Source organism: Glycomyces paridis, assembly GCF_004912155.1.
In the GTDB taxonomy this organism is placed as follows: Bacteria; Actinomycetota; Actinomycetes; order Mycobacteriales; family Micromonosporaceae; genus Glycomyces; species Glycomyces paridis.
The window spans coordinates 56690-168135 of record NZ_STGX01000012.1; the positions used below are offsets into that span (position 1 = coordinate 56690).

The following is a 111446-nucleotide window of genomic DNA, read 5'->3' on the forward strand; positions in this document are numbered from 1 at the left end:
GTGACGACCTGGGCCGATCGGGCACGGGCGACCGCGCCGAGCTGCGATATTCGTTACTCTTCCCGAGTCCCGTGCCAGGTCGCGCTTGACAAGGCCCTATAGCGTGGCGACATGACTGTCCCTCCGAACTACGGTCCCCCGCCGGAGCAGCCCCAGACGCCCGGCTACGGCTACCAGTCGCAGCCCGGCGGCCCGAGCCCCTACGGCGGCCAGCAGCCGCAGTTCGGCTCCGGCCCCCAGTACGGCGCCGCCCCGCAGTTCGGGCAGGACCCCGCCGCACCCTACGGCGGCCCGCTGCCGCCCGAGCCTCCCAAGCGCAACCTCGGGCTCATCGGCGCGATCATCGTCGGCGTCACCGTCCTCGTGCTCGGCGCCACGCTCCTCATCACGATGAACCTGCGCGGCGACAAGGACGAGGACAAGGTCGCCGGCGAGGAGACCGAGACGAGCGAGTCCGCCTCCGAGGAGGAGACCTCGCCGGGCGAGGAGACCACCACCGAGGAGGCCGCGGCCACCGAGGTCGGCCAGTGCCTCCCGTACGAGCCCGAGATCCTCGGCGACGGCCTCTCCCTCGTCGACTGCTCCGACGCGACCGCGTTCTGGGAGATCACCGCCCAGACCTACGACGTCGGCGACGTCACCGTGGACGACGACGGCAACCTGACCGACACCGCGCCCGCCATCGAGCTGTGCGGCGCCGAATGGGGCGAGAACGCCCTCGGCGAGGCCTGGACGAACTGGCACTACGTGTACTCCAACGGGTACCTCGACTCGCTGTACTGCATCCAGGCGACCGGCGCGGCCGACCCCGCCGAGCCCGAGCACCTCCCGTACATCCCCGACACCGGCGACTGCTTCGACAAGTCCGACGACTGGTGGACCGTGTCCTGCGACTCCGACCTCGCGGTGTACAAGGTCGTCGACACGGTCGTCTACGACGACCCGGTCGACATGAGCGAGGAGGAGGCCAAGGACGAGGCCACCTGCGGCGGCGACTGGTACTGGCAGATCAAGGACACCCAGGGCTGGACCACGGCCATCATCTGCGCGAACGAGGTCTGACGAGCACCGTCTGACAATTGTCGGAGTGACATGACGACGGGGGCGGCCATCGGCCGCCCCCGTCGTCGTCCGCGTCCCCCGCATCGCCGTCGGGGACGGCGAACGGCGGCGCGAGGATCGCGCCGCCGTGAAGCCGGGTCAGGACCGGGGATCAGCCGAAACGGCCGGTGATGTAGTCCTCGGTGCGCTGGTCGGACGGGTTGGAGAACAGCCGCTGCGTCTCGTCGAACTCGACGAGGAAGCCGTAGCGCTCGCCCGCGTCGTCGATCGCCGCCGAGAAGAACGCCGTCGCGTCCGAGACGCGCGCCGCCTGCTGCATGTTGTGGGTGACGATCACGATCGTGTAGTCGCGCACCAGCTCGTTCATGAGCTCCTCGATGCGCGCGGTCGCGATCGGGTCGAGCGCCGAGCACGGCTCGTCCATGAGCAGGACCTCCGGCTGCACCGCGATCGCGCGGGCGATGCACAGGCGCTGCTGCTGGCCGCCCGAGAGGGCGAGGGCGCTCTTCTTCAGGTTGTCCTTGACCTCGTCCCACAGGGCCGCGCCGCGCAGGGCCTGCTCGACGCGGTCGGCGAGGTTGTCCTTCATCCCGTTGATGCGCAGCCCGTAGGCGACGTTGTCGAAGATCGACTTGGGGAACGGGTTCGCCTTCTGGAAGACCATCCCGATGTGGCGGCGCACGGCGATCGGGTCGACGCCCGGCCCGTACACGTCCGTGCCGTGGAAGGCGACCCGGCCGCTGACCTTCGCGCCGGGGATGAGGTCGTTCATGCGGTTGATCGAGCGCAGCACCGTCGACTTGCCGCAGCCCGAGGGCCCGATCATCGCGGTGATCTGGTTGCGCGCGACCGGCAGGGAGACGTCGCGGACGGCGTGCGCCCTCCCGTAGTGGATGCCGACGCCCTGGAGGTCGATGACCGTCTGCGCCGCGGTCCCCGACGCCGGGCGGCCCTGCGGGGCCAGGCCCGCGATGGGGGCCTTGGCGCGGATCCCTGTCTCGTTCACGGTCACCCGAACTCCAATCACCGAATGTCAACCGCCGTTAACGTGTCCTGCCCTCATGGAACGCGATGCAGGTGCACGGCAGTGGACGTGCAGGTGAACTGGCGGTGAATGGAATCGGGGACCGGGCCCGCGCCTCAGGCGTGCTCGGGCGGCAGCAGCTCGTCGTTCGGATAGCCGCCCAGGAGGTCGTCGGAGGCGGTGAGCGAGAAGTCGTCCTGGAGCCCGACCTCGCCGAGATCGACCGAACCGGACACGTCCCCGTCCTCGGCCAGCTCCATGAGCATCCCGCGGATCACCGGCGCCGGGACCCCCGCGTCCTCGGCGAGCGCCGCCAGGCTCACGGTGACCGTGGCCGACTTGGCGTTCCCGGGGAGCACGAAGCGGCCCTCCTCGTCGAACTCGTAGTCGACGCCGCCGACCCTGCGGATCGCGATCGCCGTGAGCTCTTCGAGGTCCCCGCGCTGGTCGGCGGCCTCCTCGATGGCCTCGACCTTGTCGAAGGCGAGCACGTCGAACGGGTTGATGTACAGCTGCGGGGCGACCAGGTGCTTGCCGTCGCGGGTCTCGGAGCGGTACAGGCCGAGCGCGAGCAGGAACTCCAGCAGGTCGCGGACGGTGTGCGGCACGGGCAGGCCCGCGCGGCGGCAGTGCGTGGTGAAGGTGTCGATGCGCTCGGAGCGCTCGGCGGTGGCCCGGTCGTACTCCTCGCGGGCCTCCTTCTCGATGACCTCGGCGGAGGCGCCGAGGTGGTGCTCGGAGGCCTCGGCGATCCAGTCGTCGACGTCGCCCGGGTCGCACCAGACCGGCTCGTTCCAGATGTCGTCGTCGGGGAAGGCCTCGGCCCACCAGTTCGCCGGGAACGGGTTCACCGAGGGGACGGTGCGGAACAACTCGATGCTGCACGGCATGATGCGGATCCACGCGGGGTGCATCGGGGCTTGGACCGGTCCGGACTCGTCGCCGAAGGGCCTCTCGAAGGATTCCACGCATCGACGTTATCAGCGCGGACCGACGCGATCGAGCCGCTGTGCCTGGACTTCGCTTTCAGCGTAGCGGCGCGGGCCGGACGGCCCCCGCGCCGGTGACGCGGGGTGCCGGGCGGTGCCCGTCCCGCCGCGCCGCCGGGTGGAGGCGGCGCGGCCGGGCGTTCGCGGATCGGGAGGGGACGCCCGGGAGGCGCTAGCCGTTCAACCGGATGCCGGTGAGGTCCGGCTCGAAGGCGGCGAGGCCGCCGAACTGGTCGGGGGTGAGGTATTCGAGGGTGCGGACCTGCTGTTCGAGCAGCATGCCCACGGTCACGATCTGGTCGGCGGCGTTGAGCACCAGCCAGTGCTCGTACTCGGTGCGGTGTTCGACGGACTGCGCCTCGGCGGTCACAGCGGTTTCCTCCCTGACGTCACGGAACGGTGACAGTGATGATGATGCGGTCAGGACAACGTAATGCGCCGTGAGCGGTGCACGGATTCATGACACGCGCCGCGCGCCGGAAATACACGGATCGGTCGTACCACTCGGTTGTACCGCACAGCGGTCGGCGAGGCGGTACGGCCCGGACTCGAAGCACGGCGGTGGGGCACGGTTGTAAGGCACTGTCATGGGACGCCCGTCCGGAACGTGTCCCGTCCGGCGGTTCAGTCGCGGAGGACGAGCCGCAGCGAGGCGACGCCGTCGTCCGCGACCTCGATCGGCACGCCCCAGTCCTGGCGGGTGAGCTGGCAGGCGGGGTGCTCGGCCTCGGCGTCGCAGGTCGCGGCCTGGGCGACGACCTGGAGGACGCCGCGCTCGACCCCGTCGGCGAGCACGAGGTCGCGCCCGAGCTCCTCACCGGCGCCCGCGCCCTCGGCGAGGAGCTGCGGCGGGTCGGCCGAGACGGTGACCCGGATCGGCGAACCGTACGTGTAGTCGAGCTTCTGCCCCGCGGCGGGCGCGAACAGGACCTCCAGGCGCAGCGCGCCGGGGCGGACCTTGGTGCGCTTGCGGGTGACCCGGTGGTGGCGCCCGGAGACGGCCGACTCGCCGAGGCCGGGTTCGGCCAGGCGGTGCGCGGCCGACTCGACGACGAGCGTCCGATCGCCCAGGACGAGGACGTCGCTGGGCTCGGCGAGGCCCTCGGCGAGCGTGCTCACCGTCGCGGCCCGCGGATCGTAGGCGCGCAGGGCGCCGTTGTAGGTGTCGGCGACCGCGATGCGGCCGTCCGGCAGGACCGCGACGCCGAGCGGGTGCTGCATGAGGGCCTCGGCGGCGGGGCCGTCGACGTGCCCGAAGTCGAACAGGCCCTGGCCGACGACGGTGCGCATCGCGCCGTCCTCGACGTAGCGGAGCGAGGAGGTCTCGGAGTCGACGAGCCACAGGCGTTCGCCGCCGTCCTCGGAGGCGCCGACGGCGAGGCCGGAGGGCTGGGCCATCCACACCTGGTCGAGGGGGCCGTCCTTGAGGCTCTCGACGGTGGTGCCCGCGTAAACGCCCGCGGTGCCCTTGAGCGGGTCGAAGTACCAGAGCTGGTGGATGCCGGCCATCGCCACGACCACCTTCCCGTCGAACCAGACGAGGTCCCACGGGGAGGAGAGGTCGGTCTCCAGGGCGGCGTCGGTGCCCGCGTCCATGCGCCACTGCGCGCCGGTCCCGGCGACGGTGGTGACCGCGCCGTCGGCGAGGCGCACGCCGCGCAGCAGGTGGTTCACGGTGTCGGCGACGACGAGGTCGTACCCGACGCGCGAGGCGACCTCCTCGGGGAGGAGGACGAGGCCCTGCGGCTCGTTGAACCGCGCCTCGGCGGCGCCGTCGGTGCGGCCGCGCTCGCCGGAGCCGACGACGGCCGTGACGGTGGCGAGGTCGGGGGCGAGGCGCACGAGGCGGTGGCGGGCGGAGTCGGTGACGAGGACGTCGCCGCCGGGCAGCGCGATCGCCTTGCCGGGGAAGCGGAGCGTGGTCGGCGCGGGGTCGGCGGCGACGTACGGGCTGCCCTCGGGTTCGAGGGTGCCCTTGGCGGTGTGTGCGGCGACGAGGTCGCCGATCACGGCGTCGAGTGCGTCGAGGTGGCCTTCGCCGGCCATGGTGGCGACGGCGTAGCCCTCGGGGTCGAGGACGACGAGGGTCGGCCAGGCGCGGGCGGCGTAGGCGTCCCAGGTGGTGAGGTTCGGGTCGTCGAGAACCGGGTGCTCGACGCCGTAGCGCTCGACGGCGGCGGCGAGGGCCCGCGGGTCGCGCTCGTGCTCGAACTTCGGAGAGTGGACGCCGACGATGACGAGCGCGTCGCCGTACTTGGCTTCGAGCGGGCGCAGCTCGTCGAGGACGTGCAGGCAGTTGATGCAGCAGAAGGTCCAGAAGTCGAGGACGACGACCTTGCCTTTGAGGCTGTCGAGGTCGAGGTCCCTGCCGCCGGTGTTGAGCCAGCCGCGGCCGACGAGCGGGGCCGCGCGCACGCGAGAAGCAGTCACCGGACGAGACTAGCTCGCGTGCGGCACATGAGACCTGCTCATGTCATGGAACGGGGCCGACGGGCTTGCCGTCGGCCCCGTGGGGCTTGTCGTACCTGCGCGGTATTTTTGAACCAGGGGTCCCTTAAGGCCGGATATATCGTGATTTATCAGCCTTCGGGATGGTTCGCCTACTCTTCTTCGGTCGCCGAGGCGTCCGGCTCCTCGCCGCCCTCGCCGTCGGCCGGGGCGCCGAGGAGGCTCAGGCAGTAGACGTCCTTCTCTACCGTGAGGGTCTCGCGCTGCGTGTCGGCGCACTTCTGGCCGTCGTCGACCTTCTCCACGATCTTGAAGTCCTCGCCGTCCTTGGCGTCGGCGCAGTCGATCGCCTCGGCCTGGTCGCCGCTGGTCTGGCGGACGCAGCCGCCCTCCTCGAACTTCGGGGCCGCGAACAGCAGGAAGTACACGCCCACGCCGGCCGCGATGACCACGAGCGCCGCCACCGTCGCCAGGATCGGCACCAGCGCCTTCCTGCCGCCGCCGCCCGAGGGCGGCGGGGACTGCTGCGGGACGGTCGGCTGGTAGCCGTAACCGGGCGCCACGCCCGGCTGCGTGTACTGCTGCTGCGCGGCCTGCGGCTGCGACGGCGACGCGTACGGGGTCGGCGGGGGCTCGCTGTGCGGGTTGTGCGCCCCGATGATGAGCTTCTGGGTGTCGTCGGACTGCACCGGCGGCGGCTGCGGCGCGGACGGCTGCTGGTAGGCCGACTGCGGCTGCGCGTACGGCGCGGCCGGGGGCGGCGGCGGCACCGCGGCGGGGTTCGCCAGCGGGTTCGGCGGCGGCGACGGCCAGGCCGAGGCGGCCGGCGAAGGCTGCGGGGCGCCGCCGAGCTGGTCGCCGTACGGCGCGGGGGCGTTGAAGCCCGAGACGCCCTGCGGCGGCAGGACCTGCGTGCGCTCCTCCTGCACCTCAGGCGCGGGCGGCTGCTGAGGCTGGGACGAGGGCCCCAGGCGCAGGATCTGCGTGCCGTCCTCGTCGAACTGCGGGGCCGAAGGCGTCGGCTGCGGGCCGTCGGCGAACGGCGCGGGCGCCTCGGGCGCGGCCGGGGCGACCTGCGTGGGAGCCGCGTCCGCCGCGGGGGCGGGCGGCACCTCGACACCGGCGCCGGCGACCGGCATGGCCTGCGTGGCGCCTTCGTCGATCGACGGGGCCGCGGGGGCCTCCGGCGCGACGGGGTCGGCGGCGGGAGCGGGCGGGACGTCGGCGAGCGCCTCGTTCGGGACGAACTCGGTGGCGCCCTCGTCAACGGACGGCGCGGCCGGGGCCTCGGGGGCGGGGGCCTCGGCGGAGACCTCGGGAGCAGGGGTCTCGGCAGCGACCGGCTCGGCGGCGGGCGCCTCGGGGGCGGCCTCCGCAGGGACGTCGGCGGCCGGGGCCTCGCCCGCATCCGCCGGTGCGGCCTCCGCGGCCGGCGCGTCGGCGCTCGCGGCCTCGGGGGCCGGCTCGGTCGACGCCGCCTCAGGTGCGGCGTCGGTCCCGGGGGCCTCGGCGCCGTCCTTGGCGTCGGCGCTGTCGTCGGGGGCCTCGCCCTTGGCTGGCGGGTTGCCTTGCTCGGAGGTCACGGCTGCTCCTCAATTGCTGCTTCCGGCCTGGCGTCTTGGGGGCACGCCAGACGGTCACACGCTACCGCAGCGGCGCTAACGATCACTCGACAGGGTTAAAAGGTGCGCCGGTCCGCGGGCCCCCGGCGGCGGGCCCGAACAGGCGTATCCGGGCAAGAGAAAAGGCCGGGTGCCAGCGGTTGCCCACCCCTCATGGCAATCGCGGCACCCGGCCGGTGTGAGAACCCCCTGGAGAGGGTCTCCGCGGTGTGCGGACTCGGCGCTGTCCGTCACACCGTTTGGAGGAGATAAAGTTCGCGGTCTCAGTGTCCTGAGACGGTCGGAAACTTCGAAGTCATGTTTCCCCGTTGTTTCCGTGCCTCAATTACAACACCGAACACCGAGTTCCGCCAACGAATCGTCGGTGCCCTTGATCACGTCCAGGCGAGCAGCGTTTCCCCAGGGTGCTGTAGGAACGCGCCGACGTCGGCGAGGAACTGCGAGCCGAGCTCCCCGTCGATGAGCCGGTGGTCGAAGGACAGGCCGAGGGTCGTCACCTGCCGGACCGCGAGCTCGCCCTCGTGCACCCACGGCTGCGGGCGGACGGCGCCGAACACGAGGATCGCCGACTCCCCCGGGGGGAGGATCGGCGTGCCGGTGTCGACGCCGAAGACGCCGACGTTGGTGATCGAGATCGTCCCTCCCGCCATGTCGGCGGGCGGGGTCCGCCCCTCCCGGGCCGTGCCCGCGAGGGCGCCGAGCGCCTCGGCGAGTTCGAGCAGGCTCAGGTCCTGGGCGGCCTTGATGTTCGGGACGACCAGGCCGCGCGGGGTGGCGGCGGCGATGCCGAGGTTCACGTCGCGCTTGACGACGATCTCCTGGGCGGCCTCGTCCCACCGCGCGTTGATCATCGGGTGGCGGCGGGCGGCCAGCAGGACCGCCTTGGCGACGAACAGCAGCGGCGATACCTTGACCCCGGCGAACTCCCGGCGGGCCTTGAACGCCTTGACCGTGTCCATCATCGCCGTCACGTCGCAGGTGAGGAACACCGTGACGTGCGGGGCGGTGAACGCGGAGGCGACCATGTTCTGCGCGGTCAGCTTCCGCACGCCCTTGATCGGGATGCGCTGGTCCTCGGCCGCGGCGCGGACCGGGGCGGGGGCGCCCCGGTCGGCCAGGGCCGCGGCGAACGCCTCCAGATCGGCCCGCGAGACCGTCCCGTGCGGGCCGGTCGCGGTGACCGCGGCGAGGTCGATGCCGCGGTCCTTGGCGAGCTTGCGCACCGGGGGCTTGGCGAGCGTCGGACCGGCGTGGACCGGCGCGGACGGGGCCGCAGGAGGGGTCGGGGTCGGAACCGGAGCCGGCGCGACCGCGGGAGCCGGTGCGGCGGCCTCGGGGCCGGGGCGGCGCTTGCGGCGCTTGGACCCGGCCTCCTTGGCGCCGTAGCCGACGAGGTTCGGCGTGCGCCCGCCCTTGGAGGGCGCCTCCTTCGTCGGCACGGGCGCGTCGGCGCCCTCGACCTCGAAGCTCGCCAGCGGCGAGCCGACGTCGACGGTCTCGCCGGCCTTCGCGTGGTGCTCGGCGAGCACCCCGTCGTAGGGGCTGGGGACCTCGACGAGGGCCTTGGCGGTCTCGACCTCCACGAACGGCTGGTTGAGCACGACCGAGCCGCCGGGCTCCACGAGCCAGGCGGCGACTTCGCCCTCGGTGAGGCCTTCACCGAGGTCGGGCAGGTTGAACGTGATCTTCTGTCCCATGTGCTCCTCCTCAGTACTCAAGGGAACGGTCGACGGCGTCGAGCACTCGGTCCAGGTTCGGAAGGTAGTCGTCTTCGAGGCGGCTCGCCGGGTAAGGGACGTCGTAGCCGGTCACCCGCGCCACGGGCGCCTCCAGGGAGTAGAAGCACTCCTCGGTGAGCCGTGCGGCGACCTCGGCGCCGATGCCGACGTTCCCGGGCGCCTCGTGGACGACCACCGCCCGGCCGGTCTTGCGGACCGAGGCGAACAGCGGCTCCCAGTCGATCGGGGAGAGCGCCCGCAGGTCCACGACCTCCAGGTCGAGGCCCTCCTCGGCGGCCGCGGCGGCGGCGTTCGCCGCCACGTCCACGGTGGGGCCGTAGGCGATCAGGGTCGCCGTCGTGCCCTCGCGGACGACGCGGGAGGCGAACAGGTCCCGTTCGGGCGCGTCGGTCGCGACCTCGCCCTTGGCCTGGTAGCGACGCTTGGGCTCGAAGAAGATCACCGGGTCGTCCCCGGCGGCGGCCTGCTGGATCATCCAGTAGGCGTCGGCCGGGTTCGAGCAGGTCACGACCTTGAGGCCGGCCGTGTGCGCGAAGTACGCCTCGGGGGACTCGGAGTGGTGCTCGATCGCGCCGATGCCGCCGCCGTAGGGGATGCGCACGACCACGGGCAGGCGCACGCGGCCGCCGGAGCGGTTGGGGATCTTCGCGAGCTGGGAGACGAGCTGGTCGAACGCGGGGTAGACGAAACCGTCGAACTGGATCTCGCAGATCGGCCGGTAGCCGCGCATGGCGAGGCCGATCGCGGTGCCGATGATCCCGGACTCCGCCAGCGGGGTGTCGATGATGCGGTCGGCGCCGAAGTCCTTCTGGAGGCCGTCGGTGACGCGGAAGACGCCGCCGAGACGGCCCACGTCCTCGCCCATGACCAGCGACTTCGGCTGGTCTTCGAGTACTCGGCGGAGGCCTGCGTTGAGGGCCTTCACCATGGTCATCGTCGTCATCGGAGCTCGCTCCCCTCGATCGCGGCCTCGTCCAGGGAGGCCTGGAAGTCGAGCGCCTCGGCCCGCTGCGCGGCGATGCAGGGGGGCGTCTGCGCGTACACGTTGTCGAACATCTCGGTCACTTCCGGGTCGGTCAGGGCCATCACCCTGGCCCGCAGCTCGCGGACGAGCTCGCCCGCCTCGGTGTCCACGCCCGCGAAGTAGGCCTCGTCGGCCAGCCCCTCGGCCGTCAGCCACTTGCGGTAGCGGACGATCGGGTCCTTCGCGCGCCAGAAGTCCAGCTCGGCCTCGTCCCGGTAGCGGGTGGCGTCGTCGGAGGTGGTGTGCGGCTGCATCCGGTAGGTGTAGGCCTCCACCAGGCTCGGGCCCTCGCCGCGGCGGGCGCGGTCGAGCGCGGCCGAGGTGACCGCGTAGGTGGCGAGGACGTCGTTGCCGTCCACGAGGACCCCCGGCACCCCGAAGCCCTCGGCCCGCCGGTACGGCGGCAGCCGGAACTGGCGGGCGTTGGTCTCGGAAATCGCGTACTGGTTGTTCTGGCAGAACAGCACGAGCGGGGCGTTGAACACCCCGGCCCACACGAGGGCCTCGTTGAAGTCGCCCTCGCTGGTCGCGCCGTCGCCGTGGTAGACCACCACGGCCTCGCCGTCGTCCCCGCCGACCGCGCCGTCCATCGCCACGCCCATGGCGTAGCCGGCGGCGTGGAGGGTCTGCGAGGCGATGACGATCGCGTACATGTTGAAGCGGTCGGCGGCCACGTCGCGGCCGCCGAGGTCGGTCCCGCGGAACAGCGCGAACGACGAGATGAGGTCGATGTCGCGGCACCACTGGACGCCGAGCTCCCGGTAGGCCGGGAACACCGTGTCCTGGGGCCGCAGGGCCCGGCCGGAGCCGACCTGGGCCGCCTCCTGGCCCAGCAGGCTCGGCCACAGGCCGAGCTGCCCCTGGCGCTGGAGGGCGGTGCCCTGCGCGTCCAGCTCGCGGGTGACCACGAGGTCGCGGTAGAGGCCGCGGTACTCCTCGTCGGTCAGGGTGAGGTCGTAGTCGGGATGGTTGACGCGCCGCCCTTCCGGGGTCAGCAGTTGCACGAACTCTGGTTCGTTCGTTGAGGCGGGTTTCGGACGGTTCTTGGCCGTCTTCCTGGCAGGACGCTGTTGGTCGCCCATGAATGCCTCCTCATATTCGTATTCCGGTATATCCAAGCATCCCAAAGCCTTGGGCGGTGCGCGTCACACCGGGTACCCGATTACTATTCGGGGCTGAAGTCTGACACTGAGTAGCCGGATTCGGTTGCGCCTCCGACATCATCGGTCCTGAACGGCCGTTTCGTCGCACGGGGGTGGCGGGAAGGAGCACACGGTGCGCGGCAGACGCGGCGACCAGGGGGGACGCTGGCCGGTGGGTCTCTGGCTCGCCCTGGTGGGGGTGAGCGCGGGAACCGTCGCCTCCTTCGGACTGGTCGGTTGGACCTTCGCCACGGGGCTCTACGAGATCGAGGACGCCGGGGAGCCCGTGGCGATCGACTCGGGGACCGTGGTCTTCGAGGCGCAGGAACCGCCCCCGGCGCCCGCCGCGGGCGAGGACCTCGACCTCGAACCGCCCGCGGGCACCGGTACCGAACCGGCCGACGAGCCGAGCCCGATCGAACCGCAGGTGAACGAGGTCCCTGAGACCCAGGCGGACCCCGTCGAGGAGCGCGCGCCGATCGAGGAGACCGCGCCGCCGAAGCTCGTCCCGGTGGACGAGCATGAACCCGAGTGCGACCGCAGCGAGGACGCCGAGGACGGCGCCGAGGCGGGCGAAGGCTCCAGCGACTGGTACGAGCACTGGGACGGCGACACCGGCTGGCGCTGGGACGAGGACTGGGACCAGGACTGGGACGCCGATTGGGACCAGGACTGGGAGCACTGGGACGACGGGGACCGGGGCGAGGAGGACCGTCACCGGGACGAGGAGCCCCGCCTCGTCGAGGTGACCGAGGAGCCGTCCGAACGCGCCGCCTACGACGTCGACTGAGGACCGGGAGCACCGCCGGGACGGTCGTTCACCTTTGCGCGCCTGCCGATTCCGAGGCGACTCGCCCGAATGAGTGAGTTGTGGGGAAGGCCACGTCTGGACCGTAACCTGCACATGCGGATTGCCGTTAGCCCTATCGAGAGCGCGTCGCCGAGCGACGAACGCACACGGATGTAGGTGGGGTACAAGCTAATGGATCCTTTCTCGCGCACCATGCTCGCCTGTTCGGCAGAGGCGGGCCTGACCACGACCGCGCTGTCCCGGCACGTGCCGTTCCTGCGCCGCAACGTCCGGCCGGGGGACCAGGTGTCCCTCCTGGGCCGGTGCGTCGGCTCGGACGGCCTCGGCAGCGGCGACCACATCCTCATGCTCACCGGCGAGCGGATGGTCGTGACCCGACAGTCGCGCCTGCTCGGACGCGTCCGCCTCTGCCTGGACGCGCCGGTCGGCGCGATCGAGAACCTGCGCTGGTCGGCCGACCCGGCCGGGCCGGGCGTCGAACTGAACTTCACCGTCATGGAGGGCCCCGGCGCGACCGAACCGCACCGCTGGCACTTCTGGCTCCCGGCCAGCCACGCCAAGCGCGTGTGGCGGATCGACGCCCTCCTAGCCCGCGCGTTCCGCCGCCCGAAGGCCATCGCCCGGCCCGCGAACGCGCCCCGCGCGATCCGCCCGCCGCACCCCGCGCTGCTCCCCAACGCCATCGAATCGGCGAGCGGCGTCTTCCCGATCATCCCGGCGCCGATGGCGAACGCCGTCTTCAGCGACGCGGGCGGCCACCCGGCCAGCCCGATCCCCGCAGCGAACCGGCCGCGCCACGCCGCTCCTCAACCCCAGGCCGGCCCGCCCGCACCCCCCCAGCCGACCAACCCGCCGCGCCACCTCGCGCCGCACCTGCCCGAACGTGAGACCACCCTCGCCGCCGCCTGACGGCACCGCCCGGAACGACGTAGGCCGGTGCTCCAGCTTCGCTGGAGCACCGGCCGTTCTCGTGTCACGGCCTCGGCGCCACCGCGCCGAGGTTCGCCTTCGGGGTTACCTGCGCAGCTCGGCGGTGCAGCACTTGACCGAACCGCCGCCCTTCTTGAGCTCGGAGAGGTCGACGGGGATCGTCTCGTACCCGGCCTCGCGGAGCTTGCCGACCATGCCGGTGGCCTCGGCGTTGATGACGACGTTGCGGCCGTCGGAGACGAAGTTGAGGCCGAACGCGGCGGCGTCCTCGGCGTCGGCGATCACCGCGTCGGGGAAGAGCCGCTCCAGGAGCAGGCGGCTGCCGGGGGCGAAGGCCTCGGGGTAGTAGGCGATGCGCTCGTCGTCGAGGGGCGCCAACGCGGTGTCGAGGTGGTAGTAGCGGGGGTCGACCAGGCGCAGCGAGGCGACCTGGCGGCCGAACACGTCGGCGGCCTCGGCGTGGGCGCGCGCGTCGGTGCGGAATCCCCAGCCGGCGAGGATGAGTTCGCGGCCGGGCAGGTAGGTGAAGTCGCCCTCGCCTTCGTTGATGAACTCGGGCTTGGCGACGGTCCAGCCGGCGCTGCGGTACCACTTCTCGTGGGCGTCGGCCTCGGGGCGGCGTTCGGGGTAGCGGAAGCTCGCGCCGTAGGCGACGCCGTCGACGACGAAGGCCCCGTTCGCGGCGTAGACCATGTCGGGCAGGCCGGGTTCGGGCTCGATGCGGAGGACTTCGTGGCCGAGGCCGGTGTAGATGTCGGCCAGTTCCTCCCACTGCGCGCAGGCGAGGGTGGTGTCGACGGGGGCGGTGGTGTCCATCCAGGGGTTGATCGCGTACTCGACCGCGTAGTAGGCGGGGCGGCACATGAGGTAGGTGCGGCGGCCGGGCGACCGGGTTCCGGGCGCCTGCGCAGGTGAAGAGCGGTGTATCTCCATTGCGCGAGTGTAGACATTCCCGGGCCGCTCGGCACCCCCGCGGGCCCGGGACACCCCGGACTGTGATCAAACCGCCTCATCCCCAGGTGAGAGCCGGATTGGCCGCAGGCCCGGGGAGGGGCCCCCTCCCCCTCCCCCCACCCCGCCCCCTTGCCCACCCGCCCTTGCCCACCTCTCGCCGACCGGCGTGCCGGGCGCCGGTTGGTTGTCGGTTCCTGGCGGTGCGGCCGCACCGCCAGGAACCGGGTTCGTCTCGAATCGGTCTCCTGGGTGTGGGGACCTATTCGACTTTGACCGGGCCCGCTCGGGATACGGCCGTTGCGGGGCCGAAGGCGGACGGGATGCCGGTTGCGGGGGTGCTCACGTACACGGTGACCTCCAGGTCTCGGACTTCGCAGCGTTCGAGTTCGACTTCCGCCTCCTCTGTCAGCTCCTGCGCCGCGGCGCAGACTTCTCCTTCTCCGAACAAGACCTTTGCGGCGCCGGCCAGGGCTGCCGCGTCGGCGGCGCCTTGGGCGCGATGGCGGGCCGCGGTCGCCTGGCCGACGGCGGTGAAGGCCATTGCCAGGGTCACGATCGCTGCGACGATGCCCGCGCCGAGGACCGTGGCCGATCCGCGTTCCCGGTCGTGGTCGAGCGGGTGGAAGCCTTTCGGCTCGGGTCCGCGGTCCGCCGCAGGCGGGCCGGGGTGCCGGATTCGCGGTTGCGGGCTCGCGTTCGGCGGGTGCATCAGGGGACCCCCGGTTCCATCGGGGCGGCGGCGCGGGCGGTGACGGACACCGGTGCGGTGAGCGGCCCGAACGGTCGCACGGGGACCGAGACCACGACCCGTGCCAGGCCGCCGTCCTGCGAGACGGCGACCGTGGCGCCGTCGGGCAGGTAGGCGGCGGCGACGGCCTGTGGGTCCTCGCTTCTGGCGGCGGCGATCGCCGCGCTGTTGGCCGCGTCGATGGCGCGGACCTTCGCGCCGACCGTGGACACGGCCCACAGGCCGAGTGCGAGGACCGCGACGATCGCGGGCAGGATCGCGGCCGTCTCGGCGGTGACGAAACCGCCTTGGCGCGGATCGCCCCTCGCCGGTCCGCGGTGCTCGGGTGGCGGCAGGTCCGCCGGTTCGGTTCGGGCGGTCCGGCGAAGGTTGCGGTGCTCGCTGCGTCTGGCGGATCGGTGGACGGCGCGACCGGCTGCCTGGTGGGCGGTTGGTCGCGGGGTCGGGGACGGTCGTCTTACGCGTGGGGTCATGCGAGGGCCCTTTCGATGAGGGCGGACAGGGCGCCTTGGACGGTGCCGGAGGTGAGGACTTTCAGGAGCACTCCGGCGAAGGCGACCGCCGCGAGCGTGCCGACGGCGTATTCGGCGGTGCTCATGCCGCTCTGGCCCCGGAGTCCGGCGGTGAAGCGGGCTCGCCAGCCGGGTTTGCGCGGGCCCTGCATCTTGCCGGGGCTCCATTCATCGGCGGTCCGGTTCTTCGCGACCTGGTTGTTGGTGGTCCGGTGCGCGACGGGTTCGGGTTGCTGTGGGTCGGGTGCGGGAGACGGTCCTGCGGTGATCGGCGGGCGGCATCGGTTCGCGCCCGGGGACCAGGGCTTCGCAGGATCGGTGTCGCTCGATGTCGGTGTTGTTGCAGGTGTCGTGTTGACGCAGTTCGGATTCGGGGGTGTCGGGCTCGTAGGGGTCGGGTTCGCCGGCACGGGTTCGACGAAGGTCGAGTCCGAGGGTTTCGGATTCGAGCCGCTCGGGTTCGCGGGCAGCGGGTTCGGAGGTTCGGGTCGATCGGTGTCCGGTTCGGTCGGGTGGGCGGTGTTCGAGGGTTCGGGGTTCTGGTCGGGTTCGGTGGTCGTCCGGGCGTGGTCGGTTCGGTTCTGGCGGTTCGAGGGTTGTTGTCGGTCGGGTTGTGCCGGTTCGGTGCGGCAGCGGCGGTCGCCGCATTCGGGCGCGCGGGCCGCCGGGGTGCAGGCGGGTTTCCATCGGCTGGTCGGGCAGCATGAGGCCGGTCGGTGGTCGGGTGCGGTGGCGGCGGGGCGGTTCGCGAGGATACGGCGGGTCGGGAGGGCGATGGTGGTGTCGGTGGTGGTGCGCATGTCGGTGTCCTCTTCTCTGTTCACGGTTTCTCTGTTGGCGGTTGTCACAAGGTGGTCAGGGTGTCGGCGACGATGCCGAACACGACCGGGCCGATCCCGGCGATCACGAAGGCGGGCAGGAAGCACAGGCACAGCGGTCCGATGAGGGCCACCGCGGCGCGGCCGGCGCGTTCTTCGGTGCGGGTGCGCAGTTCGCCGCGCAGCGATGCGGCGAGCTGTTCGAGGCCTCCGGCGATGGCGGCGCCCGAGTCGCCGGAGCGGTCGAGCTGGCGGGCGAGCCGGGCCGCGCCGGGGAGTCCGCCGAGTTCGGGGAGCGCCTCTCCTGCGGTGGCGCCGAGGCGGATCGCGCCTGCGAAGCGGCTCAGCCGTTCGCCGATCTGGCGGTCGTCGGCCTCGGCTACGGCGAAGGCGACCTGCGGGAACGGGGCGCCCGCCCGCATTCCGGCGGCGAGCAGGTCGAGCGTCCAAGGCCACGACGGGGCGAGGCGGTCGACGGCGGTGCGTTCGGCGCGGTCGGGGTCGGCGCGCAGGAGTCGCGCGACGAGCCACCAGGTGCCGAATCCGGCGATGATGCCGGTCGGGCCGCCGAGGGCGAATGCGGTCGCGACGCCCGCGAGCGGGCCGGCGAGTCGGCGCAGCATCAGGAACCTCCCGCGTGGACGGTGCGGATGAGGACGCCGGTCCAGGCCAGGCCCGCGCCTTGGAGGCCCATCGCGAGCGCCGCGGCGGCGAGGCCGGCGGGTGTGGCGAGGAGGAAGGCGAGGGCGTCGGTGCCGAGCGTCTCGCCGAGGGCGACCCCAGCGACCGGGAGCGCGATAAGGAGGGCGGCGGTGGCGCGGATCGACGCGGTCTGCGCCGCCGCGCGGGCCGAGGACTGCTCGTCCTCGCGGAGGTGGTCGGCGAGCCGGCGGCACAGGGCCGCGGCGGGCGCGCCGAGTTCGGCGGCGATCCGCAGGGCCGCCCGCAGGCGCCCGGCGGCGGCTTCGGCGCCTTCGGGCCAGTCGGGTTCGGCGGTGGCGACGGCGTGGACCGGGTCGGTGCCTGCGGCGAGGTCGGCGGCGAGGAAGGCGACGGTGTCGGCGGCGGCTCTGCGTGCTTCGCGAGCGCGCTTGCGGTGCAGGGACCGGTGCCAGGTGAACGTTGCCGCGACGGCGTAGACGGCGGCGACGGTCGCGGCGGTGCACGCCGCGAGCGGGCCGAGTCCGCCGTCGTGGCGGTAGCCGGCGAGCCAGGCGGCGAGTGTCGCTGCGAGGAGTGCGACGCCGAGTGCGGCGGTTCTCGGCCGGTGGGCGACGAGCGCGGTGACGACGGCGTTCATTCCTCTTCTCCTTTCTTTGCGGTGCCGGTGTTCGAGGTGCCGGTGTCGGTTGCGGCGCGTTGCCGGGTCTCGGGCGGGTCGGTCGGGAACGGGAGCGCGGGCTGCGTGTGGTCGGTTCGGGCGCGGCCGGGCCAGCGGCATCGGCGGCGTCTCGGCGGTCCGGCTTGGGTGGTGGCGGCGGTCGTCATGTGCGGAGCTCCTTCGGTCGCGGTGGGCGGGCTGTTCGGCGGGTCGGATCAGGTCAGGAGCGGACGGCGGCGGGTTGCGCGGTGCGGCGGGCGGCGGCTCGGGGCGGCGGCCGCCGGTGTGCGGTCGAGATGCCGAGTCGGGTCGTGGATTCGGGCGGGCGGTGCCAGGCGGTCGATTTCGTGCGTTCGGTCGGTCCGGAGGCGCCTGCGATGGCTGTCGGATCGGATCGTCTGCGTCGTTGGTGCGCAGGCGAGGTCTGCGGTGCGGCTGCGGTCGTTCTCCGGGACGGTTCGGCGGCGGGTCGGTGAGATTGCGGCGTTGCGTTCTTCCGGTTCGGTAGGTCTCGGTTGCGGCGGTTCGGGCTCGGCGGGGCGCTGCGGTTCGTCGTCGCGCGGGCGCGGCCTGCGGTCGCGGGCCCGGTTGCTCCAGCGTTCGTGGTGGTTGTGGCGTTTCATGCGTTGCGCTCCCTGAGCAGGCGTTCGAGGATGCCCGCGGCCGGGCCGGGACCGTGGCGGGTCCAGGCGGTGGCGACGGACAGCGCTCCGGCGGGCGAGAGGCTGGAGTCGATGAGGGCGATCTCGGCGACCTGGCGGCCGGTGCCGGTGCGCCGCAGGTGGATGACGACGCGGAGGGCGGCCACGAGCTGGGCGTGGAGGCCCGCCCGCGGGAGGCCGTGCGGGAGCGCGAGGGCTTCGAGCCGGGCCGGTGCGTCCGCTGCGGCGTTGCAGTGGAGGGTGCCCGCGCCGCCTTCGTGGCCGGTGTTGAGGGCGGCGAGGAGTTCGATCACCTCGGCGCCGCGGCATTCGCCGACGATGATCCGGTCGGGGCGCATCCGCAGGGCCTGGCGTACGAGTGCGGCCAGGTCGACCGCGCCGGCGCCCTCGATGTTCGCCGGACGCGATTCGAGCGTGAGCGTGTGCGGGTGGTCGGGGGCGAGTTCGGCCGCGTCCTCGACGATGACGATGCGCTCATGGCGGGGCGCGCTCGACAGGAGGCTCGCGAGCAGCGTGGTCTTTCCAGTACCGGTACCACCGGTGATCAAGAAAGGCAGGCGGGCTTTCACTATGCGCAGCAGCAGGTCCGCCAGGTCGGCGGTGAGCGTGTCGGCCTCGACCAGCTGGGTGAGGGTGAACGCGCGGGAGCGGTGGGTGCGCAGCGACAGGTACGGGCCCGAGGCGGCGACCGGGGGCAGGACGGCGTGGAACCTGGTGCCGTCGGGCAGGCGCACGTCGGCGTACGGGCTGCCGGTGTCGAGTCGCCTTCCGGCGGCCGCGGCGAGGCGGCAGGCGAGGGAGCGGATGGCGTCGGCGCCGCCCAATCGCAGCGCGACCGGGTGCAGGCCGTCGCCGCGGTCGGCCCAGACGCCGCCGGTGCCGTTGACGACCACATCGGTGACCTCGGGGTCGTCCAGGAGCGGCTGGAGCGGCCCGGCGCCGATGAGGTCGCCGCTGAGCGCGGCCGACAGGTGCAGGAGCGAACCCTGGTCGGGCGGTGCGGCCCCGGTGGCGCACAGGGCGCGAACGATGTCGGAGGTCGCCGGTCCCCGGCCGGGACGGGCCTGGGCGGCGAGCTGGCGGCGGACCTTGTCGAGCAGTTCGAAGCTCATCGCGAGGCACCGGTCCGTTCGGCGGCGGCCTCGCCGCGCAGGCGCGGTCGCACGAGCGCGGCGGTGAGGTCGGTGAGGTCGCGGCCGAGGCGCCCGCGAGGGAACCGGCCCTGGCGCAGGAGCGCGGGGAGCCTGCGGTCGGTCGGGATCGCGCCGCGCACCGGCGGTTCGGAGCGTTCGGCGGGGGCCGGTCTGCCGGTGCCGCCGCGCAGGACCGTGCCGAGGTTGGGGTTGTGGAGCCCGTAGGCGGCGGTGACGGCGCGGGCGGCCTCCCGAGAGCGCGGGCCGGGGCCGAGGACGATCGCGATCGACCGGGCGGCGGCCGCGGCGCGGACCGCGGCGTCGGTGCGGCCCCGGGGCAGGTCGACCACGACGAGGTCGGCGGCGAGGCGGGCGGCGCGCAGGACCTGGTCGAACGTGTCGGGGTCCACTTCGGTGGGGTTGCGGGGGTCGGGGCCGACGAGGTGGAGGCCGCCGCGGCGGGGGAGCCCGGCGAGGAGGCGGGCGGGTTCGAGGAGGCCGGGGGCGTGGGCGAGGGAGGGCCAGCGCCAGCCCGGTCGGGAGCCGAGGCCGGCGGCGGTGTCGGCACCGCCGCCGGTGTGGTCGAGGTCGATGAGGACGGTGGTGCGGTCGGTGCGGGCGGTGCCGGTGGCCGCGGCGAGGGCGAGTGTGGAGGCGCCGGCGCCGCCGTGGCCGGCGACGGTGGCGATGACGGGTGCGGGTTCGGTGCCGCGGGCGGTGCGGGTGAGCTGGTCGATGAGCCAGTCGCGGGCGTCGGGGAGGGCGATGACGCCGGTGGCGCCGACCTGGATGGCCATGGGCCACAGGAGGGAGGTGTCGGCGGTGTCGGCGCCGAGCCAGGTGATGGTGGTGCACAGGACGAGGTGGTCGCGGGTGGGGAGGTCGAGGGCGATGCATTCGGGTGCGAGGTCGGGTCCGATGAGGACCATGGGTGCCTGTTGCCAGCGGTGTTCGGCGTCGAGGGGGTGGTGGACGCGGTGGAGGGGGTGGTTCGCGGCGGCGGCGATCGCGGTGAGGGTGTCGGCGAGGTGGTCGTCGGCGGTGATGAGGAGGGATTCGGCGGCGGGTGTGTCGGTCGTGGTGGTGCGGTCGAGTGTCGCTGCCATGAAAACTCCTACGTTCGGTGATGTTCACGTGCCTTGGAGTAACCATGACCGGCGGCGGGGAGGATCGGCAAGGGGAGATTTCGCGCCTGTGGATAACTTCGGGTGGGTCGGGGTTTCCAGGCGTGGCGGGGTGTCCGGAGGGGACGTTCGCCTGTGGATAACTCTGTTAGCGGGTGTCGCGTCCGGGAACGACCGAGGGACCGCTCCGAACGGAGCGGTCCCTCGGCGGGTCGTGCGGCGGCTATTCGGGCCGGATGCCCCAGACGCCGAACCAGGCCTCGCTGGGCGAGAGTTCGACGAGGTCCTCGCCGGTGGCGAGGGCGTTGGGCGGGCAGGTGGTCGGTTCGATGGCGACGGAGCCGCGCTTGCGGTCGCCGTCGAGGCCGTCGGCGGTGTAGATGTGGACCCAGCCGAAGGACTCGTCCATCCAGACGGTGACGGCCTGGCCGGAGACGGGGTCGGCCAGGCGCACTTCGGCCGTCCCGTTGGCGCCGCGCTTGAGGTCGCCGTAGCAGTCGTCGACGACGAGGTCCTTGAGGACGGTGGGGTCGTCGAAGTCGGCGGTTCCGGTGCCGACGGGGATGCGCTGCTTGTCGAGTTTGAGCTTCTTGGCGGCGGGTACGTGGAGGGTGGCCTCGTCGATCCGTTCGAGGGAGCCGGGGACGAGGTAGGAGTGGGTGCCCATGCCGAAGGGCGCGGTCTTGGTGCCGGGGTTGGAGACGGTGTGGGCGGCGCGCAGGCCGCCGGGGCCGACCGACCAGCGGGTGCGCAGTTGGAGCGTCCACGGGTAGCCCAGGCGGGCGGGCAGGCGGCATTCGAGGGTGACGGAGGTGTCGGTGACGTCGACGGCGGTCCATTCGGCCCAGGCGACGAAGCCGTGGAGGGCGGTGTTGGTCTCGATCTCGTTGACCGGCAGCTGGTAGTCGGTGCCGTCGTAGGAGTACCTGCCGTCGCGGGTCCGGTTGGGCCAGGGGGCCAGCACGTGGCCGGACCAGCCGGGGGCGAGTTCCTCGTCGCCGTAGCTCATGACGACGGGGCGCCCGCGGTAGGTGTACGAGCGCACGCCGCCGCCGACAGCGACGATGGTGGCCTCGTGGTCGTTGTAGGCGATCACCCATTGCTCGCCGGACAGCGCCATAGGGGGTACCTCCATGTCGTTATCGATGGGCCGGATGTGCTTTGACGTTAGCTCATGTCCGATGACCTGCGGCACGCATGTCGATGTGGGCGAGATCGCACGAAACCGTTGAACCCAACAAGGTTCCTTATCGAAACCCTCTCAACAAAACAGTCAAAACCAGACAAATGACCATGCTCACGATGCTTGTCTCATATTTTGCGCCGCATTCGCACCGCTGTCGAGGATCACCCCCGCGCCGTGGGCACTTCCGTCGGGGTCCGGCTTGAGGCACCATTTCCAGATAACTACGAACCGTCGCCTCCCGGAAGCCCCCGGTCGGCAACCACAGGGACAACACACTCAGGAGTACAACGATGTCTGAGTTCAAGCCCGGTCTCGAAGGCGTCATCGCCTTCGAGACCGAGATCGCCGAGCCCGACAAAGAGGGCGGATCGCTCCGCTACCGCGGCGTCGATATCCAGGACCTGGTCGGGCAGAGCACCTACGGCGACGTATGGGGCCTCCTCGTCGACGGCAGGTTCGGCTCGGGCCTGCCCGCCGCCGAGCCCGTACCGGTCCCCGTCTCCTCCGGCGACACCCGCGTCGACGCCCAGGCCGCGGTCGCCATGCTCGCCCCCTACTGGGGCCTTCGGCCGCTGCTCGACATCGACGACGAGACCGCCCGGGACGATCTCGCCCGCGTCTCGGTCACCACCCTGTCGTTCATCGCCCAGTCCGCCCGCGGGTCCGGTCGCCCGGCCGTCCCCCAGTCGGAGATCGACAAGGCCGGCACCATCACCGAGCGCTTCATGCGCCGCTGGCGCGGCGAGCCCGCCCCCGCCCACGTCAAGGCCGTCGACACCTACCTCATGTCCGCCGCCGAGCACGGCATGAACGCCTCCACCTTCACCTCCCGCGTCGTCGCCTCCACCGGCGCCGACGCCGCCGCCGCCATCTCCTCGGGCATCGGAGCCCTCTCCGGCCCGCTCCACGGCGGCGCCCCCTCCCGCGTCCTCCACATGATCGAGGGCGTCGAGAAGTCCGGCGACGCCGAGGGCTACGTCAAGAACCTCCTCGACTCCGGCGAGCGCCTCATGGGCTTCGGCCACCGCGTCTACCGCGCCGAGGACCCGCGCTCGCGCGTGCTCCGCGCCGCCGCCAAGGCCCTGGGCGCCCCCCGCTACGAGGTCGCCGAGGCGCTGGAGACGGCCGCGCTCGCCGAGCTCCGGGCCCGCAAGCCCGACCGCGTGCTCGCCACCAACGTCGAGTTCTGGTCGGCGGTCCTCCTCGACTTCGCCGAGGTCCCCGCCGAGCTGTTCACCCCGATCTTCACCTGCGCCCGCGTCGCCGGGTGGAGCGCCCACATCCTGGAGCAGAAGAAGCTCGGACGGATCGTGCGCCCGTCGGCGACCTACGTGGGCCCCGGCCCGCGCGGGCTCGACGAGGTCGAAGGCTGGCAGTAGCCGCCACGCGCCGAAACGGCCCGCGTTCCCCTCGGGAATGCGGGCCGTCTCACGTCCCGCCCCATGTGAGCGGGCCTCGCGGATACCCCCGCCCGGGTTAGGATCGACTCGGAAACCCACACCACCCGAACGAGCCGCGCCTTGCCCTCCCCCCGCCGTACCCTGCGCCGCCGCGACCTCCTGGTCGGCGGCCTCGCCGGGCTGGCCGTCACCGCCGCGGCCGCCGAGAGCGTCCGGGCCCTGGGCGAGGCCGCCGGCGAGCCGCCCTTCCCCGAGCCGACCCGCACCGGCCCGATCCACATGCAGATCCTCGCCCACCCCGACGACTGCCTCTACTTCATCAACCCGCGCGTCGCCCGCGTCCTCGACGACGGCGCCGGACTGTGCACCGTCGTCCTCACCGCCGGCGAGGCCGACGGGCGCAACACCTGGAACGAGGCCGCCCCCGCCGACTACGCCGGGTACGCCGCCGCCCGCGACAACGGCCTGCGCCGCGCCTACGCCCGCATGGCCCTCGGCGACCCCGACGCCCCCTGGGACCGCCACCTCGCCTGCCTCGACTCCGGCCAGGACGTCGAACTGTGCGTCCTGCGCGACCGCCCCCAGGTCCACGTCCTCTTCTGCTCGCTGTGGACCAACCTCGGGCGCCTCACCGGCGACTTCACCCGCCTCCTGACCCTGTGGGAGGGCGGCCTCGACGCCTCCGTGATCCTGCCCCCCGACGGCTCGCCCCTGCGCGACGAGGCGACCGTCGACCGCGCCACCGTCCAGGCCACCCTCCTCGAACTCATCGACCGCTACCGGCCCGTCGCCCTCAACACCCTCGACCCCGACCCCGACCCCGTCGTCGGCGACAAGCTCGGCGCCGAGCAGCGCGGCTACTCCGACCACATCGACCACACCGCCGCCGCCCTCTTCGCCTGGGAGGCCGCCGCCACCTGGGGCCGCTCCCTCACCGTCGAATCCTGGCGCGGCTACTACAACCGCCGCTGGCCCGGCAACCTCGGCCGTGCCGACCTCGACGTCAAAGGCGACGCCATCGACGTCTACGCCTGGAACGGCGGCGCCGCCTGCGACCACCCCGCCGGCTGCGGCGACCGCCTCATCGCCGGACCCGGCGCCGGCACCACCTACGGCCACGCCACCCACCCCCGCTACGAGACCGCCCTCACCACCGCCGCCTACGACGACCGCATCCGACCGCTCGCCGTGCGCGGCAACCGCCTCCACGCCCTCGGCGACACCGGCTGGGAAGACCTCGGCGGCCCCGACGTCCTCCCCCACCTCGCCCGCTCCGGCACCCGCCTCTACGCCGTCAGCGCCGCCCACACCCACGACCCCGCCGCCCACATCCGCGACGTCCACACCCTCGACCTCGCCACCGGCGCATGGCAGCGCCTGGGCAACCCCGGCGGCCAGGGCCCCGCCGCCCGCACCATCGGCCGGGTCACCGCCGCCGCCGACGCCCGCACCGAACTCGTCTGCGTCCGCCACCCCGACGGCGGCCTCGCCGTGCGCACCAGGCCCCTCGGCGGCGCCTGGGGCACCTGGACGCGCCTCACCGGACCCGCCGTCCACGAAGCGCCCGCCGCCCTCGCCGCCGACGGCGCCTTCACCCTCCTGGCCGCCACCCCCGACAGCGTCGCCGTCTGGGAAGGCGACGGCACCGACTGGGAGCAGCGCGGCCTCGACCTCCCCGGCCTCACCGGCGCCCACCTCCCCGCCGGCGCCGTCACCGCCGCCCTCGCCCCCGACGGGCGCATCGTCATCGCCTCCCGCGCCGCCGAGAGCGGCGACGTGGTCCTCCACCTCGGACGCGGCGACGAGTGGAAGGGCTCGTACGTGCCCCTCGAAGGCGGCGTGCTCGCCCCCGCGATCGCCCTCGGCCCCGACGGGGCGCTCGCCGTGGCCTGCGACGACGGCTCCGGCGCGCCAGCGGTCCTCGTCCTCGAACTCGCCGACCTCGACCTTCCCGCCGCCGGGACGTGCGCGCTGCTGTCGCTGCCGTGGTCGCGCGGGGACCTCACCGCCATCAAGCGCCCCGCGCTCGCCTACGGCTCCGACGGCGCCCTGCGGCTGTGGGCCGTCGGCGTCGACGGTGAACTGTGGACGGCCGGGGCCGAGCCCGGCGAGCGGCCCCCCGCGGGGTGGGAGCCGGCCGCCTGAGGCGGCCCGGTCCCAGCTGGCGGCGGGCACCGGCCCGCACGGCGGCGCCCGGTCGGCGCGGGTTTACAGTGACCCCGAGTATCGACGAGAACGGAGCTTGCCGTGACCGACCAGATCACCATCCCCGCAGCGCTGCTGCCCGCTGACGGGCGCTTCGGCGCCGGCCCCTCCAAGGTGCCGTCCGAGGCGATGAGCGCGCTGTCCGGTCTGGGCAGGTCCGTCATGGGCACCTCCCACCGCCAGAAGGCGGTCAAGTCCGAGGTCGGGCGCCTGCGCTCGGGCCTGGCGGACCTGTTCTCGCTGCCCGAGGGCTACGAGGTGGTCCTCGGCGTCGGCGGCGCGACCGCGTTCTGGGAGGTCGCCGTGTTCGGCCTCGTCGAGGACCGGGCGCAGGCCGCCGCGTTCGGCGAGTTCGGCGCGAAGTTCGCCAAGGCCGCCAAGATCGCCCCGCACCTGGGCGAGCCGACCATCGTGACCGCCGAGCCGGGCACGGCCGCGTACCTGTCCTACGAGGACGGCGTGGACGTGTACGCGACCCCGCACAACGAGACCTCGACCGGCGTGGCCGTCGAGGTCGCGCGCGTCGCCCACGAAGGCGCGCTCATGCTCCACGACGCGACCTCGGCCGCCGCGGGCCTGGCCGTGGACGTGCGCGAGAGCGACTGCTACTACTTCGCGCCACAGAAGGGCCTCGCCTCCGACGGCGGCCTGTGGATCGCGATCCTCAGCCCCGCCGCGATCGAGCGCGCCGAGCGCATCGCCGCCTCGGGCCGCTACATCCCGGCGTTCCTCGACCTCAAGACCGCGATCGACAACTCGCGCAAGGACCAGACCTACAACACCCCGGCGGTGGCGACCGTGGTCCTGGCGGCCGAGCAGGTCGACGCGCTCAACGCCGCCGGCGGGCTCGACGCCGCCGCGAAGCGGTGCGCCGAGTCGGCCGGGGCCCTGTACTCCTGGGCCGAGGCCCGCGACTTCGCGACCCCGTTCGTGACCGACCCGGCACTGCGCTCGAACGTGGTCGCCACGATCGACTTCGAGGGCGTCGACGCCGCCGCGATCGCGAAGGTGCTGCGCGCCAACGGGATCGTCGACACCGAGCCGTACCGCAAGCTGGGGCGCAACCAGCTGCGGGTCGCGACCTACCCGGCCGTGGACCCCTCCGACACGCAGAAGCTCACCGAGGCCATCGACTACGTCGTGGGCGAACTCGCCTGAACCGGGTCAGAGCCGGGCCGGGTCCTTCGGGGCCCGGCCCGGCTCTGTTTCAGCGAACCATCGTCTCAGAAGCCGAGGCGCCCGTAGTCGCCGAAGGCCTTCTCGACGTCGTCGAGGTCGATGCCGTACCGCGACAGGTGGTACTCGTGGCTCCGGCGCATCCCCGGCCGGGCCAGGACCCGTTCGAGGTTCGCCTCCTCCTTGGACGTCCACGACATGTCGAGGCGCTCGAAGAGCTTCGGCAGGTAGGCGTAAGGGTCGGCCGTCAGCGAGTGGTAGGGCACGTCGATGAACCGCTCGCGGGAGACCGTCGACCGGACCTCGCGGGCGGCGCCGACGCCCTTGGCGAGGATCTCCAGCCACTCGGGGCCGATGCGGGACGCGTCGTAGGAGCGGTGGTGCAGGGCCCGGCCGGTCTCCACGAGGGAGCACCACGAGCCCATGACGGTGGCCGGGTCGCGGTGCATCCACACGATCGTCGCGTCCCCGAAGACCTTGAGGAGCACGTCGAGGTTGAACAGGTGGAACGGGCACTTGAGGACCCACCGCTGCTTCGGCCGGTTCCACTGGAGCACCTGGAGGACCCGCTTGAGGTGCTCGTAGTCCTCGGTGTAGTCGCGCTCGTCGATGAAGCGGCGGTAGCCGGGCATGGCCGCGCGCGTGTAGAACCCGTACCCGTGCGGGAGCGCGAAGATGCACTCCTCGGGCTGGAGGGCGTTCATCGGGTGGATGAGGTCCCACACCGGGGAGGCCTTGGACGCGAGGGTCGCCATCGTCTGCGCGTCCTTGATGAGCTTGTCGCGCAGCTTCGGGTCGATGTCGCCGCGGTGGGTGTTCATGAGCTCCCACATGAGCGGGGCCCGGTTGCCCTCGGGCTCGATGAGGACCTTGTGCGCGAGGGTCGTGGCGGTGCGCGGCAGGCCGACCACGACCACGGGCCGGTCGACCGGCTCGGCGGCGATCTCGGGATGTTCGGCGATGAGCCGTTCGACGCGCAGGTGGTTGGTCATGCGGCGGGTGAGGTCGTCGACGTAGCCCTGCCAGCCGACCATCGTCAGCGTCTCCTGCGCGGCGACCTCGCGCATGAGCAGGCGGTAGGAGTCGACGAACGCCGGCGCCGTGCCGGCGTCGGCTTCGGCCTGGCGCTCGGCGCGGCGGACCATGCGGTCGAAGACCTGGTCGACGCGGCGGCGCTGCGAGGCCACCTTCGGCGCGGCGAGCGTGTTGACGGCGGTGAGCCAGCGGGCGGTGCGGCGCATGGGTCCTCCAGGGGCGCGGGGTGCGGACACGAAGAGCCTTTCATGCCCGCCCCGGGCGTCCGCGCTCCGCTACATTGGGTCGGTGGACCACCCCCGTGAGCGGCTGCGGCTGCTGCCCGAACTCATCGAGCACCAGCGGGTGCGCACCACTCCGGTGCGCGCGAGCGACTTCGCGATGCCCGCCGCGACCCCGGCCGCCGGCTCCGCCTCGGCGCAGCGCCTGACCTTCGACGACGGCACCCACCTGTTCGCGAAGATCGCCGAAGACGGCCCGCCGGGCTTCCTCGCGGCAGAGGCCGCGGGCCTGCGCTGGCTGCGCGAGGCCACCGGCGCGGTCGTCGAGCCGCTGTACGCCGACGACCGGCTGCTGGTGGAGCCGTGGATCGAACCGGCCGCGCCGACCCGGGCCCACGCCGCCGCCCTCGGCCGCGACCTCGCCGCGATGCACGCGGCGGGCGCCGAACGCTTCGGCGCCCCCTGGACGGGCTACATCGGCGAGACGTTCATGGACAACGGCGCGCACGGGCCGACCTGGACGGCGTGGTTCGCGGCCAAGCGGATCGCCCCGTACCTGCGGCCCTCGCGCGACAACGGCGCGCTCGACGCCGCCGACGTCGCCGCCGTCGAAGCGCTCGCGGCCCGGCTCGACCGCCTCGCCGGACCCGAGGAGGGGCCCGCGCGCACCCACGGCGACCTGTGGTGGGGGAACGTGCACTGGGGCGCCGACCGCGCCTGGCTCATCGACCCCGCCGCGCACGGCGGCCACCGCGAGACCGACCTGGCGAACCTGCGGCTGTGGGGCGCCGCGCCGCTGCTGGAGGAGATCCTCGCCGCCTACGAGGAGGTCAGCCCCCTCGCCGACGGCTGGGAGGAGCGGATCGGCCTGCACCAGGTGTTCCCGCTGCTGGTCCACACCACGCTCTTCGGACGCGCCTTCCGCGACCAATTGCTGGGAATCGTGTCTCACTTTACGAAATTGTCATATTGACGAACTAGGCTCGAACCATGCCAGCACCGACCTCGACCGCAGGGACCGCCGACGGCGCGGCGCGGGTGCCGGGCCTGCGGGACCGCCACGGCCGCACCGCGACCGACCTGCGCGTCTCCCTCACCGACCGGTGCAACCTGCGCTGCACCTACTGCATGCCCGAGGCCGGCCTCCCGTGGCTGCCGAAACCGTCGCTGCTCACCGACGAGGAGGTCGCGCGCCTCGTCGCCGTCGCCGTCCGCGACCTCGGCGTGCGCGAAGTCCGCTTCACCGGCGGCGAACCGCTCCTGCGCCCGGGCCTGGTCGACATCGTCGCCGCCGCGGCCGCGCTCCAGCCGCGCCCCGAGATCTCCCTGACCACCAACGCGATCGGCCTCGAACGCCTCGCCGGACCGCTCGTGGCCGCCGGGCTCGACCGCGTCAACGTCTCCCTCGACACCCTCGACCCCGGCACCTTCAAGGACCTCGCCAAACGCGACCGGCTCGCGGCGACCCTGCGCGGCATCGAGGGCGCCGCGGCCGCCGGGCTCGCACCGGTCAAGATCAACACCGTCCTCATGCGAGGCGTCAACGACGCCGAGGCGCCCGCGCTGCTGCGCTTCGCGCTCGCCCACGGCTACCAGCTCCGGTTCATCGAGCAGATGCCGCTCGACGCCGCGGGCGTGTGGCGCCGCGACGAGATGGTCACCGCCGCCGAGATCCTCGCCGCGCTCCAGGCCGAGTTCGACCTCGAACCCGACCCGGCCCACCGCGGCTCGGCGCCCGCCGAGACCTGGCTGGTCGACGGCGGCCCCGCCACCGTCGGCGTCATCGGCTCGGTGACCCGGCCGTTCTGCGGCGACTGCGACCGCACCCGCCTCACCGCCGACGGGCAGGTCCGCAACTGCCTGTTCGCGCGCGGGGAGACCGACCTGCGCGACCTCGCCCGCTCGGGCGCGACGGACGCGCAGATCGCCGAGCGCTGGCGAGAGGCGATGTTCGGCAAGCTGCCCGGCCACGGCATCGACGACCCGTCGTTCCTCCAGCCGGCGCGCCCCATGTCGGCGATCGGGGGCTAGCGGTGGTGACGGTGCGGTACTTCGCGGGCGCGAAGGCGGCGGCGGGCCGCGGCGAGGAGCAGGTGAGCGCCGCCGACGTCGCCGAGCTCAAGGCGGTCCTGGCCCAGAGGCACGGCCCGGCGCTCGACAAGGTGCTCTCGGCCTCGACGCTGCTGGTGGACGGCCTGGCCGCACGGAGCGGCGCGACCGCGCTGCCCGCGGGCTGCTCGGTCGAGGTCCTGCCGCCGTTCGCGGGCGGCTGAACGACGAACCATGCCGTATCCGTATATTCCGGATTCGTCCCTGCCGTGGGCCCCCTGTCCGTGACCGTACGTCCGGGGTCCGACACCGCGCGTCGGCGGACCGGGACGTGAGCGCGGTTCACGGACGGCGGCGGCGGACGCGGGAGGCGGCCGTGTCGGGCCGCGCGGTCGGGGAGGCGCCGGTGCGGGGGCGGCGCCGGTCTGCGAGGATGCAGGGGTGCGCCGTCCTGATGAACGAAAGCAACCGCAGGTGGCGTCCCCGCTGTTCGAACTTCCGGCCGACATGCACGCCACCGCCGAGCGGCGACGCCGCGCGGTCCGGTCCCACGCGAGGTTCACCCGCGAGGCCGTGCCGATGCCCGAGCCGGCCCTGACGACGCGGACCCCGGACCCGTGGCTCGAATCCGCGCCGCTGCTCACCGGCATGGACGAGGTCGGCGCCGGCCTGCTCGACTCCCTGGACGCCATGCAGCGCGTCGCGGCCTCCGCCGGCACCGGGCCGCTGCTCATCAACGCCTCGCCGGGCACCGGCAAGACCCACCTGCTCATCCGCCGCACCGCGTACCTCGTGCAGGAGCTGGGCGTGCCCGCGCGCCAGTGCCTCGTGCTCGCCGCCTCCGCGTGCGGGGTCGCCCGCATCCGCCGCGAGCTCGGCTCGCTGCTGGGCCGCGAGGCCGCCGCGATCACCGTCGGCGAGTTCGACGACTTCGCCGCCGCGAGCCCGCCCGAGCTGGGCCACGTCTTCATCGACGACCTGCCGCGGATGCCGATGCGCCTGTTCCGGCAGGTCGCCGAGCACCGCGGGCCCGAAGCGGACATCACCGCGACCGGCGACCCCGACTCGGCGCTGTGCACCGGCGAGCCGGCGGCCTTCGCCGCGTTCGGCGAGCGGTTCCCGCAGGCGCACGTCATGCGCCTCTCGCGCAACCACCGCAGCCCCGCCGCGGTCCTCGTCGCCGCCTCGCAGGTCATCGAGCCGATCAGCCGCGTCCCCGGCCGCCTCGTGCAGCCCGAGCGCCCGGCTCTGGAGGGCTCGGGGATCGGGCGGTGCTTCGCGGTCGACGCCGACGACGAGAAGCGGTTCGTCGCCGACCTCACCGACCGCCTCCTCGACCTCGGGGTCGCCCCCGAGGAACTGGCGGTCATCGGCCCGGACGGCCTGTCGGCGGCCGAGGCCGCCGACGGCGAGTTCCGAGTGGTGTGCCTGACGGGCATGACCGCCGAGGACTGGCCGAACACGGCCGCCGCCCGCCGCGAGCTGTACGTCGCGCTCAGCCGCACCAGGGACCTCGCCTACGTCAGCCACACCGGGCCCGGCTCCCCGCTGCTGGCCGATGTGGACCAAGGGCTGTTCAGTCCATTCGGGATGGTCCCGCAGGCGCGTTCGGGCCCTGAGCAGCCGCGACTGCTGTAAGGCGACAGTTGCGGCCACGCGGAGTTCCCACGCGACCACGAACGGATGGGCCACAATAGTCGGGTAACCGCCGTCTCACGCTGGGAGTCCCGATGGAGCACACCGAAGAGGACACCGTGCCTCTGCACCGGCCGGATGCTCCAGCCTGGTCGCCGTTCGCCCCGCCCGAGCCCACCCACGACGACACCGCCCGCGGCGCCTCCCGTGCCGCCCCGTACGAGGCGCCCGAACGCGAGGACGAGGTCCCGCGGGCGGACGCGGCGCCCGGCCCGGTCCGCAACCCCCGCGACCACGTCCCCAGCGCACCGCCGCCCCCGGCGACGCCGATGCCTTCGGCCCCGCAGGAGGGCCCGCCCGACGTCCGCCAGGCGCCGTCCCCGCCGTTCCCCGAGGCGCTCGCGCCCTCGCGACTGCCGGTGCCGGTGTTCCCCGACCAGGCCGGGGCGCTCGAACGCTTCGGGGTCACCGCCGACGACTTCGCCTCCCGCCGCGTCGTACCCCCGCGCGCGCCGGTGGCCGAGACGGGCCTGCGCGGCGCGCTGCACCGCTTCAGCTTCGGGATGCTCGCGCTGCCGCCGGGCCCCAGGGAGCAGGCCCGCCAGCGCGCGGTCGAGACGGTGCGGCGCAACTTCGGCGGGCTGCGCCAGATCACGGTGGTCAACCCGAAGGGCGGTGCGGGGAAGACCGTGGCGGTGCTCATGCTCGCGATGACGTTCGGGCGCCATCGCGGCGGCTACGTGCTGGCGTGGGACAACAACGAGACGCAGGGGACGCTGGGGATGCGCGCCCAGCAGGACTTCCATGTGCGCACCGTCCGCGACCTGCTGCGCGACCTCGACCATTTCCGGGGCCCGACCGGGCGGATCGGGGACCTGTCGCAGTACGTGCGGGCGCAGGGCGGGGCGATGTTCGACGTGCTGGCTTCGGACGAGTCGGCGACGGCCGGGGAGATGCTCACGTCGCAGGCGTTCGGGGATCTGCGGGAGGCGGTCTCGCGGTTCTACAAGCTCATCGTCGTCGACACGGGCAACAACGTGCGGGCGGCGAACTGGCAGGCGGCGATCGACGCGACCGATCAGCTGGTGGTGACGATGTCGGCGCGCAACGACTCGGCGGAGACGGCGGCGCGGATGCTCGACCACTTGGAGCAGACCGGCAGGCGGGACCTGGTGCGCGGGGCGGTGTCGGTGGTGTCGATGCCCGCGCACCGCAAGGACGTGGACCTGCCGGCGGTGCAGCGGCATTTCGCGGCCCGGACGAGGGCGGTGCTGCTGGCGCCGTACGAGAAGCTGCTGGACTCGGGGGAGCCGATCCGCTACGACTCGTTGAGCAAGGCGTCGTCGGGGGCGTGGCTGCGGATCTCGTCGGCGGTCGCCGAGGGCCTGTGAGCGGCGAGGAGGCCGACCAGTCCGGCGGCGGCGTCGGCGAGCCGGGCGTCGTCTTCGTCGGCGTGGCCGATGACGAGCGCGCCCTGGATGAACACGAGTGCGGTGCGGGCGAGGCGGTCGGGGTCGGCCGCGGCGTCCATCTCGCCGGTCTCGACCGCGCGTGCCAGGATCGCGGCGAGATCGCGTTCGAGTTCGGTCCAGGCCTCCTGGACGCGGCGCATCGTCGCGGGGTCGTCGGCGAGCTCCACGGCCGCGCGGACCACGAAGCCGCCCGATTTGGACTGCCGTATGACGACGTCGAGGAGGTCGCCGACGACGCGCGGGGCGTCGAGGCGCCCGGGCGGTCCGGCTTCGGCGCCCGGTCCGGAGGGGACGCCGGCGTCGAGGGCGCGGCGGGTGATGGCGCGCAGCTCGGGTTCGGTGTCCTCCCGGTACCGCCCGAGCGCGGTTATGTAGAGCTGGTGCTTCGAGCCGAAGGCGGCGTAGAGTCCGGCCCTGTTCATGCCGGTCGCGGCGACGAGGTCCGACATGGAGGTCGCGGCGAAGCCGCGTTCCAGGAAGACCAGTGTCGCAGCGCGAAGGACGCGGTCGAGATCGGCGTTCTTATTTCTGCTCACGTTGTGCACCGTATCGACACCCGGTGCTACGGGTCAATAACCGGAAGGCGGGAGTTCACTCGCGAGGCGCGAGTGAACGGTCGCACTGGGAGTGCGGGCAGCTTGACACTCGGCGAGGCCACCGGCGAGAATGGCCCCAAACTGAACAGGCGCGCGGCGGGGGAAGTCCGGTGGAGAATCCGGCGCTGACCCGCAGCGGTAGTCGCGGTTCGACGTCCGTGTCCGACACGGCCGAACAGTTGCCGAGCACCCTTCGTTTCGCTCGGTCCACCCGCGTGAGCCCGAATACCCGCCCGTGCCCATCCATGTTGTCAACGCCTGTCGTGGTCTACAGGCGCTTGCGGCGCCGCCGCCTGCCCGAAGACCCACTCGCTCTAGGAAAGGTCAGGCAATTGCGCCACCTGTCCGGTCGTATGCTGGCCGCCGCCGCGGTCGTGCCCATCGCCGTTCTCGCCTCCGCCGCACCGGCCCAGGCCCAGGACCAGTCGTTCCCCGTTCCCGCCGAGGCGGCCGCCTCGTGGCTGGTCGCCCAGTCCGACGGCACCTCGTGGTCGGGCGGCGACGTCTCCACCTCCCTTGACGCCGTGATCGCCCTCCAGGCCGCGCGTGTCGGCGCCGACCAGGTGCAGGCGACGCTCGAATGGCTCAACGACACCGCCACGCTCACCCCGTACGTGTACCCGGCAGTCGAGGGCCAGGACGAGGCGGCCCTGAACGCGGGCGCGGCCGGGAAGGCCATGTACGCCGTGGCGACCGCCGGGGGCGACCCGACGGACTTCGCCGGGATCAGGCTCGCCGACGAGGTCGCGGCCGCCCAGGGCGAGAACGGCACGTACGGCGACGGCACGGCTCTGACGACCGCGTGGGCGGTGCTCGGGCTCTCGCGCACCGACACCCCCGCGGGCGAGGAGGCCGCGGCCGGGTTCGCGGCCGTCCAGTGCGCGGACGGCGGCTTCAGTTACGCCGCCGTCGACGGCGCCGGGGCCGACTGCGTCTCCGATCCCGACTCGACGGGCCTGACGGTCGCGGCGATCGCGACCTTGGAGGGCGACGCCGCGGCCGAGACCCTCGACGCGGCCGTGGCCTGGCTGGAGGCGGCGCAGGGCGAGGACGGCGGGTTCGACAACGGCTTCGGCGCGAACGCGAACTCGACGGCGATGGCCGCGCAGGCGCTCCTGGCGACGGGACGGGCCGAGGCCGCGGCGGGCGCCGTGGCGTTCCTGCTGGAGCTCCAGTTCGACTGCTCGGGCGACGCCCCGGGCGCGTTCATGTACACCGACCCCGAGGACCCCGAGTTCGGCGAGGCCACGCGACTGGTCGCGACCGCGCAGACGATGGTGCCCATCGCGGGCCAGGATCTCGCGACGCTCGACGCGAGCGGCGCGGCCGCCGAGGTGGCCGCCGACCCGTGCGCGGTCGCCGAGGACGGCGGCGACTCCGCCGCAGCCTCCGGTGACGGGGCCGACGACGAGGACGAGGGCGGGAGCTCGTGGCTGCCGTGGGCGATCGGCGCCGCCGTCGTCGTGATCGCGGCCCTCATGGTCGGGTTCTCGCTCAAGGCCCGCCGCACCGCCGACGCCGCCCCGGCCGCCGACGAGTCCGGCGACGGTTCCAATGACTCGGCCACCGACTCCGACAGCACCGACAAGTAGTCCCGACCGCATCATGGCCCTCAGCGAACGAGGCGCGGGCGGCGCACGCCGCCCGCGCGACCTCGCCGCGCGAGGCGGGAACGCGGAAGCGATCGGGGCGGCCTGCCGCGTGCGGCAGGCCGCCCCGAGGCTTCTCGCCGCCCTGATCACCGCGCTCCTCGCCGCGGTCGCGCCGCCCGCGCCCGCCGCCGCGCAGGAAGCCTGCGCGGGCGTCACGGTCGTCGTCGACTTCGGCGCGCTCGCCGCGCCCGCCACCGGCTGCGCGGACGACCCGGCCGACGGCCTCGACGCGCTCGTGAGGGCGGGCTTCACGGTCACCGAGGTCGCCTCGATCCGCGGCATGGTCTGCCGCATCGACGACCTCCCCGAGGCCGACTGCGGCGGCGCGCCGCCCGCCGACGCGTACTGGTCGTACTGGCACGCCGCACCCGGCGACGACGCGTGGACCTACGCGATGGTCGGCGGCGCCGTATCCACACCCGACCCCGGCGACCTCGAAGGCTGGGCCTTCGGGGACGGGAAGACACCGCCTGCGGTGGCCCCCGCCGACGCCGTCGCCGCGCCCGCGGACGCCGAGGAGGGAAACGCGAGCTCGTCGTGGACCTGGCTCCTCGCGGTCGCCGCGCTCGCGGTCATCGCCTCGCTCGTCCTGTGGCGGCGCCGACGCCGCCCGCGGACGTGAACCGAGCGGGGCCGCCGAACGGCGGCGGCGAGGGGACCGAGCAGCGCGCGGACGCCGAGGGCGCGGGGCGTCCGAGCGGCGGAGACGCCAAGGGGACGAAGAAGCACTTGGCCGCCGGGAACTCAGGGCCGCCGAGCGGCGGCGCCGAAGGGACCGAGCAGCGCTCAGCCGCCGAAAACTCGGAGCCGCCGAACGGCGGAGACGCCGAGCGGGCGCCGGGTCCGGCGACGCCCGAAGGCGCCTCCGGCCGGGTGCGCGGCGCACGCCGTCCGCCGCCCGGCGGGCCCGCCCCGACTCCACCTCCGACGCCGCTTTCAACTCCGGCGCTGCGCACCGCGCACCGCCGCACCGCGCACCCGGTCGCCTGGTGGGGGTGGGCGCTCCTGCTCGCCACCGCCGCCGGGCGCACCGCCAACCCGTGTCTGCTCCTGCTCATCGTCGCCGTCGCCGGGCTCGTCGTCGCCTACTGCCGCGGTTCGGAGCCGTGGTCGGGCGCCTACCGGGTCTTCCTCGCCATCGGACTCACCGCCGTCGCCGTCCGCTTCGCGTTCTACCTCGTCTTCGGCGGCGCCGACGGCCCCACCGTCCTGTTCACCCTCCCCGCCGCGACCCTCCCCGACTGGGCCGCGGGTTTCCGCCTCGGCGGCGCCGTCACCGCCGAGGGCGCCCTCGCCGCCGCCTACGACGGCCTGCGCCTGGCGACCCTCCTGGTGTGCGTCGGCGCCGCCAACGCGCTCGCGAGCCCCCGCCGCCTCCTGCGCTCGGTGCCCGCCGCGCTGTACGAGGTCAGCGTCGCCGTCGTCGTCGCACTGTCCGTCGCACCCCAGCTCGTGGCGAGCGTCGGACGCGTCCGGCGCGCCAGGGCCCTGCGCGGCAACACCCGCCGCGACCCCGCCGACCTCATGCGGACCGTCGTCGCCCCCGTCCTCCACGACGCGCTCGACCGCTCCCTCGCGCTCGCCGCCGCCATGGCCTCGCGCGGGTACGGGCGCGCCGCGGGCGTGCCCCCCGCCGCCCGCCGCGCCACCGGCGCGGCCCTCCTCGTCGGCCTCACCGGGCTGTGCGCCGGCGCGTACGCGCTCCTGGGCGCCGCCACGCCCGCGCCGCTCGCCTGGGGCGTCCTCGCCGCCGGCGCCGGCGCCGCCGTCTTCGGCATCGCCTACGCCTCCAAGCGGGTCCCGCACACCCGCTACCGGCCCGACCGCTTCACCGGCCGCGACTGGGCCGTCCTCGCCTCCGGCGCCGCCGCCCTCGCCGGGACCGTCCTGAGCGGACTGACCGAGCCCGCGGCGCTGTGGCCCGCCACGAACCCCCTCGCCGTCCCGGCCCTGCCGCTCCAGGCCGCCGCGGGCGTCCTCCTCGCCGCCGCGCCCGCGCTCCTCGTGCCCGCCACGCCGAAGGGAACACCATGAACGACGACGGCATCCGCTTCGAGCGCGTCACCTTCGCCTACGAGGCCCGGCCGGTCCTCGACGACGTGACCTTCACGGTCCCCGAAGGCGAGTTCTGCCTCCTCGTCGGCGCCACCGGCGCCGGCAAGTCGACCCTCCTCAAGGCCGTCAACGGCCTCGTCCCCGCCTTCACCGGCGGCACCATGCGCGGGCGCATCACCGTCGCCGGACGCGAGGTCCGCGGATCGACGCCCGCCGACCTCGCCGACCTCGTCGGCCACGTCGGCCAGGACCCCGCCGCCGGATTCGTCACCGACGACGTCGAACTCGAACTCGCCTACACCGCCGAGCAGCTCGGCCTCGACCCCGCCGCGATGCGCAAGCGCGTCACCGAGATCGTCGACCTCCTCGGCCTCGCCGACGTCCGCGACCGCACCCTCGACGCCCTCTCCTCGGGCCAGCGCCAGCGGGTCGCGATCGGCGCGGCCCTCGTCGCCGGGCCCGCCGCGCTCGTCCTCGACGAGCCGACCTCGGCGCTCGACCCGGCCGCCGCCGACGAGGTCCTCTCGACCCTCCACCGGCTCGTCCACGACCTCGGCGTCACCGTGCTCCTCGCCGAGCACCGGCTGGAGCGGGTCGTGCAGTACGCCGACTCGGCGCTCCTCCTCGACGGCGGGAAAGTCACGGCCGGACCGGTCGGGGAGGTCCTCGCCGCGTCCCCGGTCGCGCCGCCGGTCGTCGCGCTCGGGCGCCTCGCCGGGTGGCCCGGGCCGCCGGTCACCGTCCGCGAGGCCCGGCGCGCGGCCCCGGGCCTGCGCGAGGCCCTCGCGGGCCGCACCCCGCCGCAGGATGCGGTCCCGGACGGGCCGGTGCTGCTGGAGGCGCGCGGCGTCACCGTCGACCACCCGGGGGTGCGCGCCGTCGACGGCGTCGACCTCGTCGCCGCGCGCGGCGAGCGCATCGCCCTCATGGGCCGCAACGGGTCGGGGAAGTCGAGCCTGCTGTGGGCGCTCCAGGGCACCGGGCGCCGTTCGGGCGGCACCGTCGCCGTGGGCGGGGCCGACCCGGCCGCTCGCCGACCCGGCGAGCGGCGGGCCCTGGCGGGCCTGGTCCCGGCCGAGCCCGCCGACCTGCTGTACGCCGAGACCGTGGCCGCCGAGTGCGCCGCGGCCGACGACGACGGCCGGGCCCCGCGCGGCACCTGCGCGAAGATCCTCGCCGACCTCGTCGAGGGCGTCGACGACCGGACGCATCCGCGGGACCTGTCGGAGGGCCAGCGGCTCGCGCTCGCGCTCGCGGTGACGCTGACGGCCGCCCCGCCGCTGCTGCTGCTGGACGAGCCGACGCGGGGCCTCGACCAGCCCGGGAAGGCCGCGCTCGCCGACCGGTTGCGGGCGCTGGCCGCCGCCGGGCACTGCGTGGTGGTGTCCACGCACGACGTCGAGTTCTGCGCCGAGTTCGCCGGGCGGGTCGTGATCCTCTCGGACGGGCAGGTCGTCGCGGACGGCCCGGCGGCGCGGATCGTGGCCGCCTCGCCGATGTTCGCCCCGCAGGTCGAGAAGGTCCTCCCCGGCTGGCTCACCGTCGGGCAGGTCGCCGCGGCCCTGGAGGAGGGCGGCGATGGGGGTTGAGGCGCCGCGCCCGGCGGTGCGCTGGCGGGCAGCGCTCGCCTTGGCGCTCGCGGCGGGGTTCGGCCTGGTGGCGATGTCGTGGCCGCTGCTGGCGGCGCCGGGCGGGGCGCTGACCGAGACGACGTCGGGCCCTTGGCTGTTCGCGCTGCTGCTGCCGCTGGTGACGGCCGCGGTGGTGGTGCAGTTGGCGGACGGGGGGCTGGACGCGCGGGCGGTGGCGATGCTGGGGGTGCTGTCGGCGGTGGTGGCGGCGGTGCGCCCGTTCGGGGCGGGGGCCGCGGGCGTGGAGACGGTGTTCTTCCTCATCGTCCTGGCCGGGCGGGTGTTCGGCGCCGGGTTCGGGTTCCTGCTGGGGTGCACGGGCCTGTTCGCGTCGGCGCTGCTGACGGGCGGGGTGGGGCCGTGGATGCCGTACCAGATGTTCGCGGCGGCGTTCGTGGGCCTGGGCGCTGGGCTGCTGCCGCGCACGGGGACGGCGACGCGGGCGGGCCGGGCCGGTGAGCTGGTGCTCCTGGCGGTGTACGGCGCGGTGTCCGCGCTCGTGTACGGGCTGCTGCTCAACCTGTCGTTCTGGCCGTTCGCGATCGCGCACGGGAACCTCGCGTACGTGCCCGGCGGGGGTCTCGGCGAGAACCTGCCGCGGCTGCTGGCGTACACGCTGGCGACGTCGCTGGGCTGGGACCTGGGCCGGGCGGTGACGACGGCGGTCCTCATCGCCGTGACCGGGCCCCTGCTGCTGCGCGTGCTGCGCCGCGCGGCCCGGCGCGCGAACTGGGAGTGAGTCAGGCCCGGGGTGCGTTGCGGGCCGGGCGGAAGCCGAGGTCGTCGATGCGGAGGGTCGGCATGGTCTTGCGGCGGACGCCGGCCCGGCAGGACCAGTGGTCGTCGAACCAGCCGCCGCCGCGGATGACGCGGTAGTCGGCGTACTCGTCGGCGTCGTAGAGGTCCCAGCACCATTCCCAGACGTTGCCGAGCATGTCGTGCAAGCCCCAGGCGTTCGGAGTCTTGCGGGCGCCGCGGTGGGGGCGTTCGCCGGCGTTGGCGCGGTACCAGGCGATGTCGTCGAGGTCGCCGTAGCGGGGGCCGGCGGTGCCGGCCCGGCAGGCGTGCTCCCATTCGGCTTCAGTGGGCAGCCGGTAGCCGTCGGCGGTCCGGTCCCAGGCGACCTGGCCGTCCCCGTCGCCATCCCCGTCGACGGTGTAGGCGGGTCGCAGGCCTTCGCGCTGCGACATGCGGTTGCAGGCGTGCACGGCGTCGTACCAGGAGAGGTCGGTGGCGGGCAGGAGGTCGTCGCCCTCCGGGTCGGCGGCGCCGATGTCGCGGCGGGTGGCCTGGACGGCGGCGAGGAGGAACGGGGCGACGTCGACGGTCCAGGTCCGTCCGGTGCGGCGGTCGGTGAGCGCGGTGGTCCCCGCCTCGATGGCGCGCATGGCCGTCTCGTCCATCCGGGCATCGTAGAAGCCCTGGGGGCGGTGACGTGCGGCACGGTGCTGTCACGTTCGGGGCGGCCCGCGGTTCACCAGGGTGTCAGTCTTCCCGCGAACGAACCGGAGCGTCCCATGACCGTCGCCTACATCATCGTCACCGTCGTCGCCGCCCTGTGGGTCGGGTTCTCGGCGTACTCGGTCTTCGCCAGGGCCCCGTACGTGGTCGGTCCGCTCGCCGACTACGGCGTGCCCGAGTCGTGGTGGCCGTGGCTCGGGGCCGCCAAGGCGGCCGGGTCGCTGGGCCTGCTGGCGGGCCTGTTCGTGCCGTTCGTCGGCGTCGCGGCCGGGGTGGGGCTGGTCCTGTACTTCGCGGGCGCAGTCGTCACGGTGCTGCGGGCCCGCTCCTACAAGACCCTGGTCGCGCCGCTCATGTACATGGCGCCCGCGGCGGCCGCCCTCGTGCTCGCGTTGCTCGTCTGAGCAGGGCGGCGGGGCCCGCGCTCGGCGCGGGCCCCGTTCTGTTTCCTACTTGGTCCACTGCTCGGCGAAGGGCACGCCGATCTTCGGGTTGCCGATGAGGGCGAGCGGGATGAAGAACCCGATCTGGCCGAGGACGCCGATGAGGACGACGAGCTCCTGGTCGCTGAAGTGCTCCGCGACCTGGGCGAACAGTTCGTCGCTGACCCTCTCGCCGGTCGGGTTCGGGGTGTGCACGGCCTCGGTGAGGGCGAGCGCGGCCCGTTCGGCCTCGGTGAAGTGGGGTGCGGTGCGCCAGGTGGCGACGGCGCCGAGCCGCTCGGGGGTGTCCTCGGCGGCCGTGAGCTGGCGGGTGGTGAAGTAGGTGCTGCCGACGAGTTGGCCGACGCGCAGCTGCACGAGCGCGACGAGCGACGCCGGGAGGACGCCTTCGGCGTTCACCTTGTTGATGGCGGCGGCGATCTCGTTGACGACCGGCAGGTGCGAGGCGGGGTTCTCGATGCGCGGGTAGGTGCTCATGGCGGTGGTCCTCTCTGTTTCGATTCACCCCCATGACGAACCGTCCGGCCCGGACGTGACCGCCGATCCCACGAACCCGACGAGACCCCGGTCACGAGACCTGGCACGCCGCAGGGGCCCGTCCGGTGCGGACGGGCCCCTGCCGTGTCGCGTCTAGCCGACGACCGCTCCCGCGCCGAGCAGGGCCTTCAGGTCGGCGGACAGCTCGACCGACGGGCGCACCCGCCACGCGTCACCGAGGGCGAGCAGCGTCGTCTTGGGGCCGTTGGCGAGCTGCACGCGCACCTGCGCCTCGCCGCGGTGGGTCTTGAACGTGTCGGAGAGCTTCTCGATGAGCGCGGGGTTGACCGCCGCGGCCCGCAGCGCGAGCGTGACCGGCGCCGAACTCGACTCCGGGCCCCGCGACGTGTCGAGGACGGCGAGGTCCTGCGCGATGAGCTGCGCGGTGCCGTCGCGCCGGTCGAGCTTGCCCTTGACGCAGCACACGAGGTCGTCCGCGAGCGACTCGGACACGAGCTCGTACGTGTTGGGGAAGAACCGGACCTCGATCGACCCGGCCAGGTCCTCCAGGGTCGCCGACGCCCACAGCTTGCCCTGCTTGGTGACCCGCTTGGCGACGTTCTGGAGGATGCCGGCCACGCGCACGTTCGCGCCGTCGGCGATCTCCTCGCCGTGCAGCGCCGCCACCGGCCGGTCCGCGTTCGAGGACAGGAGCCGCTCGAAGCCGTTGAGGGGGTGGTCGGAGACGTACAGGCCGAGCATCTCCCGCTCGAACCCGAGCTTGTCGCGCCGGTCCCACTCGTCGTCGGCGATCGTCAAGTCCACGCCGAGCGTGTCGGTCGCCTCGGCCATCATCCCGCCGAACAGGTCGAACTGGCCGCGCGCCTCCTCCTTCTTGATGGAGACCATCGCGTCGATCGCCTTCTCGTGCACCTCGGCGAGCCCGCGGCGCGCGTGCCCGAGCGAGTCGAACGCGCCCGCCTTGATGAGCGACTCGATGGTGCGCTTGTTGCACACCGGCGCCGGCACCTTCTGGAGGAAGTCCTTGAAGTCCGCGTACGCGCCCTTCGCCTCCCGGGCCTCGATGATGCCCTCCACGACGTTCGCGCCGACGTTGCGGACCGCCCCCATGCCGAAGCGGATGTCCTCCCCGACCGGGTGGAACATGTGCCGCGACTCGTTCACGTCCGGCGGCATGACGGTGATGCCCATCTTGCGGCACTCCGAGAGGTACACCGCCGACTTGTCCTTCGAGTCGCCCACGGAGGTCAGCAGCGCGGCCATGTACTCGGCCGGGTAGTTCGCCTTCAGGTAGGCCGTCCAGTAGGACACGAGCCCGTACCCCGCGGCGTGCGACTTGTTGAACGCGTACCCGGCGAACGGGAGCATGATGTCCCACAGCGTCTTGATCGACTCCTTGCCGAAGCCGTTGCCGACCATCCCCGCCTCGAAGGAGTCGAACATCTTCTCCAGGACCGCGACCTGCTTCTTGCCCATGGCCTTGCGGAGCGTGTCGGCCTGGCCCATCGTGAAGCCCGCGACCTTCTGCGCGATCTTCATGATCTGCTCCTGGTAGACGATCAGGCCGTACGTCTCGGCCAGGATCTCCTCCAGCGGCTCCGCGAGCTCGGGATGGATCGGGGTGATCTGCTGCCGCGCGTTCTTGCGGTCGGCGTAGTTGTTGTGCGAGTTCGCCTCCATCGGACCGGGCCGGTACAGCGCCAGGACCGCGACGATGTCGTTGAACTCGGTGGGGCGCATCCGCTTCAGCAGCTCACGCATTGCGGTGCCGTCAAGCTGGAACACCCCGAGCGTGTCGCCGCGCGCGAGCAGCTCGTACGCCTTCGGGTCGTCGGTCGACAGCGTGTCGAGGTCGATGTCGATGCCCTTGTTGGCCTTGACGGCCTCCACCGCGTCGCCGATCACCGTCAGGTTCCGCAGACCCAGGAAGTCCATCTTGAGCAGGCCGATGTCCTCGCAGGACGGGTAGTCCCACCCGGTGATGATCGACCCGTCGGGCCTCGCCCACATCGGGATGCAGTCCGCCAGCGGCTGCGAGGAGAGGATGACCGCGCAGGCGTGGACGCCCGCGTTGCGGATCAGGCCCTCCAGACCCAGCGCGGTGTCGAAGATCTGGCGGACCTCGTTGTCGTTCTCGATGAGGCTCCGGACCTCGCCCGCCTCCTTGAAGCGGTCATGGCCCGGATCCATGATCCCCGACAGCGGGATGTCCTTGGCCGCCACCGGCGGCGGCAGCGCCTTCGTGATCCGCTCGGCGATCGAGAAACCGGGCTGACCGTGGTGGACGCGGGCCGCGTCCTTGATCGCCGCCTTGGTCTTGATCGTGCCGAACGTGATGACCTGCGCGACGTACTCTTTCCCGTACTTCTCCGTCGCGTACGTGATCATCTCGCCGCGGCGGCGGTCGTCGAAGTCGATGTCGATGTCGGGCATCGAGACGCGCTCGGGGTTGAGGAACCGCTCGAACAGCAGCCCGTGCTCGATCGGGTCGATGTTCGTGATCCGCATGGCGTACGCGACGAGCGAACCCGCCGCCGAACCGCGGCCCGGACCCACGTAGATCCCGATCGACCGGGCGTGCGAGATGAGGTCGGCGACGACGAGGAAGTACGACGGGTACCCGGCGGTGATGATGACGTCGAGCTCCAGCGCGGCCCGCTCCAGGTAATCCGCCGGGACCTCCCGGCCCGGGAAGCGGTCCTGGAGGCCGACGCGGACCTGCTCGCGCAGCCACGTCCCCTGGTCGTGCCCCTCGGGCACCTCGATGACCGGCATCCGGTCCTGGACGGCGAAGATCTCGTCGTAGGACTCGACCATCTCCGCGACCAGCAGCGTGTTCGCGCAACCCTCCTGCCACAGGTCGTCGGTCTTGATGCCGTACATCTGCTGCGCCGACCGCAGGAAGTAACCCTCGCCGTCGAACTTGAACCGCTTCGGGTCGTCCAGGGTCGAACCCGACTGGACGCACAGCAGCGCCGCGTGCGTCGACTTCTGGTCCTCGGTCACGAAGTGGGAGTCGTTGGTGACCAGCGGCCGCAGGCCCATCTTGCGGCTCATCTCGTACAGCTCGTCCTTGACGCGCATGTCGATCTGGTTGTCGTGGTCCATGATCTCCAGGAAGAAGTTCTCCGCCCCGAAGATGTCCCGGTAGTCCGAGGCCGCCTGGTAGGCCTCCTTCGTCTGGCCGAGCCGGAACCTGGTCTGCACCTCGCCGGACGGGCAGCCGGTGGTCGCCACGATCCCCTCGGCGTTCTGCGCGATGAGCTCTCGGTCCATGCGCGGCTTGTAGTAGTAGCCCTCGAAGGACGCGGCGCTGGAGAGCTTGAAGAGGTTCCGCAGGCCCGTGGAGTTCCGCGCGACCATCGTCATGTGCGTGTAGGAGCCGCCGCCGGAGAGGTCGTCGCCGCGCTGGCTCGGCTCGCCCCAGAAGACGGGCTTCTTGTGGAACCGGTCCTGCGGCGCGATGTACGCCTCGATGCCGAGGATCGGCTTGACGCCAGTCTTCTTCGCCTCCTGGTAGAAGGCGTAGCCGCCGTACATGTTCCCGTGGTCGGTCATGGCGATCGCGGGCTGTCCCAGGCGCTCGGCCTCCGCGAACAGGGGTTTGAGCTTCGCGGCCCCGTCGAGCATCGAGTACTCGGTGTGCACGTGCAGGTGGACGTACTGGTTCGACACGCTTAGCTCCCGCTTTGACCTGTGAATATGTCCCCGTCGGGCCCTGTCGCGGCGCTCATGCGGCACAGCCGCGGCGCAGTCGCGGACAGCCCGGTTCAGACCCTCAAGACTAGTCCTCCGCCCGAGCGGGCCGCACCGACTCCGAGCCCGGAATGCCGCCCGCCTCACCGCCCGCGGCGGCCGCCGCGAACACCGCCGAGGTCGCCTCGTCGAGCGGGAAGAACAGCTCCACGGCCAGCTCCGCGACCGTGACGTCCCGCGGCGCCCCGAAGGTCGCGATCGTCGTGAACAGCGACAACTCGCCCCAGGCGGTGGCGAGCCGCAGCGGCAGCGCGAACGGGCTCGGCGCCGAACCGTCCCACCCGCCGTCGTCCGACCCGACCGCCTCCCGCGCCAGGACCTCCTCGATCAAGGCGAACACGGCCGGGTCCTCGTCCACCGCCAACTGCGCCCGCAACCGGTCGAGGAAGTACCGCCGCACCTCCTCGAAATTCCGCAGACGCGGGCCCAAACCCCTAGGGTGCAGCGCGACCGTCGCGAGGTTGGGCCGCCCGCGCAGCAGGTCCGGGTCGACCTCGTCGAGCAGCACCCCCAAGCCTGCATTGAAGTCGAGCAGGTTCCCGAACCGGTCGGTCACGACCGCCGGCAGGGGCTCGTGGTGTTCGAGGATCATCGCGATCGCCCGCCGCGCCGGCGCGAGGCGCTCGTCCCAGTAGTCGGTCTCGGCCCACTCCGGCGCGAACCCGGCCGCGACCAGCAACGCGTTCCGCTCGCGCAACGGCACGTCCAGGACCTCCGCGAGCCGCGCCACCATCCGGCGGCTCGGTTCGGCCCGACCGGTCTCGATGCGCGACAGGTGCCTGGCCGAGACCCCCGACTCGACCGACAGGTCGAACTGGCTGAGGCGACGCCGTCCGCGCCACTGCCGCAGCAGCGAACCGAAGGCCGTCAGGGCGGGACCGGTCAGTGCGTTCACGGCCGCAACAGTATCGACCCGCGCGTCCGGCGGCCATGACCTCCGAGGTCATTGCGGACCGGACCGGCCGGGCCCAGGATTGGCCGCATGCGGCGACACGAGGTCCCGCACCGAACCGACCGGGAGGAACCATGACCCCCACCGCCGCTGCCCCCGACACGCGACTGCGCAGCCTCCTGCGTTTCGACGCCGCGGCCTGCGCCGCCTTCGGCGTGCTCATGACCGCAGGCGCGGTCCTCGTCGAACGCCTCCTGGGCCTCGAACCGGCCTGGGCGGTGCCGCTGGGCGTGTATCTCCTCGGCTGCGCGGTCGCGCTCGCACTGGTCGCGGGCTACCCGGTGCCGCTGCGCGGCCACGTGATCGGGGTGGTCGCCAACAACGCCGCGGCCGCCGTCGCGCTGGCGGCGCTGCCGTTCACCGGCCTCGTCGACCTGACCGCACTGGGCTACGCGGTGCTGCTGGGCGGCGCGGCGCTGGTCGCGCTGTTCGCGGTGCTGGAAGCACAGGGCGCCAAGCGGCTCACCGCCTGACCGATCCTCTGAGGGGCGGAGCCGCTCTCGGCGCCCGCCCCTTTACCACGCAACCACGAACCGAACAACATTGTCCACAGGTCGAATTCGGTTATCCACAGGCGAAAAATTACTTCTTGCCGGTAGTGGACATGTGACGGACAGTTGACCTATGAACATGATAGAAGCGAGAATCAGGCTCAACGGCCCCACCGACCTCTTGACCACCATCCCGCTGCTGCTGGGTTTCCACCCTGATCACAGCCTCGTCGTGGTGGGACTCATCGGCGGCGAACTCCAGTGCACCTTCCGCGTCGACCTGCCGGGTTCGGCCGACCACCTGGAGCACCTGCCGGATCTGACGGCGCAGCTGAGCATCAACGAATGCACCCATTGCGTACTCGTCGCCTACGGCGACAAGGAGGTCGCCGAGGCCTCGATCGAACGCGCGGCGACGCGACTCACCGCGGCCGGCATCCGCCCGATCGACCAGCTCCGCGTGTCGCGGGGGCGCTGGTTCAGCCTCATCTGCGACAGGCCGTGCTGCCCGCCGGAGGGTCTGGCGCTGCCGGAGAGCTCGGCGGCCTCATGCGAGGTCGCCGTCGCGGGCGGGTACGCGGAGTCGGACCGGTCGCGGATCACCGAACAGCTCGCCCCGGCGCCACCCGGCCGCAGAGCGGCGGTGGAAAAGGCGGTCGCGGCAACGCTCGCGGCCGAAGCCGATCTGGACTGGGCGGCGCAGCGGTCGCTCGACCTCCACGCGATCGACCACTGGATGTCGGTCCCCTCCCTGCCGGGCCCGGACGAGATCGCCATGGTGGGCCTCGCCCTCGGCGACCCCGACATCCGCGACTACGCGCTGCGGCGCATCAGCTCGGGCGAGTACGAGGGGAACCGGATCGACCTGTGGATCTGGGTCGCGCGGCACATGGGCGACGACCTGGTGGCTCCGGCCGCGGGGGTGGCGGGCTTCGCCGCCTACCGCTTCGGCAACGGGGTGCTGGCGGGCGAGTGCTTCGAACTCGCCCTGCGGTCGAGCCCGAACTTCCGGCTCGCGCTGATGCTCAGGGCGGCCCTGCACCGAGGCTTCCCACCCTCGGCCCTGTCGAGGGTCGGCTTCGCCGACAGGGAGCCCGCGGAAACGGAAGACGCACCGACCGACGAGCGAAACAAGGCCAACCAGTCCACCCAGCCCGATAGGACACCACCGCAACCCGACGCGAACAAAGAGGCACCCTCCCCCGAACCCGAGCGAAACAGAGGCACAACCTGACCAGAACCACCCAAGCACCGCACACCAGCAACCCAGCAACTCGAACCTCGAACCTCGAACCTCGAACCTCGAACCTCGAAATTCTGAACTCACCACCCGGAACCAAACACGCACCATCGAGAACGCAACCGACAGAAGGAGTCACCGATGCGCACGAGAGGCACCCGCCAATGGCGAGGTCGAAGGTCGCCGAACGCCGACCCCCGGGATGGAGGAGTCCTGGCTAGTCTGAGGAGATGGCTGAGCATCCGAGCGGTTACGCCGCGATCTTCCTGGTCGGCGGCAAGGCGCGGCGGTTCGCCGGTTGCGCGAAGAGCGAACTGGTCGTCGGCGGTGCCACGATCTTGGAACGGATGCTGGCCGCGACCGAGTCCGCCGTGGCGCGGGTGGTCGTGGGCGCGCGGCCCGCCGAAGCCGCGCCCCTGCCCGAGGGGGTGCTCCAGGTTTTGGAGGACCCGCCGGGTTCGGGCCCGGCCCGGTCGGTGACCGCCGGCCTGCTCCAGGTGCCGGACGGCTGCGACCAGGTGGCGGTCCTCGGCGGCGACCTGCCTTTCCTGTCGGGTGAGGCGCTGCGCCTGCTCCACCGGCGCATGAGCGCCGCCGCTCCAGGCACGGGCGCGGTGTACTGCGATGACGCGGGCCGACGCCAGTGGCTGTGCGGCCTGTGGCCGGCGAAGCCGCTCCGCCAGAACGCGGAGTCGATCGAACCGGGCGCCCCCGCACGGCACCTGTTCACCGGGATCGAAGTCGAAACCGTCAACTGGGACCGGCCGAGTCCGCCCCCGTGGTTCGACTGCGACACCCCGCAGGACCTCGAACAGGCCCGCCACTGGGCCGCCGACTGAACCAGCGGTATCGCCACAACCGATCCGCGAGGACGGTCAATGAAGACCGTCGGCCGCTCGCCCAAGCGACGGCCATCGCCACCATGCACGACAACAACGCAAGGGCGGGTGGGCAAGGGGGAGGGGTGGGTGGGGGGCGGGGGGGAGGGCCCCCGGGGCCAGCGAAGCCACGAAGCCACGAAGCCACGAAGCCACGAAAGCCGACAATCACCGTGCCGAGGCCACCTGGCGGCGGCCCCGGGTCAGACGATGTCGTACTGGTTGTCGAGGATTCCGGTCTGGATGAAGGTGGCAACGGCGAGCGCCGCCAGAAGCACGGCGAAGCCCACCCAGTGCAGGCCGCGCCGCTCGCGCGGCGTGAAGGTCAGGATCGCACCGCAGATGAGGCCGCCTACCAGGCCGCCAATGTGGCCGGCGAAACTGACCGGAAGGAAGAACCCCAGAGCAAGGTTCAGGCCGATGAGTATGTAGAGGCTGCGGTTGTCGCGTTTGAGCTTCCGGTTGACCAGGATCAGGAGACCGAACAGGCCGTAGACGGCGCCGGAGGCGCCGGCGGTCGCCGTGTCGTACGAGAAGAAGTACACCGCGACCGATCCGGTCAGGCCCGACAGCATGTACACGGTGAAGAACCGGGCCGGGCCGAGATCGTGTTCGAGCGCACGGCCGAACATCCACAGCACCAGCATGTTGAAGCCCAAGTGGATCAACCCGTAGTGCAGGAACATGCTCGTGATCATGCGGTAGTAGCCACCGGCGGCGACGAACGGCGCGGTGACCGTCCTGCCGAACAGATCGAAAATCGCATGGGTGTCCGTGAAGATAGCCGATCCCTGCAGGTACCCGGGCTGGTAGCCGGGAAGGTACCCGATCTCGGCGCCGAACATGTGCAGCGGCGTGGTGCCCGCGGTGGTGAGACCGGCGAGGGTCCCGGTCGAGAGGGCCGCCAGGATGAACACCGCGATGTTCGCGCCCACGAGGGCCTTGGTGACCGTGCCCGCCGAGCCCGCGCCGGCGACGCCGCCGAACGACGTGCGCGCTTGGCGCGTCGTTCGGCGGCCCTCTGCCACGCAGTCGGGGCAGTGGAAGCCGACCGGGGCGTCGATTCTGCAATCGGCGCAGATCGGTTTGCCGCAGCGGGAGCAGCTCAGGTAGGTCTGGCGATTCCGGTGGCGATAGCAGACCGGGGCAGACTGCTCATCGCTCATCGGGGCGTCGTCTATTTCTCGATGACGACGGACTCGATGACGATGTCGTTGACCGGGCGGTCCATGGGACCGGTGGCGGTCTTGCCGATCCGGTCGACGACGGACTTGGAGTCCTCGTCGGCGACCTTGCCGAAGATGGTGTGCTTGAAGTTCAAGTGCGGCGTCGGGCCCAGGGTGATGAAGAACTGGGAGCCGTTGGTGCCGGGGCCGGCGTTCGCCATGGCGAGCAGGTAGGGCTCGCCGAAGTGGAGGTCCGGGTGGAACTCGTCGGCGAACTTGTAGCCGGGGCCGCCGCGGCCGGTGCCGGTCGGGTCGCCGCCCTGGATCATGAAGCCGTCGATGACCCGGTGGAAGATGACACCGTCGTAGTACGGGCCCGAGCCGGGAGCGCCGGTCTCGGGGTCCTTGTATTCCCTCGTGCCCTCGGCCAGGCCCACGAAGTTCGCCACGGTCTTGGGCGCGTGGTTGTCGAGCAGCTCGATCGTGATGTCGCCTGCATTGGTCTTCAGCGTCGCCTTCGTCATGGCGTCAATGGTGCCAGACGGCCGAGGTTCGTCCAACTTTCTCCCCCGTTTCCCTCGACCGGTGTCACACCCCGGTGCACGATGAGACTGTCAAGCACCTAGAGGAGGCATTCACTATGGGCTTCAGCCGACATTCCACGACTCCCGCGCGGGAAGCCGTGGACCATTTCCAGCAGGGCGTGACCTCGCTCAAGAACGCGGGGTTCGCGGCGGCGCGGGGGACGCGGGAAGCCGCGGCGCCGAAGGTCAACGTCGTCCTGGCCAAGGTCGGGCTCAGGAAGCCGCCCGCGCCGAAGTGGCCGTGGGTGGCGGGGGCGATCGGCGCGGGCCTCGCGCTCGGCGGCGCGGCCTTCTACCTGTGGTACCGGCAGCGGACCGAGTCGATCGGGGAGGCCCTCCTGGCGGAGGAGCTGCTCGACGAGGCGAACCTCGACGACCGGGCGCTCACCGAGGAACTGGTCGACAGCGTCACGCGCTAGCGGGGACTGCTTCGGCGAAGCGAAGTGGAGCGGCATGGGCCGGCGTCAGCGCCGGCCCGGGGTCGCCCTCCGGCCGCGATGCGGCCGGCGGGGCGGCGGAACGCGATGCAGGGGGTCCGCGGCGACGCGGGTCCCCTGTTCGCGTGCAAGGGCTTCGCCGGAAAGGGCAACGCCGGACCGGTGTCCCGCCTCGGGGGGAGTGGGCGGGTCCACCGATCCGGCGCCAATGGGGGCGGGATCATGGATCTTCCGCGGCCTGGCCGCGGTCACGCAACGATTCTCGCGCCCCTTTCGCGTTCTGGGAAGGGCGGTGCGATGGCGGTTATACGCCATGTCGCATAACCGCCATCCATTGTCGACGTTCCGTTTCGCAGTGGTCACGGAACGTGCGGCGTTCAGGCGCGGGTGGCCTCCACGGCTCGGGCGAGGCGGCGCACGCCTTCGTCGATCCGGTCGGCCTTGACGGCCGAGTAGGCCAGCCGCAGGCAGGACTCGCCGCCTTCGAGCACGAAGTCGGTGCCCTTGACGGCCTGGACGCCCTCGTCCGCCGCCGCGGCGACGACCTTCGCGCCGTCGACGCCCTCGCCGAGGTCGACCCACAGGAAGTAGCCGCCGTCGGGCACCACGAACTCGGCGTTCGGCAGGTGCGCGCGCAGCGAGGCCGAGAGCTGGTCGACCCGCTCTTCGAGCGCGGCCTTGACGGTCGCGATCGAGCGGTCGAGCGCCCCGGAGGCGGCGAACTGGTAGATGGTGGCCTGCGCGAACATGTTCGGCGCGATGTAGGTGTTGGTGGCCGCCTCGGCGATCGTCTTGATGAGCGCGGCGGGGCCCACGAGGTAGCCGGTCCGCAGGCCCGGGCACACCGTCTTGGAGAACGAGGACGCGTACACGACGCGGTTGTCGCCGTCCTGGTCGAGCATCGTCGGGTGCTGCTCGCCGCGGAAGCGGATGTCGTAGTACGGGTCGTCCTCGAAGATCGTGAACTCGTACTCGGCGGCGAGCTGGAGCAGGCGCACGCGCTTCTCGCCCGAGAGCGACACGCCCGCCGGGTTCTGGAAGTTCGGGATGATGTGCGCGAGGGTCGGCCGCACACCGCCCTTGAGCAGGCCTTCGAGCTCGTCGACGTCGAGGCCGTCGGCCTGGACGCGCACGGGGTGGAGGTCGCCGCGGCGGTTGCGCAGGCCCAGGAGCGTCCGGTCGTAGCTCGGGCGCTCGACGATCACCGGCGAGTCGGGCTTGACCAGCTCGTCGAACAGGAACGCGTCGGCCTGCATGGAGCCGTTGGTGATGAGCACGTTCGCGGGGGTCACGCCGTGCTTGGCGGCGATCCACTCGCGCAGCGGGCCGTAGCCCACGGACGTGCCGTAGCCGGTGACCCCGGCCGGATCGGACTCGATGGCGGCGACGGCGGCGGCCTTGAGCCCCTCGGTGTCGACGATGTCGAGCGACGGGGCGCCCCGGGAGAAAGAGATGACGTCGGTGTTCGGCATGACACCAGCGTAAGCGGCCCAAAGGGCGGACGTCGAGCGGTGGGGGCCGGGCTCACGCCGGGCCTCACCGCGCGGCACCGCGGATCAGCGGCGGGCACCTCCCGGCACCGCCCGGGCCGCGCCGCGCGGCCCGCGGGTGCCGCGCCGCGATACGGTGAGGCGGCGGGCCCGCAGGCCCGTTCGACGCTTTCGACAACCGTGGCCCGCGGGCGGACACCGCCTCGCGCGGGCGGTCGCGCTCGACCGGGCGCCGCCGCCGGGCCCAGAAGGAGGAGGACGATGACGTCGCTCGACCGCACCAGGGCCCCCTGGCCCTACGATTTCCTTCCCCCGCTCCCGTCGTTCGCGGTCGTCTCCGACGACGTGGCCGACGGCGCGACCCTCGACCTCGCGCAGGTCGCCGGGCAGGACGTGTCGCCGCACCTCGCCTGGTCGGGCTTCCCCGCCGAGACCGCCGCGTTCGCCGTCACCTGCTTCGACCCGGACGCGCCCACCGGCTCGGGCTGGTGGCACTGGATGCTCCTGGGCCTGGACGTATCGGTCACCGAGCTCGCGACCGGCGCCGCGGCCGCCCCGCCCGCCGGGAGCGTGCAGCTGCGCAACGACTCCGGCTCGATCGGCTACGCGGGCGCCGCCCCGCCCCAGGGCGACCCCGAGCACCGCTACCTGTTCGCCGTCCACGCCCTCGCGGCCCCCGTGGAGGTCGACGCGTCCTCCTCGATGGCAGTGGGCGCCTTCCACCTGACGTTCAACGCGATCGCGCGGGCCGTCGTCGCCCCAGTGTTCCGCAATGCCTGAGGCCGTCGTCCTCGCCGCCGCCCGCACCCCGCTGGGCAGGAGGGGCGGCGTCCTGGCGGGCGTGCACGCCGTCGACCTCGCCGCGCACGCCATGAACGCGGCGCTCCAACGGTCGGGGATCGGGCCCGACGCCGTCGACGACGTCGTGCTCGGCTGCGTCTCGCAGGTCGGCGAGCAGTCCTGGAACGTCGCCCGCAACGCGGTCCTCGCCGCGGGCTGGCCCGAGACGATCCCCGGCACCACGGTCGACCGCCAGTGCGGTTCGAGCCAGCAGGCGGTCGCGTTCGCGGCGGCCGCGGTCCTGGCCGGGCACGCCGACGTGATCGTCGCCGGGGGCGTCGAGTCGATGAGCCGCGTCCCGATGGGGTCGAGCGTCGGTTCCGGCGCGGGCGAGCCGTACGGGCCGCGGGTGCGCGAGCGGTACGCGTCGAGCGTGGACGCCGAGGCGGCGCTGCCGTTCAACCAGGGCGTGGCCGCCGAGCTGGTCGCGGGCCGGTACGGGGTCGGCCGGGAGGCCATGGACGCGTTCGCGCTGGCCAGTCACGAAAAGGCCGCGGCGGCGTCCGATGGCGGGGCGTTCGCGGCGGAGATCGCGCCGATCGCGGGTGTCGCTGCGGACGAGGGCATCCGGCGGGACACGAGCATGGAGCGGCTCGCCGGGCTCAAGCCGGCGTTCACCGCGGACGGGTCGGTGACCGCAGGGTCGTCCTCGCAGATCTCGGACGGGGCCGCGGCGCTGGTGATCACGACCGACGTCCACGCCCGCCGGCTCGGGGTGCGGCCGCTGGCGCGGATCGCGGCGGCGTGCACCGTCGGCTCCGACCCGTTGCTCATGCTCGACGGTCCGATCCCGGCGACCGCGAGGATATTGCGGCGCACCGGGCTCGACCTCGACGAGATCGACGTGTTCGAGGTGAACGAGGCGTTCGCTGCGGTGCCGCTCGCGTGGCTGGCCGAGACCGGCGCGGACGAGGAGCGCATGAACCCGCGGGGCGGGGCGATCGCGCTCGGGCACCCGCTGGGCGCTTCGGGCGCGCGCCTTGCCGCGACGATGCTCCACTACATGCTGGACACCGGTGCCGGGCGTGGTCTCCAGGTCATGTGCGAAGGCGGGGGCATGGCCAACGCGACGGTCTTCGAACTGCTCTGATCAAACTCGGATGAATCACGAAATATACGGATAAATCCGGCCTAAGGGACCCCTGGTTTAAAAGTACTCCGGGGGTCCGACAAGGTTTTCGGGACAGCAGTTGCGAGCCGCGCTCAGATTCGTCTCAGCGCCACTTCGAGAGGACCAGGAGCGCCGCGACCATGCAGGAGAAGCCGACGGCCAGGTTCCAGTAGCCCCAAGCGGCGACCGGGTAGGCCATGCCGGAGAGGTAGAAGAGCGTCAGCCAGCCGATGCCGAGGACGATGAGGACCACCGCGGTGATCGGCACCCACATCGGGCTCGGCTCGTAGCTCTCGCCCGAGGCCGAGCTCGTGCTCCCGCCGGAGGTTGAGTAGACCTTCTTCTTGCGCACGCGTGACTTCGGCATCGACGATTCTCCAACTGAGGGACATGTCCGGCCTCCAGGGTACCGCCCGCCGGTGACGCGCCGTCCGCGCGGCATAGCGTAGCTCACACCTCGGGAGTGAGCTGCCGAAGCGCTCGCGCGCGGCGGCCGCGCCACCGCCGGAAGCCCTCGGCGGGAACGGGTTCGGCGGGCCGCGGCGCGGGCGGCCCGACACTCCCGTGAGCGAAGCGGAATGCGAGGCCCCGCGCCTGCCCGTTCGGTTGATACTCGCGTTCGCGCGACAACCCTAGGATGGCCTCGCGCGTTATGGTTACGACATCACGCAGGCGTTGAGAACACCGGCACGACGGAGGCGAAGTTCCAGGTGAGCGATCAGGACTGGTCCCCCTTCGCGAACGAGCCCCGGCCGCGCCCGCCGCAGGGCCCGCCGCCCGGTCCCGGCCGCGCCGGCGTCCCCCCGCCGGGCCGTCCGCCCGGCCCCGCCCCGAGCGGCCAGGCGAAGGTCCCGCCTCCCGACCCGGGAGCGGCCGGACGCGCGACGCCGCCGTCCCCGCCCCGGCCGACCTCCCCGCCGCGCGCCTCCCCGCCCGAACCGGGCGCCGCCGGACGCGCCACCCCGCCCCCGCCCCCCGAACCCGCAGGCCCCCGCCCCGCCGCCCCGCCGCCGTCCGGACCGGACTTCGACGAGACCACCGCCCTGCGGCCGCCCGGCCTCAACCGGGCCGCCCGCGCGCCGCTCGTGCCCGAACCCGACGGCACCGCGATCCTCCCGGTCATCCCCGCCGACGACGCCGTCCCGGCCCCTCCCGGCGCCGACAGCGAGGCCCGCAAGAAGCGATCGGTCAAGCGCCACCGCGGCGACGGCGGCGGCATGCGCGGCACCGTCCGCGGCCTGGGCGAAGCGCTCATCACCCTCGGCGCGGTCGTCCTCCTCTACGCCGGCTACGAGGTCTTCGGCGTCTCCGCCGAGATCAACAACGAGCAGCAGACCCTCTCGACCGACCTCGACTCCATCTGGGACGGCGAGGTCGAGGGCGAGACGGTCGACGGCGCGCCGATCCCCGAGCTCGGCGACGCCTTCGCCCGCATGTGGGCCCCCGACATCCGCGCCGAGGCCTGGACCCTCGTGGAGGGCACCGAGCCGTCCGACATCGAGTACGCGCCCGGCCGCTTCCTCGACGGCGCCTACCCCGGCGAGCAGGGCAACTTCACGCTCGCGGGCCACAACGTGCCCGCGATCTTCTCCGAGATCCGCTCCCTGGAGGCCGGCGACAAGGTCGTGATCGAGACGAAGGAGTTCTTCTACGTCTACGAGGTCCAGGAGCACGAGGTCGTCAACGAGACCGAGGTGACCATCACCGAGCCCGTGCCCCACCAGCCCGGGGTGGAGCCCGGCGACGAGGACTACTGGCTGACCCTGTTCACCTGCCACCCGCGGTGGGACAACTACGAGCGCTACGTCGTCTACAGCCAGCTGGTGGACACCATCGAACGCGACCCCGAGGGCGACCTGCCCCCAGCCGCCATCGACCCGGAGGTCTGACGTGTACGCGTGGATCTGGAGCAAACTGCCGTTCGGCCTGCCCGGCAAGATCGTCGGCTCGCTCGCGCTCGGCGCGGGCACGGTCGCGCTGCTGTGGCTCGTGCTCTTCCCCGCCGTGCGCCCCCACATGCCGTGGAGCAATGTGGACCCCGCCGGCGGCGTCAACGTCGAGCAGCCCGAGGACGGCGAGCCCGCCGAGTCGCCCACGTGCACGCCCGGCGTGGACTGCCAGGGCACCGGCTTCGACCCCGAGGACTGGCAGACCGCCGAGTCCCCCGACGGGGAGTCCGAGGATTGAGCGCCGGTGGCACGCGGTGACGGTCGCTGATGGGTAGCGTCCTGGTCGTCGACTTCCGCGACTCGTTCGTCCACACCATCGTGTCCTATCTGCGCGCCCTCGGCGCGAAGGTCGAAGTGCGGGCCTCCGACCGGACCGACGCCGACGAGGCGGCGCGGATGCGCCCGGTCGGCGTGCTCCTCTCCCCCGGGCCCGGGCGGCCCGACGAGGCCCGGCTCGGCCACGAACTGCTCGACCGCTTCGCCGGCGAGGTGCCCGTCCTCGGCGTGTGCCTGGGCCACCAGGTGATCGCCGAGCACTGGGGGGCGACCGTCTCGCGCGCCGCCGAGCTGCGCCACGGCGAGACCTCCCCGATCCGCCACGACGGCGCGGGCGTCTTCGCGGGCCTGGCCAACCCGTTCACCGCGACCCGCTACCACTCCCTCGCGGTCGAGCCGGCGAGCGTGCGGGCGCCGCTCGCGGTGAGCGCCACGAGCGAGGACGGGACGGTCATGGGCCTGCGCCACCGCGAGGTCGACGTGGAGGGCGTGCAGTTCCACCCCGAGTCGATCCTCACCGAGGACGGCAGCGCCCTGCTCGCGAACTGGCTGCGCCGCGTCGAATCGCACGGGAGTCCGTGACGGGCCGCGGCCGCGGAAACGGAACCTTCGGGCGGCTCAGGGACCTCGCCTAGGATGTGAGCGCACGCAAGCGCCGACGGGCACCACTGGAGACCGCATGAATCGCGAGGGCTGGGATCCTCCCCGCAGGACGGGCGGCGCCGTGCTCGTCGCGGTCCTGCTGCTCGCGGTCGGCGCCTGGCAGGTTGGCATCGGCATCGCGATCGCCTGCGGCGACGTCTTCGTCTTCTCCGGCGGCGGCTACTGGTACCAGGCCGAGGACACCGGCTGGGGCTGGGCGAACCTCTCGGTCGGCCTCGTCGCGCTCGCGCTCGGCGCCGCCCGGCTCGCGCGCGGCCCGCGCTTCGCGCTCCTGCGCCGCCGCGACTGGCCCGCGCTGCTGGTCGCCGCGGTCTCGGGCATGAGCCAGTGCTTCCTCGCCCCGCAGTACCCGGTGTGGGCGACGCTCGCCATCCTCGCCGACACGGCCCTCATCTGGGCGCTCGCCACCGCGCCGCGCCCGCGCCGCGACGGGGGCTTCACGGTCTGACCCGCGTCGCGTCCCGCCACATCGGACGCGACCGCCGCGCGCCGCTGACCCAGGGCGGGAGAAGGTTCGCCCGATCGGACCCGTTCGCGGCCGCCGCCTGGCACGGTTGGGAGATGGGCGGACGGTCGCTGGTCCAGGCCGGCAAACGCTACGGCGCCGAGCACAGGGCGGACGCCGCGGCGGCGCTCACCTACTACTCGGTGCTGTCGCTGTTCCCCGCACTGCTGGTCGGCACCTCGATCATCGGCATGTTGAACCCGGACGCGACCGAGGCGCTGCTCGACGGGATCGCGTCCCTCGCCCCCGCCGAAGGCATGTCGATCATCGAGGACGCGGTGGCCGGACTCCAGGTCAACCCGCGCGCCGCCGGCTTCCTGGCTCTGGTCGGCCTGGTCGGAGCACTGTGGGCGGCCTCGAACTACGTGGCGGCGTTCTCCCGCGCGCAGAACGAGGTCTACGGGACCGCCGAGACGCGGAAATGGTGGACCGTCCTCATCGTCCGGGTCGTGCTCACCGTCGTCGTCGGCGCCCTGACGGCCGTGTGCGCGGTGGTCGCGGCCTCAGGCGGGGCCGTGGTCCGCGCGATCGGCGGCGCCGTCGGCGCGGGCGGGACCGCGACGACGGTGTGGTCGTGGGTGCGCTGGCCCGTGATCGTCGTCCTGGTGGTCGTGATCGTCGCGCTGCTGTACTGGCTGGCCCCCGCGAAGCGGTCGCGGTTTCGCGAGCGCGCGCCGGGGGCGGCGCTCGCGGTCGTGCTGTGGCTCGCGGCCTCGGCCGGGTTCGCGCTGTACGCGTCCGCGTTCGGGAACTACGACAAGACGTACGGCGCGCTCGGCGGCGTGATCGTCTTCCTCGTGTGGCTGTGGATCACCAACGCGGCCCTGCTCTTCGGCTCGGAGTACAACGCCAGCGCCGATCCCGCCCCGCGCGAGGGCGGCGAAGCGGACGCGGAGCCGGTCGACGGGGCGTCGTGATCTTGGGGGTTCAGTTGGTGCCCTTGGGTTGTACGAGGCCGGATTCGTAGGCGAAGACGACGAGGCCGGCGCGGTCGCGGACGGCGAGTTTCATCATGGCGCGGTGGACGTGGGTCTTGGCGGTGGCGGGGCTGATGTAGAGGCGGTCGGCGATCTCGCCGTTGGTGAGGCCGCGGGCGACGAGGGCGACGATCTCGGTTTCGCGGGTGGTGAGGCCGTCGATCTGGCCGGCGAGGCGGGTGGGCGGGTGGGCGACGTATTCGGCGACGAGTTTGGCGGCGATCTGGGGTGAGAGGAGGGTTTCTCCGGCTGCGGCGGCGCGGACGCAGCGGAGGAGTTCTTCGGGTTCGGTGTCTTTGACGAGGTATCCGGCGGCGCCGGCGCGGAGGGCGTCGAAGACGTAGGCGTCGAAGGAGTAGTTGGTGAGCATGACGACGCGGAGGGCGGTGAGGCGGTCGTCGGCGGCGATGGCGCGGACGGCGGTGATGCCGTCGCCGCCGGGCATTTCGACGTCGAGGAGGGCGACGTCGGGGTGGTGTTGGGCGGCGAGGCGGACGGCGGTGGGGCCGTCGGCGGCTTCGGCGACGACGGTCATGTCGTCTTCGGCGTCGATGAGGGCGCGGAAGCCGCCGCGCATGAGGGGCTGGTCGTCGGCGAGGAGGACGCGGATCATGCGGCGGGCTCCGGTGCGGTGGTGACGGCGGGGGCGGTCTGGGCGGGGATGCGGGGTTCGGGGTCGGGGATTTCGGCGCGGACGGTGAAGCCGTGGTCGCCGGGTCCGGTGTGGAGGGTGCCGCCGAGGGCGTCGACGCGTTCGCGCATGCCGGTGAGGCCGCGGCCGGGGACGGCGTCGGTGGGGGTGCCGTTGTCGGTGATGTCGATGAGGAGTGATTGTTCGCGGCGGGTGAGGGTGACGCGGATGCGGTCGCCGGTGGAGTGGCGGACGGCGTTGGTGAGGGCTTCTTGGACGATGCGGTAGGCGGCGTGGTCGACTTCGCGGTCGATGGGGGCGGCTTCGGTGTCGCCGGTCGCGCGGTCGATGGCGGGGTGGTCGATGGTGCAGTCGAGTTCGATGTCGAAGCCGAGGTCGCGATAGCGGTCGGCGAGGGCGGTGATGCGGGAGAGGCGGTGGCCGTCGTCGTCGCGGAGCATGGTGAGGGTTTCGCGCAGTTCGCGGGTGGCGTCTTTGGCGGCCTCTTCGACAGCGACGAGGGCGGGCGGGGGCGTTTCGCCGCGTTTGCGGGCGAGGTGGAGGGCGACGCCGGCTTGGACGCGGATGACGGAGATGGAGTGGGTGAGGGAGTCGTGGAGTTCGCGGGCGATGCGGACGCGTTCGTCGGCGGCCTTGCGTTTGACGGCCTCTTCGCGGGTGTGCTCGGCTTCGGCCATGTAGGCGTCCCGTTGGCGGCGTGTCTCACCGGAGATGAGGGCGACGTGGAGCCAGCCGATGACGAGGAGGGAGCGCTGGATCATGTCGCCGGTGATCTGGAACTGGGCGTTCTGCCAGTTGCCCCAGGCGACGAAGCAGGAGAGGACGACGACGGTGAGGATGGTGAGCCGCCGGTGCCCGGAGTACATGGAGAGGGCGATGGCGACGAACGCGGGGATCCAGGTGAGGGGGCCGAGTTCGAGGTGCACGGTGGCGACGAGCGCGGTGACGCTGACGAACATGACGGCGCGGGGGTGGCGGCGCCAGAGGGGGAAGACGAGGGGGGCGGCGGCGAGGAGGATCCACCCGTACCAGGGGAAGTGCCCGTCGGCGAGTTTGACGATGCCGGGTACGAGGGCGTCGACGAGGAGGAGTGCGGCGACGACGAGGTCGAGGCGCCGGCCTGAGAGGCGGGTGTCGGGAGGCGTCGTCATGGGCCAATCCTAGGTCGGTGGGGGGCGGGCGGCGTCGGCCCGCGGTGCAGGGCGGGTGTACGGCGGCGGGTGTAGGCGCGGGGTCGGGCTGCTGCGTTCGGCGCCGTCGTGAATACCGGCGTCGGGGTGACGACGGAGGGCCGCGGGGCCGGGAGGCTGGAGGGGTGGCGGCGGCCGGTGGGCCGTCGCGGAGTCCGTTTCGAGGAGGGGCACCCCCATGTCTGTGAAGAGCGGCGGTCCGGGCGTCAGGCATGTGACGCCTGTGGACCCGAGGGACGCCGAGGGCCTGGTGGCCGAGGTGTACCGGCAGGTGAAGGCGGAGTTGGGCGTGATCGGTTCGGCGATCACGATGCTGTCGCCCGCGCCGGAGCTGCTGGCGCCGGTGTGGTCGCTGCTGCGGGAGTCGCTGCTGGTGGGCGGCCCGGAGGAGCGGAAGGCGAAGGAGGTCGTGGCGACGGTGATCGCGGTGCGCAACGAGTGCCGGTTCTGCACTGATGCGCACGCGTTGATGCTGCATGCGGCGGGCGAGTCGGCGCTGGCGGAGGCGGTGCGGGCGGGTCGGCCGCCGCGGGAGTGGGCGGCGCTGGCCGACTGGGCGTTGGAGCCGGGCCCGGAGGGGCCGTTCCCTGCGGAGGCGGCGCCGCGGTTCATCGGGACGGCGCTGGTGTTCGAGCTGATCACGCGGTTGGTGAAGGCGTTGGCGCACAACGAGTCGCCGAGTGCGGCGACGTCGACGCGGCTGGGCCGGTCGGTGGCGTCGCGGCTGGTGCGGAGTGCGGTGGCGGCGGATCTGGCGCCGAGTTCGAGCCTGGCGCTGCTGGAGTCGTGGCCGGACTGGGCGCGGGACGTGGTGGTGCGGGAGCCGTCGTGGGCGGCGGGTTCGCCGGTGGGGCGGGCGTACGGGGCGGTGCGGGCGATGGGCGCGTACGGGTCGATGCTGCTGAGCGATCAGGCCGCGGAGGCGGTGGCGCGGACGGTCGGTGCGGCGGGGACGGCGATCGGGGCGTGGCCGCCGGCGCTGTCGGGGGCGCGGGACCTGCCGTCGCAGGCGGCGCTGGGGGCGTGGCTGGCGGTGTCGGCGGCGCTGGCGCCGGCGGCGGTGAGCGAGTCGGACGTGGAGGAGTGGCGCGGGGACGTGTTCACCGACCACTGCGTGGTGCACCTGTTGACGTACGGCGCGATGACCGCTGTCGACGCCGTCCAAGATGAGATCGAGACGAGGAATGTCGATGCTTAGGTTCTTTCGGGTCTGGACGATCCTGCTGCACGTGCTGATCGGGGTCCAGTTCTTCCTGGCCGGGTTCGGCGCGCGCGGTTCGGGTTCTCCGGACGAGGCGTACGCCCTGCACATCATGAACGGCCGCGTGATCGCGGTGGTCGCGCTGCTGGCGGTCCTGTTCGCGGCCCTGGCACGTTCGGGCGGGAAGCTCGTGGGCATGTCGGCGGGCGTGTTCGGCCTCGTGGTGCTCCAGTCGGTGATCGTCCTGGTGAGCGTGCAGGGCACGCTGCCGGGCCAGATCATCTTCGGCCTGCACGTGATCAACGCCCTGATGATCATGGGCCTGGCCGAGGCCGCCGGCCGCCTCGCGAAGCAGCGCCTGGCCGAACGCACGTCCCCGGCGACCCCGGAACCCGCGGTCGCCTAGCACTCGAAACCGGGAACCCCCGGGCCCGCGGCGCACCCGGCCGCGGGCCCGTTTTCGTGACACATCACTCTTCCGGGGTCGGCGTGTCGTTGCCGAGCATGCTCCGCAAACTGTAGTGTTATAGATACATGCCGAGACATCCCAACAAGCACATACGCGCGGCAATCGAGGACATGGAGGCGAGAGGCTGGAAGATCCGAGTACCCGGCGGGCACGCATGGGGCCGGGCGTACTGCCCTGGTGGCGAAGGCGGATGCAATCCGTACTCGATCGCATCGACGCCTCGCTCTCCCGAATCCCATGCGAAGCGCCTTCGGAAACTCGCAGATCAATGTCCCCACGGTTTGCAGGCCGATACTGAGAAGGGAACCTGAGACAGTGACTGTCTACGCGTTCGAGCTGCATTTCTCCGCGCCGCCCGGCGAGCACGTCATCGACGCGCTCTACGAGGTCGGCTGGGACGACGCCGTGATCGGCCTCGATCCGGAAACGGGCGGGGAAGGGTCGGCGTTCTTCGACCGCGAAGCGCCGTCAGCGCTCCAGGCGGTCGTCTCCGCGATTCGGCAGGGACGCCGAGCGGGGGTCGAGCCCCTCGGCGTCTCCGAGGACTACGTCTCCTTGAAGGAGATCGCCGAGCGCACCGGTCGGACGGTCGGCGCCGTCGACCACTGGGTCACCAGCCGACGCGGCCCCGGCGACTTCCCCGAGCCGCGGGTGCCGCGGCCACGGGTGAGCCTGTACTCGTGGGCCGAAGTGTCCATGTGGCTGGTGGCGAACGGCCTCGCCGCACTCTCGCCGGCCGACGTCGAGATCGCCCGGATCTGCGAGGTCGCCGACGCGACCCTCCGCGCCCGGCGCCTCCAGCGACGGCTCCCGCAGGCCGACCAGGAAGCGCTCGTGGCGGCGGTGGCCTGACACTCCGTGACGCCGCCGGATTGTCGATCCGGGGCCTGGGGCACATACTCGTCAGATGAGTGCCGAAGGGGAACCGGAGACGGTCCGGCGGCGGTGCGCGCGGGTGCTGCTGGTCGACGACGAGGACCGCGTGCTGCTGTTCTACAGCCGCGACTACATGGGGCCGGGCGTGGAGTACTTCGTGACGCCCGGCGGCGGGCTCGACCCGGGCGAGACGCTGGAGGAGGGGGCCGTCCGGGAGGTGTTCGAGGAGACGGGGCTGCGGCTGGACCCCGGCGGGCTCGGGCCGGTGGTCGCCGAGGCCGCGGGCGTGTGGTCGGACGGGCCCGAACTGGAGATCCACTCCGAGGACGTCTACTTCTTCCAGCGCGTCGCGCATTTCGACCCCGTCCGCGACCGGCTCGAAGAGGTCGAGCAGGCCGAGTTCACCGCGGCGCGCTGGCTCACGCCCGGCGAGGTGGCCGCCGCGGACGCCCTGGTGTTCCCCGCGGGCATCGCCGACCTGCTCAAGGACCTGACGGGCGGCACGGGTCCCGTTGCGCCCGTTCGGCTCGCGTGGGGCGCCTGGCGGTGGAACGCGGATAGAGACTGGACGCCTACCGAGCGTGCCTCCATACTTGACCGGTGAGCGCGACGAACGAACCCACCCGAATCGACCGGTACGGCGCGCGGTGCATCGTGATCGACGAACAGGACGCGGTCCTGTTCATCGGCCGGTCCGCCACTGCCGAACGGCCCGCACGCTGGTTCCTGCCCGGCGGCGGCATCGACCCCGGCGAGAGCCCGCTCGACGCCGCCGTACGCGAGCTGTTCGAGGAGACCGGCCTGCGGGTCGGCGAAGGTGACCTGGTCGGCCCGGTCGCGCGCCGCGCCTTCAGCCGCCCGAAAGAGGGCGCGGTCTTCACCCAGGACAACTACCTGTTCTACACGCGCGTCCAGCGGTACTCGCCGCACGTCAGCGGCGGCGACGCCTACGAGCAGGACCTCGAGTTCCGCTGGTTCGGCGTGGACGACCTCGGCGACGGCGGCTTCGACATCCCCGGAGACCCGCTGGTCGGGCTGCTCAAACGGCTCATCGGCGGCGACGTCCCCGCCGAACCGCTGCGCCTCGAACCGGCCGGTGACCCCCGCGACGAGGCGGCCGCGCGATGAGCATCGAAAGCCTCACCGGCGCCGAGTCGCGCACCTCCGCCCGGGTCGTGCTCCTCGCCCCCGACGACACCGTGCTCCACATGGGCGGCGACCGCTGCCGCGACGGCGTGCCGCGCTGGTTCACCCCGGGCGGCGGCGTGGAGGACGGCGAGGACCTCGCCGACGCGGCGGTCCGCGAGGTCTACGAGGAGACCGGGCTGCGGATCGACCGGGCGGCGCTGGCCGGCCCGGTCGCGTTCGGGGTGTACGTGTGCTTCCCGCGCGGGCGGCTGCTGGTCCAGAAGAACTGGTACTTCTTCCACCGGGTCGAGCGCTTCACGCCGCGCATGGTCGCCGGCGCCGGGTACGAGCTGGGGCTCGGCTTCGACTGGCTGCCGGTCGGGGCGTGCGGCTCCTCCGACGGGATGATCGAACCCGAGCGCCTGGTGGCGCTCGTCAAGCGCCTGCGCGACGGCGACGTACCCCCCGAGCCGGTCGATCTGGGCGGCTCCCACGGCCCCGTCTTCCCCGAGGACTGACCGGAGTCGGTCCCCGCGCTGCGTGCACACGCCCACGGCGGCACACCGCGACAAGACGAACGGCGCCGCCCCCGCTCATCGAGCGGGGGCGGCGCCGTTCGGGGGCTACAGCTCGATCTCGGTGCGGTCGCCCGACCAGTCGGTGTGGAAGGTGCCCTCGCGGTCGACGCGCTTGTACGTGTGCGCGCCGAAGAAGTCCCGCTGGCCCTGGATGAGGGCCGCCGGGAGCCGCCGCGAACGCAGGCCGTCGTAGTAGGCCAGCGCGGAGGAGAAGCCCGGGGTCGGGATGCCCGCGAGCGCGGCGGTGGCGACGACGCGCCGCCACGCGTCCTGGGCGTCGGTGACGATCCTGGTGAACTCGGGCGCGGCCAGGAGGGTCGGGAGGTCGGGGTCGGAGCGCCAGGCCTCGGTGATGCGGTCGAGGAAGCGGGCGCGGATGATGCAGCCGGCGCGCCACAGGGCCGAGCAGGAGCCGAGGTCGATGTTCCAGTCGTATTCGGCGCTGGCGGCGGCGATCTGGTCGAAGCCTTGGGCGTAGGCGACGATCTTGGAGGCGTAGAGGGCCTGGCGGACGTCCTCGACGAAGTGCTCGGGGAACTGGACCTTCTCGGTGGGGCCGGTGAGGAGGTCGACGGCGCCTTCGCGTTGTTTGACGCCGGAGGAGAGGGCGCGGGCGAAGGTGGCTTCGGCGATGCCGGTCACGGGGACGCCGAGGTCGAGGGCGATCTGGACGGTCCAGCGTCCGGTGCCCTTCTGGCCGGCCTGGTCGACGATGACGTCGACGAGGGGTTTGCCGGTGGCGGCGTCGGTGTGGCCGAGGACTTCGGCGGTGACCTCGATGAGGTAGGAGTCGAGTTCGCCGGCGTTCCATTCGGAGAAGGTCTTGGCGAGGTCGGCCGGTTCGATGCCGACGCCGCGGCGCAGGAGGTCGTAGGCCTCGCCGATGAGCTGCATGTCGGAGTATTCGATGCCGTTGTGGACCATCTTGACGAAGTGGCCGGCGCCGTCGGGGCCGAGGCGGGAGCAGCAGGGGGTGCCGTCGGGGGCTTTGGCGGCGATGGCTTCGAGGATGGGGCCGAGGGTCTCGTAGGACTCTTCGGAGCCGCCGGGCATGATCGCGGGGCCGAGGAGGGCGCCTTCTTCGCCGCCGGAGACGCCGGTGCCGACGAAGTGGAGGCCTTTCTCGCGGAGGGCGGCTTCGCGGCGGCGGGTGTTCTCGAAGTGGGCGTTGCCGCCGTCGATGATCATGTCGCCGGGTTCCATGAGGGCGGCGAGCTGGTCGATGACGGCGTCGGTGGCGTTGCCGGCCTGGACCATGATCATGGCCTTGCGGGGGCGTTTGAGGGAGGCGACGAAGTCGGCGAGCTCCTCGGCGGGGACGAAGTCGCCTTCGTCGCCGTGGGCTTCGATGAGTTCGGTGGTCTTGGCGTGGGTGCGGTTGTAGACGGCGACGGTGAAGCCGTGGCGGGCGAAGTTCCTGGCGAGGTTCGAGCCCATGACGGCCAGCCCCACCACGCCGATGTCAGCGGTGCTCATTCGGTCTCCCAACGTTGCGTAAGAGGTGTGCGCCCCGATTCTCGCCGGTCGGTCCGGTCGGAACGCGATCACGGCCGATCGTATCCACGCAGCGGGATCGGCGCTTGCCGACGCGGCCCGCGGGGGATCGCGGTTGCGGTGCGGGGGTTGCGGCCTCCGCCTGCGGCGGGGTCGGCGGGCCTAGGCTGTGGGGATGCAGTACTTCGAATCCGTTCTGGATCTCATCGGGAACACGCCGCTGGTGAAGCTCAATTCGGTCACCGAGGGGGTGGCGGCGACCGTGCTGGCGAAGGTGGAGTACCTGAATCCGGGCGGGTCCATCAAGGACCGGATCGCGGAGCGGATGATCGACGAGGCGGAGGCCTCGGGGGCGCTGGTGCCGGGCGGGACGATCGTGGAGCCGACGAGCGGGAACACGGGCGTGGGTTTGGCGATGGTGGCGCAGCAGCGGGGGTACGCGTGCGTGTTCGTGTGCCCGGACAAGGTGTCGGAGGACAAGCGGAACGTGCTGAAGGCGTACGGAGCGGAGGTGGTGGTGTGCCCGACGGCGGTGGACCCGGAGGACCCGCGCTCGTACTACAAGGTGTCGGATCGGCTCATCAGCGAGATCGACAAGGCGTGGAAGCCCGACCAGTACTCGAATCCGGCGAATCCGGCCTCGCATTACCACGGGACGGGCCCGGAGCTGTGGGAGCAGACGGACGGGCGGTTGACGCACCTGGTCGCGGGCGTGGGGACGGGCGGGACGATCACGGGGATCGGCCGGTACCTCAAGGAGGTGTCGGGCGGGCGGGTGCAGGTCGTGGGCGCGGACCCGGAGGGGTCGGTGTACTCGGGCGGGACGGGTCGGCCGTACCTGGTGGAGGGCGTGGGCGAGGACTTCTGGCCGTCGAACTACGACCGGGAGCTGGCCGACCGGATCGTGGAGGTCACGGACGCGGAGTCGTTCGCGATGACGCGGCGCCTGGCGCGCGAGGAGGGCCTGCTGGTGGGCGGTTCGGCGGGGATGGCGGTGGTCGGGGCGCTGGCGGTGGCGCGGGACGCGTCGCCTGAGGACGTGATCGTGGTGGTCCTGCCCGACGGCGGGCGCGGCTACCTGTCGAAGATCTTCAACGACTCGTGGATGACCGAGTACGGGTTCATGGGCGGTTCGGGCGCGACGGCGGTGGGCGAGGTGCTGGCGCGCAAGGGCGGGGACATTCCGGAGCTGGTGCATGTGCATCCGCAGGACACGGTGCGCGAGGCGATCGACATCATGCGCCAGTACGGGGTGAGCCAGATGCCGGTGCTGAAGGCGGAGCCGCCGGTGACCTCGGGCGAGGTGGCGGGGGCGGTGGCCGAGCGCGACCTCATGGACGCCTTGTTCTCGGGAAAGGCGACCCTGCACGATCCGATCGAGCGGCATGTCGGGGAGGCGCTGCCGACGATCGGTTCGGGCGAGCAGGTGGAGCGGGCGGTGGCCGCGCTCCAGGACCGGGACGCGCTCATGGTGTTCGCGGAGGGGAAGCCGGTGGGGGTGCTGACGCGGCAGGACCTGCTGGGGTACATGGAGCAATGAGCGTTTGACAGTCGCGAGGACACGACCTTAATATAAGTTAGAACTTATACAAGGAGGAGTCATGCCCGATTTCAACGACCCGATCGCGTCCGCCGGGATGGTGGCGCGCGAGATCCGCACCGGCCTGCGCGACGGCGCCGCCACGAAGGTCCTCGTCGCGCGCCGGACCTACCGCGCCGACCGGGCCGACGTGTGGGACGCCCTCACCAGCCCCGAGCGGCTCCCGCGCTGGTTCCAGCCGGTGAGCGGCGACCTCGAGGTCGGCGGGCGCTACCAGTTCGAGGCCCAGGCCGGCGGCACTATCGAGCACTGCGAGGCCCCCGAGCTGCTGGCCGTGACCTGGGAGTTCGGCGGCGGCGTCTCCTGGCTCGAGGTGCGCTTGAGCGACGAGGGCGCCGCCACGGTGCTCGAACTCGTCCACGAGGCCCCCGTCGACCCCGAGCTGTGGCGCCAGTACGGGCCCGGCGCGGTCGGCATCGGCTGGGACGGCCTCCTGCACAGCCTCGGCTACCACCTCGCCACCACCGCCTCGCTCGACTCCGAGGAGTGGGAGCGGTGGATGACCGGCCCCGAGGGCGTCGCCTACGCGCGCCTCCTCGGCGACGCCTGGGGCGCCGCGGCGATCGGCGACGGGGACGACCCCGACGAGGCCAAGGCCGCCGTCGACGCCGTCGTCGCCTTCTACACCGTGCCGCCGGAGGAGGCCGGGCAAGCGTGAGCGCCGACGCCGCCCTCGACGCGCTCGGCGACCCGGTGCGCCGCAGGATCATGGAGCTCCTGGGGGAGGGCGACCGGCCCGCCGGGGCGATCGTCCTCGCCCTCGCCGAGCGGCCCGTGTCCGGCGGCAGGGCCCGCGGCGGGATCTCCCAGCCCGCGGTCTCCCAGCACCTCAAGGTCCTGCGCGAGGCCGGGCTCGTCACCGTCCGCGCCGAGGGCGCCAAGCGCGTCTACGGCGTCGACGAGACGGGCCTGGCCGCGGTCCAGGAGTGGCTGGCCCGGTTCGCCGACGGCTTCGCCGGGCCGCTCGACGCCCTGGCGACCGAACTCGCGCGCGGGCGGCGGGAACGGCGCATCGCCGGGCAGACCGGCCGCGCCCAGCGCCCCGACGAGCGCCGGTCCGGGGTCGCCTGAGCGGCCCCGCAATAGGAATGATTCCGACTCATTCGGTTGGGCCGCTTGCGAAGGCGCGACCCAAACCGGGCGAGTCGGTTTTTTCGTCCCCGGCGAGCTTGACAAGCGGCCGTGTCGGACGACACTATTAGGGAGCTATATTTAGGAATCTTTAAATATATGGAGGTCCCTTGCGACGCACCCGCAGAGCGGCGATCACCGCCGCCACCGCCCTCGCGACGGCGGTCGCCGCCGTGGCCGTCCCCCTGCTCTTCTCCCAAGGCGCCGGCGCCCAGGCCGTCTGCGACGGCGAGGCCTGGCAGTCGACCGAGATCTACACCGGCGGCGACCTCGTCAGCCACCAGGACCGCGAGTACCGCGCCAAGTGGTGGACCACCGGCGAGACCCCCGGCACCACCGGCGAATGGGGCGTCTGGCAGGACCTCGGCGCCTGCGACGGCGCCGAGCCGACCACGCCGCCCACCGACGAGCCCACCACCGACGAACCGACGACCGAGGAGCCGACCGACCCGCCGACCGACCCGCCCGGCGGCGGCAACGCGCTGCTCACCGGCTACTGGCACAACTTCGACAACGGCTCGGGCGTCATGGAGCTGGGCGAGGTCCCCGCCTCGTACGACATCATCGCCATCGCCTTCGCCGAGTCCACCACCACGCCCGGACAGGTCGATTTCGCGCTCGACGCGAGCCTGACGAACGCCGGGTACACCGAGGCCGAGTTCAAGGCCGACATCGCCGCGATCAAGGCCCAGGGCCGGCACGTGGTCATCTCCGTCGGCGGCGAGAAGGGCAACGTCACCGTCAACTCCGCGGCCACCGCGTCCGCGTTCAGCGCCTCGGTGCTCTCGCTCATGGGCGAGTACGGCTTCGACGGCGTCGACATCGACCTGGAGCACGGCATCAACGCCGACGCCCTGGAGACGGCGATCCGTTCGATCCGCGCCGGCTACGGCGCCGGCCTGGTCTACACGATGGCCCCGCAGACCATCGACTTCCAGTTCACCTCCGGCGGCTACTACCAGCTGGCCACGGAGACTAAGGACATCCTCACCATCGTCAACATGCAGTACTACAACTCCGGCACCATGCTCGGGTGCGACGACAAGGTCTACGCCCAGGGGGACATCGACTTCCTGACCGCGCAGGCCTGCATCCAGCTCGAAGCCGGACTCGCCCCGAGCCAGGTCGGCCTGGGGCTCCCGGCGGTCCAGCGCGCGGCCGGGTCGGGCTACGTCAGCCCGACCATGGTCAACAACGCCCTCGACTGCCTCGCGAAGCTCGTCAACTGCGGCGACTTCACGCCCTCCCAGGCCTACCCGGGCATCGGCGGGGCCATGACCTGGTCGATCAACTGGGACGCGACGAACAACTACAACTTCGCGAACACGGTGGCAGGCCACTTCGGCTCGCTGCCGCAGTGACCCCGCGCCGGGCGCGCCCGGCACCGCCCCGCCGCGTCTGAGAGGGGGTGCTGGCCAACCCCCGGCGAGTCGATGGCCGAGGTCATTTGTTCGCTCGCAAGGCGGAAGGCCCTTTGGATACCGGGGTTGTATCCAAAGGGCCGACAACGAAGCGAGCGGGCAAATGGACCGGCCAGCGGCCGTCAGGGGTTGGCCAGCACCCCCTAGGTTCCCGGGCCACGAGCGCCGGGGGCCGCGGGCGCGACGAAGGGCCCGGCCGTGCTCCACCACGGCCGGGCCCGCTTCGCGTCTCAGTCGGCCTGGGCGGCTACGCCGTCGAGGATGAGGTCGAGGCCGAAGCGGAAGTCCGCCTCGGCCGTGTCCGCGCCGGTGTCGGCGAACGTGTCGGAGGCGAACAGCGCGGCCGCGTCGGGGAACCGCGCGGGGTCGACCAGTGCGGCCATGGCCTTCCCGTAGGCGAGTTCGGCCGCGGCCTGGTCGGCGCCGCCGCGTCCGGCCGCGAGGCCCTGCGCGAGCCGCGCCATGCCCTGCACGTAGTCGCTGACGATCATGACGGTGCGGACCTTGGGGCCCCAGTCGAGGCGGCTGCGGCGCATCGCGCGCAGGCCCGCGTCGAACCAGGCGATGCCGTTCGGGCCGCTCGGGGGGCCGGTCACGCGCAGGTCGGCGAGCCAGGGGTGGCGCTCCAGGCGGTCGGCGAGGGCCTCGGCCCAGGCGCCGAGGCGTTCGCGCCAGGGGCCGTCGCCTTCGCGCAGGTCCGCGGGGGGCGGCCCGGCGGCGTCGGCCATGAGGGCGACGAGCTCCTCTTTGGAGCCGACGTGCCGGTAGAGGGACATCTTGGTGACGCCGAGGGACTCGGCGACCTTGGGGAGCGTGGCGGCGGCGAGGCCGTCGCGGTCGGCGAGGGCGATCGCGGCGTCCACGACGGCGTCGACGTCGAGGCGGGCGGGGCGCCCGCGCCTCGTCTCCGATGAAATGCGCCACAGCCGCGCGAGTTCGACCGGCACCGGTGCCTCGTCCATGCGATCCCGTCACCTCCGTACCGCGCTTCGCTTCGGGGGCCCATCATCGCACACCCAATTAGTGTCTCTAGGATACTATCCTTGAGACACTAAATCGAGGACACGACCCCATTGGAGGCGTCGACGTGACCGCCGACCTGCAAGCCCCGCCCCGCGTCCCCCGCGGGCCCGTCACCGCCGCCGAGCGGGCCCTCGCGCCCGACCTCGCCCGCGGCGCGATGCTCCTGCTCATCGCCCTCGCCAACGCCGCCGGGGTCTTCCTCGCCTCGGCGCCCGGCGTAGAGGCGAATCCCCAAGGCGCCGAGCGCCTCTACAACCTCCTCATGGTCGAACTCGTCCACGCCAGGGCGTTCCCGCTGTTCGCGCTCATGTTCGGCTACGGGCTCGTGCAGCTCGCGCGCCGCCAGGAGTCCTCCGGCGCGAACCCGCGCCAGGTCCGCTCGGTGCTGCTGCGCCGCAACGCGTGGCTCGTCGCCTTCGGCGCCGCCCACGGCCTCCTGCTCTACTCCGGCGACTTCCTCGGCGCCTACGGCCTCATCGGGATCGCGTTCACGCTGATCCTGCTCCAGCGCTCGGACAAGGTCCACCGCTTCGCGCCCTGGTACCTCGCGATCGGCCTCGCCTACGTCGCTGTCCTGGCGTTCCTGGCCCTCGGCTCGCTCGCCTCCGCCCCGGGCGGCGCGGCCGTCCCGCTCACCCCCTTCCCCTCGGTCCTCGCCGACTCCTACCCGGCGTCGCTGGCCGAGCGCGCCGCCGAATGGCCCGTCCACACCCTGACGCTGCTGCCGATGATCCTCATGGTGTGGGTCGGCGCCTGGGCCGGGCGCCGCCGCCTCCTGGAGGAACCCGGCCGCCACCTGCGACTGCTCGGCTGGACCGCCGCGGGCGGACTCGCGATCGCGGTCACCGCCGGACTCCCCATGGCGCTGCTCGCGGGCGGCTACCTCGACGTCGGCGAGGACGCCGCCGCCCCGGTCAAGATGCTGTACGAGACCTCGGGCTTCTTCGGCGGCGTCGGCTACGCGGCCCTCTTCGGCCTGGCCGCCCACGCCTTGACGCGCCGCGGCCGCCGGCCCGGCGCGCTCGTCACCGCCGTAGGCGCCCTCGGCCAGCGCTCCCTGAGCGGGTACCTGTTCCAGTCGGTCGCCTGGATGGTCCTGGCGATGCCGTTCACGCTCGCGCTCGGCGAACGCACCGGCAGCCCCCTCGTCCTGTCCGGGGTGTGCGCGGTCGCGGTGTGGCTCGTGACCGTGGCCGCCTCGGAGGCGATGCGCCGCGGCGGCCACCGCGGCCCGGCCGAGACGCTGCTGCGGCGCCTCACCTACGGGAGGCGCTGACCCGTCCGGTCCCGGCGCTCCGGCGCCGGGGCCGGTCAGTCGCGGTGCGCGGCTTCGAGGCGATCCCAGTCGCGGCGGGCGACCATCCACCGCACCGCGTACACGGGCCCGTCGAACGTCCCGTCGGCGAGGCGCACCCGCAGGCGCCCGTCGGCGAAGTCGAGCCGTTCCCCTTCGGCAAGTTCGTGTTTGAGGTTCCAGCCGTACTTGCCGCGCATGTAGAGCCGCGGGCCGTCGACTTTGAGGATGCCGATCGGGCGGGCCGCGGCGCCGATGAGCACGACGGCGGCGCAGGCCGCTGCCGCGATCGCCCAGAACGCGGCGTCCCCGTAGCCCAGGCCCGGCTCCACCAGCGGGATCGGCAGGACGGCGAGGAGGCCGACCGGCGCGGCGATCGACGTGCCCGCGAAGGAGGCGCGGAGTTTCATGGGGTCCTCCGTGGTCGGTGTGCGGCCGGGAGGCGGGGGGTGCGGCGCCGTTCCAGTGTAGGCGGTCCGCGCCCGTTCACCGGCCGCTCGCGAGGCCCTCCTCGATGGAGGCCATGCGCGCCTCGGTGCGCATCTCCTCCTCGGAGGGCACCGTGACCACGGTGAAGATGAGGATGAGCAGGACGATCGCGGTGAGCGTCGCCATCGGGAAGATGAGGTCGATGGAGTGGGCGCCGTCCACCATGCCCTCGACCTCGCCGGCGACCTGGACGCCGAGCATCGCCGTGTAATGCATGAGGTTCACCGCGAGCGCCATCACGACGGCCGCGAGCCACATGGCGGCGGTGCGCTGCAGGCGCCAGGAGAGCCACAGGGCGACCGTGGCGGCGCCGACGGCGATGACGACGGAGGCCACGACGTAGCCGGTGCGGTAGGAGAAGTCGACGTCGGCGTTGATCGCGGCCATGCCCATGTAGTGCATGGCGGCGATGCCGAGGCCGGTGAGCAGCCCGGCGAGGGCGAGCTTGAGGCCCGAGTACCTGCCGAGGCCGACGATGAAGAGGCCGCAGGCGACCACGCCGACGGCGACGACGGCGCTGGCGGTGGTGCGCAGCGGGTCGTAGAGGAGGGTCGCGTCCTTGACGTCGAAGCCGAGCATGGCGACGAAGTGCATGACCCAGATGCCGGTGCCGCCGATGGCGAACGCGGCCAGGCACAGCCACAGGGCGCGGCGCGAGCGCTGCTCGTGTCGGCGGGCGTGCCGCGCGATGAGCAGGCCGAGGGCCGAGCCGGTCATGGAGACGAGGAACGCCGCGGGCAGCGTGATGAGACCGTGAGAGAAATGTTCGATCATGGTGTTTTCCGGGGGATCGGGTGCGGGGACGACCGCCTGCGGGCGGGACGGTCGTTCGTAGCCTAACCGCGAAGACGCTCCGGCGCAGGTCACGGCGTTGTCCCGAATTGTCGACTACCTGCTGCGATGGGGGTGCGTGCGGCGGTGGACCGCGCACCGTCGAGCCCGGCGAACCGCCACGAAACCACGCATTACCGGCCGGTACCCGAACGCAAAGCGGACCGAGCGGCGGCGAACTATGGCCGTTCGCACCGAACCGGACAATCATTGTGCGCACGGCGAGGGCCGCCGACCGATGGTCGGCGGCCCTGCTCGTGAGCTGCTAGTTGACGGTGATCCTGGGCTTGCGGCCGAGGGTGAGGACCGGTTGGCGGGTGGCCTCGTAGAAGTCGTTGCCCTTGTCGTCGACGACGATGAAGGCCGGGAAGTCCTCGACCTCGATCTTCCAGACCGCCTCCATGCCCAGCTCGGGGTACTCCAGGACCTCCATCGACTTGATGTTCTCCTGGGCGAGCTTGGCGGCCGGGCCGCCGATGGAGCCGAGGTAGAAGCCGCCGTGGGACTTGCAGGCGTCGGTCACGCGCTGCGAGCGGTTCCCCTTGGCGAGCATGACGAACGAGCCGCCCGCCGCCTGGAACCGGTCGACGTAGGAGTCCATGCGCCCGGCCGTGGTCGGCCCGAACGAGCCCGATGCGTAGCCCTCGGGGGTCTTCGCGGGCCCGGCGTAGTAGACGGCGTGGTCCTTGAGGTACTGCGGCATGGGCTCCCCGGCGTCGAGGCGCTCCTTGATCTTGGCGTGGGCGATGTCGCGGGCGACCACGAGCGTGCCGGTGAGCGACACGCGGGTCTTCACCGGGTACTTCGAGAGCTCCTCGCGGATCTCGGCCATGGGCCGGTTGAGGTCGATGCGCACGGCCTCGTCGTCGAGGTCGTCCTCCTGCACCTCCGGCACGTACTTCGACGGGTCGGTCTCCAGCTGCTCCAGGAAGACGCCCTCGGCGGTGATCTTCGCCATCGCCTGGCGGTCGGCCGAGCAGGAGACGGCGATGGCCACGGGCAGGGACGCGCCGTGGCGCGGCAGGCGGACGACGCGCACGTCGTGGCAGAAGTACTTGCCGCCGAACTGGGCGCCGATGCCGAACTGGCGGGTCAGGCCCAGCACCTCCTGTTCGAGCTCGACGTCGCGGAAGCCGTGGCCGAGGGCCGAGCCGGCGGTGGGCATCGAGTCGAGGTACTTGGTGGAGGCGTACTTCGCGGTCTTGAGCGCGTACTCCGCGCTCGTGCCGCCGATGACGATCGCGAGGTGGTACGGCGGGCACGCGGCGGTGCCGATCTGGCGGAGCTTCTCCTCCAGGAACCGCATCATCGCGTCGGGGTTGAGGATCGCCTTGGTCTCCTGGAACAGGAAGGACTTGTTGGCGGAGCCGCCGCCCTTGGCGATGAACTGGAATTTGTACGCGTCGTCGCCCTCGGCGTACAGGTCGATCTGCGCGGGCAGGTTCGAGCCGGTGTTCTTCTCGTCCCACATGGAGACCGGCGCCATCTGGCTGTAGCGGAGGTTGAGGTCGCGGTAGGCCTGCCAGATGCCGCGCGAGAGGTGCTCCTCGTCGCGGCCGTCGGTCAGGACGTGGCGCCCGCGCTTGCCCATGACGATCGCGGTGCCGGTGTCCTGGCACATCGGCAGGACCATGCCTGAGGCGATGTTGGCGTTCTTGAGCAGGTCCATGGCGACGAAGCGGTCGTTGCCGCTGGCCTCGGGGTCGTCGAGGATCGAGCGCAGCTGCGCGAGGTGCGCGGGGCGCAGGAAGTGGGAGATGTCCTTGATCGCCTCGGCCGCCAGCAGCGTGAGGGCCTCGGGCTCCACGGTGAGGAAGCGCCTCCCGGCGGCCTCGACCGTGCTCACCCCCTCCCCGGTGAGGAGGCGGTACTCGGTGGTGTCCGGTCCGGTGGGCAGCAGGTCGGTGTAGTGGAACTCCGATGTCACGCCTCCCAACTTAGCGCGGCGGGCGCCAGGCGCCGAGGTGAGGCGATCCTCATGCGGGGCCGGTGTTCGAGGCGGTGTCGGCCCCCGCGCTGTCGTACCCGGGCGGTAGCGTCACATCCAGGCGGAGCGGCGAGGCCGCACCGCCCACTAGCAGGTACGATTGCGCGGTTGCCCGCTGCGGACCGGATCCCGGACCGGGGTGGGCACGCGCAAGTGATTCCTCCTGCTGCGGAGAGACCGCAGCCGATCGAGACCAAAGGAGGTGGAGCGATCTTGCGGCATTACGAACTCATGGTGATCCTCGAACCGAATCTCGAGGAGAGCCAGGTCAGCCCGACACTGGAGAAGTTCCTGAAGGGCGTCAAGGACGCCGGGGGAGCCGTCGACAAGATCGACGTCTGGGGCCGGCGCCGTCTCGCCTACGAGATCAACAAGAGCAACGAGGGCATCTACGCCATCGTCGACCTGCAGTCCGAGCCCGGTCCCGTCGCGGAGATGGACCGTCAGCTGCGGCTCAGCGAGTCGGTGCTGCGGGCCAAGGTGCTGCGACCGGAGCTTCGGTAACCCGACCTTTGCAACTGCGAGACCTGAGGAGAATAGGTCATGGCAGGAGAAACAGTCATCACGGTTATCGGCAACCTCGTCGACGACCCCGAACTGCGTTACACGCCGTCCGGTGCCGCCGTCGCGAAGTTCCGTATCGCATCGACCCCGCGCGCGTTCGACAAGGAGTCGAACCAGTGGAAAGACGGTGAGGCCCTGTTCCTCACCTGCAGCGTCTGGCGCCAGTACGCCGAGAACGTGGCCGAGTCCCTGTCGCGCGGCACCCGCGTGATCGTCCAGGGCCGGCTCAAGCAGCGCAGCTACGAGACCCGCGAGGGCGAGAAGCGCACTGTGTACGAGCTCGACGTCGAGGAAGTCGGCCCCGCGCTGCGGTTCGCCACTGCGAAGCTCAATCGGTCGGGCGCTGGCTCCGGCGGTGGAGGCGGTCGTTCCTTCGGGGGCGGCGGCAACACCGGCGGTTCCGCACCCGACGACCCTTGGGCCTCCGCGGCCCCGGCCGGCGCGAGCGCCGGCAACTCGGGGTTCGACGAAGACCCGCCGTTCTAACCGGCAGCCGCCGCGAGGCGGCCCGGAACGATCTCGATTAAGAGGCAAGACACCACATGGCCAACCCGAAATCGGCTCCCCTGCGGAAGCCGAAGAAGAAGCCGAACCCGCTTGAAAAAGAGGGTATCGAGTACGTCGACTACAAGGACACGGCGCTGCTGCGGAAGTTCATCTCCGACCGCGGCAAGATCCGTGCCCGCCGAGTGACCGGCGTGACCACCCAGCAGCAGCGCCAGATCGCCGCGGCCGTCAAGAACGCCCGCGAGATGGCCCTGCTCCCGTACACCAGCCAGACCCGCTAGGAAGGAGCACGACATGAAGATCATCCTGACTCATGAGGTGCCCAACCTCGGCTCGGCCGGTGACGTCGTCGAGGTCAAGCCCGGCTACGGGCGCAACTACCTGCTGCCGCAGGGCCTGGCGATCGCCTGGACCAAGGGCGGTCAGAAGGAAGTCGACTCGATCCAGCGCGCCCGCGCGGCCCGCCAGATCCACGACCTCGACCAGGCCCGCTCGATCGCGGACCAGCTGAAGAAGACGGACGCGCACATCGTCGCCCGCACCGGCGACGGCGACCGCCTCTTCGGCTCGATCACCGCGGCCGACGTCGTCAAGGCCGTCGACGAGGCCGGGGGTCCGAAGATCGACCGCCGCCGCGTCGAGCTCGCCTCGGCGATCAAGTCGATCGGCACCTACGACATCTCGGTGAAGCTGCACCCGGAGGTGACCGCGAAGTTCAAGCTTCAGGTGACCCCGGCCAAGCGCCGCAAGAAGTAGGTCGCGCAAGCGAACCGAGGGCCCGCGACCATCAGGTCGCGGGCCCTCCTCGCGTCCGTCCACACCTTCGGGTGAACCCGCCGCGCCCGAACATTCCCTTTTGCAGGCTTTCGCCCGCCCCTGTTCGAACCCGCCGCGCGCCCGCCTCCTCCCGCCCGTATCCGCGCGGTCGCACCCGGGTGAGAGGTTGGTGTTTTTCATCGGTAGTGGTGAAGGTGGGTTCGGGCGGGTACTCGGGGCCGCCCGTACGGCTTCAGATCACCCAGCCGGCGGTGCGCAGCACCACCGTCACCAGGCCCGCGCCGAGGATCGCCGCCGCCGAACCGGCCACGCCCGCGCGCCACCCGGCCCGCGGCAGGCGCAGCAGCACCGCCACGAGCAGGCTCGCCGTCAGCGAGGAGAGGATCCACGCCCAGCCGCCCGCGGCCGCCTCCCCAACGCGCGCCGCCGCGGAGCAGCCGGTCGCCGCGCACCTGGCGTCCACCGGCGGCTGCGAGAGCACCCAGGTCAGGTAGACGACGACGGGCACCGCGTACCAGGCGAGCGTCACCAGCAGCGTCGGGGTGAACGCGCGCTCGCCGGGGCGGTCGTCGCCCTCGGGGTCGAGCCGGGGCCTGCGCTCGGAGCGCTTGGGAGCATTCATGAGCCGCGCTCTCCTCTGATGCCGTGCCGGGGTCCGCACTTTACTCTAGTGCCAAGTTGGCACGAACGAATCTCCGTCCACAGGCGGTGGACGACGTCCCCACAGGTGACGGGGTGGATTCGAGGCCGCTTCACCTTCTTGTCCACAGGTTGTCCACAGGCCCGGGGCCGGTTATCCACAGGTTGTCCACAGGGTTATCCACAGGTTGTCCACAGGCCCGTTTGCAACCGTGCCCGGCGCGACATAGCGTCGTTGACGCCGCTCTTCTGTCATAAGCAGGCGGTACATTCTCCATGAACACACGGTGACCGAGGGGGTGACGGCATGACCGACGTGTCGACGGAAGGCGTCTTCTCGCGAGGCGCGAACGGCGCCAACGGTTCCTACTTCGACACCCCCCCGGAGGACCCGTTCGCCGGCGGCGAGGGCCGCTCCGGCGGCGGCGCCCGCACCTACGAGCGCACCCCGCCCCAGGACGTCCAGGCCGAGATGTCCGTCCTCGGCGGCATGCTCATGAGCAAGGACGCGATCGCCGACGTCGTCGAGGTCCTCGGCGCCGGAGACTTCTACCAGCCCAAGCACGGCATGGTCTTCGACGCGATCATCGACAAGTTCGGCAACGGCGAGCCCGCCGACGCCGTCACCATCGCCGCGGCCCTCGCCGACGCGGGCGACCTCGCCAAGATCGGCGGCGGCCCCTACCTCCACGACCTCCTCAACGCCGTCCCCACGGCCGCGAACGCCGGGTACTACGCGAAGATCGTCAAGGAGAAGGCGATCCTGCGCCGCCTCATCGAGGCCGGGACCAAGGTCGTCCAGTACGGCTACGGCGGCGGCCAGGGCGGGCGCGACATCGACGACCTCGTCGACCTCGCCCAGCAGGCCGTCTACGAGGTCACCGACAACCGCCAGACCGAGGACTTCGCGGTCCTCTCCGACCTCCTCCAGCCCGCCATGGACGAGATCGAGGCGATCGGCGCCAGCCAGGGCCTCATGACCGGCATCCCCACCGGCTTCGCCGACCTCGACCGGCTCCTCTCGGGTCTCCAGGCCGGCCAGCTCATCATCGTCGCCGGACGCCCCGGCGCGGGCAAGTCGACGGCCGCGATGGACTTCATGCGCCACGCCTCGCTCCACCACCGCCACGCCGCGGCCCTGTTCTCGCTCGAAATGAGCAAGCTCGAGATCGTCATGCGCCTCTTGAGCGCCGAGACTCGGGTGCCGATGCACGTCCTGCGCTCGGGCGACCTCTCCGACGACGACTGGACGCGCCTGGCCAAGCGCATGGGCGACATCTCCGAGGCGCCGCTGTTCGTCGACGACACCGCCTCGATGACCATGATGGAGATCCGGGCGAAGGCCCGGCGCCTCAAGCAGCGCCACGACCTCAAGCTCATCGTGGTCGACTACCTCCAGCTCATGACCTCGCCGAAGAAGACCGAGTCGCGCCAGCAGGAGGTCTCGGAGATCTCCCGTGGTCTCAAGCTCCTCGCCAAGGAGGTGCAGTGCCCGGTCATCGCGGTCGCGCAGCTCAACCGCGGACCCGAGCAGCGCACCGACAAGCGCCCGCAGCTGTCCGACCTCCGCGAGTCCGGCTCGCTGGAGCAGGACGCCGACGTCGTGATCCTGCTGCACCGCGAGGACTACTACGACAAGGAGTCCCCGCGCGCGGGCGAGGCCGACTTCATCGTCGCCAAGCACCGCAACGGCGCGACGGACACCATCACCGTCGCCGCCCAGCTCCACCTCTCGCGCTTCGTGGACATGGCCGTCTGACCTTCGGTCCGCTAGTCGCCGAAGAGGATCTGGAGGAGGGTCCGCCGTTCGCGGACCTCGCGGGTGGGCTCGTTCGCGAAGGCCGGCATCGGCCCGGCGGGCGCGTTGTCCTGGATGCCGTTGACCCACTTCTCCGTGTCGATGAGGTGCTCCAGCTCCCCGCGGTCCAGGAGGACGGCGCGGCAGGCCGAGCACTGGTCGACGACGATCCCGTTGCGCTCGTACTGGCGCATGACGGCAGCGCACTTGGGGCACGTGAGTTGCATGCCCGTCACCGTACACTCGACCGGCGCCCCTTGCGGTTCCGGTTGCGAGGCCCCCTCACCGCGGACTCGCGGGCGCGGGCCAGAGTCACCCCGGGCGGGAACGGCTTCGGGACCCTCAAAGCGGCCTGGCGGGCGCGGCACCGCAGCGGCCCTTGGTCCCGGTTTCGCCTCAGCGCCACCATTCGACGGCGAGCGAGGGGCCGGGGCCGGTCTCGTCCTCCAGTTCGTCCACGGCCTCGCCGGCGACCGGCCCGGCGAACAGGGCGCTCGTCGCGGTGCCCGCGACCGCGTCGCGCAGCGGAAGCCACCAGCCGAGCAGCACGACCGGGTACAGCAGGTACCCGAAGCGGGTCGAGGGCATGAGCAGGAACGCGGCCGACAGGCCCGCGGCGCACCACAGGGCCGCCGACGCCTCCGTCACCGGCGGGCGCCGCCACAGCAGCACCGCGATCGCGATCGCCGCCGCGCCGAGCAGGACCGGGGCGAGGACGCCCCCGCCGGGGACGTACTCGGCGACCAGGTGCCCCGGCAGCGGCGACTGCGCCGGGGACTCGACCACGCCGTGGCCGAGGCCGAAGGCGATCACGTTGTCGAAGAAGCCGCGCGCGTCGATCGCGAGGACCGGCAGCATCGTCACCGCCACCGGCAGCGCGAACCCGGCGGCGTAGCGCCTCAGGCCGCTTCTCCTCCACAGCAGGAACGCGAGGACCACGGCCACCGGCCACGCGAACAGCTTGAGCGACGCCGCCGCGCCGATCGCGAGGCCCGCCGCCAGCGGCCGCTCGCGGTGGGCGAAGGCCAGGGCGAGCACCATGAGGGCCACGACGGGCATGTCGTCGCCGCCGGTCGCGAACGTCAAGGCGCACACCGGGAAGACGAACGTCGCCTGGAAGGCGCGCAGCAGCGGGCCCTTCCCGGCGCTGTGCGCGTCCGAGCCGCGCAGGAGCCGCGCGTCCGAGCCGCGCAGGAGCCGCGCGGCCGCGACCGCGCAGGCCGCGGCGGCGAGGAGGAAGTACAGGCGGGCGTCGGTCCACCAGTGCTGGCCGAACAGCGCGGCGGGCACGCCGAAGAGGGCCATGCCCGGCTGGTACGGGTTGTAGCCGAGGAGCGGCTCGGGCAGGGCCGCGATCGCGTCGGCGTGCAGGTAGGGGCTCGCGGTCTCCAGGAGCCGCTCGCCGGAGGCCTCGACGACGAGCACCTCCTCCTGGGCTCGGTCGGTGGCGCCGCCGGCGCGCTCGATCGCCATGGCGACCAACGGGATCGCAGTGACGGCAACGGCGGCCCCGGCGGTCACGAGCGCGCGCAGGCGCCACTGCGAGCCCGGCTGGGTGAGGAGGACGGCGACGCACACGGCCGCCGGGAGGTACCCGCCGAAGGCGACGGCGCCCCACTGCGCGTGCGGGTCGAGGGTGGTCCACAGTGCGGTGGCGCCCGCGAAGAGCGCCGCCGCGCCGTAGAAGACGAGGTCGATGACGAGCGGACGGTTGGACACCGGAACAGCGTACGGCGGCACGTCTCGCACCGCCTGAGGGCGGGAACGGGTGCCGCGGGAGCCGGTTCGCCGGGCCCCTTGCATCGAGGGTGACACGGGGGTCCGACAGGAACGGCGGCCTTACGGTTCGGTGAGGCGGGCGGGTCGAAGGTCGGTGGCGCGATCGAGCGAAACCGCCGAACGGGATCGTTGCGGGGGCGGCGGGGCGGCACGGTCGGCAGCGCCTGAAGGCGGAAGGCACCGCCTCGGTCAGCGCACGGGGATGCGGGCCCAGACTTCCTGGCTGCCGTCGCCGAGGGTACGGGCGCCCCAGTCGGTCGAGAGCTTGGAGACGATGAACATGCCGCGGCCGTGGGCGGAGTCGAGGTTGACGGCGCACACGTGCGGGTGGGTCCGCGAGCCGCCGTCGAGCACGCGGACCTCGACGTCGCCTGGGCCAAGCGTGTACGCGACGCACAGGTCGCCGCCCGGCAGCGGGCGGGCGTGGCGGACGGCGTTGGAGACGAGCTCGGTCGCGCACACGAGGAGGTCGTCGCGCGCTTCGTCGGGGAGGTCGGGGAGGGCGTCGCGGAGCCATCGGCGCACTTGGCCGGGCGCCCCCGACTGGTGGGGGACGCGCAGCCGCTCTGGTGCCGGTATCGCAGCGGGCATGGCGGTCCCCTTCCTTCCCTCGGTGCCGGGCGGAGGCTATACAGCAACCTACCTGTTGCCGCGCCATGACGCCAGCATTACGGGCGGACCCCGAGTCCGTCTTGCGGCACGCCGCTTCAGCCCGCGAGGGTCCCGCGGATCGCGGCGGGGCGGTCGGTGAAGACGAGGTCGACGCCCAGCGCGGCCATGCGCCGCGCCGTCTCGGCGTCGTTGACGGTCCACGTGTACACCTGGTAGCCGGCCTCGTGGCTGCGTTCGACGAAATCGGGAGTCGACTCGACGTAGTCGACGCGGGAGCTGAGGATCTGGACGCCCTCGGGCGGGCGGCGGAACGGGTACTCGAAGATCCACACCAGCGGCGTGTCGGCGTCGAGCCCCCGCCAGGTCTTCAGGGCCGCGCGTGAGAAGGACATCACGGTCACGTCGAGGCCGGGCCAGCGCCGGAGGGTCTCCCACAGGCGCAGTTCGAGGCGCGGCCCGAACTTGGAGGGGTGCTTGGCCTCGATGAGGAGCTTGACGTCCTTGCCGGAGTCGGTGACGAGGCCGAACAGGTCTTCGAGGGTCGGGATGCGCTCGGCCTCGGGGTTGCCGGCGCAGTCGGGGTGGCGGTAGGCGAAGTTGAGTTCGCGCAGTTCGGCGAGGGTGAGGTCGGAGACGGCGCCTTTGGCGCCCGCGGTGCGTTTGACGGTGCGGTCGTGGTGGAGGACGAGGTGCCCGTCTGCGGTGAGCCGCAGGTCGAACTCGAACGCGTCGGCGCCTTCGACGATGGCCTGCCGGAAGGCGGCGAGGGAGTGCTCCGGGAGGAACTCGTTCGCGCCGCGGTGGGCGGCTATCAGCGGTAGCGGCACTCCTTGACGATAGTCGGAGCGGGCGGCCGGGGCGGCGGGGGCGCTCCCTGCCGCTGGGACGGGTGCGGTTCGGGTGGCGGCGGGCGAGGGGCCGGAGGGAGGATGGGGGCGTGCAGGATGAACGCCGTTCGACGGCTCCAGGGGACGGCGATGCCGGTCGCGGTCAGGGTGCGGCGGGCCAGGAGGTCGGGGGCGGTGACGTCCGGGTCGGCGGTGTCGCGGGTGCGACCTACCGGGACTTGGGCTGGGCGAAGATCGACACGGGTCGCCCGGAGCGGACGGGTGCGGCCGAGGCCGTGTACGCGGCCGGGAAGACCCCTGAGCAGGTGGTCGGGGCGCTACGTGCGCTGCGGGAGGCGCAGCCGGGGCGGGTGGCGCTGGCGACGCGCTGCGATGCGGCCTGCGAGTCGGCGGTGCGCGGGGCGTTCGGGGACGCGGTGCTGGTGGAGGCCGGTGTGTGCGCGGTCGGGGACTTTCCTCCGGCGGAGGTGGGGCCGCTCGCGGTCGTGTGCGCGGGGACTTCGGATCTGCCGGTGGCGCGGGAGGCGGAGTTCGTGGCGCGCGCGAACGGCGTGGAGGTGCGCCTGGTCGCCGACGTGGGCGTGGCGGGGCTGCACCGGCTGCTCGACCGGGTCGACCGGTTGCGGGAGGCGGCGTGCGTGGTCGTGGTCGCGGGCATGGACGGCGCGCTGCCGAGTGTGGTCGCGGGTCTGGTGAGCGCGCCGGTGGTGGCGGTGCCGACCTCGGTGGGCTACGGGGCGGCGTTCGGGGGCCTGGCGCCGCTGCTGACGATGCTGAACTCCTGTTCGCCGGGGGTGAGCGTGGTGAACATCGACAACGGGTTCGGCGCGGCGATGGCCGCGGTCCGCATCCTCGGCGTGAAGCCGGGCCTGTGAGCGGGGGTGCGGCGGTGAGGGTCGCGTGGTTGGACTGCTCGGCGGGCGCGAGCGGGGACATGTTCCTGGGGGCGCTGGTCGACGCGGGCGTTGAGTTGTCGCTCATGCAGGCGGCGGTGGACGCGCTGGGCGCCGAGCCGGTGGTGCTGCGGGCCGAGCGGGCGGTGCGGCACGGGCTGGCGGGGACGAAGGTCGACGTGGTGGTGCCGGAGGTCGCGACGGACCGGCGCTGGGCGTCGATCCGGGCGATGCTCGAAGGGGCGGGGCTCGACGAGCCGGTGCGGGCGATCGCGGTGGACGCGTTCGCGCGTCTGGCGGCGGCGGAGGCGGCCGCGCACGGGATCGACGTGGAGGAGGTGCACTTCCACGAGGTCGGCGCGCTCGACTCGATCGCGGACATCGTGGGGGCGGCGGCGGGTCTGGCGTCGCTGGGCGTCTCGCGGCTGACGGCTTCGACGGTGACGGTGGGGGGCGGTTCCACGCGCAGTTCGCACGGGTCGATCCCTTTGCCCGCTCCGGCGGTGCTGCGGGTGCTGGCCGACGCGCAGGCGCCGGTGGTCGGCGCGGTGCCGTATGAGGCGTGCACGCCGACCGGGGCGGCGATCATCGCCGCTGCGGCTTCGGACTTCGGGCCGCTGCCGGAGATGGTGGTGGAGCGCGTCGGGGTGGGCGCGGGCGGGCGCGACCCGCAGGAGCGGGCGAACCTGCTGCGGCTCGTCATCGGGCGGGAGGTGGCGGGGCCGGTGCGCAGGTCGCATTCGCATGGCGGTGCGGCGGCGGCGGGCTCGCACGGCTCGGGAGCGGGCCGTGGTTCCGGAGACGAGCGGCATCTCGGTCACGACCACGACCACGACCACGACCACGACCACGACCACGACCACGACCACAGAGATGATGCCCGGTCCGATGCCGCTCATCGGCCCCACCAGCGGCACGATCACGCGGCGCCGCAGGCGCCGCCCGCCGGGAAGGCGCACCACTACGGCGGGGCCGCGGAACCGCATGGCCCTGCGCCGCAGGCGATCGGAAAGGACTCCGGGTCGAACCCGGCGGGCCCGGTCGTGATCGAGACCAATGTGGACGACCTCGATCCGCGCCTGTGGCCTTCGGCTCTGGCGGCGTTGCTTGAAGCGGGGGCTTCGGACGCGTGGTTGACGCCGATCCTCATGAAGAAGGGCCGCCCGGCGCACACGGTGCACGTGCTGTGCCGGGCCGAGGCGGTCGCGGCCGTGCGGGCGGCGCTGGTCAGGCACACCACGACGATCGGCATGCGCTCGTACGGGATCGAGAAGTACGCGCTGGAGCGGCGCTTCGAGCAGGTCGTGGTGGACGGGCACGCGATCGGGGTGAAGGTCGCGCTCGACGGCGGCGAGGTCGTGAACGCCTCGGTGGAGTACGAGGACGCGGCCGGTGCCGCCGCGGCCTTGGGCCGACCGGTCAAAGTGGTGATAGCGCAGGCCACTGCGCTTGCGGCCGAACGGTATCAGCGGTTAGCGGTACCGCGGCGGTGGAGGCGGACCGATATCCTGCCCGCATGATCGATTTTGAGAATGGCTCGCTTTTCAAGCTCAAGCTGACCGACGACCCCGGCTTCCGCGACGAGGTCCAGCCCCTGCTCGTCGACGGCGAGTCCGTCGTGCTCGCCTTCGAGGGCGTGCGCGACTTCGTGGTCTTCACCGACAAGCGCGTCATCGCCGTGAACGTCCAAGGCGTCACCGGCCGCAAGAAGGACTACACCTCCCTGCCCTACAACCGGATCCAGGCCTACTCGATCGAGACCGACGGCCTGTTCGACAACGACGGCGAACTGGACCTGTGGTTCAGCGGCCTCGGCCGGGTCCGGTTCGAGTTCAAGGAGAACGTGGACCTGCCCGCCATCGCCAAGCACATCGCCGCCCACTCGCTCTAGCGGACGACCGGCGCGGGCGCATCGGCGCCCGCGCCCCGGCGTCAGGTGATCCTCCGGTGCCGCGCCGGAGTCCTCACGTCCGTCCGGGGTTGACCGCGCGTCCGTCGACTTGGGATATTTATAGGTATCGATTGGCGAGGTCGGGCCGAAGGCCCTCTCGCCGTCGCCGCCGGCAACCCCCTCGATTGGACGCAGATGAGACGCCTCTCCCACCTCCTCCGCATCGGCCTGGCCGCGACCGCCGGCCTCCTCGTCGCGGTCGGCGCCACCGGCACCGCGGCCGCCGACCACCCCGACCCCCCGCCGATCCCCTTCACCGCCTTCGACCTGGGCGAAGACGGCTGCACCTACTTCGGCACCAACGGCCAGGCCCTATGGGCGGCCACCCACCAGGGCATCGAGGACTACCGGGTCGCGATCACGGGCCATACCAGCATCGCCGTGCCCGGCGCCGACCCCGCCGAGCCGATGCCCTGCCTGCCGGTGGTCCCGGCGGACCGCCAGGTCGAGTTCACCCTGTTCGACGACGGCGTCCAGGTCGGCGAGCACATCGTGCCCATCGACATGGGCGACCCCTCCGCCGAGTTCGCCTTCGAGTTCACCACCGAGGGCGCCGCCGAACGGCTCGACGTCGCGGTCTGCCAGGAGCGGCGCGCCGACGGCTCGACCTGGTCGGGCCGCTGCGGCGACACCACCACGATCTACAGCGACGGCGCGCAGCCGCCCTACTGCGAGTTCACCTTCGCGATCACCAACGCCTGGACCAACGGCTTCACCGGCCAGGTGGGGATCACGGCACTGGTCGAACCGCTGACGACCTGGCACGTGGTGATCACCTTCCCCGGGGGCCAGCAGATCCAGTCGCTCTGGAACGCCCGGTGGTCCCAGCTCGGGGACGTGGTCGAGGCCGCCAACCCCGAATGGGGCGCTCCCATCCCGGTCGGCGGCACCGCCTGGATGGGATTCGTCGCCACCGGCTCCGCGTCCCCGCCGCCCCTCGTCGAGGTCTACGGCAACGGCAGGCCCTGCGACCGGGCATGACCCGGCGGGCGGACCCTATAGGATATATCCTATAGGGTCCGTCAGTGCGCGTGCGCGGAGTCGGTGACGGGGACCTGCCCGATCTCCTCGCCCTCGCCGAGGACCACGAACTGGCCCATCATGCCCGCGTCCTCGTGGGCGAGGATGTGGCAGTGGTACATGTACGGCAGGTTCGGGTCGGTGTAGTCCTCGAAGCGCATCGCGAGGCGGTACTCGCGCTGCGGGACGAGCTGCACCGTGTCCTTCCAGCCGCGCAGGCGCTCGGGCGGCTCCCCGCCGTCGACCGCGAGGACCTGGAACTGGACGTCGTGGACGTGGAAGTTGTGCATGAAGCCGTCGTTGTTCATGACCTCCCAGACCTCCACGGTGCCTTCCCGGACGCCGAAGTCGATGCGCTGCGGGTCCATCGACTCACCGTTGATCTGGCTGAAGCCCGCGAGCTTGAACGAGCGCTCCTCGGCGACCTCGGCGTCAGCCAGGTCGGGGGCGGTGCCCATCGACTCGGGGACCGCGGTCTCGTCGGCGAGGGTCGCGGCGGCCCTGAACTCGCAGAGGTCGAGCTCGTCGTCCGCGCCGTTGAAGCGGCCGAGCGGGCCGGAGTAGCCCTCGTCGGCCGGGAGCGAGCGGAGCACCACGGTCTCGCCGGGCTCGAAGGCCACCACGATCTCGGCGCGCTCGCCCGGTGAGAGCTGGAGGCTGTCGGTCTCCCAGGACTCGGGGAGCAGGCCGCCGTCGGTGGCGACCAGCGAGAACGCGCGGCCGTCGCTGAACCCAAAGTTGTACAGGCGCGAGAGGGAGCCGTTGAGCAGGCGCAGCCGCACCAGACGGGTGCTCACGTCGAAGTAGGGGCCGAGCGTCCCGTTGACGGTGATCTCGTCGCCGAGGAAGCCCTGCATGCTCATGAACGCGCCCTGGTCGTCGAACTGGTTGTCGCCGTTGAACTTGCGGTCCTGCACGATCATCGGCAGGTCGTCCACGCCGTACTCGGAGGGCAGGGGGAGTCCTTCGGAGGTGTCGTCGTCGACGATGAACATCCCGGCGAGGCCCCGGTAGACGTGCTTCGCGGTGCGGCCGTGGGGGTGCGGGTGGTACCAGAGGGTCGCGGCGGGCTGGTCGACGGTCCACTGCGGGGCCCAGTCGCCGCCGGGCGCGACCTCCTGGTGGGGGCCGCCGTCCATGACCGCGGGCAGGTGCATGCCGTGCCAGTGGATCGAGGTGCCCTCGTCGAGACTGTTGCGGACCGCGAAGGCGACCTCCTCGCCGCGCTTGGCACGGATGGTCGGGCCGAGGAAGGCGCCGTTGATCCCCCAGGTCTCGGTCTCGGCGCCGTCTTTGAGGGCCGTGGTGCCCGACTGGATCTCCAGGTCGAAGACCCGAGCGCCGGAGGCGTCCTCGGTCGACTCGGCGAGCGGGGGGATGGCGAGGGGGTTGTCGAAGTCGACCTTGCCGGTGGTGACCAGCTTCGAGTCGTACCAGGAGTAGCCGAGGAACCCCGCGCTGCCGAGCACGAGCGTGCCGACGCCGCCGCCTACGCCGATGAGGGTCCACTTGAGTGCTTTACGCCGCTTCATGGTTGCAATCGTCGTGCGGGGGCCGGGCCGGTACATCAGGCGCAGGAAGGCAATCGGCGTACCACCTCGGGACTACACGGGGGTCCGGGGTCAACCCCGGGTAGCGGTCTCGCCGACCGCACACGGCAGACGACCCGACCCGACCGCAGCTCAGAGCCCTAGGACTGGAACGCGACGGCCACGAGCCGCCCGCGCCGATCGACACCCACCGATACATCGGGAGGCGGCGCGGGCGGTGTGACCTCCAGCGCAACGACACACGAGCGGCAGGCGGGACGGGCACCACCCGGCAGGGCGGTCCCTCTCCGAGGCGCCATCGCCGACGACCCTCAGTGGCCCGGACGCCCACTCCACCGGACGATCGGGCCGGTCGCGCCAACCGCTCCGCGGCGACGGGTAGGACTCAGCGACACGCGCCATCGGCGCGGTCGACCGAGCCCGGCTGTGGCCGCACGCCTCGTTGCGCGGCTGCGCTTCAAAGTCGGCAACCACGCGAGTGGGCGGCATTGACCGTCACGGACCGGCCGACCGCACCGGTCACGAACACTTCGGTCATTGCCGTTGCGCGACTGCGTCTCACGGTCAAGCGACCACGCAAGCGGGCGGCACTGATCGTCACGCGGCCGTTCGGACCGGTCGCAGCCGGTTCGGCCGTTCTCGTTGCGCGGCTTGGCTATTCGGTCAGGTAGCCGCGCAGGTGGGCGGCGTTGACCGCCGCGGTTCGGCCGACGGCGCCGAGTTTGGCGGTGGCCCTTGAGAGGTGGACGCTGACGGTCTTCTCGGAGATGTACAGTTCGGCGCCGACCTGGCGGTTCGTGAGGCCCTTGGCGACCAGGCGCAGGACGCTGAGTTCCCTCGGGGTCAACGGGGTCGCGGTCGGGACCGGGGTGTCGAGGCGGGCGCGTTCGGCCAGGGCGCAAAGCGCCTCGTAGAGCGGTTCGGCGCCGAGCCGGAGGGCGGTGGACTTCGCCTCGGTCAGGATCGCGGCCGCCTCGGTGCGGGCCTCGTGGCCGGTCTCGGCCAGCAGGGCTTCAGCGAGGCGCCATTGGGCGTACGCCTGGCGGTAGGGCTCGGCCCAGTCCTGGGCCGGCGGGGCGTCGGCCGAGGCTTCCAGGAGCGCCAGGGTCTCGGAGGCGAACGGGTCGTGGAGGGCCAGGTCGAGCCGTTCGCGCTCGTCGAGGACCATGAGCGGCTCCGTGCGGGCCTTCTCGACCCGGGTCAGCTCCTCGGCGGTGCGGTAGTCGAACGCGGCCGCCGTCGCGCGCCACAGTCGGGCGTCGCCGACCCCTTCGAGGCGGGACTCCTCGGCGTCGACCTGTGCCACCCAGGCCCGGCCCTCGGGGCCGAGCGTGCCCGACAGGGGCTGGCCGTGCGCGAGGAAGAACCGCGCGCGTTCGGCCAGTCGCTTGCCCGCGGCCACCGCCTCCTCGGCGGCGGACGCGTCGCCGTCGAGGCGCGCCTGCTGGGCGATGTCGGCCGCGGCGCCGATCCCGGCGGCGCAGACAGACAGGCCCGCAAGGTAGTAGCCGTGCTTGCGGGTCATCCACTCCGTGGCCTGCTCGACCCGGCGCAGCGCGTCGGCCGGGCGGCCCCGCCACCGGTCGAGCTCGGCGCCGCACAGCGACGCGAGCGACAGGACCTGGCCGTCGAGCTGCCAGCGGTCGGCGAGGTAGTCGAGCCGCCGCTCCGCGACCTCGAAGCGGCCCCGGGCGACGTCGACGAGGAGCACCGCGGCGGCGAGGCGGGTGAGGACGACGCCGGGCAGGACGCTGGAGGCCATGTCGCCGTCGAAGTCCCCCTTGTCCCAGCGCCCGAGCATGTAGTTGCAGATCACCTGGCGCACCGCGATCTCCAGACCGAAGGCGCTCCACTTGTCGCCGGTGCAGCGCGACCGCTCCCTGCCGCGGTCGAAGTGCACGAGCGCCTCGGCGAGGCGGGAGGCCTCGACCAGGACCAGGCCGTTGTTGAACAGGGCCCGCAGTTCGACCTCGTGCCAGCCGCGCCCGCGCACGAGTTCGAGCGCCTCGGCGTGGCGGGCGATGGCCTGCTCGGGGGTCTGCCCGCCCTGGCGGAACTCGGCGATGCTGTCGGTGAGGATGGCGTCGGCCTTCGCGCCGTAGTGGCCCTGCTTCGGGTCGCCGGTGACCGCGTCGGCCGTCGCGATGGCCCGCCGCGCCCACAGCTTCGCGTCCTCGTACCGGCGGCTGGAGGAGCAGGCGCGGGCGACGACGGCCTGCGCCCAGGCCTTGACCGCGTGCGGCTCGTCGTCCTTGACCAGTTCCCAAGCCTCCCAGGCGACCTTGAGGGCCTCCGGTTCGTTCCCCTCGATGGTGAGCAGGTGCTTGGCGTACTTGCGGCGGGTCGAGGCGCCCTGGAGGCGGTCGCCGGAGGCGTCGGCGAGGCGCACGGCCGCCGCCGAATACGACTGGGCGCGTTTGACCTCGCCCGCGGCGTCGGCGTTCGCGGCGGCGCGGCCCGTCAACGCCAGCTCGGTGAGGCCCTCAGGTCGGCGCTCGGGCGGGACGCGGCCGAAGAGCGTCAGGGCGCGTTCGAGGTGGAGCAGCGTCTCGGCGGGGGCGGCGAGTTCGGAGGCCTCGTCGGCGGCGCGCACCGAGGCCGACAGCGCGCAGGGCAGGTCCCCGGACTCGTTCGCGTGGTGGGCGAGTTCGGCCTCGGCGCCCTTGCCGTGGTCGTCGGCGAGGGACTCGGCGATCTTCTGGTGGTAGCGGACCCGTTCGCCCGGAAGGAGATCGGAGTAGACGGCCTCACCGAGCAGGGCGTGGCGGAAGGCGTACGTGTCGGCGCTCTTCTGCACGATGATGCCGTGCGAGATCGCGGCCCTGAGGGCCTCGTCGAGCTCGCGCTCGTGGCGCAGGCCGGTCTCGTCGAGCAGGCTCCAGGCGGCGGCGTTGAGGCGCCGGTAGGTGAAGCGGCGGCCCATGACGGAGGCGAGCTGCACGACCTGCTTCGCGGCCTCGGGGAGGCGTTCGAGTCGGGCCAGGAGCACCTCGGCGAGTTCGAAGGTGACCGTGTGGGTCTCGGCGGCGGCCAGCTCCTCGGCGAGGAACGCGTTGCCCTCCGAGGCGGCGGCGATCTTGGCGACGGTGGCCTCGTCGAGCCCGCCGTTGAGCTCGCGCACGAAGTCGGCGGCGTGCTGGGGGTCGAACGGGTCGAGCTGGAGGCGCTGCACGGCGGGCAGGCGCACCAGTTCGGCGAGGAGGGGGCGCAGGGGGTGGCCGCGGTGGATCGCGTCGGCCCGGTAGGAGCCGAGGATGAGCAGGCGCTGCCCCGTGAGGCGCGAGGTGAGGAAGGCGAGGAGGTCGCGGCTGGAGCGGTCGGCCCAGTGGAGGTCTTCGAGCGTGAGGACGAGCGGCGCGGCGGCGGCCAGGTCGGCGAGCGCGGCGTGGACGGCTTCGAAGAGGCCCAGGCGCCCGAGGTCGCCTTCGGCGGGGGTGGGGTGGCCGGGCAGGAGCGGCCCGAGTCCGGGGTGGGCGGCGACGAGGTCGGGGCTGTCGCGGGCGAGGGAGCCGATGATCTCGGCGAAGGGCAGGTACGGCAGGGCGGAGTCGGCGGTGTCGAGGCAGTGGCCGGTGACGGTGCGGGCACCGTCACCGACACTGCCGTTGAACTCGTGGAGCAGCCTGGTCTTCCCCACGCCCGCGTCGCCGGAGACGAGCACCGTGGCGGGGCGGCCCCGCCTCGCGGCGGCGAGCGCCTCGCGGAGCGTGTCGAGCTCGGCGTCGCGGGCGAAGAGGGGAAGGTCGGAACCTAGGCGCGGCATGTCAGCAATCATGACATGGCCTTATGACGCAGTGGCTTGTTCATTTCGCCGGCCGCTCCCGCCGCGGCCCGCCTCGCCGCGCCCGAGGGCGCGGGCGACGCGGCGGGCGACGCCGTCGTGGCGGACGCGCCCTGCGCCGCGGCGGGTGTCCTTGGCGGCCTTGAGGAGGCTGCGGGCGAGACGCTCGTTCTCGGCGTCGCGCAGCAGCTCCTCGGACCGGGCGTGGTGCATGTAGTGGAAGTCGAACTCGTTCATCGCGTTTCCTTCGTGTCGCGGCCGGTGGCTCCGGCCTGACACCAATGCTCCGGCTGAGACGGGGCGGGGCGCATCGGCAGTCCGCGTCGAACGGGCCCTTACCCGCCTTAGTTCCGCGCCCGATCCCCTCAGAATCCCTTACTCCGGGCGGCCCGGCCTTACTCGGCGCGACAGCCGCGAGGGCCACCAGACGGCGCGGCCGATGTCGAACGTGAGGGCCGGGACCAGCAGCGACCGCACGATGACGGTGTCGAGCAGGACCCCGAAGGCCACCACGAAGGCGATCTGCGCCAGGAACAGGATCGGCAGGACCGCGAGCGCGGAGAACGTGGTCGCGAGCACGACGCCGGCCGAGGTGATGACCCCGCCGGTGGCGACGAGGCCGCGGAGCGTCCCGGCCCTGGTCCCCAGGCGCCCCGACTCCTCGCGGACGCGGGTCATGAGGAAGATGTTGTAGTCGATCCCCAAGGCCACCAGGAAGACGAACCCGAACAGCACCACCGTGGGGTCGGCGCCGGGGAAGCCGAAGACGTGGTTGAAGACGAGCGCCGAGACGCCCATCGTGGCACCGAAGGAGAGCACGACGGTGGCGGTGAGCAGCAGCGGGGCCAGGATGGACCGCAGGAGCAGCATGAGCACCAGGAGGATCACGGCCAGCACGATCGGGATGATGACCGTACGGTCCCTTTCGGAGGTCGTGAGCGTGTCGAGCTGGATCGCGGTGGGCCCGCCGACGAGCGCGTCCGCGCCGTCCACGGCGTGCACCGATTCGCGGAGGCGCTCGATGGTGTCCATGGCGGCGTCGGAGTCCGGCGCGTCGTCGAGGACCGCTTCGATCATGACCAGGCCGTCCTCGACGCGGACTTCGCCGGCCTCGGTCTGCGCGACGGTCGCGGAGGCGACCCCGTCGACTTCGGAGGCCGCGAGGACGGCGTCCGCCGAGTCGGCGTTCGCGATGACGACGGCGGGGGCGCCCGAGCCGGCCGCGAAGTGCTCGGCGAGGACCTCCTGGCCCGCCACCGAGTCCACGTCGGTCAGGAACACGTCGGTCTGGGTGGTGCCGTCGGCCTTGAGCTGCAACATGAACGAGGCGGCGATGACCAGGCCCGCGGCCGTCGTCATCCACACGAGGCGGGGGCGGCGCGAGACGAGCACGGCCACGCCGGACCACAGTTTCGAGGCCTTGCGCGGGCCGGACTTCGCGATGCGGCGCGGCCAGAACGCGGCCCGCCCGAAGATCGCCAGCAGCGCCGGCAGGAACGTCACCGCGGCGAGGAACGAGGCGCCGATGCCGATCGCCGTCACCGGGCCGAGGCCGCGGTTGGACTCCAGCTGGCTGAACAGCAGGCACAGGACGCCGAGGATCACGGTCCCCGCGGAGGCCGCGATCGGCTCGATCGTCGCGCGCAGGGCGCGGCGGACCGCGGTGAAGCGGTCGGTGTCGCCGTCGAGCTCTTCTCTGAAGCGCGCCACCAGCAGCAGCGCGTAGTCGGTGGCGGCGCCGAACACGAGGATCGACAGGATGCCCTGGCTCTGGCCGTTGAGGTCGACCACGCCCGCGTCGGCGAGCCAGTAGACGGCGGCGCTGGCGACGGCGAGGGCGAAACCGCAGGAGAGCAGGACCATGACCGGTAGGAGCGGGGAGCGGTAGACGAGGGCGAGGATCACGGCGACGACGGCGGCGGCGACGAGCAGGAGCAGGCCGTCGACGCCGGCGAAGGCCTCGCCGAGGTCGGCGCCGAGGGCGGCCTGGCCGGTGACGAGGACGTCGAGGCCTTCGGGGCGGTCCTGGTCGAGGACGGAGCGGACCTCGGCGACGGCGTCGGACTCGTCGGTGCCGGCGTCGATGAGGAGGATCATCTGCGCCGCTTCGGGTGCGGTCTCGGTGGAGGGGATCGGCGCGGGGTCGGGGCCGGCGTTGAACGGCAGGGCCGCGAGTTCCTGCCCCGCGGCGGCGAGGTAGACGAAGTCGGCCTCCTCAAGGCCGCCGGGGCGTTCGGCGACGACGATCGCGACGGAGGCGTCGGTGTCGGAGAACGCGTGCTTGAGTTCGCCGACCTCGGTGGACTCGGCGGTGGAGGGCAGGAACGCGGAGCCGTCGTTGGAGGCGACTTCGCTGAGCTTCCCGGCGAAGGGCCCGGCGAGGGAGCCGAGGGCGAGCCAGGCGAGTGCGAGGAGTGCGGGGAGGAGCCAGCGCAGTCGCGGTGTCGCGCGGGGCGGTCGTTCGGGGGCCATGGTCGGGTCTCCTTGCGTCCAGGTGTCCATTGGTTCCATCGATGGATATTTCGATGGTCGAAATAGTAAACTGGGTGCCGGCCCCGAACCCGGAGAGAGGACGACGCCTATGACCGGCGACACCGAAGGGCACTCCGACCTCGATCTCACCAGGCTGCTCCAGACCCTCACCGTCGAGTCGGACCGGTACGCCGAGCGGTTCGGCGCCGAGCACGGCCTCCACCGCACCGACGTCAACGCCCTCAGCCTCATCCTCGACGCCGCCCGCGTCGGCCGGGCGCTCTCGCCCTCGACGCTCGCCAAGGAACTGGGCCTGAGCCCTTCGGCGACGACCGCGCTCATCGACCGGCTCGAAGCGCTCGGGCACGTCGAGCGCACCCGCCCGGCGGGCGACCGCCGCCGCGTGGCCCTGGAGGTGCCCGCCGCCGCGGTGGAGGCGAACCGGCACCTGTTCCGGCCGCTCGCCAGGGAGTTCGCCGAGTCCTGGGCCGGTTTCAGCGCCGAGGAGCGGGCGGTCGTGGCCCGGTTCCTGGAGGTCAGCACGGCCGCGATGAAGCGGGTCGGCGGTCACGACGCGCCCCAGCGGCGGCGGTAGGCGCCGTCGGGGTCGAAGCGGGCGGCCTGGCGTTCGTGGTTGAAGCCGCGGTTCGGCCGGGTGTCGCTGCCGGTCCCCGCCGTCCACTGCCAGTTGCCCCAGTTGTTCGCCTCGTCGAGGTCGACGAGGTGGCGCGCGAAGTGCTCGGCGCCCTCGCGCCAGTCGAGGCCGAGCGTGCGGGTGAGGTATCCGGCGCAGATGAGGCGGGCGCGGTTGTGCATCCAGCCTTCGGCGGCGAGCCGGCGCATCCCCGCGTCCACGATGCCGATCCCGGTGCGGCCAGGCGCCAGGCCTCCAGGGCCGCAGGCGCGGTGTCCCATTCGTCGGCGGCGCCGCGCCGGTAGGCGGTGTCGACCAGGGCGGGGAAGGCGGCCAGGACCTGGCGGTGGAAGTCCCTCCAGCACAGCTGCCGGACGGCGGCCTCGGGGACGCGCGGGTCGGCGGCGAGCGAGCGGGCCGAGAGGCACCCGGCCGCGAGGTGGGCGCTGAGCCGCGAGGTCCGGTCGGCGGCGAGGTCGTCTCTGTCAGTGCCGTAGCCGTCCGGGTCCCACTCGTCGAGGCGGGCGAGTGCCGCCCGTTCGCCGCCGCGCGGCAGGTCCGCGGCGGTGGGCTCGGCGTCGAGGCGGTCGCTGCGGGGCAGGTCGGGGGTGCGCAGGCGCGCCGGTTCGGGCGCCTCCTCGCGCCACCGGGCCTGTGACCAGGCCCGCCAGTAGGGGGTGAAGACCTTGTAGTGGTCGCCGCCGCCGCTGGGCAGGACCCGCCCGGGGTCGAGGACGGAGGGCCCGTGCGTCAGAGTGAACGACACTGAGGCGGCGCGGCAGGCCTCGGCGAGGCGCCTGCGGAGGTCGGTCTCGAAGCGCCCGACGTCGTCGGCGCACACCACACCGGTCGCCCCGGTCGCGGCCAGCACGTCCATGACCTGCGCGACCGTGTCGCCTCGGCGGACCACGAGGTCGGCGCCGAGCGCCCGGAGGGAGTCGCGCAGGTCCTCGACGGCGTCGAGCGTGAAGCGGCGGCGGTTCGGGTTCGTGCGCCGCCCCGGGTCGTCCACATAGAGCGGGGCGACCGGGGCGTCCGCGACCGCGGCGAGCGCCGGGTTGTCGTGGACGCGCAGGTCGGCGGTGAACAGCAGGACGGCGGTGCCGGTCATGGGAGCTCCAAGTCGACGGGGCCGTCCTGTGAGGACGGCCCCGGCAGCGTATCGGCTACGGCATGAGGACCGTGTCGATGATGTACACCGTGGCGTTCGCGGTCTGGACGTTGCCGCAGACCACGGCGGCCTCACCGTTGACGGTGAAGGACTCGCCCGAGCCCTCGACGTCGAGGTTCTCGCCCTGGAGCGTCGCGTGCTCACCGGCGAGGTCCTCGGGCGCGAGCCGCTCGCCCACCACGTGGTAGGTGAGGACGCTCGTCAGCGTGTCCTTGTCGGCCAGCACCGCCTGGAGGTCGGCCTCGGGGATCTTCGCGAACGCGTCGTCCGTCGGGGCGAACACGGTGATGTTCTCCGCGGAGTTGAGCGTGTCGACCAGGTCCGCCTCGGTGACGGCCGTGACCAGCGTGGACAGTACGGGGTTGTTGCTCGCGGCGGTGGCGACCGGGTCGTCGGCCATGCCCGTGAAGGAGCCCTCGCCGTCGGCCGGCACGGCCGAACAGGCGGCGCCGAACTCGGCCATCGCCATGTCGTCCTCGGGGGCCGATTCCTCGGTCGTGGCCTCCTCGTTGGAGGTGGTGTCCTGGGAGTCCGCGTCGCCGTCGTCCGAGCCGCAGGCGGTGAGGACGAACGCGAACCCGGCTGCCGCCACGAGGGCCCCGGTGCGTGTCAGGAGTCGATTGCTCATCGTTCTTGCCTTTCTCTAGGTGGTCGGGGCGCTCGCCCCGGTTCTCATTCGGCGGTGACGACGACCGAGTGCCACCCGGTCGCGCCGTCGGGGAACGGCGGCTGCCGCTCCTCGGTCTGGAGATCCTCGGTGTCGGCGGCGCGGACTTCGAGCTTGTGGCGGCCGGGTTCGGCCTCCCACGCCCACTGCCACTGCCGCCACGTGTCGTCGCCGATCACGGGTGCGAGTTCGGCCTCGTTCCACTCGCCTTCGTCCACGCGGACCTGGACGAGTTCGATGCCTCGGTGCTGCGCCCAGGCCACGCCCGCGACGGCGGTGGTCCCGGCCGCGATCGTCTTGAGCGGCTTGGGGGTGTCGATGCGCGAGAACGTCTTGATCGGGGCCTCGGCGGCCCAGCCGCGGCGGACCCAGTACGCGTCGAAGTCGGCGAAGGAGGAGAGTTCGATCTCGACCAGCCACTTCGTCGCCGAGACGTAGCCGTACAGGCCGGGGACGACCATGCGCACCGGGAAGCCGTGCTTGAGCGGGAGCGGCTCGCCGTTCATGCCGACGGCCACGAGCGCGTCGCGCCCGTCCGTGCACACGGCGGTGGGGGTCCCGGCGGTCCAGCCGTCGGCCGAGCGGGAGACGACCTGGTCGGCGCCGGGCTCGGGCTCCGCCTCGGCGAGGAGTTCGGCGAGCGGCACGCCGAGCCAGCGGGCGTTCCCGGCGAGGACGCCGCCGACCTCGTTGGAGACGCAGGAGAGGGTGAACTCGCGTTCGACCAGGTCGCGGTCGAGGAGGTCCGGGTACGTGAATTCGAGTTCGTTCGCGACGCGCCCGCCGATCCGCAGGCGGTAGTCCTCGGGGACGACGCGCGGCAGGACCAAGGCGGTGTCGACGCGGTAGAAGTCGGCGTTCGGCGTCAGGTACGGGGTGATCCCGGGGACGTCGAGGCCGATCCCGGCGGGGCCGGTCGAGGCCGGCGCGGGCAGCCGGACGGCTTCGCGGGCGGACTCGACGTCCGAGGTCCCGCTCAAGCGCCACCCGGCCGCCCCCGCCAGCCCGGCCCCCGCCAGGGCGATGAGGACCCCGCGCCGGTCCACGGCGCGCCCGGGCACGGGGGCCTCGGCGGCCTTGCGCATGAGCAGCGCGAGCGTGAGGGCGCCGCAGGCGGCGCCGATCAGGGAGGGGACCGCCCACGAGGCGCCGGCGGCGGGACGGGTGAGGGCGGCTGCCGCACCCGCCCCGCCGAGGAGGGCGAGGACGGCGTACCCGACGGCGATGCGGCGCCGCGCCAGGACGCCGGTCAGCGCCGAGGCGAGCAGGAGCACGAGGCCGATCCCCGCGAGGAGCACGAGCTTGTCGTTCTCGCCGAGGGTGCGGATGGCGAAGTCCTTGAGCGGCTCGGGCGTCGCGTCGACGACGGCCGCGCCGATCGCGAGGACCGGCGCGCTCCCGGGGGCCACGGCGGCGGCCGCGAGCTGCGCCGTCGCGAGTGCGACGGCGGCGCACGCGATCCCGGCCAGGGCTGCGGTCAGTGTCGCCTTCATGCCCGTCATTCGGGGCCGGTCGGCCTGCGGATGGGTCCGTCCCCGAACTTTTTCAGGATCTTTTTCTCAGACGGGCATGAAAGACCGGGCCGGAGCTCGGCCCCGGCCCGGTTCGTCTCGCGGTCAGGCGATGCCGACGTCCGCGACCATCGGCAGCGTCGGGACCTCCGAGCCGCCCGCGGGCTCGTTCGTGACGCCGATAACCTGCGTGTCGCCGAGACCGTCCACGAGCATCGTCGCCGAGGAGTCGCCCGCGTCCATGACCCCGGCCGAGACCTGCCCGGCCTCGTCCACCAGCCAGACCTGGTAGGAGCGGTCGTCGGCGACCTCGGCGAGACCCGAGACGACCACGACCGCCCGGTCCAGCGCGGCCGAGGAGACCACGGTGACCCGCCCGCCGCCGTCGGCGGCCTGCGAGCCGACCTCGGCGTCCGGCGCTTCGAGGACCGCCGCCAGCTCCGACTCCGGCCCGGTCTCGGCGCCGCGCATCACCGACCAGGTGACGGCGACCCCCGCGAACGCGGCGGCCACGGCGAGCACGGCGGCCCCGAGCGCCAGGCGCAGGCGGCGGTGGCCGCCGGCGCGGGAGCGGCGCACGGACCCGCGGGCCTGCGGCGCGGGTTCGGCCGGGGCCTCCTGGCGGGTGCGGCGGACCTCGGCGAGCACGGCGTCGCGCAGGCGCGGCGGCGGCTCGGTGAGCGTCACGTCGGCCAGCCGCGAGACCGCCTCGCGCAGCTCGGCGGCCTCCTGCGCACAGGACTCGCACTCGGCCAGGTGGCGTTCGACCCGGAGGCGCTCGTCGGCGTCGACGGCGTCGAGCGCCCAGGCGCCGATGAGGGTGTGGACGTCGTTCATCGGGCCACCTCCAGGCAGTCGCGCAGCTTGATGAGGCCGTCGCGGATGCGGGTCTTGACGGTGGGGACCGCCGTCTCCAGCAGGGTCGCGACCTGCCGGTACGTGTGTCCGCCGTAGTAGGCGAGGGCCACGGCCTGCCGCTGGAGCTCGGTGAGGGTCTGCAGGCACCGGCGCACCTGGCGGTGCTCCAGGCGGTTCGCGGCGGCCTCGGCGACCGAGTCGTACGCGGTCTCGGCGGCCCCCGCGGCGGCGCGCCGCTCGCGGTCGCCCGCGGCCTGCGCCGACCGGACCCGGTCGACCGCGCGGCGGTGCGCGATCGTGGTGATCCACGCGTTCGCCGAACCGCGACGCTCGTCGAAACGTGTGGCGGTGCGCCAGACCTCGACGAGGACCTCCTGGGCGACCTCCTCAGCCTGCGCGGGATCGCGGAGGACCCGCACGCACAGCCCGTAGACGCGCGGGGCGGTCCGGTCGTACAGCGCCGCGAAGGCCTCCTCGTCGCCGAGCGCGGTGCGGTGCAGCAGCGACTCCGGCGTCGCCTCCGCCTCCGGGACTGCGGCCAGGCGCTGCGGCTCGTGCCGCCGCCCGGCCTCGGCGCCTCTGTCGAACATCGTCACGCTCCCCACTGGTGGTCGCCTTGTGTTCGAAGCCGCCGGGGGGACGGATGGGTCGGCGCGGCGAGTTTTTCCGCGGCGGGTCAGACCCGGGGCGGCTCGACCTCGGTCTGGGCCCTGACGACACCGACCGGGCAACTCAGCCCGTTCGGTCCGTGGTTGCAGTAGCCGTTCGGATTGTGGTGCAGGTACTGCTGGTGGTAGTCCTCGGCGAGCCAGTACACGCCCGCGGGGAGGATCGCGGTCGTGATCGGGCCGAGCCCGGCCGCGCGCACCACCGGCTCGAACACGGCCTTGCTCGTCTCGGCGGCCTCCTGCTGCTCGGGCGTGGTCGTGTAGATCACCGACCGGTACTGGGTGCCGACGTCGTTGCCCTGCCGCATCCCCTGCGTCGGGTCGTGGTTCTCCCAGAACACCTTGAGCAGCTGGTCGTAGCCGACCTTCTCGGGTTCGTAGACGACCCGGACGACTTCGGCGTGACCGGTCCCGCCCGTGCACACCGCCTCGTAGGAGGGCCGCTCGGTGCTGCCGCCCATGTAGCCCACTGAGGTCGTCCACACGCCCGGCACCCGCCAGAACAGCCGCTCGGCGCCCCAGAAGCAGCCCATGCCGAAGTACGCGATCTGCGCGCCGGGACCGGGGGAGCCTTCGATGGGGTGGTGGAGGATCGGATGCGTGATGGTCATCCGACAAGTCTGTCACGCGTGAATAACGATCGCCACCGATCGGGCCGGGGCGCTAGCGTGTGCGCATGGCATCCACGATCAACCAGGTCACCTTCGACGCCCGGGACGGCTACGCGCTCTCCCTGTTCTGGTCGGCGGTCACCGGCTTCACCGAGCACCCCGACTACCCGAACGGGCCCGAGGACGAGGAGAACTTCATCGGCCCCGGCGGCGAGCGCCCCGGGCTCCTCTTCATCAACGTCCCCGAAGGGAAGGCGGTCAAGAACCGCCTGCACCTCGACCTCTCCCCCGACACCACCCGCGACGAGGAGGTCGAGCGCCTCCTCGCACTCGGCGCCACGGTCTTCGAGGACCACCGCAAGCCGGACGGCTCGGGCTGGGTCACGATGCTCGACCCCGAGGGCAACGAGTTCTGCGTCGAACGCTCCGAGGCCGAGCGCACCAAGGCCTGAGCGAGGGCCTGAACGCGACCGCGGGCGCCCCGTTCAGGGACGCCCGCGGATCGAAGGTCCGGTCGGCCTACTTCTCGGCCGCGGCGTCGAGCTGCCCGTCGCCGTCGAGGTCGACGACCGCTTCGTCGTACTTGCCGTCGCCGTCGTTGTCGAGCAGCACGTGGTCGATGACCCCGTCGCCGTCCTTGTCCACCGCGAGCATGTCGGCGACGCCGTCGTCGTCGAGGTCCACGTGGTACTCGACCGAGCCGTCCTCGTTGCGGCGCACGCCGACGGTCTCGTCCTTGCCGTCGCCGGTGATGTCCATCCTGTGCACTTCTTCGAAGCCCATGGGGCGTCTCCTCCTGTCGTTGGTGCGTCCGGTGCCGTCGGCGCCGACCGCCCGGGACCGCGGGGTGCGCGGTGCGACCGGGGCGGTGTTGTCTGCACGATAGCGTGCCTATCCGACGGCTGGGGCACTCGCGTCGGTTAGCGTAGGAGCCATGCATGAAGGCACAGGGTTCACTCCGGCACGGGCGGCAACGGGAGACGGGAGGGCTCACGGGTTCTCCACCCTCGCCGTCCACGCCGGGCAGGAGCCCGATCCCCTTACGGGAGCGGTCGTTCCGCCGATCTACGCCACCTCCACGTACAAGCAGGACGGTGTCGGGGGACTGCGCGGCGGCTACGAGTACTCGCGGTCGGGCAACCCGACCCGCACCGCCCTGGAGACCTGCCTGGCCACCCTCGAAGGCGGCACCCGCGGTTTCGCGTTCGCCTCCGGGCTCGCCGCCGAGGACACGATCCTCCGCGCGCTCCTGGCCCCCGGCGACCACGTCGTCATCCCCGACGACGCCTACGGCGGCACCTACCGCCTCTTCGACAAGGTCGCCGCCCGTTGGGGAGTGCGGTACACGCCCGCCCCGATCACCGACCTCGCCGCCGTCGCCGCCGTCATGAGCGGCGGCACGAAGATGCTGTGGATCGAGACGCCCACCAACCCGTTGCTGAACATCGCCGACATCGAGCAGCTCGCCGACCTCGCGCACAAGAACGGCGCGATCGTGGTCGTGGACAACACCTTCGCGAGCCCGTACCTCCAGCGCCCGCTCGCCCTCGGCGCCGACGTCGTCGTCCACTCGACCACCAAGTACGTCGGCGGGCACTCCGACGTGGTCGGCGGCGCGGTCGTGGCCGCCGACGCCGCCATCGCCGACGCGCTCGCCTTCCACCACAACTCGATGGGCGCCGTCGCCGGCCCCTTCGACGCCTTCCTCACCCTCCGCGGCGTCAAGACCCTCGGAGTCCGCATGGACCGCCACTGCGACAACGCCGAACTCGTCGCCGAGTTCCTCGCCGGGCACGGCAAGGTCGCCGAGGTCCGCTACCCGGGCCTGTCCACGCACCCCGGGCACGACGTCGCCGGCAAGCAGATGAAGCGCTACGGCGGCATGGTCTCCTTCCGCCACAAGGACGGCGAGCAGGCCGCCGTCGACCTGTGCGCCCGCACCGAGGTGTTCACCCTCGGCGAGTCCCTCGGCGGCGTCGAGTCGCTCATCGAGCACCCCGGCCGCATGACCCACGCCTCCACCGCCGGCTCCGTCCTCGAAGTCCCCGCCGACCTCGTGCGGCTCTCGGTCGGCATCGAGGACGCCGACGACCTCCTGGCGGACCTGCGCCAGGCCCTCGGTTAGCCGACACCCTTAGTCCCCCTGCGAGAAAGGACGAGCCGTGAGCTGGTCGGGAACCACTGCGCAGCAGATAGCCAAGGCGGTCCGGCGCGGCGACGCCGACGCCGCATTCGTCGTCGACCACCACCTTCAACGCATCGAGGACCACCGCGAGACCGAGGGCGCGCTCACCGGCGTCCGCAAGATCGAGTCGCTGGCCGAGGCCGCCGCCGTCGACGACATCGACAACCGCGACTCCCTCCCGGCCGCGGGCGTGCCCGTGGCCGTGTGCGAGCAGCTCCCGGTCACCGGGCACGCGCCCCGCCTCGGCTCCAACGCCGCCGTCCTGCCGATCGCCGACACCGACCACCAGGCGGTGCAGCGCATCAGGGGCGCCGGCGCCGTGGTCGTGGCCTTCGGCCGCTCCTCCGAGCTCGGACTGTGGCCGGCCACCGACGACGACGGGAACGTCCCGGCGAACCCCTGGCGCCCCGACCGCGGCGTCGGCGGGCCCTCCGGCGGCACCGCGCTCGCCGTGGCGACCGGCGCCGCCCCGATCGGCATCGGCCCCGACGGCCCCGGCTCGGCCGGCGGCGTCCGCACCGCGGCCGCGGCCTGCGGCATCATCGCCTTCAGCCCCGAGCACGTCCCCGCCGACATCACGATCGACCCCGAGCACTGGCTCGGCGGCAGCGTCGGCGTCATGGCGACCACCGTCGAGGACGCCGCGCTCGCCTACGCGGCCCTGACGCACCGTGCCCCCCGCGGGACCGGCGACCCCGGCCGCCTGCGCATCGCCGCGACGAACGTCGCCCCGCTCCCCGCCCGCGTCGACGAGGACGCCACGAAGTGGCTGCTCAAAGCCGTCCGCGCCCTCACCGACCTCGGCCACGACACCTTCCGCTCCAAACCCCGATTCGGCGCCCGCCTCACCCCCGCCTCCTCGGGCGCGTGGACCTGCGCGGCGTACCTCCGCAGCCTCAAATGCGGCCCCGACGGCCTCCAACGCCGCACCAAACGCCTTGCGGCCGTGGGCGAACGCACCTACCTGCGCGGCCTCTTCGGCGGCGTCCTCGGCGACGGCAACCGCGTCCGCCGCCACGTCGAGGACTGGTTCGACCTGGAGGACTTCGACCTCCTCATCACCCCCGGCCTCCCCGGCCCGCCGCCCGCGGCCAAGGAGTGGTCGACGGAGACCCTGCGCTCCAACGTCACCCACCTCGCCGGCTCGGCCGCCTTCACGGCCCCCTTCGGCCTCACCGGCCTCCCCGCCCTCGTCGTCCCCGTCGGCATGCGCTCCGACGGCGCCCCCGCCACCGTCCAACTCGTCGGCCCCCCCGGCTCCACCGGCCGCCTCTTCGACGTCGCCGCCCAACTCATCGCCAAACTCCGCCCCCGCCGCTACGCCCCCGGCCTCAGCTGGGACTGACCACCCGGCCCCCCGCACCGCACGCGGGGGGCCGCACCCATCCCCGCCCGTTCTCCCAGCTCACCCACGTGACCCCCATCTCCAGCCCCTCCGCACCACCCCCGCCCGCCCCTGTGTAAACTAGTGCGGGTTCCAAGGTCTACGACCTTAGGAACACCAATCAAGGGGCTTTGGCGCAGTTGGTAGCGCGTTTCCATGGCATGGAAAAGGTCAGGGGTTCGAATCCCCTAAGCTCCACCACGATCTACCAGGCAAAACAGGCCACAAGGTTATCCCTTGTGGCCTTTTCGCTACCCAATTTGCTACTCATCGAGTGGCGTATCCGCAGGTCAGACCCCGGATTCTTGATACCTAACGCTCCGAGCTGTCCACTGTCGAACAGATCGTCCAGCGCCTCGGCGCCTGCGGTGATGACGGGCCGGAGCTGGTGGCGGTAGACCGTGCGCGTGGTGCTGGTCCGCTGGTGCCCGACCAGGTCGGCGATCAGCTCCTCTCGGACGCCCGCGTACGCCATGAGCGAGACGAAGGTGTGCCGGAACTCCCGTGGCGTCCAAGTGCCTTCGAGCCCGGCCGCCTTGACGGCCTTGCGGAGGTCGCGGCGGACGTTGGCCGCGTCGCGCACCGTGGCGGCCTCGGAGGCGAACACGTAGTGCTCGGCGCGGAGTGCGCGCCCGGAGTCCTCGGCGTCGACCTCGGCGGCGGCGCGGACGGCGCTGAGGATCGTGACGACCTGGCGGGGCAAGGCGATCGTGCGGCGGGACTTCGGCGTCTTGGTGTCGCCCTTGGTGCGCACCGAGCGCCACACCTCGACGTGCGGGGCGACCGACTCCCGGTGCCGCTCGCCGCACGTGCAGAGTTGGCCGGCTACCGGGTTCAGGTGCGTGTTCCGCCACCGCAGCGGCCGCGCCTCCTCGGTGCGGACGCCGGTGAACACCGACAGGGCGATGTAGCCGTGGAGCCATGAACCGCGGCTGACCTTGAGCACCGCGTGCGCCTGCTCGATCGTCATCGACTTCGACGGGCGGCCCGCCTGCCCGTCCGGCGGGTCCACGAGCTCGGCGACGTTGCGCATGACCTTGCCGCGCGCCTCGGCGAATCGGATGATCCGCCGGAGGAGGCCGAGCAGCACCTTCACCGTGGACGTGGCGTGGTCCTTGGCGATCTGGGCAAGCCAATGGTCGATGTCCTCGGCGCGGAGCTTCTTGAGCCGGGCGCGGCCGAGCAGCGGCACGATGTTCGCGTTGACCAGAGAGCGGTACTTCACCTTGGTGGGGTGGTCGTCGGGGCGCTTGAGTCCGTAGGCGAGCCAGGCCTCGCACGCCTCGGCGAGCGTGTAGGTGGTCCCGCCGTCGACCCCGGCGGCGACTTCCGCCTTGAGCCCGTTCAGCTTGTCCTGTGCGTCGGAGGGTGTGAGCCCCTCGGCAACTCGCACGTCTCGCGTGCCGTCCGGCCTGGCGCCCGCCGAGACCCGCGCGATCCAGCGCTTGCGCCGCTTGTCCCAGAACACCGTGCCCTCGCCGTACCGGCCCTTCTTCTTGCTCGTATTCACTTGGAGGTCTCCGTTCCGGCCACGGTGGGCCGCTTGTCTTTGAGTCGGGATAGGGACCGTTCGGCGATGGCGGCGGCGAAGGTGTGCTCTTCGGGTGTGCGGTAGCCGAAGCCGATCACGGTCCATTCGGTGTCGAGCACGAGGTCCGGGCCGCCGTGGTCGAGTTGGTGCTGAGCGATGGTCCAGGCGGCGCGGGCGCCTCGGAGGGCGGCGAAGGTGGTCGAGAAGGCCCGGGACTTGGTCAGGAAGTGGCCTCGGTATCCGAGCATGTGGGCCCAATGGCCGAGCTTCAGGCCCGCCAGGTGTGACACCTCGGCGAGGGCGAGGGCGGTGCGCATCATGGTCTTGGCGTGCGCGGAGGCGTTGAGGCGCTCGACCTCGGCGGCGCTCACGCGGTGGTCGACGCCGTCGGTGACGCCGGTCGACTTGGTGGCGTACTTGGCGATGTAGGCCGCGACCTTGCCCGCTTCGACCTGCGCCGGTCCGCTGGTGGCGGTGCTCGCAGACCCGGTGTCGACCGCTTGAATGTCGAGCTGGGTTCCCCACGTGAGCACGAGCGGGCTTCGGTCGGCGCGCTCGGCGAGGACCTCGGTTCCGGCGGCGGCGGCGCGCACGGCGTCGGCGAGGACGTCGGCGCTTGCCCAGGCGGGCGGGTTCGATGCGTGCCCGCCGAGCCCGTCGAGGCGGACGGCCGCGTGGAAGTGGACCTGTCCGCGTCGTTGGTACTCCGCGACCTTGGCGTAGGAGAGGGCGAGGACCCGGGTCGAGTCGCGGATGGTGAGGCCGCCTGCGTGCGCGAGTGCGCGGCGGACCCGGCGGGTGAAGTCGGCCCACAGCGCTCCGGCCCGGTTGTTCCACAGGACGGCGGCCTCGTAGTCGTACCCGGCCGGGTCGATCGGTGTGCCGAGGCGCGGGTCGTCTTCGCGGTGCCAGGCCCGGCAGGTGCAGGGCCGGGTACCGGGCCGGTTGTGGACGGGCCCGAAGGACGGGGCGGTCAGGGTCACGAACGCGGTGGGCCGGGCCGCCACGGCGACCGGTACGCCCTTGGACTCGTCGCCGCACAGACCGGCCCGAACCAGGTGGTACGCGTCGGCCTCGTATCGGGCCGAGCAGGCCGGGCACGAGGCGGCCCGCCGAGTACCGCACCGCACCCACACCGACCGGTCTTCGACCCTAGTGGACAGTTCAAGGCGGCTGTGCGGCAACGTGGTTCGCAGGGTGGTACGGGCATTGAGCTTGACCGGCCGGGCGCACCCGCCGACGCCTTCGACGCGGGCCCGCCACTGCGGGAACGCCGAGGAGCCCACGAACGCCGCCATGGCATCCTCTGTGGGCGGTCTGGTCGGCGTAGCTGCTGCTACCATAGGCTTTACCTGATTTCACTAGAGGGGGCCGGGCCGTGCAGGGCCGGGCCCCTTTGTCGTGCACGGGGAACAGTTCGGACCGGTCGTGCAGGACCGGTCGGAACGAGACAGGAAGAACGGGCCGCCCAGAACGGGCCGGGCCCAGGGCCGTACCGGTACGGGCCGGTACGGGCCGGGTGGCGGACGGGAAGAACCGGCCGGGAGGCCCGACCGGAACCCAAGAGGCCGTACCGGTACGGGTCCGGTACGGCGAGGCCTAGCGAGAGAGGCGAGCCTCGAAGCGCGCCACGGTCTTGCGGTACCGGGCCGCCCGCACGAGGTCGGCGGCGTCGCGGGAGAGCGCGGCGGCGGCCTCGAAGCGGGCCGCGTTCGGCAGGTCGGCCGGGCCAAGTTCGATGTCCCACCGAGTGATGCCGTCCATCAATTGAGTGATGGAGTCGGACCCGAGACCGGCGACGGCGACGCGGGCGAGGTCCTCGTAGTCATCGAGGGACAGCACGCCTGCGCTCGGCAGCTCGACGCCGCCGAGGTAGAGCACCATGGCGAAGGCGCGGCCACCGAAGCGGGAGACGAGCGGGGCCGCCTCGTCGGATTCGGTGCACAGATCGGCGGTTCCGGCGGCTCGGTTGGGCAGGGCCGCAAGGGCTTCGGTGAGCGGGAGGTCGGCGCCGCAAACCACGGCGGACATCCACGCGGTCAGGCCCGCCCAGACGTTGTCGACGTCGCAGCCGCCGCCGAAGAACACGCCGACGTCGAGCAGGTCGGCGATGTCGAGGTACGCGCGGGCCAAGGCCTGGGCCTGGATCATGCGTTCGCTGCGCCCGCAGCTCGCCGCGACCTTGGGGCAACCCGTCAGGATCGACAGCTCCCGGATGGCACGGATGCCGACGCGCTCGACGGCGTTGACGGCCATGGCCTCGAACTCGCGCAGCGGGCAGGTCGCCACGGTCGGCAGTTCGGTTCGGTCGCAGACGTAGAAGGCCGCCACCAGCTCCGCGTGGGAGAGGCGGTCGGCGGTGTAGAAGGGACGGGTCTCGCCCGGCCCGGCCAGGACCGGCTCCTCGTCTTCGAAGAAGCCCGGGACGGTGAAGTCCGCCTCGGAGCTGGCGGGGATCGCCGAGACCGGATTGACCGGAACGGAGGAGGCGGTGGGGGCGGACTCGGTGTTAGCCTGGACGAACGTCATTTTCAAGCTCCCGTCGTGGAGTGCTTCGCCCTAGCGAGTTCCCGCTCGCTAGGGCATTTCCGTCCTTGTCGAAGGACGTTTCTGTCCCTACGATAGAGGACATGAATGACCTCGTCAAGGGCGGATACGTCCTATATTCAGAAGACGGTAAAGTCCCTGCTAGAGGACATGAACGTCCTCAAGGAGAGGAGGCGATGACCGTGGAGATGGGTGAAACCATCAAGCAGAAGCGCGAGGAGCAGGGCCTGTCACAGGCGGCTCTCGCGAAGCTCGTCGGCGTCGAAGCCCGACAGATGCGGCGCTACGAGAACGGCGAGTCACACCCGACCCTGCCGGTCGCCGTCAAGGTCGCAACGGCGCTCGGCATCTCGGTGGATGAGCTGGCCGGCCTGTCCACCCATCGCGTCGATCTGTCGGGCCACTGGTGGGCCAGCTGGCAGACCTCCAAGGACCACGAGGAGGTCGTTACCGCGCAGGAAGTCGACATTCGCCAGCAGGGCGAGCAGCTTCGGGTGGAGACCACGACTCGGGGGATCGCCGTCGAAGATGGCGGGTACCACTGGAAGGGCGAGCTGCGCCTCTGGGATAACGAAGTCCTCATCGGCTGGTACGCCGCCGAAGACGGCGCGGTCCGCTCCAAGGGAAGCTTCTACTTCACGGTCCATCCCCACGGCATCCACATGATCGGCCGATGGGTCGGCATGAGCTACGACGGTGCCATCCGTACAGGCTGGGGAGCGATCGGGCGGACCGAGGAAGAGGCCCACTCCCTCATCGTCCAACTCAAGCAGGAGGAGCAGAGTGGACCCGATCTGTGAGGTCGTGATCACCGCCCCCGACGCGGGTTGGCTGCGTGAGTTCACCAGGCGACTCGTGGCCGAACGTCTCGCCGCGTGCGGGCACAACCTGGCCGAGATCCGCTCCATCTATCGATGGGACGGCTCAGTGCAGGAGGAGACCGAGGCACGGGTGATGCTCCACACCAGACAGAGCCTGGTTGCCGAGATTGTCGCGGCCACCAACCGGGAGCACCCATACGACGTGCCGTGTGTTCTCTCGATGCCGGTGGTCGAGGCCAACCCGGACTATCAGGCGTGGGTCGTCGCGGAGACTCGCGAGCCTTCCTCGGGGACAGGCGTTCACGATGGCTGACAGTGCAGACAGCAGGAATCCCGCGTACCTGCGCATCGCGCACGAACTCCGCAACCGCGTCCTGAGCGGGGTCTATCCGGTCGGCAGCTACCTGCCCTCTCAGTCGTCCCTTGCCGACGATGACTTCAAGGTGGCGAGGATGACCGTGCGGGCCGCCGTGGAAGTGCTTGAGCTTGAAGGCCTCGTACGGGCGATTCAGGGCCGGGGAACGCTCGTCCTGGAACGCGAGGACGTCGAACCCCCTCCGATCGATCCGACCTCCAACGAGGCCATCCTCGCGCGTCTCAACGATCTACAGGCTCAGGTTGTCCGCCTCTCAGAACAGGTCGCCCGCCTGGAGCGCCAACAGGCGCAGGAGCCGTAGCGGCAGGTGTAGCAGATGCTGTAGCGGCTGGTAGCGGGAGTCATCTGCTACCAGCCGTTACAACATCCGCTATCGCCGCTGACCTGCGGTGTAGCAGCAAGGGCCGCCCGAAGAGACGCCCCTGTTTCCCCGGATTTCCTCCCCTCACGGCCTCTCTCAGGCCCCCTGCCTTGCCGCTACCAACTCGCTTCCCCTGCCTGTGTCCAAACTTTCTCTACTGGATCAAGGGCGCGCAAGCGCGCCTGGCGGTCGGCGCTCGGGGCGGGCGTGCGGCTGGCGCCGGTCCCGCCCGGCGCCGCCGCCGACGAAAGCACCGACACGGATCACGGTGAGCGCGGGGCGCTTGGCAGCGACGAGGGGACCGTGGCAATCCGAGCACCGCTGATCGGCTTCGCGCCAACGTGGTCCGGCGAGGACTCCAGGCAGCGCTGAGAACCTGGACGCACCGAACGGCGTTCAGGTCTCGCCGTGGGCGGGCAGGCGGGCGGGCGGCGGCATCACCGCAGGATGCCGATTGGGCTACTCGCCGTCGACTCCGTCGCCGACTTCGGCAAGGTGGCAACACCGATGTGCCCTGGGCTGAAACACGGGTGAGGCGGTGGCGCAACTACTACCGGTAGCGCGGGTCCTGCTAGCGCTAGCGCGCCGGGACCCTCTGAAACCCGCTGTAGAGCCGCATTCGGGGGTTCGGCGTCGAGGGTGCTAGCTACTATCACGCAGGTCAGAGGGTGAATCAGGTGCTAGCGGCGCCGCTATCGCTAGCGGAGGGCCCGCTATCGTTAGCGGGCCCTTCTAGCGCCCAAACCATAGAGGTCTAGTCGTCTAGTTCAATGGCATGGAAAAGGTCAGGGGTTCGAATCCCCTAAGCTCCACCAGTTCGAATATTTGTTAAATGAGCGGTCATCGGGTTGATGACCGCTCTTCGCTGTTCCAAGGGTGATTGCGTGACAAGCCCGATGAACGCGGGTCGGAGCGGGCCGGTTGTCGGGGCTGCTCCCGGTGGCAGGGGCGCCGATGTTGTCGTGCTCAACCGGCTGCGGGCCGGCACGCCGTGGTTACCGTCTGGTCCATTGCTGGTTGGCCTGCCCGCTGCCGCAGGTCCAGAGCGTGACCTTCGTGCCGTTGGAGGTGCCCCAGCCCGAGGCGTCGAGGCACAGGCCGGACTGCACTCCGGTGATGGTGTCGTCGGCGTTGAGGTTCCACTGCTGGTTGGCTTGTCCGTTGCAGTCCCAGATCACCACCTTGGTGCCGTTGGTGGTTCCCTTGCCGTAGGCGTCCAGGCACTTGTTGCCGTACACCGTGAGCTGCTTGCCGGCGGTGTACGTCCACTGCTGGTTGGAGCCGCCCCAGCAGTCCCACAGCTGCGTGTCGGTGCCGTTGGCGGTGCCGATCCCGGTGACCTCGAGGCAACGACCCGAATGGGCGCCCACGATCTCGGTGCCGTCCGCCGTGCCGATGCTGCCAGGCACCGATCGCAGCGCGGCGTACCAGGTCGCGGCCATCTTGTCGTATCCGGCGGCGGTCGGGTGGACG

109 protein-coding genes, 1 tRNA gene, 2 pseudogenes and 1 riboswitch (1 of these 113 cut by a window edge) are annotated in these 111446 nt (G+C 72.3%); of the genes and pseudogenes, 56 read left to right on the forward strand and 56 right to left on the reverse strand.

The features are described from left to right. Window positions 1–111: 111 nt before the first annotated feature. Window positions 112–1062, forward strand: a complete 951-nt coding sequence (locus tag E9998_RS16205; RefSeq protein ID WP_136530743.1) for a proline-rich domain-containing protein — start codon at window positions 112–114, stop codon at window positions 1060–1062. A 151-nt stretch (window positions 1063–1213) separates the two neighbouring features. On the opposite strand, the gene pstB is transcribed toward E9998_RS16205, so the two are convergent. The 8 genes from pstB to E9998_RS16245 all read right to left on the reverse strand — a co-directional run bounded on the left by pstB (window position 1214) and on the right by E9998_RS16245 (window position 10990). After that, window positions 1214–2074, reverse strand: coding sequence for a phosphate ABC transporter ATP-binding protein PstB (gene pstB, locus E9998_RS16210; RefSeq protein ID WP_136530744.1), 861 nt, complete (start codon window positions 2072–2074; stop codon window positions 1214–1216). A 128-nt stretch (window positions 2075–2202) separates the two neighbouring features. Beyond that, window positions 2203–3054 (reverse strand): DUF6042 family protein, encoded by an 852-nt coding sequence (locus tag E9998_RS16215; RefSeq protein ID WP_136530745.1) that lies wholly within the window; start codon window positions 3052–3054, stop codon window positions 2203–2205. A gap of 193 nt (window positions 3055–3247) precedes the next feature. After that, window positions 3248–3445: a hypothetical protein gene (locus E9998_RS16220; protein ID WP_136530746.1), complete on the reverse strand. Its 198-nt coding sequence runs from the start codon at window positions 3443–3445 to the stop codon at window positions 3248–3250. Window positions 3446–3699: 254 nt separating this feature from the next. Next, the gene (locus tag E9998_RS16225) at window positions 3700–5505 is read right to left on the reverse strand and encodes an NHL domain-containing thioredoxin family protein (RefSeq protein ID WP_136530747.1); all 1806 of its coding nucleotides are present in this window, start codon (window positions 5503–5505) and stop codon (window positions 3700–3702) included. 170 nt (window positions 5506–5675) lie between these two features. Then, on the reverse strand, window positions 5676–7106 hold the full coding sequence (locus tag E9998_RS16230; protein ID WP_136530748.1) for a hypothetical protein: 1431 nt from the start codon (window positions 7104–7106) through the stop codon (window positions 5676–5678). Window positions 7107–7519: 413 nt separating this feature from the next. Beyond that, window positions 7520–8842, reverse strand: a complete 1323-nt coding sequence (locus E9998_RS16235; RefSeq protein ID WP_136530749.1) for a dihydrolipoamide acetyltransferase family protein — start codon at window positions 8840–8842, stop codon at window positions 7520–7522. A 10-nt stretch (window positions 8843–8852) separates the two neighbouring features. Next, entirely contained in the window at window positions 8853–9827 is a 975-nt protein-coding gene (locus E9998_RS16240; RefSeq protein WP_136530750.1) for an alpha-ketoacid dehydrogenase subunit beta, read from the reverse strand. Further along, complete coding sequence (locus E9998_RS16245; RefSeq protein WP_136530751.1) at window positions 9824–10990, reverse strand: thiamine pyrophosphate-dependent dehydrogenase E1 component subunit alpha; 1167 nt, start codon at window positions 10988–10990, stop codon at window positions 9824–9826. Before E9998_RS16245 ends, E9998_RS16240 begins: the two co-directional genes overlap by 4 nt. 193 nt (window positions 10991–11183) lie before the next feature. Between E9998_RS16245 and E9998_RS16250 the strand changes: the two genes are divergently transcribed. Together E9998_RS16250 and E9998_RS25730 are read left to right on the forward strand one after the other, a co-directional pair. Further along, window positions 11184–11840 carry a hypothetical protein gene (locus tag E9998_RS16250; RefSeq protein WP_136530752.1) on the forward strand — a complete coding sequence of 219 codons (657 nt, stop codon included), beginning with the start codon at window positions 11184–11186 and terminating at the stop codon, window positions 11838–11840. A 192-nt stretch (window positions 11841–12032) separates the two neighbouring features. Next, on the forward strand, window positions 12033–12770 hold the full coding sequence (locus E9998_RS25730; RefSeq protein ID WP_192907107.1) for a hypothetical protein: 738 nt from the start codon (window positions 12033–12035) through the stop codon (window positions 12768–12770). 105 nt (window positions 12771–12875) lie between these two features. Here the strand turns inward: E9998_RS25730 and ddaH are convergent, their stop codons facing one another. The 10 genes from ddaH to E9998_RS16300 form a co-directional block, all read right to left on the reverse strand. Continuing rightward, window positions 12876–13724, reverse strand: coding sequence for a dimethylargininase (gene ddaH / locus E9998_RS16260; RefSeq protein WP_136530753.1), 849 nt, complete (start codon window positions 13722–13724; stop codon window positions 12876–12878). Between the two features lie 280 nt (window positions 13725–14004). Next, entirely contained in the window at window positions 14005–14454 is a 450-nt protein-coding gene (locus tag E9998_RS26795) for an Rv3654c family TadE-like protein (RefSeq protein ID WP_136530754.1), read from the reverse strand. Next, window positions 14454–14966: a TadE family type IV pilus minor pilin gene (locus tag E9998_RS16270; protein WP_136530755.1), complete on the reverse strand. Its 513-nt coding sequence runs from the start codon at window positions 14964–14966 to the stop codon at window positions 14454–14456. Before E9998_RS16270 ends, E9998_RS26795 begins: the two co-directional genes overlap by 1 nt. Then, complete coding sequence (locus E9998_RS26385) at window positions 14963–15829, reverse strand: DUF4244 domain-containing protein (protein ID WP_136530756.1); 867 nt, start codon at window positions 15827–15829, stop codon at window positions 14963–14965. The genes E9998_RS16270 and E9998_RS26385 overlap by 4 nt, the downstream gene beginning before the upstream one ends. Before the next feature lie 20 nt (window positions 15830–15849). Then, entirely contained in the window at window positions 15850–16446 is a 597-nt protein-coding gene (locus E9998_RS16280) for a type II secretion system F family protein (protein ID WP_136530757.1), read from the reverse strand. Further along, a complete protein-coding gene (locus tag E9998_RS16285) occupies window positions 16446–17123 on the reverse strand; it encodes a type II secretion system F family protein (protein ID WP_158299839.1) in 678 nt (225 codons plus the stop codon). Before E9998_RS16285 ends, E9998_RS16280 begins: the two co-directional genes overlap by 1 nt. Continuing rightward, window positions 17120–17311 (reverse strand): hypothetical protein, encoded by a 192-nt coding sequence (locus E9998_RS25415; protein WP_158299840.1) that lies wholly within the window; start codon window positions 17309–17311, stop codon window positions 17120–17122. The genes E9998_RS16285 and E9998_RS25415 overlap by 4 nt, the downstream gene beginning before the upstream one ends. A gap of 452 nt (window positions 17312–17763) precedes the next feature. Then, the gene (locus tag E9998_RS16290; protein WP_136530759.1) at window positions 17764–18918 is read right to left on the reverse strand and encodes a TadA family conjugal transfer-associated ATPase; all 1155 of its coding nucleotides are present in this window, start codon (window positions 18916–18918) and stop codon (window positions 17764–17766) included. Further along, complete coding sequence (ssd, locus tag E9998_RS16295) at window positions 18915–20045, reverse strand: septum site-determining protein Ssd (protein ID WP_136530760.1); 1131 nt, start codon at window positions 20043–20045, stop codon at window positions 18915–18917. Before ssd ends, E9998_RS16290 begins: the two co-directional genes overlap by 4 nt. Before the next feature lie 241 nt (window positions 20046–20286). Next, complete coding sequence (locus E9998_RS16300) at window positions 20287–21198, reverse strand: aldose 1-epimerase family protein (RefSeq protein WP_240037647.1); 912 nt, start codon at window positions 21196–21198, stop codon at window positions 20287–20289. A gap of 341 nt (window positions 21199–21539) precedes the next feature. Between E9998_RS16300 and E9998_RS16305 the strand changes: the two genes are divergently transcribed. From E9998_RS16305 to serC, 3 genes are all read left to right on the forward strand, one after another. Further along, window positions 21540–22628 carry a citrate synthase 2 gene (locus tag E9998_RS16305; RefSeq protein ID WP_136530761.1) on the forward strand — a complete coding sequence of 363 codons (1089 nt, stop codon included), beginning with the start codon at window positions 21540–21542 and terminating at the stop codon, window positions 22626–22628. Between the two features lie 141 nt (window positions 22629–22769). Continuing rightward, window positions 22770–24794 carry a PIG-L family deacetylase gene (locus E9998_RS25420; protein ID WP_158299841.1) on the forward strand — a complete coding sequence of 675 codons (2025 nt, stop codon included), beginning with the start codon at window positions 22770–22772 and terminating at the stop codon, window positions 24792–24794. Window positions 24795–24896: 102 nt separating this feature from the next. Beyond that, window positions 24897–26012, forward strand: a complete 1116-nt coding sequence (gene serC / locus E9998_RS16320; protein WP_136530762.1) for a phosphoserine transaminase — start codon at window positions 24897–24899, stop codon at window positions 26010–26012. Between the two features lie 65 nt (window positions 26013–26077). On the opposite strand, the gene E9998_RS16325 is transcribed toward serC, so the two are convergent. Beyond that, the gene (locus E9998_RS16325; RefSeq protein ID WP_136530763.1) at window positions 26078–27271 is read right to left on the reverse strand and encodes a sulfotransferase family protein; all 1194 of its coding nucleotides are present in this window, start codon (window positions 27269–27271) and stop codon (window positions 26078–26080) included. A gap of 82 nt (window positions 27272–27353) precedes the next feature. On the opposite strand from E9998_RS16325, the gene E9998_RS16330 reads away from it, so the two are divergent. The 5 genes and pseudogenes from E9998_RS16330 to E9998_RS27125 form a co-directional block, all read left to right on the forward strand. Then, entirely contained in the window at window positions 27354–28259 is a 906-nt protein-coding gene (locus tag E9998_RS16330) for a fructosamine kinase family protein (protein ID WP_204745482.1), read from the forward strand. Between the two features lie 17 nt (window positions 28260–28276). Beyond that, window positions 28277–29317: a GTP 3',8-cyclase MoaA gene (gene moaA / locus E9998_RS16335; RefSeq protein ID WP_136530765.1), complete on the forward strand. Its 1041-nt coding sequence runs from the start codon at window positions 28277–28279 to the stop codon at window positions 29315–29317. An 11-nt stretch (window positions 29318–29328) separates the two neighbouring features. Further along, a complete protein-coding gene (locus E9998_RS16340) occupies window positions 29329–29559 on the forward strand; it encodes a MoaD/ThiS family protein (protein WP_240037648.1) in 231 nt (76 codons plus the stop codon). A gap of 250 nt (window positions 29560–29809) precedes the next feature. Next, window positions 29810–30973, forward strand: a complete 1164-nt coding sequence (locus E9998_RS16345) for a UvrD-helicase domain-containing protein (protein WP_136530767.1) — start codon at window positions 29810–29812, stop codon at window positions 30971–30973. A 563-nt stretch (window positions 30974–31536) separates the two neighbouring features. Beyond that, a pseudogene (locus E9998_RS27125) lies at window positions 31537–32361 on the forward strand (MinD/ParA family ATP-binding protein); the annotation flags it as partial. Here E9998_RS27125 and E9998_RS16355 read toward each other — a convergent pair. Then, window positions 32289–32978, reverse strand: a complete 690-nt coding sequence (locus E9998_RS16355; RefSeq protein ID WP_136530768.1) for a TetR/AcrR family transcriptional regulator — start codon at window positions 32976–32978, stop codon at window positions 32289–32291. The pseudogene E9998_RS27125 and the gene E9998_RS16355 sit on opposite strands and share 73 nt — an antisense overlap. A 130-nt stretch (window positions 32979–33108) precedes the next feature. After that, window positions 33109–33289: riboswitch (cobalamin riboswitch) on the forward strand. 81 nt (window positions 33290–33370) lie between these two features. Here E9998_RS16355 and E9998_RS16360 point away from each other — a divergent pair. The 5 genes from E9998_RS16360 to E9998_RS16380 are packed head-to-tail and all read left to right on the forward strand — an operon-like array spanning window position 33371 to window position 39115. Beyond that, the gene (locus tag E9998_RS16360) at window positions 33371–34630 is read left to right on the forward strand and encodes a prenyltransferase/squalene oxidase repeat-containing protein (RefSeq protein WP_136530769.1); all 1260 of its coding nucleotides are present in this window, start codon (window positions 33371–33373) and stop codon (window positions 34628–34630) included. A 13-nt stretch (window positions 34631–34643) separates the two neighbouring features. Continuing rightward, window positions 34644–35312 (forward strand): hypothetical protein, encoded by a 669-nt coding sequence (locus E9998_RS25920; protein WP_204745484.1) that lies wholly within the window; start codon window positions 34644–34646, stop codon window positions 35310–35312. Beyond that, a complete protein-coding gene (locus E9998_RS16370; RefSeq protein ID WP_240037649.1) occupies window positions 35309–36724 on the forward strand; it encodes a CbiQ family ECF transporter T component in 1416 nt (471 codons plus the stop codon). Before E9998_RS25920 ends, E9998_RS16370 begins: the two co-directional genes overlap by 4 nt. Beyond that, window positions 36721–38334, forward strand: a complete 1614-nt coding sequence (locus tag E9998_RS16375) for an ABC transporter ATP-binding protein (protein WP_136530770.1) — start codon at window positions 36721–36723, stop codon at window positions 38332–38334. The genes E9998_RS16370 and E9998_RS16375 overlap by 4 nt, the downstream gene beginning before the upstream one ends. Further along, on the forward strand, window positions 38324–39115 hold the full coding sequence (locus E9998_RS16380; RefSeq protein ID WP_136530771.1) for an ECF transporter S component family protein: 792 nt from the start codon (window positions 38324–38326) through the stop codon (window positions 39113–39115). Before E9998_RS16375 ends, E9998_RS16380 begins: the two co-directional genes overlap by 11 nt. Window position 39116: 1 nt before the next feature. Here E9998_RS16380 and E9998_RS16385 read toward each other — a convergent pair whose 3' ends face one another. After that, window positions 39117–39779: a formylglycine-generating enzyme family protein gene (locus tag E9998_RS16385; RefSeq protein WP_204745485.1), complete on the reverse strand. Its 663-nt coding sequence runs from the start codon at window positions 39777–39779 to the stop codon at window positions 39117–39119. 114 nt (window positions 39780–39893) lie between these two features. On the opposite strand from E9998_RS16385, the gene E9998_RS16390 reads away from it, so the two are divergent. After that, window positions 39894–40241 carry a DoxX family protein gene (locus E9998_RS16390; RefSeq protein ID WP_136530772.1) on the forward strand — a complete coding sequence of 116 codons (348 nt, stop codon included), beginning with the start codon at window positions 39894–39896 and terminating at the stop codon, window positions 40239–40241. Between the two features lie 45 nt (window positions 40242–40286). Here E9998_RS16390 and E9998_RS16395 read toward each other — a convergent pair whose 3' ends face one another. The 3 genes from E9998_RS16395 to E9998_RS16405 all read right to left on the reverse strand — a co-directional run bounded on the left by E9998_RS16395 (window position 40287) and on the right by E9998_RS16405 (window position 45429). Further along, a complete protein-coding gene (locus E9998_RS16395; RefSeq protein WP_136530773.1) occupies window positions 40287–40757 on the reverse strand; it encodes a carboxymuconolactone decarboxylase family protein in 471 nt (156 codons plus the stop codon). A gap of 153 nt (window positions 40758–40910) precedes the next feature. Beyond that, on the reverse strand, window positions 40911–44453 hold the full coding sequence (gene dnaE / locus E9998_RS16400; protein ID WP_136530774.1) for a DNA polymerase III subunit alpha: 3543 nt from the start codon (window positions 44451–44453) through the stop codon (window positions 40911–40913). A gap of 109 nt (window positions 44454–44562) precedes the next feature. Next, complete coding sequence (locus E9998_RS16405; RefSeq protein WP_204745486.1) at window positions 44563–45429, reverse strand: helix-turn-helix domain-containing protein; 867 nt, start codon at window positions 45427–45429, stop codon at window positions 44563–44565. Window positions 45430–45560: 131 nt separating this feature from the next. Here E9998_RS16405 and E9998_RS16410 point away from each other — a divergent pair, with 131 nt between their 5' ends. The 3 genes from E9998_RS16410 (at window position 45561) to mobA (ending at window position 48056) form a co-directional block, all read left to right on the forward strand. Then, window positions 45561–45959, forward strand: coding sequence for a hypothetical protein (locus E9998_RS16410; protein WP_136530775.1), 399 nt, complete (start codon window positions 45561–45563; stop codon window positions 45957–45959). A 151-nt stretch (window positions 45960–46110) separates the two neighbouring features. After that, on the forward strand, window positions 46111–47211 hold the full coding sequence (locus tag E9998_RS16415; protein WP_136530776.1) for a DUF4192 domain-containing protein: 1101 nt from the start codon (window positions 46111–46113) through the stop codon (window positions 47209–47211). A 236-nt stretch (window positions 47212–47447) separates the two neighbouring features. Continuing rightward, entirely contained in the window at window positions 47448–48056 is a 609-nt protein-coding gene (gene mobA, locus E9998_RS16420) for a molybdenum cofactor guanylyltransferase (protein ID WP_136530777.1), read from the forward strand. A 242-nt stretch (window positions 48057–48298) separates the two neighbouring features. Here the strand turns inward: mobA and E9998_RS16425 are convergent, their stop codons facing one another. Together E9998_RS16425 and E9998_RS16435 are read right to left on the reverse strand one after the other, a co-directional pair. Beyond that, entirely contained in the window at window positions 48299–49261 is a 963-nt protein-coding gene (locus E9998_RS16425; RefSeq protein ID WP_158299842.1) for a rhomboid family intramembrane serine protease, read from the reverse strand. An 11-nt stretch (window positions 49262–49272) separates the two neighbouring features. Further along, entirely contained in the window at window positions 49273–49785 is a 513-nt protein-coding gene (locus tag E9998_RS16435) for a peptidylprolyl isomerase (RefSeq protein WP_136530779.1), read from the reverse strand. 116 nt (window positions 49786–49901) lie between these two features. On the opposite strand from E9998_RS16435, the gene E9998_RS16440 reads away from it, so the two are divergent. Beyond that, entirely contained in the window at window positions 49902–50264 is a 363-nt protein-coding gene (locus E9998_RS16440) for a hypothetical protein (protein ID WP_136530780.1), read from the forward strand. 395 nt (window positions 50265–50659) lie between these two features. Here E9998_RS16440 and E9998_RS16445 read toward each other — a convergent pair whose 3' ends face one another. Further along, the gene (locus E9998_RS16445) at window positions 50660–51754 is read right to left on the reverse strand and encodes an aminotransferase-like domain-containing protein (protein WP_136530781.1); all 1095 of its coding nucleotides are present in this window, start codon (window positions 51752–51754) and stop codon (window positions 50660–50662) included. Window positions 51755–52033: 279 nt separating this feature from the next. Here E9998_RS16445 and E9998_RS16450 point away from each other — a divergent pair, with 279 nt between their 5' ends. Together E9998_RS16450 and E9998_RS16455 are read left to right on the forward strand one after the other, a co-directional pair. Continuing rightward, entirely contained in the window at window positions 52034–52552 is a 519-nt protein-coding gene (locus tag E9998_RS16450) for a YbhB/YbcL family Raf kinase inhibitor-like protein (RefSeq protein WP_136530782.1), read from the forward strand. Further along, window positions 52545–53702 (forward strand): thiolase family protein, encoded by a 1158-nt coding sequence (locus E9998_RS16455; protein WP_136530783.1) that lies wholly within the window; start codon window positions 52545–52547, stop codon window positions 53700–53702. Before E9998_RS16450 ends, E9998_RS16455 begins: the two co-directional genes overlap by 8 nt. A 124-nt stretch (window positions 53703–53826) precedes the next feature. On the opposite strand, the gene E9998_RS16460 is transcribed toward E9998_RS16455, so the two are convergent. Next, window positions 53827–54090, reverse strand: a complete 264-nt coding sequence (locus E9998_RS16460) for a cell division protein CrgA (RefSeq protein ID WP_136530784.1) — start codon at window positions 54088–54090, stop codon at window positions 53827–53829. A gap of 343 nt (window positions 54091–54433) precedes the next feature. Here E9998_RS16460 and E9998_RS16465 point away from each other — a divergent pair, with 343 nt between their 5' ends. The 5 genes from E9998_RS16465 to E9998_RS16485 all read left to right on the forward strand — a co-directional run bounded on the left by E9998_RS16465 (window position 54434) and on the right by E9998_RS16485 (window position 58033). Next, entirely contained in the window at window positions 54434–55612 is a 1179-nt protein-coding gene (locus E9998_RS16465; protein WP_136530785.1) for a class E sortase, read from the forward strand. Between the two features lies 1 nt (window position 55613). Continuing rightward, the gene (locus E9998_RS16470) at window positions 55614–55910 is read left to right on the forward strand and encodes a hypothetical protein (protein WP_136530786.1); all 297 of its coding nucleotides are present in this window, start codon (window positions 55614–55616) and stop codon (window positions 55908–55910) included. Between the two features lie 29 nt (window positions 55911–55939). Next, window positions 55940–56530 carry an anthranilate synthase component II gene (locus tag E9998_RS16475; protein ID WP_136530787.1) on the forward strand — a complete coding sequence of 197 codons (591 nt, stop codon included), beginning with the start codon at window positions 55940–55942 and terminating at the stop codon, window positions 56528–56530. 97 nt (window positions 56531–56627) lie between these two features. Continuing rightward, window positions 56628–57059 carry a DUF7144 family membrane protein gene (locus tag E9998_RS16480; RefSeq protein ID WP_136530788.1) on the forward strand — a complete coding sequence of 144 codons (432 nt, stop codon included), beginning with the start codon at window positions 56628–56630 and terminating at the stop codon, window positions 57057–57059. 113 nt (window positions 57060–57172) lie between these two features. Next, a complete protein-coding gene (locus tag E9998_RS16485; protein ID WP_136530789.1) occupies window positions 57173–58033 on the forward strand; it encodes a YihY/virulence factor BrkB family protein in 861 nt (286 codons plus the stop codon). Between the two features lie 10 nt (window positions 58034–58043). Here the strand turns inward: E9998_RS16485 and E9998_RS16490 are convergent, their stop codons facing one another. Further along, window positions 58044–58706, reverse strand: a complete 663-nt coding sequence (locus tag E9998_RS16490) for a response regulator (protein ID WP_136530790.1) — start codon at window positions 58704–58706, stop codon at window positions 58044–58046. Further along, window positions 58703–59896 (reverse strand): sensor histidine kinase, encoded by a 1194-nt coding sequence (locus E9998_RS16495; protein WP_136530791.1) that lies wholly within the window; start codon window positions 59894–59896, stop codon window positions 58703–58705. Before E9998_RS16495 ends, E9998_RS16490 begins: the two co-directional genes overlap by 4 nt. A 217-nt stretch (window positions 59897–60113) precedes the next feature. Here E9998_RS16495 and E9998_RS16500 point away from each other — a divergent pair, with 217 nt between their 5' ends. From E9998_RS16500 to E9998_RS16530, 6 genes are all read left to right on the forward strand, one after another. Next, window positions 60114–61133 (forward strand): carboxymuconolactone decarboxylase family protein, encoded by a 1020-nt coding sequence (locus tag E9998_RS16500; RefSeq protein ID WP_136530792.1) that lies wholly within the window; start codon window positions 60114–60116, stop codon window positions 61131–61133. After that, window positions 61126–61542: a DUF6220 domain-containing protein gene (locus tag E9998_RS16505; RefSeq protein ID WP_136530793.1), complete on the forward strand. Its 417-nt coding sequence runs from the start codon at window positions 61126–61128 to the stop codon at window positions 61540–61542. The genes E9998_RS16500 and E9998_RS16505 overlap by 8 nt, the downstream gene beginning before the upstream one ends. Window positions 61543–61920: 378 nt before the next feature. Continuing rightward, window positions 61921–62457: a hypothetical protein gene (locus tag E9998_RS16515; protein ID WP_136530795.1), complete on the forward strand. Its 537-nt coding sequence runs from the start codon at window positions 61921–61923 to the stop codon at window positions 62455–62457. 55 nt (window positions 62458–62512) lie between these two features. Then, complete coding sequence (locus E9998_RS16520) at window positions 62513–63085, forward strand: NUDIX hydrolase (protein ID WP_136530796.1); 573 nt, start codon at window positions 62513–62515, stop codon at window positions 63083–63085. Beyond that, window positions 63082–63609, forward strand: a complete 528-nt coding sequence (locus E9998_RS16525) for an NUDIX hydrolase (protein WP_136530797.1) — start codon at window positions 63082–63084, stop codon at window positions 63607–63609. The genes E9998_RS16520 and E9998_RS16525 overlap by 4 nt, the downstream gene beginning before the upstream one ends. After that, the gene (locus E9998_RS16530) at window positions 63606–64127 is read left to right on the forward strand and encodes an NUDIX domain-containing protein (RefSeq protein WP_136530798.1); all 522 of its coding nucleotides are present in this window, start codon (window positions 63606–63608) and stop codon (window positions 64125–64127) included. The genes E9998_RS16525 and E9998_RS16530 overlap by 4 nt, the downstream gene beginning before the upstream one ends. A gap of 105 nt (window positions 64128–64232) precedes the next feature. Here the strand turns inward: E9998_RS16530 and gndA are convergent, their stop codons facing one another. Next, entirely contained in the window at window positions 64233–65663 is a 1431-nt protein-coding gene (gene gndA / locus E9998_RS16535) for an NADP-dependent phosphogluconate dehydrogenase (protein ID WP_136530799.1), read from the reverse strand. Window positions 65664–65856: 193 nt separating this feature from the next. Here gndA and E9998_RS16540 point away from each other — a divergent pair, with 193 nt between their 5' ends. The 4 genes from E9998_RS16540 to E9998_RS16555 all read left to right on the forward strand — a co-directional run bounded on the left by E9998_RS16540 (window position 65857) and on the right by E9998_RS16555 (window position 69773). Then, window positions 65857–67221: a cystathionine beta-synthase gene (locus E9998_RS16540; protein WP_136530800.1), complete on the forward strand. Its 1365-nt coding sequence runs from the start codon at window positions 65857–65859 to the stop codon at window positions 67219–67221. 61 nt (window positions 67222–67282) lie between these two features. Continuing rightward, entirely contained in the window at window positions 67283–67939 is a 657-nt protein-coding gene (locus tag E9998_RS16545; RefSeq protein ID WP_136530801.1) for an SRPBCC family protein, read from the forward strand. Continuing rightward, window positions 67936–68352 (forward strand): ArsR/SmtB family transcription factor, encoded by a 417-nt coding sequence (locus tag E9998_RS16550; protein ID WP_136530802.1) that lies wholly within the window; start codon window positions 67936–67938, stop codon window positions 68350–68352. Before E9998_RS16545 ends, E9998_RS16550 begins: the two co-directional genes overlap by 4 nt. A 170-nt stretch (window positions 68353–68522) precedes the next feature. Beyond that, window positions 68523–69773 carry a glycosyl hydrolase family 18 protein gene (locus E9998_RS16555; protein ID WP_240037650.1) on the forward strand — a complete coding sequence of 417 codons (1251 nt, stop codon included), beginning with the start codon at window positions 68523–68525 and terminating at the stop codon, window positions 69771–69773. Between the two features lie 290 nt (window positions 69774–70063). On the opposite strand, the gene E9998_RS16560 is transcribed toward E9998_RS16555, so the two are convergent. Next, entirely contained in the window at window positions 70064–70795 is a 732-nt protein-coding gene (locus tag E9998_RS16560) for a TetR/AcrR family transcriptional regulator (RefSeq protein WP_192907108.1), read from the reverse strand. Between the two features lie 125 nt (window positions 70796–70920). On the opposite strand from E9998_RS16560, the gene E9998_RS16565 reads away from it, so the two are divergent. Beyond that, complete coding sequence (locus tag E9998_RS16565; RefSeq protein WP_240037651.1) at window positions 70921–72132, forward strand: DUF418 domain-containing protein; 1212 nt, start codon at window positions 70921–70923, stop codon at window positions 72130–72132. A 35-nt stretch (window positions 72133–72167) separates the two neighbouring features. Here E9998_RS16565 and E9998_RS16570 read toward each other — a convergent pair whose 3' ends face one another. The 3 genes from E9998_RS16570 to E9998_RS16580 form a co-directional block, all read right to left on the reverse strand. Continuing rightward, entirely contained in the window at window positions 72168–72560 is a 393-nt protein-coding gene (locus E9998_RS16570; RefSeq protein WP_136530803.1) for a hypothetical protein, read from the reverse strand. Window positions 72561–72636: 76 nt separating this feature from the next. Beyond that, on the reverse strand, window positions 72637–73413 hold the full coding sequence (locus E9998_RS16575) for an MHYT domain-containing protein (RefSeq protein ID WP_136530804.1): 777 nt from the start codon (window positions 73411–73413) through the stop codon (window positions 72637–72639). A gap of 322 nt (window positions 73414–73735) precedes the next feature. Beyond that, window positions 73736–75397 carry a fumarate hydratase gene (locus E9998_RS16580; RefSeq protein WP_136530805.1) on the reverse strand — a complete coding sequence of 554 codons (1662 nt, stop codon included), beginning with the start codon at window positions 75395–75397 and terminating at the stop codon, window positions 73736–73738. Between the two features lie 273 nt (window positions 75398–75670). On the opposite strand from E9998_RS16580, the gene rpsF reads away from it, so the two are divergent. The 4 genes from rpsF to rplI are packed head-to-tail and all read left to right on the forward strand — an operon-like array spanning window position 75671 to window position 77284. Further along, window positions 75671–75961 carry a 30S ribosomal protein S6 gene (gene rpsF, locus E9998_RS16585; RefSeq protein ID WP_030160647.1) on the forward strand — a complete coding sequence of 97 codons (291 nt, stop codon included), beginning with the start codon at window positions 75671–75673 and terminating at the stop codon, window positions 75959–75961. 39 nt (window positions 75962–76000) lie between these two features. Continuing rightward, on the forward strand, window positions 76001–76507 hold the full coding sequence (locus E9998_RS16590; RefSeq protein ID WP_136530806.1) for a single-stranded DNA-binding protein: 507 nt from the start codon (window positions 76001–76003) through the stop codon (window positions 76505–76507). A gap of 56 nt (window positions 76508–76563) precedes the next feature. Then, entirely contained in the window at window positions 76564–76809 is a 246-nt protein-coding gene (gene rpsR / locus E9998_RS16595; protein WP_030160643.1) for a 30S ribosomal protein S18, read from the forward strand. A 13-nt stretch (window positions 76810–76822) separates the two neighbouring features. Beyond that, entirely contained in the window at window positions 76823–77284 is a 462-nt protein-coding gene (gene rplI, locus E9998_RS16600) for a 50S ribosomal protein L9 (protein ID WP_136530807.1), read from the forward strand. A 253-nt stretch (window positions 77285–77537) separates the two neighbouring features. On the opposite strand, the gene E9998_RS16605 is transcribed toward rplI, so the two are convergent. Further along, on the reverse strand, window positions 77538–77927 hold the full coding sequence (locus E9998_RS16605) for a hypothetical protein (RefSeq protein WP_136530808.1): 390 nt from the start codon (window positions 77925–77927) through the stop codon (window positions 77538–77540). A gap of 324 nt (window positions 77928–78251) precedes the next feature. Between E9998_RS16605 and dnaB the strand changes: the two genes are divergently transcribed. Next, window positions 78252–79703 carry a replicative DNA helicase gene (gene dnaB / locus E9998_RS16610; RefSeq protein WP_136530809.1) on the forward strand — a complete coding sequence of 484 codons (1452 nt, stop codon included), beginning with the start codon at window positions 78252–78254 and terminating at the stop codon, window positions 79701–79703. An 11-nt stretch (window positions 79704–79714) separates the two neighbouring features. Here the strand turns inward: dnaB and E9998_RS16615 are convergent, their stop codons facing one another. The 4 genes from E9998_RS16615 to E9998_RS16630 form a co-directional block, all read right to left on the reverse strand. Further along, on the reverse strand, window positions 79715–79969 hold the full coding sequence (locus E9998_RS16615) for a TFIIB-type zinc ribbon-containing protein (protein ID WP_136530810.1): 255 nt from the start codon (window positions 79967–79969) through the stop codon (window positions 79715–79717). 169 nt (window positions 79970–80138) lie between these two features. Further along, window positions 80139–81461, reverse strand: coding sequence for a glycosyltransferase family 87 protein (locus E9998_RS16620; RefSeq protein WP_158299843.1), 1323 nt, complete (start codon window positions 81459–81461; stop codon window positions 80139–80141). Window positions 81462–81710: 249 nt separating this feature from the next. Continuing rightward, window positions 81711–82112 (reverse strand): ATP-binding protein, encoded by a 402-nt coding sequence (locus E9998_RS16625; protein WP_136530812.1) that lies wholly within the window; start codon window positions 82110–82112, stop codon window positions 81711–81713. 116 nt (window positions 82113–82228) lie between these two features. Further along, window positions 82229–82960 carry a glycerophosphodiester phosphodiesterase gene (locus tag E9998_RS16630; RefSeq protein ID WP_158299844.1) on the reverse strand — a complete coding sequence of 244 codons (732 nt, stop codon included), beginning with the start codon at window positions 82958–82960 and terminating at the stop codon, window positions 82229–82231. A 110-nt stretch (window positions 82961–83070) separates the two neighbouring features. Here E9998_RS16630 and larB point away from each other — a divergent pair, with 110 nt between their 5' ends. From larB to E9998_RS16650, 4 genes are all read left to right on the forward strand, one after another. Continuing rightward, window positions 83071–83856 (forward strand): nickel pincer cofactor biosynthesis protein LarB, encoded by a 786-nt coding sequence (larB, locus tag E9998_RS16635; protein ID WP_136530813.1) that lies wholly within the window; start codon window positions 83071–83073, stop codon window positions 83854–83856. A gap of 29 nt (window positions 83857–83885) precedes the next feature. Beyond that, window positions 83886–85394 carry a nickel pincer cofactor biosynthesis protein LarC gene (gene larC, locus E9998_RS16640; RefSeq protein ID WP_204745487.1) on the forward strand — a complete coding sequence of 503 codons (1509 nt, stop codon included), beginning with the start codon at window positions 83886–83888 and terminating at the stop codon, window positions 85392–85394. Then, window positions 85391–85765 carry a PH domain-containing protein gene (locus E9998_RS16645; protein WP_136530814.1) on the forward strand — a complete coding sequence of 125 codons (375 nt, stop codon included), beginning with the start codon at window positions 85391–85393 and terminating at the stop codon, window positions 85763–85765. The genes larC and E9998_RS16645 overlap by 4 nt, the downstream gene beginning before the upstream one ends. A 195-nt stretch (window positions 85766–85960) precedes the next feature. Then, window positions 85961–86806: a cellulose binding domain-containing protein gene (locus tag E9998_RS16650; RefSeq protein WP_136530815.1), complete on the forward strand. Its 846-nt coding sequence runs from the start codon at window positions 85961–85963 to the stop codon at window positions 86804–86806. A 41-nt stretch (window positions 86807–86847) separates the two neighbouring features. Here E9998_RS16650 and E9998_RS16655 read toward each other — a convergent pair whose 3' ends face one another. The 4 genes from E9998_RS16655 to E9998_RS16675 form a co-directional block, all read right to left on the reverse strand. After that, window positions 86848–88377 (reverse strand): multicopper oxidase family protein, encoded by a 1530-nt coding sequence (locus tag E9998_RS16655; RefSeq protein ID WP_136530816.1) that lies wholly within the window; start codon window positions 88375–88377, stop codon window positions 86848–86850. A gap of 673 nt (window positions 88378–89050) precedes the next feature. Then, window positions 89051–92158 (reverse strand): helix-turn-helix transcriptional regulator, encoded by a 3108-nt coding sequence (locus tag E9998_RS26800; protein WP_158299845.1) that lies wholly within the window; start codon window positions 92156–92158, stop codon window positions 89051–89053. A 21-nt stretch (window positions 92159–92179) separates the two neighbouring features. Continuing rightward, window positions 92180–92413, reverse strand: a complete 234-nt coding sequence (locus tag E9998_RS16670; protein WP_136530817.1) for a hypothetical protein — start codon at window positions 92411–92413, stop codon at window positions 92180–92182. Between the two features lie 138 nt (window positions 92414–92551). After that, window positions 92552–94648 (reverse strand): MMPL family transporter, encoded by a 2097-nt coding sequence (locus tag E9998_RS16675; protein WP_136530818.1) that lies wholly within the window; start codon window positions 94646–94648, stop codon window positions 92552–92554. A 109-nt stretch (window positions 94649–94757) separates the two neighbouring features. Here E9998_RS16675 and E9998_RS16680 point away from each other — a divergent pair, with 109 nt between their 5' ends. Further along, window positions 94758–95243, forward strand: a complete 486-nt coding sequence (locus tag E9998_RS16680; RefSeq protein WP_136530819.1) for a MarR family winged helix-turn-helix transcriptional regulator — start codon at window positions 94758–94760, stop codon at window positions 95241–95243. On the opposite strand, the gene E9998_RS27130 is transcribed toward E9998_RS16680, so the two are convergent. From E9998_RS27130 to msrA, 7 genes and pseudogenes are all read right to left on the reverse strand, one after another. Next, window positions 95216–95563 carry an FAD-binding domain-containing protein gene (locus tag E9998_RS27130; protein ID WP_420842448.1) on the reverse strand — a complete coding sequence of 116 codons (348 nt, stop codon included), beginning with the start codon at window positions 95561–95563 and terminating at the stop codon, window positions 95216–95218. The genes E9998_RS16680 and E9998_RS27130 overlap by 28 nt on opposite strands. A gap of 401 nt (window positions 95564–95964) precedes the next feature. Beyond that, a pseudogene (locus E9998_RS27135) lies at window positions 95965–96393 on the reverse strand (deoxyribodipyrimidine photo-lyase); the annotation flags it as partial. Between the two features lie 55 nt (window positions 96394–96448). Beyond that, window positions 96449–97081, reverse strand: a complete 633-nt coding sequence (locus tag E9998_RS16690) for a fasciclin domain-containing protein (RefSeq protein WP_136530821.1) — start codon at window positions 97079–97081, stop codon at window positions 96449–96451. A 44-nt stretch (window positions 97082–97125) separates the two neighbouring features. Continuing rightward, window positions 97126–98613 carry a molybdopterin-dependent oxidoreductase gene (locus E9998_RS16695; protein ID WP_136530822.1) on the reverse strand — a complete coding sequence of 496 codons (1488 nt, stop codon included), beginning with the start codon at window positions 98611–98613 and terminating at the stop codon, window positions 97126–97128. A gap of 123 nt (window positions 98614–98736) precedes the next feature. Continuing rightward, window positions 98737–99468: an anti-sigma factor gene (locus E9998_RS16700; protein WP_136530823.1), complete on the reverse strand. Its 732-nt coding sequence runs from the start codon at window positions 99466–99468 to the stop codon at window positions 98737–98739. After that, on the reverse strand, window positions 99465–100079 hold the full coding sequence (gene sigK / locus E9998_RS16705) for an ECF RNA polymerase sigma factor SigK (RefSeq protein WP_136530824.1): 615 nt from the start codon (window positions 100077–100079) through the stop codon (window positions 99465–99467). The genes E9998_RS16700 and sigK overlap by 4 nt, the downstream gene beginning before the upstream one ends. 86 nt (window positions 100080–100165) lie before the next feature. Further along, entirely contained in the window at window positions 100166–100768 is a 603-nt protein-coding gene (msrA, locus tag E9998_RS16710; protein WP_136530825.1) for a peptide-methionine (S)-S-oxide reductase MsrA, read from the reverse strand. A 65-nt stretch (window positions 100769–100833) separates the two neighbouring features. Between msrA and E9998_RS16715 the strand changes: the two genes are divergently transcribed. Continuing rightward, the gene (locus tag E9998_RS16715) at window positions 100834–101220 is read left to right on the forward strand and encodes a VOC family protein (RefSeq protein ID WP_136530826.1); all 387 of its coding nucleotides are present in this window, start codon (window positions 100834–100836) and stop codon (window positions 101218–101220) included. 67 nt (window positions 101221–101287) lie between these two features. Here the strand turns inward: E9998_RS16715 and E9998_RS25430 are convergent, their stop codons facing one another. Then, window positions 101288–101551, reverse strand: coding sequence for a hypothetical protein (locus E9998_RS25430; RefSeq protein WP_158299846.1), 264 nt, complete (start codon window positions 101549–101551; stop codon window positions 101288–101290). A 151-nt stretch (window positions 101552–101702) separates the two neighbouring features. Between E9998_RS25430 and E9998_RS16725 the strand changes: the two genes are divergently transcribed. The 3 genes from E9998_RS16725 (at window position 101703) to E9998_RS16735 (ending at window position 104538) form a co-directional block, all read left to right on the forward strand. Then, the gene (locus tag E9998_RS16725; RefSeq protein WP_136530827.1) at window positions 101703–102893 is read left to right on the forward strand and encodes a cystathionine gamma-synthase; all 1191 of its coding nucleotides are present in this window, start codon (window positions 101703–101705) and stop codon (window positions 102891–102893) included. Window positions 102894–102930: 37 nt separating this feature from the next. Continuing rightward, window positions 102931–104298 (forward strand): amidase, encoded by a 1368-nt coding sequence (locus E9998_RS16730; protein WP_136530828.1) that lies wholly within the window; start codon window positions 102931–102933, stop codon window positions 104296–104298. Window positions 104299–104462: 164 nt separating this feature from the next. Then, window positions 104463–104538: transfer RNA gene (locus tag E9998_RS16735), tRNA-Ala, on the forward strand. A 4-nt stretch (window positions 104539–104542) separates the two neighbouring features. On the opposite strand, the gene E9998_RS16740 is transcribed toward E9998_RS16735, so the two are convergent. From E9998_RS16740 to E9998_RS16750, 3 genes are all read right to left on the reverse strand, one after another. Further along, complete coding sequence (locus E9998_RS16740) at window positions 104543–105847, reverse strand: site-specific integrase (protein WP_192907110.1); 1305 nt, start codon at window positions 105845–105847, stop codon at window positions 104543–104545. Beyond that, on the reverse strand, window positions 105844–107166 hold the full coding sequence (locus tag E9998_RS16745) for a replication initiator (protein WP_204745489.1): 1323 nt from the start codon (window positions 107164–107166) through the stop codon (window positions 105844–105846). The genes E9998_RS16740 and E9998_RS16745 overlap by 4 nt, the downstream gene beginning before the upstream one ends. A gap of 301 nt (window positions 107167–107467) precedes the next feature. After that, the gene (locus tag E9998_RS16750) at window positions 107468–108397 is read right to left on the reverse strand and encodes a hypothetical protein (RefSeq protein WP_136530830.1); all 930 of its coding nucleotides are present in this window, start codon (window positions 108395–108397) and stop codon (window positions 107468–107470) included. Window positions 108398–108591: 194 nt separating this feature from the next. On the opposite strand from E9998_RS16750, the gene E9998_RS16755 reads away from it, so the two are divergent. The 3 genes from E9998_RS16755 to E9998_RS16765 are packed head-to-tail and all read left to right on the forward strand — an operon-like array spanning window position 108592 to window position 109913. Beyond that, a complete protein-coding gene (locus tag E9998_RS16755; protein WP_204745490.1) occupies window positions 108592–109215 on the forward strand; it encodes a helix-turn-helix transcriptional regulator in 624 nt (207 codons plus the stop codon). Beyond that, complete coding sequence (gene cutA / locus E9998_RS16760) at window positions 109199–109549, forward strand: divalent-cation tolerance protein CutA (RefSeq protein ID WP_204745491.1); 351 nt, start codon at window positions 109199–109201, stop codon at window positions 109547–109549. Before E9998_RS16755 ends, cutA begins: the two co-directional genes overlap by 17 nt. Further along, on the forward strand, window positions 109542–109913 hold the full coding sequence (locus E9998_RS16765) for a GntR family transcriptional regulator (protein ID WP_136530831.1): 372 nt from the start codon (window positions 109542–109544) through the stop codon (window positions 109911–109913). The genes cutA and E9998_RS16765 overlap by 8 nt, the downstream gene beginning before the upstream one ends. A 1055-nt stretch (window positions 109914–110968) precedes the next feature. Here the strand turns inward: E9998_RS16765 and E9998_RS16770 are convergent. Next, window positions 110969–111446: the final stretch of an RICIN domain-containing protein gene (locus tag E9998_RS16770; RefSeq protein WP_136530832.1), read on the reverse strand. It continues 623 nt past the right edge of the window; only the last 478 of its 1101 coding nucleotides appear in the window; its start codon lies off the right edge, out of view; its stop codon occupies window positions 110969–110971.

Excerpts from the sequence above, each read along its gene's own strand:
- E9998_RS16460 (WP_136530784.1), bottom strand. The coding sequence starts at position 54,090 with ATGCCGAAGTCACGCGTGCGCAAGAAGAAGGTCTACTCAACCTCCGGC.
- E9998_RS16285 (WP_158299839.1), bottom strand. The coding sequence starts at position 17,123 with ATGAACGCCGTCGTCACCGCGCTCGTCGCCCACCGGCCGAGAACCGCC.
- rplI (WP_136530807.1), top strand. The coding sequence starts at position 76,823 with ATGAAGATCATCCTGACTCATGAGGTGCCCAACCTCGGCTCGGCCGGT.
- E9998_RS16590 (WP_136530806.1), top strand. The coding sequence starts at position 76,001 with ATGGCAGGAGAAACAGTCATCACGGTTATCGGCAACCTCGTCGACGAC.
- E9998_RS16450 (WP_136530782.1), top strand. The coding sequence starts at position 52,034 with ATGACGTCGCTCGACCGCACCAGGGCCCCCTGGCCCTACGATTTCCTT.
- E9998_RS16270 (WP_136530755.1), bottom strand. The coding sequence starts at position 14,966 with ATGACCCCACGCGTAAGACGACCGTCCCCGACCCCGCGACCAACCGCC.
- E9998_RS16745 (WP_204745489.1), bottom strand. The coding sequence starts at position 107,166 with ATGGCGGCGTTCGTGGGCTCCTCGGCGTTCCCGCAGTGGCGGGCCCGC.
- E9998_RS16670 (WP_136530817.1), bottom strand. The coding sequence starts at position 92,413 with ATGAACGAGTTCGACTTCCACTACATGCACCACGCCCGGTCCGAGGAG.
- E9998_RS16575 (WP_136530804.1), bottom strand. The coding sequence starts at position 73,413 with ATGATCGAACATTTCTCTCACGGTCTCATCACGCTGCCCGCGGCGTTC.
- E9998_RS26800 (WP_158299845.1), bottom strand. The coding sequence starts at position 92,158 with ATGCCGCGCCTAGGTTCCGACCTTCCCCTCTTCGCCCGCGACGCCGAG.
- E9998_RS16605 (WP_136530808.1), bottom strand. The coding sequence starts at position 77,927 with ATGAATGCTCCCAAGCGCTCCGAGCGCAGGCCCCGGCTCGACCCCGAG.
- E9998_RS16385 (WP_204745485.1), bottom strand. The coding sequence starts at position 39,779 with ATGGACGAGACGGCCATGCGCGCCATCGAGGCGGGGACCACCGCGCTC.
- E9998_RS16495 (WP_136530791.1), bottom strand. The coding sequence starts at position 59,896 with ATGACGACGCCTCCCGACACCCGCCTCTCAGGCCGGCGCCTCGACCTC.
- E9998_RS16690 (WP_136530821.1), bottom strand. The coding sequence starts at position 97,081 with ATGAGCAATCGACTCCTGACACGCACCGGGGCCCTCGTGGCGGCAGCC.
- E9998_RS16650 (WP_136530815.1), top strand. The coding sequence starts at position 85,961 with ATGAGACGCCTCTCCCACCTCCTCCGCATCGGCCTGGCCGCGACCGCC.
- E9998_RS16560 (WP_192907108.1), bottom strand. The coding sequence starts at position 70,795 with ATGGACGAGGCACCGGTGCCGGTCGAACTCGCGCGGCTGTGGCGCATT.
- E9998_RS16500 (WP_136530792.1), top strand. The coding sequence starts at position 60,114 with ATGTCTGTGAAGAGCGGCGGTCCGGGCGTCAGGCATGTGACGCCTGTG.
- E9998_RS16570 (WP_136530803.1), bottom strand. The coding sequence starts at position 72,560 with ATGAAACTCCGCGCCTCCTTCGCGGGCACGTCGATCGCCGCGCCGGTC.
- E9998_RS16645 (WP_136530814.1), top strand. The coding sequence starts at position 85,391 with ATGATCGATTTTGAGAATGGCTCGCTTTTCAAGCTCAAGCTGACCGAC.
- E9998_RS16675 (WP_136530818.1), bottom strand. The coding sequence starts at position 94,648 with ATGGCCCCCGAACGACCGCCCCGCGCGACACCGCGACTGCGCTGGCTC.
- E9998_RS16475 (WP_136530787.1), top strand. The coding sequence starts at position 55,940 with ATGGGTAGCGTCCTGGTCGTCGACTTCCGCGACTCGTTCGTCCACACC.
- gndA (WP_136530799.1), bottom strand. The coding sequence starts at position 65,663 with ATGAGCACCGCTGACATCGGCGTGGTGGGGCTGGCCGTCATGGGCTCG.
- E9998_RS25430 (WP_158299846.1), bottom strand. The coding sequence starts at position 101,551 with ATGGGCTTCGAAGAAGTGCACAGGATGGACATCACCGGCGACGGCAAG.
- E9998_RS16765 (WP_136530831.1), top strand. The coding sequence starts at position 109,542 with ATGGCTGACAGTGCAGACAGCAGGAATCCCGCGTACCTGCGCATCGCG.
- E9998_RS16445 (WP_136530781.1), bottom strand. The coding sequence starts at position 51,754 with ATGCCGAACACCGACGTCATCTCTTTCTCCCGGGGCGCCCCGTCGCTC.
- E9998_RS16425 (WP_158299842.1), bottom strand. The coding sequence starts at position 49,261 with ATGAGCGATGAGCAGTCTGCCCCGGTCTGCTATCGCCACCGGAATCGC.
- moaA (WP_136530765.1), top strand. The coding sequence starts at position 28,277 with ATGCCAGCACCGACCTCGACCGCAGGGACCGCCGACGGCGCGGCGCGG.
- E9998_RS16390 (WP_136530772.1), top strand. The coding sequence starts at position 39,894 with ATGACCGTCGCCTACATCATCGTCACCGTCGTCGCCGCCCTGTGGGTC.
- E9998_RS16700 (WP_136530823.1), bottom strand. The coding sequence starts at position 99,468 with ATGAACGACGTCCACACCCTCATCGGCGCCTGGGCGCTCGACGCCGTC.
- E9998_RS27130 (WP_420842448.1), bottom strand. The coding sequence starts at position 95,563 with ATGGGACACCGCGCCTGCGGCCCTGGAGGCCTGGCGCCTGGCCGCACC.
- E9998_RS16240 (WP_136530750.1), bottom strand. The coding sequence starts at position 9,827 with ATGACGACGATGACCATGGTGAAGGCCCTCAACGCAGGCCTCCGCCGA.
- mobA (WP_136530777.1), top strand. The coding sequence starts at position 47,448 with ATGGCTGAGCATCCGAGCGGTTACGCCGCGATCTTCCTGGTCGGCGGC.
- E9998_RS26795 (WP_136530754.1), bottom strand. The coding sequence starts at position 14,454 with ATGCACCCGCCGAACGCGAGCCCGCAACCGCGAATCCGGCACCCCGGC.
- E9998_RS16235 (WP_136530749.1), bottom strand. The coding sequence starts at position 8,842 with ATGGGACAGAAGATCACGTTCAACCTGCCCGACCTCGGTGAAGGCCTC.
- E9998_RS16625 (WP_136530812.1), bottom strand. The coding sequence starts at position 82,112 with ATGCCCGCTGCGATACCGGCACCAGAGCGGCTGCGCGTCCCCCACCAG.
- E9998_RS16325 (WP_136530763.1), bottom strand. The coding sequence starts at position 27,271 with ATGCGCCGCACCGCCCGCTGGCTCACCGCCGTCAACACGCTCGCCGCG.
- rpsR (WP_030160643.1), top strand. The coding sequence starts at position 76,564 with ATGGCCAACCCGAAATCGGCTCCCCTGCGGAAGCCGAAGAAGAAGCCG.
- E9998_RS16440 (WP_136530780.1), top strand. The coding sequence starts at position 49,902 with ATGGGCTTCAGCCGACATTCCACGACTCCCGCGCGGGAAGCCGTGGAC.
- E9998_RS16750 (WP_136530830.1), bottom strand. The coding sequence starts at position 108,397 with ATGACGTTCGTCCAGGCTAACACCGAGTCCGCCCCCACCGCCTCCTCC.
- E9998_RS16300 (WP_240037647.1), bottom strand. The coding sequence starts at position 21,198 with ATGGAGGTACCCCCTATGGCGCTGTCCGGCGAGCAATGGGTGATCGCC.
- E9998_RS16725 (WP_136530827.1), top strand. The coding sequence starts at position 101,703 with ATGCATGAAGGCACAGGGTTCACTCCGGCACGGGCGGCAACGGGAGAC.
- E9998_RS16530 (WP_136530798.1), top strand. The coding sequence starts at position 63,606 with ATGAGCATCGAAAGCCTCACCGGCGCCGAGTCGCGCACCTCCGCCCGG.
- E9998_RS16485 (WP_136530789.1), top strand. The coding sequence starts at position 57,173 with ATGGGCGGACGGTCGCTGGTCCAGGCCGGCAAACGCTACGGCGCCGAG.
- E9998_RS16375 (WP_136530770.1), top strand. The coding sequence starts at position 36,721 with ATGAACGACGACGGCATCCGCTTCGAGCGCGTCACCTTCGCCTACGAG.
- sigK (WP_136530824.1), bottom strand. The coding sequence starts at position 100,079 with ATGTTCGACAGAGGCGCCGAGGCCGGGCGGCGGCACGAGCCGCAGCGC.
- msrA (WP_136530825.1), bottom strand. The coding sequence starts at position 100,768 with ATGACCATCACGCATCCGATCCTCCACCACCCCATCGAAGGCTCCCCC.
- E9998_RS16480 (WP_136530788.1), top strand. The coding sequence starts at position 56,628 with ATGAATCGCGAGGGCTGGGATCCTCCCCGCAGGACGGGCGGCGCCGTG.
- E9998_RS16615 (WP_136530810.1), bottom strand. The coding sequence starts at position 79,969 with ATGCAACTCACGTGCCCCAAGTGCGCTGCCGTCATGCGCCAGTACGAG.
- E9998_RS16415 (WP_136530776.1), top strand. The coding sequence starts at position 46,111 with ATGAACATGATAGAAGCGAGAATCAGGCTCAACGGCCCCACCGACCTC.
- E9998_RS16520 (WP_136530796.1), top strand. The coding sequence starts at position 62,513 with ATGAGTGCCGAAGGGGAACCGGAGACGGTCCGGCGGCGGTGCGCGCGG.
- E9998_RS16395 (WP_136530773.1), bottom strand. The coding sequence starts at position 40,757 with ATGAGCACCTACCCGCGCATCGAGAACCCCGCCTCGCACCTGCCGGTC.
- E9998_RS16380 (WP_136530771.1), top strand. The coding sequence starts at position 38,324 with ATGGGGGTTGAGGCGCCGCGCCCGGCGGTGCGCTGGCGGGCAGCGCTC.
- E9998_RS16245 (WP_136530751.1), bottom strand. The coding sequence starts at position 10,990 with ATGGGCGACCAACAGCGTCCTGCCAGGAAGACGGCCAAGAACCGTCCG.
- E9998_RS25920 (WP_204745484.1), top strand. The coding sequence starts at position 34,644 with ATGGCCCTCAGCGAACGAGGCGCGGGCGGCGCACGCCGCCCGCGCGAC.
- E9998_RS16680 (WP_136530819.1), top strand. The coding sequence starts at position 94,758 with ATGACCGGCGACACCGAAGGGCACTCCGACCTCGATCTCACCAGGCTG.
- ddaH (WP_136530753.1), bottom strand. The coding sequence starts at position 13,724 with ATGGAGATACACCGCTCTTCACCTGCGCAGGCGCCCGGAACCCGGTCG.
- E9998_RS16290 (WP_136530759.1), bottom strand. The coding sequence starts at position 18,918 with ATGAGCTTCGAACTGCTCGACAAGGTCCGCCGCCAGCTCGCCGCCCAG.
- E9998_RS25415 (WP_158299840.1), bottom strand. The coding sequence starts at position 17,311 with ATGACGACCGCCGCCACCACCCAAGCCGGACCGCCGAGACGCCGCCGA.
- E9998_RS16410 (WP_136530775.1), top strand. The coding sequence starts at position 45,561 with ATGACCCCCACCGCCGCTGCCCCCGACACGCGACTGCGCAGCCTCCTG.
- E9998_RS16695 (WP_136530822.1), bottom strand. The coding sequence starts at position 98,613 with ATGAAGGCGACACTGACCGCAGCCCTGGCCGGGATCGCGTGCGCCGCC.
- E9998_RS16505 (WP_136530793.1), top strand. The coding sequence starts at position 61,126 with ATGCTTAGGTTCTTTCGGGTCTGGACGATCCTGCTGCACGTGCTGATC.
- ssd (WP_136530760.1), bottom strand. The coding sequence starts at position 20,045 with ATGGCAGCGACACTCGACCGCACCACCACGACCGACACACCCGCCGCC.
- E9998_RS16490 (WP_136530790.1), bottom strand. The coding sequence starts at position 58,706 with ATGATCCGCGTCCTCCTCGCCGACGACCAGCCCCTCATGCGCGGCGGC.
- E9998_RS25730 (WP_192907107.1), top strand. The coding sequence starts at position 12,033 with ATGGATCCTTTCTCGCGCACCATGCTCGCCTGTTCGGCAGAGGCGGGC.
- E9998_RS16280 (WP_136530757.1), bottom strand. The coding sequence starts at position 16,446 with ATGCTGCGCCGACTCGCCGGCCCGCTCGCGGGCGTCGCGACCGCATTC.
- E9998_RS16545 (WP_136530801.1), top strand. The coding sequence starts at position 67,283 with ATGCCCGATTTCAACGACCCGATCGCGTCCGCCGGGATGGTGGCGCGC.
- E9998_RS16540 (WP_136530800.1), top strand. The coding sequence starts at position 65,857 with ATGCAGTACTTCGAATCCGTTCTGGATCTCATCGGGAACACGCCGCTG.
- E9998_RS16305 (WP_136530761.1), top strand. The coding sequence starts at position 21,540 with ATGTCTGAGTTCAAGCCCGGTCTCGAAGGCGTCATCGCCTTCGAGACC.
- E9998_RS16435 (WP_136530779.1), bottom strand. The coding sequence starts at position 49,785 with ATGACGAAGGCGACGCTGAAGACCAATGCAGGCGACATCACGATCGAG.
- E9998_RS16655 (WP_136530816.1), bottom strand. The coding sequence starts at position 88,377 with ATGAAGCGGCGTAAAGCACTCAAGTGGACCCTCATCGGCGTAGGCGGC.
- E9998_RS16455 (WP_136530783.1), top strand. The coding sequence starts at position 52,545 with ATGCCTGAGGCCGTCGTCCTCGCCGCCGCCCGCACCCCGCTGGGCAGG.
- dnaB (WP_136530809.1), top strand. The coding sequence starts at position 78,252 with ATGACCGACGTGTCGACGGAAGGCGTCTTCTCGCGAGGCGCGAACGGC.
- E9998_RS16205 (WP_136530743.1), top strand. The coding sequence starts at position 112 with ATGACTGTCCCTCCGAACTACGGTCCCCCGCCGGAGCAGCCCCAGACG.
- E9998_RS16715 (WP_136530826.1), top strand. The coding sequence starts at position 100,834 with ATGGCATCCACGATCAACCAGGTCACCTTCGACGCCCGGGACGGCTAC.
- E9998_RS16755 (WP_204745490.1), top strand. The coding sequence starts at position 108,592 with ATGACCGTGGAGATGGGTGAAACCATCAAGCAGAAGCGCGAGGAGCAG.